Source organism: Actinomadura syzygii (assembly GCF_008085905.1).
GTDB lineage: Bacteria > Actinomycetota > Actinomycetes > Streptosporangiales > Streptosporangiaceae > Spirillospora > Spirillospora syzygii.
Map to the genome: position 1 here is coordinate 1 of NZ_VSFF01000003.1, position 112275 is coordinate 112275.

The 112275-nt window shown below is 72.8% G+C and carries 108 protein-coding genes and 2 pseudogenes (1 of these 110 only partly in view); 57 read left to right on the forward strand and 53 right to left on the reverse strand.

The window, feature by feature from the left end:
- Positions 1-218, forward strand: a pseudogene (locus tag FXF65_RS07080) (hypothetical protein); the annotation flags it as partial.
- A 206-nt stretch (positions 219-424) separates the two neighbouring features.
- Here FXF65_RS07080 and FXF65_RS07085 read toward each other — a convergent pair.
- Both FXF65_RS07085 and FXF65_RS07090 read right to left on the reverse strand, forming a co-directional pair.
- Entirely contained in the window at positions 425-1912 is a 1488-nt protein-coding gene (locus FXF65_RS07085) for a bifunctional aminoglycoside phosphotransferase/ATP-binding protein (protein ID WP_246198397.1), read from the reverse strand.
- Between the two features lie 5 nt (positions 1913-1917).
- A complete protein-coding gene (locus FXF65_RS07090) occupies positions 1918-2595 on the reverse strand; it encodes a CBS domain-containing protein (protein WP_148348928.1) in 678 nt (225 codons plus the stop codon).
- A gap of 283 nt (positions 2596-2878) precedes the next feature.
- Between FXF65_RS07090 and FXF65_RS46180 the strand changes: the two are divergent.
- Positions 2879-3115, forward strand: a pseudogene (locus FXF65_RS46180) (universal stress protein); the annotation flags it as partial.
- A gap of 276 nt (positions 3116-3391) precedes the next feature.
- Here FXF65_RS46180 and FXF65_RS07100 read toward each other — a convergent pair.
- From FXF65_RS07100 to FXF65_RS07115, 4 genes are all read right to left on the reverse strand, one after another.
- Positions 3392-4600 (reverse strand): arginine deiminase, encoded by a 1209-nt coding sequence (locus FXF65_RS07100; RefSeq protein WP_148348930.1) that lies wholly within the window; start codon positions 4598-4600, stop codon positions 3392-3394.
- Between the two features lie 12 nt (positions 4601-4612).
- Positions 4613-5989: an amino acid permease gene (locus FXF65_RS07105; RefSeq protein ID WP_148348931.1), complete on the reverse strand. Its 1377-nt coding sequence runs from the start codon at positions 5987-5989 to the stop codon at positions 4613-4615.
- Between the two features lie 151 nt (positions 5990-6140).
- Complete coding sequence (locus tag FXF65_RS07110; RefSeq protein WP_148348932.1) at positions 6141-6401, reverse strand: universal stress protein; 261 nt, start codon at positions 6399-6401, stop codon at positions 6141-6143.
- A gap of 24 nt (positions 6402-6425) precedes the next feature.
- Positions 6426-6641: a hypothetical protein gene (locus FXF65_RS07115; RefSeq protein ID WP_148348933.1), complete on the reverse strand. Its 216-nt coding sequence runs from the start codon at positions 6639-6641 to the stop codon at positions 6426-6428.
- A 367-nt stretch (positions 6642-7008) separates the two neighbouring features.
- Between FXF65_RS07115 and FXF65_RS07120 the strand changes: the two genes are divergently transcribed.
- From FXF65_RS07120 to FXF65_RS07130, 3 genes are all read left to right on the forward strand, one after another.
- Entirely contained in the window at positions 7009-9696 is a 2688-nt protein-coding gene (locus tag FXF65_RS07120; RefSeq protein WP_148348934.1) for a cation-translocating P-type ATPase, read from the forward strand.
- A 234-nt stretch (positions 9697-9930) separates the two neighbouring features.
- Positions 9931-12336 (forward strand): nitric-oxide reductase large subunit, encoded by a 2406-nt coding sequence (locus FXF65_RS07125; protein ID WP_148348935.1) that lies wholly within the window; start codon positions 9931-9933, stop codon positions 12334-12336.
- Positions 12337-12392: 56 nt separating this feature from the next.
- Positions 12393-12755 (forward strand): hypothetical protein, encoded by a 363-nt coding sequence (locus FXF65_RS07130; protein ID WP_148348936.1) that lies wholly within the window; start codon positions 12393-12395, stop codon positions 12753-12755.
- A 130-nt stretch (positions 12756-12885) separates the two neighbouring features.
- Here FXF65_RS07130 and FXF65_RS07135 read toward each other — a convergent pair whose 3' ends face one another.
- The 5 genes from FXF65_RS07135 to FXF65_RS07155 all read right to left on the reverse strand — a co-directional run bounded on the left by FXF65_RS07135 (position 12886) and on the right by FXF65_RS07155 (position 16737).
- Entirely contained in the window at positions 12886-13563 is a 678-nt protein-coding gene (locus FXF65_RS07135) for an FAD/NAD(P)-binding oxidoreductase (RefSeq protein ID WP_148348937.1), read from the reverse strand.
- Positions 13564-13753: 190 nt separating this feature from the next.
- Complete coding sequence (locus FXF65_RS07140) at positions 13754-14095, reverse strand: STAS domain-containing protein (RefSeq protein WP_148348938.1); 342 nt, start codon at positions 14093-14095, stop codon at positions 13754-13756.
- Between the two features lie 100 nt (positions 14096-14195).
- Positions 14196-14957 (reverse strand): FAD:protein FMN transferase, encoded by a 762-nt coding sequence (locus FXF65_RS07145; RefSeq protein ID WP_222868422.1) that lies wholly within the window; start codon positions 14955-14957, stop codon positions 14196-14198.
- A complete protein-coding gene (locus FXF65_RS07150; protein ID WP_148348939.1) occupies positions 14950-15369 on the reverse strand; it encodes an FMN-binding protein in 420 nt (139 codons plus the stop codon). The genes FXF65_RS07145 and FXF65_RS07150 overlap by 8 nt, the downstream gene beginning before the upstream one ends.
- Before the next feature lie 12 nt (positions 15370-15381).
- On the reverse strand, positions 15382-16737 hold the full coding sequence (locus FXF65_RS07155; RefSeq protein ID WP_148348940.1) for a ferredoxin reductase family protein: 1356 nt from the start codon (positions 16735-16737) through the stop codon (positions 15382-15384).
- Between the two features lie 114 nt (positions 16738-16851).
- On the opposite strand from FXF65_RS07155, the gene FXF65_RS07160 reads away from it, so the two are divergent.
- From FXF65_RS07160 to FXF65_RS07170, 3 genes are all read left to right on the forward strand, one after another.
- Complete coding sequence (locus tag FXF65_RS07160) at positions 16852-17595, forward strand: response regulator transcription factor (RefSeq protein ID WP_148348941.1); 744 nt, start codon at positions 16852-16854, stop codon at positions 17593-17595.
- Positions 17592-19055, forward strand: coding sequence for a sensor histidine kinase (locus FXF65_RS45795; protein WP_148348942.1), 1464 nt, complete (start codon positions 17592-17594; stop codon positions 19053-19055). Before FXF65_RS07160 ends, FXF65_RS45795 begins: the two co-directional genes overlap by 4 nt.
- Before the next feature lie 329 nt (positions 19056-19384).
- Complete coding sequence (locus tag FXF65_RS07170; protein WP_148348943.1) at positions 19385-19603, forward strand: hypothetical protein; 219 nt, start codon at positions 19385-19387, stop codon at positions 19601-19603.
- On the opposite strand, the gene FXF65_RS07175 is transcribed toward FXF65_RS07170, so the two are convergent.
- Positions 19555-21156: a polysaccharide deacetylase family protein gene (locus tag FXF65_RS07175; protein WP_148348944.1), complete on the reverse strand. Its 1602-nt coding sequence runs from the start codon at positions 21154-21156 to the stop codon at positions 19555-19557. The two genes, FXF65_RS07170 and FXF65_RS07175, sit on opposite strands and share 49 nt — an antisense overlap.
- Positions 21157-21273: 117 nt before the next feature.
- Complete coding sequence (locus FXF65_RS07180; protein WP_148348945.1) at positions 21274-23589, reverse strand: heavy metal translocating P-type ATPase; 2316 nt, start codon at positions 23587-23589, stop codon at positions 21274-21276.
- 252 nt (positions 23590-23841) lie between these two features.
- On the opposite strand from FXF65_RS07180, the gene FXF65_RS07185 reads away from it, so the two are divergent.
- A complete protein-coding gene (locus tag FXF65_RS07185) occupies positions 23842-24690 on the forward strand; it encodes a universal stress protein (protein WP_246198398.1) in 849 nt (282 codons plus the stop codon).
- A 169-nt stretch (positions 24691-24859) separates the two neighbouring features.
- Here FXF65_RS07185 and FXF65_RS07190 read toward each other — a convergent pair whose 3' ends face one another.
- From FXF65_RS07190 to FXF65_RS07220, 7 genes are all read right to left on the reverse strand, one after another.
- Entirely contained in the window at positions 24860-26008 is a 1149-nt protein-coding gene (locus tag FXF65_RS07190) for a 4Fe-4S dicluster domain-containing protein (RefSeq protein WP_148348947.1), read from the reverse strand.
- Positions 26005-26466 carry a hydrogenase maturation protease gene (locus tag FXF65_RS07195; protein WP_222868423.1) on the reverse strand — a complete coding sequence of 154 codons (462 nt, stop codon included), beginning with the start codon at positions 26464-26466 and terminating at the stop codon, positions 26005-26007. The genes FXF65_RS07190 and FXF65_RS07195 overlap by 4 nt, the downstream gene beginning before the upstream one ends.
- Positions 26463-27758 (reverse strand): Ni/Fe hydrogenase subunit alpha, encoded by a 1296-nt coding sequence (locus FXF65_RS07200; RefSeq protein ID WP_148348948.1) that lies wholly within the window; start codon positions 27756-27758, stop codon positions 26463-26465. The genes FXF65_RS07195 and FXF65_RS07200 overlap by 4 nt, the downstream gene beginning before the upstream one ends.
- Positions 27742-28578, reverse strand: a complete 837-nt coding sequence (locus tag FXF65_RS07205) for an NADH-quinone oxidoreductase subunit B family protein (RefSeq protein WP_148348949.1) — start codon at positions 28576-28578, stop codon at positions 27742-27744. Before FXF65_RS07205 ends, FXF65_RS07200 begins: the two co-directional genes overlap by 17 nt.
- Positions 28579-28580: 2 nt before the next feature.
- On the reverse strand, positions 28581-29426 hold the full coding sequence (locus tag FXF65_RS07210; protein WP_246198399.1) for an FAD/NAD(P)-binding protein: 846 nt from the start codon (positions 29424-29426) through the stop codon (positions 28581-28583).
- On the reverse strand, positions 29423-29905 hold the full coding sequence (locus tag FXF65_RS07215) for a Crp/Fnr family transcriptional regulator (RefSeq protein ID WP_222868424.1): 483 nt from the start codon (positions 29903-29905) through the stop codon (positions 29423-29425). The genes FXF65_RS07210 and FXF65_RS07215 overlap by 4 nt, the downstream gene beginning before the upstream one ends.
- A gap of 354 nt (positions 29906-30259) precedes the next feature.
- Positions 30260-30859, reverse strand: a complete 600-nt coding sequence (locus tag FXF65_RS07220; protein ID WP_148348950.1) for an Rv1733c family protein — start codon at positions 30857-30859, stop codon at positions 30260-30262.
- 419 nt (positions 30860-31278) lie between these two features.
- On the opposite strand from FXF65_RS07220, the gene hypF reads away from it, so the two are divergent.
- The 5 genes from hypF to pflA all read left to right on the forward strand — a co-directional run bounded on the left by hypF (position 31279) and on the right by pflA (position 37882).
- Entirely contained in the window at positions 31279-33609 is a 2331-nt protein-coding gene (gene hypF / locus FXF65_RS07225; protein WP_148348951.1) for a carbamoyltransferase HypF, read from the forward strand.
- Between the two features lie 5 nt (positions 33610-33614).
- On the forward strand, positions 33615-33884 hold the full coding sequence (locus FXF65_RS07230) for a HypC/HybG/HupF family hydrogenase formation chaperone (RefSeq protein WP_148348952.1): 270 nt from the start codon (positions 33615-33617) through the stop codon (positions 33882-33884).
- Positions 33881-34966 (forward strand): hydrogenase formation protein HypD, encoded by a 1086-nt coding sequence (hypD, locus tag FXF65_RS07235; RefSeq protein WP_148348953.1) that lies wholly within the window; start codon positions 33881-33883, stop codon positions 34964-34966. Before FXF65_RS07230 ends, hypD begins: the two co-directional genes overlap by 4 nt.
- Positions 34966-36012, forward strand: a complete 1047-nt coding sequence (gene hypE / locus FXF65_RS07240; RefSeq protein ID WP_246198400.1) for a hydrogenase expression/formation protein HypE — start codon at positions 34966-34968, stop codon at positions 36010-36012. The genes hypD and hypE overlap by 1 nt, the downstream gene beginning before the upstream one ends.
- A 223-nt stretch (positions 36013-36235) precedes the next feature.
- The gene (gene pflA / locus FXF65_RS46095) at positions 36236-37882 is read left to right on the forward strand and encodes a pyruvate formate-lyase-activating protein (protein ID WP_187412159.1); all 1647 of its coding nucleotides are present in this window, start codon (positions 36236-36238) and stop codon (positions 37880-37882) included.
- A gap of 323 nt (positions 37883-38205) precedes the next feature.
- Here pflA and FXF65_RS07250 read toward each other — a convergent pair whose 3' ends face one another.
- Both FXF65_RS07250 and FXF65_RS07255 read right to left on the reverse strand, forming a co-directional pair.
- The gene (locus tag FXF65_RS07250; RefSeq protein ID WP_425458742.1) at positions 38206-39447 is read right to left on the reverse strand and encodes an IS256 family transposase; all 1242 of its coding nucleotides are present in this window, start codon (positions 39445-39447) and stop codon (positions 38206-38208) included.
- Between the two features lie 126 nt (positions 39448-39573).
- A complete protein-coding gene (locus tag FXF65_RS07255) occupies positions 39574-40167 on the reverse strand; it encodes a hypothetical protein (protein WP_148348955.1) in 594 nt (197 codons plus the stop codon).
- A gap of 346 nt (positions 40168-40513) precedes the next feature.
- On the opposite strand from FXF65_RS07255, the gene FXF65_RS07260 reads away from it, so the two are divergent.
- Positions 40514-43324, forward strand: a complete 2811-nt coding sequence (locus FXF65_RS07260; RefSeq protein ID WP_148348956.1) for an AfsR/SARP family transcriptional regulator — start codon at positions 40514-40516, stop codon at positions 43322-43324.
- Between the two features lie 103 nt (positions 43325-43427).
- On the opposite strand, the gene FXF65_RS07265 is transcribed toward FXF65_RS07260, so the two are convergent.
- Entirely contained in the window at positions 43428-44024 is a 597-nt protein-coding gene (locus FXF65_RS07265) for a hypothetical protein (RefSeq protein ID WP_148348957.1), read from the reverse strand.
- A 134-nt stretch (positions 44025-44158) separates the two neighbouring features.
- On the opposite strand from FXF65_RS07265, the gene lexA reads away from it, so the two are divergent.
- The gene (gene lexA / locus FXF65_RS07270; RefSeq protein WP_148348958.1) at positions 44159-44821 is read left to right on the forward strand and encodes a transcriptional repressor LexA; all 663 of its coding nucleotides are present in this window, start codon (positions 44159-44161) and stop codon (positions 44819-44821) included.
- Between the two features lie 247 nt (positions 44822-45068).
- On the opposite strand, the gene FXF65_RS07275 is transcribed toward lexA, so the two are convergent.
- The 8 genes from FXF65_RS07275 to sfnG form a co-directional block, all read right to left on the reverse strand.
- Complete coding sequence (locus tag FXF65_RS07275; protein WP_148348959.1) at positions 45069-46286, reverse strand: cytochrome P450; 1218 nt, start codon at positions 46284-46286, stop codon at positions 45069-45071.
- Positions 46287-46582: 296 nt separating this feature from the next.
- Positions 46583-47470, reverse strand: a complete 888-nt coding sequence (locus tag FXF65_RS07280) for an LLM class flavin-dependent oxidoreductase (RefSeq protein ID WP_187412161.1) — start codon at positions 47468-47470, stop codon at positions 46583-46585.
- Between the two features lie 55 nt (positions 47471-47525).
- Positions 47526-48869 carry an FAD-binding oxidoreductase gene (locus FXF65_RS07285; protein ID WP_148348961.1) on the reverse strand — a complete coding sequence of 448 codons (1344 nt, stop codon included), beginning with the start codon at positions 48867-48869 and terminating at the stop codon, positions 47526-47528.
- Between the two features lie 96 nt (positions 48870-48965).
- Complete coding sequence (locus tag FXF65_RS07290) at positions 48966-50123, reverse strand: LLM class flavin-dependent oxidoreductase (RefSeq protein ID WP_148348962.1); 1158 nt, start codon at positions 50121-50123, stop codon at positions 48966-48968.
- Between the two features lie 23 nt (positions 50124-50146).
- Positions 50147-51340, reverse strand: a complete 1194-nt coding sequence (locus FXF65_RS07295) for an SfnB family sulfur acquisition oxidoreductase (protein ID WP_148348963.1) — start codon at positions 51338-51340, stop codon at positions 50147-50149.
- A gap of 125 nt (positions 51341-51465) precedes the next feature.
- Positions 51466-51972 (reverse strand): flavin reductase family protein, encoded by a 507-nt coding sequence (locus FXF65_RS07300; RefSeq protein ID WP_148348964.1) that lies wholly within the window; start codon positions 51970-51972, stop codon positions 51466-51468.
- Positions 51973-52073: 101 nt separating this feature from the next.
- The gene (locus FXF65_RS07305; RefSeq protein WP_148348965.1) at positions 52074-53315 is read right to left on the reverse strand and encodes an acyl-CoA dehydrogenase family protein; all 1242 of its coding nucleotides are present in this window, start codon (positions 53313-53315) and stop codon (positions 52074-52076) included.
- 177 nt (positions 53316-53492) lie between these two features.
- Positions 53493-54635 carry a dimethylsulfone monooxygenase SfnG gene (sfnG, locus tag FXF65_RS07315; RefSeq protein ID WP_148348967.1) on the reverse strand — a complete coding sequence of 381 codons (1143 nt, stop codon included), beginning with the start codon at positions 54633-54635 and terminating at the stop codon, positions 53493-53495.
- Between the two features lie 94 nt (positions 54636-54729).
- On the opposite strand from sfnG, the gene FXF65_RS07320 reads away from it, so the two are divergent.
- Together FXF65_RS07320 and FXF65_RS07325 are read left to right on the forward strand one after the other, a co-directional pair.
- On the forward strand, positions 54730-55644 hold the full coding sequence (locus FXF65_RS07320) for a LysR family transcriptional regulator (protein ID WP_148348968.1): 915 nt from the start codon (positions 54730-54732) through the stop codon (positions 55642-55644).
- 25 nt (positions 55645-55669) lie between these two features.
- Positions 55670-56173 (forward strand): GNAT family N-acetyltransferase, encoded by a 504-nt coding sequence (locus tag FXF65_RS07325; protein WP_187412162.1) that lies wholly within the window; start codon positions 55670-55672, stop codon positions 56171-56173.
- Positions 56174-56228: 55 nt separating this feature from the next.
- On the opposite strand, the gene FXF65_RS07330 is transcribed toward FXF65_RS07325, so the two are convergent.
- Positions 56229-57752 carry a beta-N-acetylhexosaminidase gene (locus FXF65_RS07330; protein WP_148348970.1) on the reverse strand — a complete coding sequence of 508 codons (1524 nt, stop codon included), beginning with the start codon at positions 57750-57752 and terminating at the stop codon, positions 56229-56231.
- Between the two features lie 106 nt (positions 57753-57858).
- Here FXF65_RS07330 and FXF65_RS07335 point away from each other — a divergent pair, with 106 nt between their 5' ends.
- Complete coding sequence (locus FXF65_RS07335) at positions 57859-59019, forward strand: MFS transporter (protein WP_222868426.1); 1161 nt, start codon at positions 57859-57861, stop codon at positions 59017-59019.
- Here the strand turns inward: FXF65_RS07335 and FXF65_RS07340 are convergent.
- Positions 58992-61478, reverse strand: a complete 2487-nt coding sequence (locus FXF65_RS07340) for a tetratricopeptide repeat protein (RefSeq protein ID WP_148348971.1) — start codon at positions 61476-61478, stop codon at positions 58992-58994. The genes FXF65_RS07335 and FXF65_RS07340 overlap by 28 nt on opposite strands.
- Before the next feature lie 182 nt (positions 61479-61660).
- On the opposite strand from FXF65_RS07340, the gene FXF65_RS07345 reads away from it, so the two are divergent.
- The 6 genes from FXF65_RS07345 to FXF65_RS07370 all read left to right on the forward strand — a co-directional run bounded on the left by FXF65_RS07345 (position 61661) and on the right by FXF65_RS07370 (position 66583).
- Entirely contained in the window at positions 61661-62116 is a 456-nt protein-coding gene (locus FXF65_RS07345; protein ID WP_148349440.1) for a carboxymuconolactone decarboxylase family protein, read from the forward strand.
- A gap of 8 nt (positions 62117-62124) precedes the next feature.
- Positions 62125-62556: an iron chaperone gene (locus FXF65_RS07350; protein WP_148348972.1), complete on the forward strand. Its 432-nt coding sequence runs from the start codon at positions 62125-62127 to the stop codon at positions 62554-62556.
- 131 nt (positions 62557-62687) lie between these two features.
- Positions 62688-63068, forward strand: coding sequence for a Pepco domain-containing protein (locus FXF65_RS07355; protein WP_148348973.1), 381 nt, complete (start codon positions 62688-62690; stop codon positions 63066-63068).
- Positions 63065-65410: an Hsp70 family protein gene (locus FXF65_RS07360; RefSeq protein WP_148348974.1), complete on the forward strand. Its 2346-nt coding sequence runs from the start codon at positions 63065-63067 to the stop codon at positions 65408-65410. The genes FXF65_RS07355 and FXF65_RS07360 overlap by 4 nt, the downstream gene beginning before the upstream one ends.
- A 58-nt stretch (positions 65411-65468) precedes the next feature.
- Entirely contained in the window at positions 65469-66155 is a 687-nt protein-coding gene (locus FXF65_RS07365) for a TetR family transcriptional regulator (protein ID WP_148348975.1), read from the forward strand.
- A gap of 38 nt (positions 66156-66193) precedes the next feature.
- Positions 66194-66583: a phosphomannose isomerase type II C-terminal cupin domain gene (locus FXF65_RS07370; RefSeq protein WP_246198402.1), complete on the forward strand. Its 390-nt coding sequence runs from the start codon at positions 66194-66196 to the stop codon at positions 66581-66583.
- A gap of 112 nt (positions 66584-66695) precedes the next feature.
- On the opposite strand, the gene FXF65_RS07375 is transcribed toward FXF65_RS07370, so the two are convergent.
- Positions 66696-69491 (reverse strand): family 20 glycosylhydrolase, encoded by a 2796-nt coding sequence (locus FXF65_RS07375; protein WP_148348976.1) that lies wholly within the window; start codon positions 69489-69491, stop codon positions 66696-66698.
- Between the two features lie 177 nt (positions 69492-69668).
- Positions 69669-70265, reverse strand: coding sequence for a VOC family protein (locus FXF65_RS07380; RefSeq protein WP_246198403.1), 597 nt, complete (start codon positions 70263-70265; stop codon positions 69669-69671).
- 157 nt (positions 70266-70422) lie between these two features.
- Between FXF65_RS07380 and FXF65_RS07385 the strand changes: the two genes are divergently transcribed.
- The 3 genes from FXF65_RS07385 (at position 70423) to FXF65_RS07390 (ending at position 74019) form a co-directional block, all read left to right on the forward strand.
- Positions 70423-72630: an anthranilate synthase component I gene (locus FXF65_RS07385; RefSeq protein ID WP_148348978.1), complete on the forward strand. Its 2208-nt coding sequence runs from the start codon at positions 70423-70425 to the stop codon at positions 72628-72630.
- Positions 72631-72860: 230 nt separating this feature from the next.
- Positions 72861-73007 (forward strand): GPGG-motif small membrane protein, encoded by a 147-nt coding sequence (locus FXF65_RS43575; RefSeq protein ID WP_169809212.1) that lies wholly within the window; start codon positions 72861-72863, stop codon positions 73005-73007.
- Between the two features lie 64 nt (positions 73008-73071).
- Positions 73072-74019, forward strand: coding sequence for an SDR family oxidoreductase (locus FXF65_RS07390; protein ID WP_148348979.1), 948 nt, complete (start codon positions 73072-73074; stop codon positions 74017-74019).
- 74 nt (positions 74020-74093) lie between these two features.
- Here the strand turns inward: FXF65_RS07390 and FXF65_RS07395 are convergent, their stop codons facing one another.
- Positions 74094-75077 (reverse strand): helix-turn-helix transcriptional regulator, encoded by a 984-nt coding sequence (locus FXF65_RS07395; RefSeq protein WP_148348980.1) that lies wholly within the window; start codon positions 75075-75077, stop codon positions 74094-74096.
- Between the two features lie 109 nt (positions 75078-75186).
- On the opposite strand from FXF65_RS07395, the gene add reads away from it, so the two are divergent.
- On the forward strand, positions 75187-76212 hold the full coding sequence (gene add / locus FXF65_RS07400; RefSeq protein WP_246198405.1) for an adenosine deaminase: 1026 nt from the start codon (positions 75187-75189) through the stop codon (positions 76210-76212).
- Positions 76213-76221: 9 nt separating this feature from the next.
- On the opposite strand, the gene FXF65_RS07405 is transcribed toward add, so the two are convergent.
- From FXF65_RS07405 to FXF65_RS07415, 3 genes are all read right to left on the reverse strand, one after another.
- A complete protein-coding gene (locus tag FXF65_RS07405; RefSeq protein WP_148348981.1) occupies positions 76222-77463 on the reverse strand; it encodes a DUF1266 domain-containing protein in 1242 nt (413 codons plus the stop codon).
- A gap of 53 nt (positions 77464-77516) precedes the next feature.
- The gene (locus FXF65_RS07410) at positions 77517-78143 is read right to left on the reverse strand and encodes a GAP family protein (protein WP_148348982.1); all 627 of its coding nucleotides are present in this window, start codon (positions 78141-78143) and stop codon (positions 77517-77519) included.
- An 87-nt stretch (positions 78144-78230) separates the two neighbouring features.
- A complete protein-coding gene (locus tag FXF65_RS07415) occupies positions 78231-78602 on the reverse strand; it encodes a molybdopterin dinucleotide binding domain-containing protein (RefSeq protein ID WP_148348983.1) in 372 nt (123 codons plus the stop codon).
- A gap of 172 nt (positions 78603-78774) precedes the next feature.
- On the opposite strand from FXF65_RS07415, the gene FXF65_RS07420 reads away from it, so the two are divergent.
- From FXF65_RS07420 to FXF65_RS07455, 8 genes are all read left to right on the forward strand, one after another.
- A complete protein-coding gene (locus FXF65_RS07420; protein WP_246198406.1) occupies positions 78775-79410 on the forward strand; it encodes an HAD family hydrolase in 636 nt (211 codons plus the stop codon).
- A 62-nt stretch (positions 79411-79472) separates the two neighbouring features.
- Positions 79473-80666: a helix-turn-helix domain-containing protein gene (locus FXF65_RS07425; RefSeq protein WP_246198407.1), complete on the forward strand. Its 1194-nt coding sequence runs from the start codon at positions 79473-79475 to the stop codon at positions 80664-80666.
- A gap of 178 nt (positions 80667-80844) precedes the next feature.
- Entirely contained in the window at positions 80845-81306 is a 462-nt protein-coding gene (locus FXF65_RS07430) for a hypothetical protein (RefSeq protein WP_148348986.1), read from the forward strand.
- Positions 81303-81602 carry a hypothetical protein gene (locus FXF65_RS07435; RefSeq protein WP_148348987.1) on the forward strand — a complete coding sequence of 100 codons (300 nt, stop codon included), beginning with the start codon at positions 81303-81305 and terminating at the stop codon, positions 81600-81602. The genes FXF65_RS07430 and FXF65_RS07435 overlap by 4 nt, the downstream gene beginning before the upstream one ends.
- 97 nt (positions 81603-81699) lie before the next feature.
- A complete protein-coding gene (locus FXF65_RS07440) occupies positions 81700-82026 on the forward strand; it encodes a hypothetical protein (RefSeq protein ID WP_148348988.1) in 327 nt (108 codons plus the stop codon).
- Between the two features lie 54 nt (positions 82027-82080).
- The gene (locus FXF65_RS07445; RefSeq protein ID WP_148348989.1) at positions 82081-82500 is read left to right on the forward strand and encodes a hypothetical protein; all 420 of its coding nucleotides are present in this window, start codon (positions 82081-82083) and stop codon (positions 82498-82500) included.
- 70 nt (positions 82501-82570) lie between these two features.
- Positions 82571-83341 carry a class I SAM-dependent methyltransferase gene (locus FXF65_RS07450; RefSeq protein WP_148348990.1) on the forward strand — a complete coding sequence of 257 codons (771 nt, stop codon included), beginning with the start codon at positions 82571-82573 and terminating at the stop codon, positions 83339-83341.
- Between the two features lie 47 nt (positions 83342-83388).
- Entirely contained in the window at positions 83389-83685 is a 297-nt protein-coding gene (locus FXF65_RS07455; protein ID WP_148348991.1) for a DivIVA domain-containing protein, read from the forward strand.
- Between the two features lie 231 nt (positions 83686-83916).
- On the opposite strand, the gene FXF65_RS07460 is transcribed toward FXF65_RS07455, so the two are convergent.
- The gene (locus FXF65_RS07460; RefSeq protein WP_148348992.1) at positions 83917-84279 is read right to left on the reverse strand and encodes a hypothetical protein; all 363 of its coding nucleotides are present in this window, start codon (positions 84277-84279) and stop codon (positions 83917-83919) included.
- A gap of 160 nt (positions 84280-84439) precedes the next feature.
- Here FXF65_RS07460 and FXF65_RS45800 point away from each other — a divergent pair, with 160 nt between their 5' ends.
- Positions 84440-84565, forward strand: a complete 126-nt coding sequence (locus tag FXF65_RS45800; protein WP_281288885.1) for a hypothetical protein — start codon at positions 84440-84442, stop codon at positions 84563-84565.
- A 190-nt stretch (positions 84566-84755) separates the two neighbouring features.
- Here the strand turns inward: FXF65_RS45800 and FXF65_RS07465 are convergent, their stop codons facing one another.
- The 3 genes from FXF65_RS07465 to FXF65_RS07475 form a co-directional block, all read right to left on the reverse strand.
- On the reverse strand, positions 84756-85013 hold the full coding sequence (locus FXF65_RS07465) for a hypothetical protein (protein WP_148348993.1): 258 nt from the start codon (positions 85011-85013) through the stop codon (positions 84756-84758).
- Between the two features lie 92 nt (positions 85014-85105).
- Complete coding sequence (locus tag FXF65_RS07470; protein ID WP_187412164.1) at positions 85106-85318, reverse strand: peptidoglycan-binding domain-containing protein; 213 nt, start codon at positions 85316-85318, stop codon at positions 85106-85108.
- An 84-nt stretch (positions 85319-85402) separates the two neighbouring features.
- Positions 85403-85609 carry a hypothetical protein gene (locus FXF65_RS07475; RefSeq protein ID WP_246198408.1) on the reverse strand — a complete coding sequence of 69 codons (207 nt, stop codon included), beginning with the start codon at positions 85607-85609 and terminating at the stop codon, positions 85403-85405.
- A 132-nt stretch (positions 85610-85741) separates the two neighbouring features.
- Here FXF65_RS07475 and FXF65_RS07480 point away from each other — a divergent pair, with 132 nt between their 5' ends.
- Positions 85742-86386 carry a tyrosine-type recombinase/integrase gene (locus FXF65_RS07480; RefSeq protein ID WP_187412201.1) on the forward strand — a complete coding sequence of 215 codons (645 nt, stop codon included), beginning with the start codon at positions 85742-85744 and terminating at the stop codon, positions 86384-86386.
- On the opposite strand, the gene FXF65_RS07485 is transcribed toward FXF65_RS07480, so the two are convergent.
- A complete protein-coding gene (locus tag FXF65_RS07485) occupies positions 86349-88409 on the reverse strand; it encodes a molybdopterin-containing oxidoreductase family protein (RefSeq protein ID WP_148348996.1) in 2061 nt (686 codons plus the stop codon). The genes FXF65_RS07480 and FXF65_RS07485 overlap by 38 nt on opposite strands.
- 148 nt (positions 88410-88557) lie before the next feature.
- Between FXF65_RS07485 and thyX the strand changes: the two genes are divergently transcribed.
- Positions 88558-89355: an FAD-dependent thymidylate synthase gene (gene thyX, locus FXF65_RS07490; RefSeq protein ID WP_148348997.1), complete on the forward strand. Its 798-nt coding sequence runs from the start codon at positions 88558-88560 to the stop codon at positions 89353-89355.
- A gap of 46 nt (positions 89356-89401) precedes the next feature.
- On the opposite strand, the gene FXF65_RS07495 is transcribed toward thyX, so the two are convergent.
- Positions 89402-89620, reverse strand: a complete 219-nt coding sequence (locus tag FXF65_RS07495) for a VOC family protein (protein ID WP_148348998.1) — start codon at positions 89618-89620, stop codon at positions 89402-89404.
- Between the two features lie 124 nt (positions 89621-89744).
- Here FXF65_RS07495 and FXF65_RS07500 point away from each other — a divergent pair, with 124 nt between their 5' ends.
- A complete protein-coding gene (locus FXF65_RS07500) occupies positions 89745-90545 on the forward strand; it encodes an MmyB family transcriptional regulator (protein ID WP_148348999.1) in 801 nt (266 codons plus the stop codon).
- Here FXF65_RS07500 and FXF65_RS07505 read toward each other — a convergent pair.
- Positions 90460-91695, reverse strand: a complete 1236-nt coding sequence (locus FXF65_RS07505) for a globin domain-containing protein (RefSeq protein WP_148349000.1) — start codon at positions 91693-91695, stop codon at positions 90460-90462. The two genes, FXF65_RS07500 and FXF65_RS07505, sit on opposite strands and share 86 nt — an antisense overlap.
- A 436-nt stretch (positions 91696-92131) precedes the next feature.
- Here FXF65_RS07505 and FXF65_RS07510 point away from each other — a divergent pair, with 436 nt between their 5' ends.
- From FXF65_RS07510 to FXF65_RS07520, 3 genes are all read left to right on the forward strand, one after another.
- Positions 92132-92884: a gamma-glutamyl-gamma-aminobutyrate hydrolase family protein gene (locus FXF65_RS07510; protein ID WP_148349001.1), complete on the forward strand. Its 753-nt coding sequence runs from the start codon at positions 92132-92134 to the stop codon at positions 92882-92884.
- Between the two features lie 77 nt (positions 92885-92961).
- Positions 92962-93954, forward strand: a complete 993-nt coding sequence (locus tag FXF65_RS07515) for an alpha/beta hydrolase (protein ID WP_148349002.1) — start codon at positions 92962-92964, stop codon at positions 93952-93954.
- The gene (locus tag FXF65_RS07520) at positions 93935-94732 is read left to right on the forward strand and encodes an enoyl-CoA hydratase/isomerase family protein (protein WP_148349003.1); all 798 of its coding nucleotides are present in this window, start codon (positions 93935-93937) and stop codon (positions 94730-94732) included. The genes FXF65_RS07515 and FXF65_RS07520 overlap by 20 nt, the downstream gene beginning before the upstream one ends.
- 30 nt (positions 94733-94762) lie before the next feature.
- On the opposite strand, the gene FXF65_RS07525 is transcribed toward FXF65_RS07520, so the two are convergent.
- From FXF65_RS07525 to FXF65_RS07535, 3 genes are all read right to left on the reverse strand, one after another.
- Complete coding sequence (locus FXF65_RS07525; protein WP_148349004.1) at positions 94763-95944, reverse strand: acyl-CoA dehydrogenase family protein; 1182 nt, start codon at positions 95942-95944, stop codon at positions 94763-94765.
- Between the two features lie 82 nt (positions 95945-96026).
- Positions 96027-96602, reverse strand: a complete 576-nt coding sequence (locus FXF65_RS07530; RefSeq protein WP_148349005.1) for a TetR/AcrR family transcriptional regulator — start codon at positions 96600-96602, stop codon at positions 96027-96029.
- A 97-nt stretch (positions 96603-96699) separates the two neighbouring features.
- Positions 96700-97515, reverse strand: coding sequence for an SDR family NAD(P)-dependent oxidoreductase (locus FXF65_RS07535; protein WP_148349006.1), 816 nt, complete (start codon positions 97513-97515; stop codon positions 96700-96702).
- Between the two features lie 172 nt (positions 97516-97687).
- Here FXF65_RS07535 and FXF65_RS07540 point away from each other — a divergent pair, with 172 nt between their 5' ends.
- Positions 97688-99775 carry a HelD family protein gene (locus tag FXF65_RS07540; protein WP_148349007.1) on the forward strand — a complete coding sequence of 696 codons (2088 nt, stop codon included), beginning with the start codon at positions 97688-97690 and terminating at the stop codon, positions 99773-99775.
- A gap of 3 nt (positions 99776-99778) precedes the next feature.
- Here FXF65_RS07540 and FXF65_RS07545 read toward each other — a convergent pair whose 3' ends face one another.
- Positions 99779-100342, reverse strand: a complete 564-nt coding sequence (locus FXF65_RS07545; RefSeq protein ID WP_148349008.1) for a TetR/AcrR family transcriptional regulator — start codon at positions 100340-100342, stop codon at positions 99779-99781.
- 82 nt (positions 100343-100424) lie between these two features.
- Between FXF65_RS07545 and FXF65_RS07550 the strand changes: the two genes are divergently transcribed.
- From FXF65_RS07550 to FXF65_RS07565, 4 genes are all read left to right on the forward strand, one after another.
- Complete coding sequence (locus FXF65_RS07550) at positions 100425-100823, forward strand: nuclear transport factor 2 family protein (protein ID WP_148349009.1); 399 nt, start codon at positions 100425-100427, stop codon at positions 100821-100823.
- Positions 100820-101305 carry a nuclear transport factor 2 family protein gene (locus FXF65_RS07555; RefSeq protein ID WP_148349010.1) on the forward strand — a complete coding sequence of 162 codons (486 nt, stop codon included), beginning with the start codon at positions 100820-100822 and terminating at the stop codon, positions 101303-101305. The genes FXF65_RS07550 and FXF65_RS07555 overlap by 4 nt, the downstream gene beginning before the upstream one ends.
- 100 nt (positions 101306-101405) lie before the next feature.
- A complete protein-coding gene (locus tag FXF65_RS07560) occupies positions 101406-102599 on the forward strand; it encodes an acyl-CoA dehydrogenase family protein (RefSeq protein WP_148349011.1) in 1194 nt (397 codons plus the stop codon).
- Positions 102596-103705, forward strand: coding sequence for an acyl-CoA dehydrogenase family protein (locus FXF65_RS07565; protein WP_148349012.1), 1110 nt, complete (start codon positions 102596-102598; stop codon positions 103703-103705). Before FXF65_RS07560 ends, FXF65_RS07565 begins: the two co-directional genes overlap by 4 nt.
- A gap of 41 nt (positions 103706-103746) precedes the next feature.
- Here the strand turns inward: FXF65_RS07565 and FXF65_RS07570 are convergent, their stop codons facing one another.
- Genes FXF65_RS07570 through FXF65_RS07580 form a run of 3 tightly spaced genes read right to left on the reverse strand, consistent with a single transcriptional unit; the run spans position 103747 to position 105850 of the window.
- Entirely contained in the window at positions 103747-104598 is an 852-nt protein-coding gene (locus FXF65_RS07570; RefSeq protein WP_148349013.1) for a 1-aminocyclopropane-1-carboxylate deaminase/D-cysteine desulfhydrase, read from the reverse strand.
- Positions 104595-105239 carry an adenylate kinase family protein gene (locus FXF65_RS07575; RefSeq protein ID WP_148349014.1) on the reverse strand — a complete coding sequence of 215 codons (645 nt, stop codon included), beginning with the start codon at positions 105237-105239 and terminating at the stop codon, positions 104595-104597. The genes FXF65_RS07570 and FXF65_RS07575 overlap by 4 nt, the downstream gene beginning before the upstream one ends.
- Before the next feature lie 56 nt (positions 105240-105295).
- Complete coding sequence (locus FXF65_RS07580; protein ID WP_187412165.1) at positions 105296-105850, reverse strand: universal stress protein; 555 nt, start codon at positions 105848-105850, stop codon at positions 105296-105298.
- Between the two features lie 199 nt (positions 105851-106049).
- Between FXF65_RS07580 and FXF65_RS07585 the strand changes: the two genes are divergently transcribed.
- From FXF65_RS07585 to FXF65_RS07615, 8 genes are all read left to right on the forward strand, one after another.
- On the forward strand, positions 106050-106583 hold the full coding sequence (locus FXF65_RS07585) for an XdhC family protein (RefSeq protein WP_148349016.1): 534 nt from the start codon (positions 106050-106052) through the stop codon (positions 106581-106583).
- A 168-nt stretch (positions 106584-106751) separates the two neighbouring features.
- Positions 106752-107729 carry a sigma-70 family RNA polymerase sigma factor gene (locus FXF65_RS07590; RefSeq protein WP_148349017.1) on the forward strand — a complete coding sequence of 326 codons (978 nt, stop codon included), beginning with the start codon at positions 106752-106754 and terminating at the stop codon, positions 107727-107729.
- A gap of 109 nt (positions 107730-107838) precedes the next feature.
- Entirely contained in the window at positions 107839-108600 is a 762-nt protein-coding gene (pcaH, locus tag FXF65_RS07595) for a protocatechuate 3,4-dioxygenase subunit beta (RefSeq protein ID WP_281288887.1), read from the forward strand.
- Positions 108597-109148, forward strand: a complete 552-nt coding sequence (pcaG, locus tag FXF65_RS07600; protein ID WP_148349019.1) for a protocatechuate 3,4-dioxygenase subunit alpha — start codon at positions 108597-108599, stop codon at positions 109146-109148. Before pcaH ends, pcaG begins: the two co-directional genes overlap by 4 nt.
- Entirely contained in the window at positions 109138-110328 is a 1191-nt protein-coding gene (gene pcaB, locus FXF65_RS07605) for a 3-carboxy-cis,cis-muconate cycloisomerase (RefSeq protein WP_148349020.1), read from the forward strand. Before pcaG ends, pcaB begins: the two co-directional genes overlap by 11 nt.
- Positions 110325-111095 (forward strand): 3-oxoadipate enol-lactonase, encoded by a 771-nt coding sequence (gene pcaD, locus FXF65_RS46100; protein WP_342787287.1) that lies wholly within the window; start codon positions 110325-110327, stop codon positions 111093-111095. The genes pcaB and pcaD overlap by 4 nt, the downstream gene beginning before the upstream one ends.
- Positions 111092-111517, forward strand: coding sequence for a 4-carboxymuconolactone decarboxylase (gene pcaC, locus FXF65_RS46105; RefSeq protein WP_222868428.1), 426 nt, complete (start codon positions 111092-111094; stop codon positions 111515-111517). The genes pcaD and pcaC overlap by 4 nt, the downstream gene beginning before the upstream one ends.
- 23 nt (positions 111518-111540) lie before the next feature.
- Positions 111541-112275, forward strand: the 5' portion of a protein-coding gene (locus FXF65_RS07615; RefSeq protein WP_246198409.1) for an IclR family transcriptional regulator. It continues 105 nt past the right edge of the window; 735 of the gene's 840 nt are visible here — the first part of the coding sequence; its start codon is at positions 111541-111543; its stop codon lies off the right edge, out of view.

The window sequence follows — 112275 nt, forward strand, 5'->3', positions numbered from 1 at the left end:
GCATCGGGATGCGGATCGCCGCCGTGGCGGGCGCCGCGCTGCTGGTCATGATGTGGTCGGCCGTCCTGCCCCCGGCCAACAACCTGTTCATGGACGACCACCTGATCTACGCGCTGCTGATCGTCGGACTGGCGCTGGTCGGCGCGGGCGAGACCCTGGGCCTCGGACGCTGGTGGGGCGACACCCGCCTCGTCCAACGCCTCCCGATCCTGAAGTAACACCTCGAATGCCGAAAGGGCGCCCACTTACGTGGACGCCCTTTCGCCGTGCCCATGAGTCATGGGCGATGATCAGGCGCTGGGGCCAGTCAATAGCGCCACCCATCTAGGTCAGTGATCGAACGCCTAACGCCACTTGCTTGCTAAGCAAGTGGCGCCAAACGACGTTCGACGTCCGCTCAGTTTGGGGGTTGCCAGCTGTTCGGTTAGTCGGGGGAGAGGGTGGGGCGGCGGGGCCAGAGGTGCTCGGCGCCGTGGGGGCGGATGGCGGTGAGGGCTTGTGTGATGGCGTCGGTCAGTGCTCCGGCGGTGTCGATCGTGGTGGCTTCGGGCCAGGGGGCGGCGTGGGTGCGCATGGCGGTGGCGATGGCGGCGTCGGCGTCCGAGGCGTTCCCCCTACGGTTGCGGACGCGTTCCAGGGTGAGCGTCTCCGGAGCTTGGCAGCGCAGGGATGACAGGGCCGCGTGTTCGCGTTGGGCTGTTGCGGCGAGGAGGTCGCGGTGTTCCTTGGAGGTCCAGGAGGCGTCCAGGATGACCGTCTCGCCTCGGCGGAGCAGTTTCGTGGCGCGGGCGGCGAGCTCGTTGTAGGTGCGGCGGTCCCAGTCCGGGGTGTAGATGCCGGTGCCGTAGGGCGCGGCCGCGGGATCGAGGGGTGCGAGTCCGGCGAGTTCCTTGCGGGTCCGGTCGCTGCTGAGCAGTGAGCAGCCGAGCCGGTCGGCCAGGGCGTCGGCCAGGGTGCTCTTGCCGGTGCCGGGGAGGCCGCCCACCAAGATCAGGCCGACCCGGCCGGCGCGCAGGTGGCGGAGTGCGATGGCGGCGTAGGCGCGTGCCTCGGCGGCGGCGTCGGGGTCGCCCTGGGCAGTGCGCAGGCAGGCGACCTTGGCGCGGACGAACGCCCGGTAGGCGGTGTAGTGGTGGCGCAGCGACGGGGGTGCGGGGTCGGCGGCGAACTCGGCGTACCAGGTGATGAAGCGTTCGGCGAGTTCGGGTGCGTCGAGGTGTTCGAGGTCCATGGCCAGGAAGCAGGCGTCGTCGAGTCCGTCCAGGCTGCGCAGTTGGTCGTCGAATTCCAGGCAGTCGAGGATGCGGGGGCCGTCGTGGAGGCAGAAGATGTCGCCTGCCAGGAGGTCGCCGTGTCCGTCGACGACGCGGCCGTCGGCGATGCGCGCGTCGAAGAGGGGCTCGCGCCGGGCGAGGAACTCGGTGGCGAGTTCCTCGATCTCGGTGGCCGTCTCGGTGGCGATGACATCGCCGTGGAAGGGGCGTACTTGGTCGAAGCTGTCGTTCCAGCGGGCCCGTAGGGCGTCGCGGGTGCCCTGGGTGGAGATCGCGGGGCTGTGGGGTGCGCGGGCGTGCCAGGAGGCGATCGCGCGGGCGGTGTCGCGGAGCGCGTCGGCGACCGGCGCGCCGGTCCGCACGAGGGTGGCCAGGCGGCGGTCGGCGGGCATCCGCCGCATCACGACCAGATGGTCGCAGACCCGCCCGTCGGGGCCGTGCACGTCGGCGACGCCGAGGTAGACGTCGGGGGCGAATCGCCGGTTCAGCTCGACCTCCCGGTGGCAGGCCCGTTCGCGCAGCGGGCGGGTGCTGAAGTCCAGGAAGCCCAGGTTCACCGGCTTCTTGAGTTTGTAGGCGCGGTCGCCGACGAAGACGACGACGCCGATGTGGGTCTCGGTGACGGCAGCACTGTCCACCGACTTCACGCCCTCGGGTAGGAGGTGGGACGGGTGTCGTCGTGGTCGTAGGCGAGGTCGTGGACGACGTCGACGACGCCCTCGGTGGCGGCGGTCATGCGCACGATGATCGCGACGAGGCTCTTCTGCTCGACGCGCCCGATGATGTGGACGACGCCTTCCTGGACGCGGACGTTCACCTCTGCCGGGTCCTGCCAGAGCCGGTGGATCAGGACGTCGCGGACGACCTCGTCGCGGATCTCGGCGTCGGGGCGGTGGAACACCCGCAGCAGGTCGCGGCGGGCCACGATGCCGGCCAGCCGCCCGTCATCGTCGACGACCGGCAGGGCCTTGAAACCGTGGGCGTTCAGCAGCCGGGCGGCTTCGGCGATCGTGGTGTGCGGTGCGACGGTCACGACCGGGGCGCTCATCAGCCCGCGGGCATCGACGGCGCTCGCCTTGGCGTCGGTCCGGGCGTGCCGTCGTGGCCGGTGTGGTCGGGGTCCGGTCTCGCCTTTGCGCTCCTGCTTGTGGAGCAGGTCGGCCTCGGTGACCATGCCGGTGAGGCGATCGTCGTCGTCCACGACGGGGACCGCGCTGATCCGGTGCTCGGTCATCGCGTCGGCGATCTCGGCGAACGGGGCGTCCCCCGTCACCGTCACGACGCCCCTGGTCATGACGTCTGCGACGGTCAGGCGTTTCATGGCTCTCTCCTCCCAGATGCGCGGCGAATCACGAGGTCTGGCGGGACGCGCCTGTCCGCCGGGGTGTCCTCGCACCACCGGAAAGGCGTGGCCGCGGAGGTGGCCCCTCCTACCTCCACCGTCGCGCTTGGGCGGGTCGGCGGGTCAGTGCCGAGCGTCCCGTGCGCCCGGGACCTTCGGCCCCGTCACATGGCGGTACTGGCCGAATGGTCCGACCCGATGACGTCCCTCCCCTCCTACCCGAGACCTTCGGCTCTTACCTGCGGAAACGAGGCGATCGAGATTGAAGGCGGGTGAGGATCGGCGGGCGCGAACGCGGCGCTGGCGTTCGGGTCAAGGAGGCTATCCCCACGTCCAAGTCACGACGTCGCTGGTGCTGAAGTCGCCGCGCGAGGCGCTGTTCGAGGCCGCGGAGGACGCCACCCTCGCGGTGGTGGGCGCCCGGGACACCGGCGTCGTCGAGAGGCTGACCCTCGGCGCCACCAGCGATGCCCTGCTCAAGCACGCCCCCTGCACGGTCGCCGTCGTCCCGCAGCGGTTCGGGCCCCCGCTTGGCCGCGGGCTGCTGGAAACTTGGACGGAGGACGAGTCAGATGAGCATCGTGGCGGCAACGACCTCAAGCGGGAACCGTTCCTGAAGGACATGAGGACCCCAGATCTGACCAGGCTGGCGACGGCGGCCCGGTTCACCGGCGTCCCCGCGGGTCGGGGTCTCTTTGCGGAGCGCACGCCGGCTGAGCGCTTCTGGCTGCTCCACGAGGGATGGACGCGGCTTTGGCCAGGCGGATCAGGTCTTTCAGGGGGTCACCTCGTCGCGTTGGAGGGGGCAGCTCATGCAGCGGGGGCCGCCGCGGCCGCGGCCGAGTTCGCCGCCGGGGATGGTGATGACCTCGATGTCGTGGTGGCGGAGCATGGTGTTGGTGGTGACGTTGCGTTCGTAGGCGAGGACGACGCCGGGTTCGACGGCAAGGACGTTGTTGCCGTCGTCCCATTGCTCGCGTTCGGCGGCGCGGACGTCCTGCTCGGCGGTGAGGAGGTGGATGCGGGGTAGGCCCAGCGCGCGGGCGATCGCGGGGAACAGCGCCTCGTTCTCGTGCACGCAGACTTCCTCGCCTCTTCCACGGGTGAGGGTGTAGGAGCGCAATGGCGGCAGGCCGGGGTAGATGGTGAAGGTGTCGCGGTCGACCATGGTCAGGACGGTGTCCAGGTGCATGAAGGCGCGCCGGCGCGGCAGTTGGACGGCGATGACGCGCTGCACCGTCCCGGTGGTGAACAGGCGCCGGGCGAGCAGTTCGATGGCCTGCGGGGTGGTGCGTTCGCTCATCCCGATCAGGACCAGCCCGTCCTCAAGGACATGGATATCGCCGCCTTCGATGGTGGGCAGGGCGAAGTCGGCGCCCGCGTACCAGACGGGGATGTCGCCGTCGCTGAACATGGGGTGGTGGCGGTAGATGGCGTCGAGATGGACTGTCTCGCGGCGGCGGGCCGGTTTCGCCATCGGGTGGAGGGTGACGCCGCGTCCGATCCAGGCGGAGGGGTCGCGGGTGAACAGGTGGTTGGGCAGCGGCGGCAGGACGAAGTCGCCGTCTTCCAGGGAGGACAGCAGCAGGCTGTGCACGGCCAGGCCGAGTTCGGCCTTGGTGATCCCGCCGATCAGGTGGCGGGTCATGGACTCGGGGTCCATGTCGTCCAGCGCGGCCCGGACCGGCGTGGCCAGAGTCGGGCCGAGAGCTGCCTCCGACGTGGTGGTGTCAAGGATCTGGGTGCGGGCCTGGTCGCTTTTGAGGGTCTCGGCAAGCAGGTCGGAAAGGTAGTGCACCTGGACGCCGCGTTCGCGGAGGGCGTCGGCGAACACGTCGTGTTCCTGGCGGGCGCGTTTGGCCCACAGGACCTCGTCGAAGAGCAGGTCGTCCTTGTTGTCGGGGGTGAGACGGAGCAGTTCCAGGCCGGGACGGTGCAGCAGAACCTGCCGCAGCCGTCCGACCTCGGAGGAGACGGTGAACACGGAACGTTCCTTTCAGGCGGCTTGCGCGGGCGGTTCGGACTCGTCGACCTGCGCGGCCTCCACCGCTTGGGCGTGGTCGTGCTGGTCGCGGTACTTCAGCCAGGCGTAGACCGGCATTCCGGCGAAGATCAGCAGGGTGCCCTTGAACACGACCTCCTGGCCCGCGCCGCCGATCGCCCACACCGAGTACCCGAAGGCCAGCAGCGCGACGACGGCCGAGCGGGTCAGGCGACCGCGAGAGAAGGAGGGGCGGTCGGTGGCCAGCAGCACCAGCTCGGCGGCGGCCGCGTAGGCGTACGGGATGACGGTGGTGAGGGTGGCCAGCAGGATGATGAAGGTGAACTGGTCGACCAGGCTGGCGTTGTAGTTCAGCAGCATCAGCCCCGACACCAGGACGCTCGACACCACCAGCCCGACGATCGGGGCGCCGCCGCGTCCGGTGCGGGCGAAGGTGCGGGGGAACAGGCCGTCGCGGGCGGCGGCGAACGGGATCTGGCCCTGGAGGAGGATCCACCCGTTCAGTGCCCCGAACGCGCTGAACGCCGCCCCGGCCGCGACCAGGTCGGCGGCCCAGCCGCCGAACGCGGCGTCGGCGGCGTCGGCGAACGGCGCGGTCGAGGTCGCCAGCGCCGCAGCCGGGACCAGGCCCAGCACCGCCACGGTCCCGAGGATGTAGATCAGCGCGGTGACGGCCGTCCCGGCGACGGTGGCGCGCGGAACGGTCTTCTCCGGGTCCTTGACGTCCTCGGCCGGGACGGTCGCCGACTCCAGCCCGATGAACGCCCACAACGTCAACGCCGCCGCGCCCGTCACCGCGCCGAACGCGCTGTCCCCGCTGGCGTTGAACTCGCCGAAGTTCGCGGACTTGATGAAGAACAGCCCGCCGACCGCGATCAGCAGCAGCGGCACCAGCTTGATGACCGTCGTGACCACCTGCACCACGCCGCCCTGGCGGACCCCGTAGGCGTTGACCGCGGTCGCCGCCCACACCGCCGCCAACCCGACCCCGGCGGCCAGCACCTTGTTCTCGGCCAGCGCGTCCCAGAAATGCGCCGTGTACCCGACGAACGCGACCGCGATGGCGGCGTTCCCGGCCCACACCGCGATCCAGTAACCCCACGCCGTCTGGAATCCGACGAAATCACCGAATGCCCTGCGCGCGTACGCGTACGGGCCGCCGGTCCGCGGATAGGCCCGCGACAACCGCGCGAAGACCAGCGCCAGCAGGATCGCCCCAGCCGCGGTGAAACCCCACGCCACCAGGCTGATCGGCCCGTACTCGGCCAGCGAGGCGGGCAGCAGGAACACACCCGACCCGATCATGTTGCCCACCACCAGGGCCGTGGCCATCCACAGCCCCAGCTTCCGGCGGGCCGGTCGCACGCTCATGGCGGGTCTCCTTCTCGTCGCGCTCTTCGTCAAGCCGCGGCGGCGCCGCATGTATCAGCTGATCACCGCGTCCTTGGGGCGGGCGCCGGGCGTCCGTCCCCGGGACGGCGGACCAAGGTCCCGCCTCTCGCGGCCGTCCGGTCCGGGCCGATCATTCGTAGGGGCGGACGACGGCCGCGGCGAACGCGTGGTCGAGCGCCGGTGCCGGGTCTTCGACCAGGTCCAGCCCGACCACGACCTCGTCGGTCGTGGGGTCGTCACGGTCGGGCCGGTCGCGGACCACGATGATGGGGCCGGGGTAGTGGCCGGCCAGGCGCAGGCTCGTGGAGCCGAGCAGCAGTCCGGTGAACCCGCCCCGGCCGCGATGCCCGACGACGACTCCGGCCAGGATCGTCGTTCGTTGCGTGGACATGTCCCTCTTCTGAGGTCAGTGAGGTCAGTGGGGTGTCAGCGGCGGCAGCAGGAGCACCTCGTGCGCGCGCCGCGCCGCCGGGGCCGCCTCGCCGTCGTCGGGGGAGTCCAAAGGGGTGCCCTCCACGGCGGCGGCGAGCAGGCGGGCCGCTTCGGTCAGCGCGGCGACCTGCCGCTCCAGCACCGCCACACGGTGTTCGAGGACCAGGATCGGGGACTCAAGGATGATCTGCCTCGCCATCGCGACGCTCCTTCGCGTCGGCGCGCCGCCCGTTGCGGACGCTCTGCCGATCCCAGCGTCCGCCGCGCGTCCGCCCGTCCGTAGGGACCTTCGTCCCGGCGCGGACGGCGTCCGTCCCTCATCCGAGCCGTCGGCGTTCGCCCCTCCAGTACGTGGTTCCCGGCGCGGGGACGAAGGTCCCGGCGGACGGTGACTTTGAGGTGCTGGTCTGCGCGGATCTCCAGACCGACTGTGAAGGGTAGGAAGCGGGCGGTCTGAGTCGCGTGGCGGCTTGAGCGCGCGGTGGAACGCCGACGCTCGCGTCCGCTTCACGCGCCGTCGCGCACGTGATCCCTACCTGCGCCGCCTCCACTGATGGGAGACCTCCGTGCGAAACCACCGTCCAGGCACCGGGCACTCCGCCGGCCCCGGGACCGACACGGCCACGACGACCACCGATCCGCGCGAGCCCCTGCCCCTGCTCCGCAAGGAGCTGCACACGGGCGACCGGGGACTGTCGGGACGCGAGGCCGCCCGGCGGCTGGCCGTGTACGGGCCGAACCAGGTCCGGCGGCGTGAGAAGCGGTCTCTGGCGCGTCTGCTGTCGGCTCAGCTCCTGCATCCCCTGGCGCTGCTGCTGTGGGGCGCGGGTGCGCTGGCGTTCGTGGCCGGGATGCCGGTGCTGGGTTGGGCGATCCTGGCCGTGATCGTGATCAACGCCGTGTTCGCGCTGCTGCAGGAGCATCAGGCCGAGCGCGCGGTCGAGGCGCTGGCCGCGTACTTACCCGAGCGGGCCGACGTCGTCCGGGACGGACGACGGCAGGCGGTGGAGGCGGCCGAACTCGTGCCGGGCGACCTTCTCGTCCTGGAGGAGGGGGACAAGATCCCCGCCGACGCCCGGTTGACCGAGGGCGCGCTGGAGATCGACCTGTCGATGCTGACCGGCGAGTCCGCGCCGGTGGAACGGGTGGCGGCCCCGTCGGAGCAGGGTGTCGCCCTGGTGCATGAGCCGAACCTCGTCTTCTCCGGGACGACCTGCACAGGGGGAGAGGCGCAGGCGATCGTGTTCGCGACCGGCGGGCACACCGAACTCGGCCGCATCGCCGCGCTCAGCCAGCGCGCCCCGCGCCGGGACAGCCCGCTGGAGACGCAGGTCAAGAAGGTCGCCTGGCTGATCGCGGCGGTGGCGGTCGGGATGGGCGCGGTGTTCCTGCTGATCGGCGCGCTGGTCGGCCTCCCGCTGACGGACGCTCTGATGTTCGCGATCGGGCTGCTGGTCGCCAACGTCCCCGAGGGGCTGCTGCCGACCATCACGTTGGCGCTGGCGGTCGGCGTCCGGGTCCTGGCGAAGCAGGGCGCGGTGGTCAAGCGGCTCAGCGCGGTCGAGACGCTCGGCTCCACCAATGTCGTCTGCACCGACAAGACCGGCACGCTCACCCAGAACCGGATGCGGCTCCAGGCGCACTGGACCCCGCGAACCGGCATCGCCTCCGGCACGCCGCCCGCCGAACTGGCGCGCGCGATGAGCGAGTGCACCACGACCTCCTACGACGAAAGCGGCGAGCTGCGGGGCGATCCGACGGAGATCGCACTGGTCGAGGGAAGCGGACCGGATCTGCCCGCGCGCGTCGCGGCCCGGGACGGCCGCCGCCGCGCGCTGTTCCGGTTCGACGCGCGGCTGCGGCTGATGTCCACCGTCGCCGAGCACGACGGACGTCTCGTCGTCTACGTCAAAGGCGCGCCCGAGGCCGTCCTCGCCCGCACGTCCGGCGTTGACCGCGACGCGGTCATGGCCGTGGTCGGCGACCTTGCCCATCGCGGGCTGCGCGTCCTCGCGGTCGCCGTGCGGGACCTGCCGCCCGGCGCCGACGCGCCTGCCCGCCGGGAGGACGCCGAGACCGGGCTCCGCTTGCTCGGGCTCGCCGGGCTGTACGACCCGCCACGCCCGGAGGTCGCCGAGGCCGTGCGCCGCTGCCACGACGCGGGGCTGCGCGTCCACATCGTCACCGGCGACAACGGCGCCACCGCGGCCGCCGTCGCGGCGGAGGTCGGCATCGGCGTCCCACGGCTGCACGTGGTCGCCGAGTCCGAACGGATTCACGACCACGAACTGGACGAGCTGGTCACCGGCGACGCCGAGATCGTGTTCGCCCGGTCCTCCCCGGAGACCAAGCTCAAGGTGGCCGACGCGCTGCGCGCGCACGGCCAGATCGTGGCGATGACCGGGGACGGCGCCAACGACGCGCCCGCCCTGCACCAGGCCCATATCGGCGTCGCGATGGGACGCTCGGGCACCGACGTGGCCCGCGAGGCGTCCACGATGGTGCTCACCGACGACAACTTCGCCACCATCGTCACCGCGATCGAGTCCGGCCGCAGGGTCTACGACAACGTCCGCAAGTTCATCCTGTACATCTTCGCGCACGCCGTTCCCGAGATCGTCCCGTTCCTGGTCTTCGCGCTCAGCGGCGGCCTGGTGCCGCTGCCGCTGACCGTCCTGCAGATCCTCGCGATCGACCTCGGCACCGAGACCCTTCCGGCACTGGCACTCGGCCGTGAACCCGCCGAGCCCGGCATCATGGGCCGGCCGCCGCGCCCGTCGTCCCAGGGGGTCATCTCCCGCGACATGCTGGTCCGCGCATGGGGCTATCTCGGCCTGATCTCCGCCGCCCTGGTCATGTCGGTGTTCTTCTACGTCCTGTGGCGCGCCGGATGGCATCCCGGCGACCCCACCGGCGACGGCGACGCCTTGCACCACGCCTATCTGACCGCCACCACCGCCACGTTCGCCGGGCTGGTCACCTGCCAGATCGGCACCGCCATGGCCGCCCGCACCGACCACGCGTCCCTGCGCCAAGTGGGGCTGACCACCAACCCGCTCCTGCTGGCCGGTATCGCATTCGAACTGCTCTTCGCCGCCGCCCTCATCTACCTGCCGCCCCTGCAACACCTGTTCGGCACCGCCGCTCTGCCCTGGGACGTCCTGGCGATCATCGCCGCGTTCCCGGTCATCGTCTGGGGCGCAGACGAACTCCGCCGCCGTCACCGCCGCCGCGCGCACCTGAACAAGCAATGAGATGTCTCTCTTCGGGGGAGTGGGCGGCGATGATTGTGGCCGCTCCGATGATGGGTCGCCTACGGCTTTGACTTGGACGGCCGTGCCATTTACACCCCTCACGGGGCGTTGCATCCATTATGCGACGTCTCGGCCCGCACGGGTCTTGTGGCCCCTCAGAAAGGGACGAAGGTCCTTGTTTTGCGTGGGCGGGCGAATCCACGCTGGACGGGTCCGGCTCCAATAGGAGGTTTCATGGATTCGTCCGCGGTGACGACCCCCCGACGTCGCGACCGGCTCATCGGCCGCGGCTGGATCCAAGCGGCCGCCCTCGTCATCCTGTTCGGTTTCTTCGTCCTGGTCCTGATGGGATACCAGACCTACCAGTCCGGCCCGCCGATCCCCGAACGCACGGTCACCCCTTCCGGGCAGACCGTCTACACGCGCGCGGACGTCAAGGCCGGTCAAGGTGTTTTTCTTAAGAACGGGCTGATGGAGTACGGCTCCATCTTCGGCCACGGCGCCTATCTGGGCCCGGACTTCACCGCCGACTACCTCCACCGGTCCGCCGAATTAGTCAACAAGACCTACGGCGGCACCGGATCCGGTTCTGCAGCGCAGCGCACCATCGACGACTACCGCGTCAACAAGTACGACGCCAGGACCCGCACCCTCACCATCTCGGACGCCCAGGCCGAGGCCTTCACCACCATGACGGCGTACTACGCCCGCTTCTTCGCCAGCCCACAGGGCAAGACCGGCCTGCGGCCCAAGGCCATCACCGATCCGACGCAGATCAGGCAGCTCACCGGCTATTTCGCCTGGAGCGCCTGGGCGGCGGCGGCGCAGCGGCCCGGCGAGAAGTACAGCTACACCAACAACTGGCCGTCCGAGCCGCTGGTCGGCAACAAGCCCACCGCCGACACCGTCCTGTGGAGCGCCGTCAGCCTGATCGCGCTGCTCGGCGGTACCGGCGCGCTGTTCGCCGCCTTCGGCAGGTGGAACTGGCTGGGCTGGCACGGACGCGATCGGCAGGAGCTGAGGTTCCGGGAACCGGGATCGGTGGGCCTGACCCCCAGCCAGCGGACGACGGCCTGGTTCTTCTTCGCCGTGGTGGGCCTGTTCCTGCTGCAGACGATCGTCGGGGCCGCGAGCCAGCACTACAGAGCCGACCTGGGGAGTTTCTTCGGCATCCCGCTGGACCGGTGGCTGCCCTACAACCTGGTGCGCACCTGGCACGTCCAACTCGCGCTGTTCTGGGTGGCCACCAGCTTCCTGGCGGCCGGCATCTTCCTGGTCCCGATGATCACTCGCAGGCGCGACCCGAAATGGCAGGCCGGACTCGCCTACGCGTTGCTGGGCGCCCTGGTCGTCGTGGTTGTCGGCTCGATGCTCGGAGAACTCGCCGGCATGCGCGGCGCATTCGGGGAGCTGTGGAGCTGGCTGGGCATGCAGGGTTTCGAATACCTCGACCTCGGCAGGCTGTGGCAGATCCTGCTCACCATCGGAATGGCGTTCTGGGTCGTGCTGCTGTGGCGTGGCCTGCGCCACAAGCTGGCCACCGAAAGCCGCGCCAACCTTCCCTGGCTGTTCTTCTTCGCGGCGCTGGCGCTGCCCGTCGTCTACGCGACCGGGCTGCTGGCCAGGCACGATTCTTCGTTCACCGTCACGGACTTCTGGCGTTTCATGGTCGTGCATCTCTGGGTCGAGGATTTCCTGGAGCTGTTCACCACGGTGATGGTCGCCTACATTTTCGTGCTGCTGGGAGTGGTGCGGGAGCACATCGCCCTGCGGGTGGTCTTCCTGGACATCGTGCTCTACAGCGCGGGCGGCGTCATCGGGACCGCGCATCACTGGTACTTCAACGGCGAACCCGCCTCCGTGCTGGCCCTGGGCGCGTTCTTCTCCGCCTTCGAGGTCATCCCGCTGACCTTCCTGACCATCGAGGCGTGGACGTTCATCCGCCTCGGCGCCCGGCAGGAGTCCAAGAGCGCCGCCGCCTTCCCCCACCGGTGGGCGGTGATGTTCCTCGTCGCGGTCGGTTTCTGGAACTTCCTGGGCGCCGGAGTCTTCGGCTTCTTGATCAACCTGCCCGTCGTGTCGTACTTCGAGATGGGCACGTCGCTGACCGCCAACCACGGCCACGCGGCCATGATGGGCGTCTACGGCATGCTGGCCGTCGGATTCGCGATGTTCGCGCTCCGCTACCTCGTGCCCGCGCGGCGCTGGTCCGACAGGGCCGCCGCGGTCAGCTTCTGGTCGCTGAACGCCGGGCTGGCCTGGATGGTCTTCGTCACCTTGCTGCCACTCGGCCTTCTGCAGCTGTACCGCTCGGCGGACGTCGGCTACTTCGACGCCCGCAGCCTCTCCTTCGTGAGCGACTCGACCAACACCGTGTTCGAGTGGCTCCGGCTCCCCGGTGACGTGGTGTTCATCGTCGGCGGGATCGGACCGCTGCTGTGGCTGGCCTGGCTGGGCGTTCGGCACCGCGGGCGCCATGCGGCGCCACTCGGCGCCGGGCCCCCGGCGTCCGCTGAAACCCCCGCACCGGCCGGGGCCGTCGAGCACGGATCCACAGGGGCCGCCGCGCCCGTAGAACAGGAGCTGGTGTTGTTCACCGAGGTCGTCCCGCCTGCCGAGGGTGTCCGTCCAGCTGACTGAGCCACGGTGCGTCAATGAGAACGGGCGCCTGAGAACACGGGAGGGGATGAACGATCATGCGGTTCGAGGCCGTGTTCGTCGCGGGCTATGCCCTGCTCCTGGTCGGAGTGGCCGCCGGGCTTCACCGGCTGGGCGGGCAGGACACCTCCCCCTGGCGCAGCAGGATGCTCGCCGGCCACCGTCGTCGGACAGCCGATCCTCCACCGGACACCGGCTCGGCGGACTGGCCCCACTCGGAGGCCGGCCGCCTCCACACCGGCATCGCCTTGGTCACGGCGGTGGCCGCGGCGACCCTGTCCGCCGCCGAGATGGTGCGCCACCACCGCCCCGTCGAAATCGCGGTACTCGGCGCAATCGCATTGACGGCGATCGCGGCGACGGTGCGCTTGTGGGCTGTGTTCGCGGGATCTCGCCCCTGAAAGTGGGCCCCCGCCACCAGGCCGCGAGGAAGAAACCGGCGTGGCGGCCTCGGCGTCCCCAGGAAGGGGCATGTTCTCCGGCCTCAGCAGCCTGTCGAGTCTTCGCCGCTGTTCGGGGGGATGTTTCCGGTCATCGTCCGGGTTGTCGACGGGCTCCGCCGCCGGGCGGCTGCGTGGGCGGGTTTCCGTTGCCCTCCGTAAGGTGCGGGAGTACGGAGCTCATGAGGCCGTCCAGCCAGGCGAGGGCGGCCGCGCAGGCCGTGCGCGTGCCCGCGACACCGGAGTGCTCGTCGAGCGGCGGGAGCAGCTCGCGCACCTCCTCGGCCAGCGGCGGGGACACCGAGCGGAGCACCTCGTCCCGCAGCACGTTGAACATCTCGGCCGCCCGGTGCGCGCCCGCGTCGTCGGCGGCTTCGGCGTGCAACTGCTCGTTCACGGCGGCGAGCAGCCGCCAGGTGCGCAGCAGCCGGATCGGCGCGGTGACCTCGCAGCCGTTGCGGGCCTCGCGGCCGCCGCCGATCGGGATCGTCCTGCGCGGGAACTCCGAGGCGGGGCGGTCGGGCGGCTCGTGCCGGGTGTTCATGTCGCCTCCTCGCATTCGCGACTCGTGGGGCTGGCGGTTCAGGGCAGGCGGACGCGGCCGTTGCGGGCCTTCCAACGGCACCCAGATCAGCGAGGGATTGAACAGGAACGGGTCTGACGCCGACACCACGGTGACGTCGACGTCGCCGTCCAGGGCGTGCTCGACGCTGCTCGCCGCGGTCAGCCCGCCGAAGTTCCCACCGAGGACCAGGACCTTCTTCCGCATCGCGCTCACCTTCTCCCGCAGGGCCCGCACTTCCAGACTTGCGGAGCGCGGTCGGCCCGGGTACGCGCGAAGGTCCCTTCCGGCAAGGACGTTCGGTCCCTCAGACGGAGGGACGGCCACGCCGCGCCCCGACGCGTGCGACGGCCACGCGGGCGGTTCGGGAGCGGGGACACCTCGCGTAGCGGACCTCTCAAGGGGCCGACCGCGCGAAGGTGCGGTCGAGGCCGGTGATCCGCAGGAGCTTGGCCAGCTGCGGACGGACGCCGGTCAGTGTGATCCTGCCGCCGCGGCGGCGGGCGGCCCGGTCCGCCTCGACGAACGCCGCCAGGCCGCGGGCGTCGCAGAACGTCAGGAAGGAGACGTCGACGACGACGTCCGGGCCCCGCTCGTCGATCAAGCCGGCCAGTTCCCTGCCGAAGGCGGCGGCGGACGCGATGTCGAGCTCTCCAGAGGCGATCAGGCGCGGTGGACCACCGTTGTTCTTGACCAGGGTGGCGAACTGCTCGGACTGGCGCTGCCGAATGGCGCCCATGACGGTTCCTCCCCGAGGGCCTTCACGTATCTCAAAGGCTCTCTTATCGCCCGGAGCACCGACAGGGACGTTGGTCCCAACTAATCCCGCCAAAGTCCGTTCAGGACGCGGCGAGGAGGCCGTCGAAGCCGGGGGTGCACCAGGTGGACCGGTCGGCGGCCACGGCGAGCGCTTCGATCCGAGGGTGCGCTTCCGCCCATGTTCGTGCGGCCTCGCCCATGGCGAACGCGGCGGTGGCGAGCGCGTCGACCTCGGTGAGGTGGCGTCCGGTGAGGGTGATGGACGCCATGGCGGTGCTCGGGCGTCCCGTGCGCGGGTCCACGATGTGGGCGCCGCGCTCGGCGGTGCCCGAGGTGGCGATGGCGAGGTCGCGTCCCGAGACGACGGCGATGAGCCGCGACCGGTCGTGCGGGTCGGCCAGTCCGATCCGCCATGGCTCGCCGGGGGCGGCCTCCCCGCGCAGTTGGAGGTCGCCCCCGCCGTTCACATAGTGGTCGCGCGCACCCGCCCGGTGCAGGATGTCGGACGCCCGCTCGATCGCCCACCCCTTCACCAGCCCGCTCGGATCCAGGCGGCCGCCCGGTTCGGCGGTGAACGCGCCGCCGGTGGCGTGCCCGATCTCCGCGCAGAGCCGCAGGACCTCGGCGACCTCGGGATCGCACGCGTCGACGTCCGCGCGGCCCTCGGCCAGCCGCGTGATCTGGCTGTCGGGACGGTACGGCGAGAACACCCGGTCGACGTGGTGCAGCCAGGCGACGGCCTGGGCGAGCGCAGCGGTCACTGACGGCGTGCGGGGTGCGCGGACGACGAAGGAGAACACCGTTCCCATCGCGTGCTCGACGTGGCGGATCGGCTCAGCCATGGGCGCGGTCCAAGGCGCTCTGCAGGGACGTGATGTAGCCGTCGCTGGTGTAGGAGGCGCCGGAGACCGCGTCGATGTGCGCGTTGCCCGCCGCGAGCGCCTCGCGGGTCAGGCGCGGCAGCGACATGGCGGCGATCTCCCGGTCCCGGCCGCTCTCCGACGGGGACTTCAGGACCCGGACGGCCGTCAGGCGGCCGCCCGCCATCGTGATCTCGACCTGGACGGGGCCGTACTTCGTCTCGACGCTGTCTCCCCGGTAGGCGCCGTCCGCGGGACCGGCGGCGCTGGTCGTCGGGCCGCCTTCGGGGGCGGGCGGCGGCGTCGCGAGGACCGCCGCGCGGTGCGGCTTGGCCGCCAGGAGCAGGGTGACGCCCGCCAGGGTGGCGCCCGTCGTGATCAGCATTCGGCGCATGGGCACCGCCTCTCAGAGCTCGAACGATTCGGTGCGGACGTGGCGGCGCCGGACGCCCGCCTGCCGCAGGGCGCGCAGCGCCGCCGCCGTCATGCCGGGCGGCCCGCACAGGTAGACGTCCCGGTGCCGCAGGTCGGGGACGACCGCGCGCAGCGCCCGGCCGGTCAGCGGCAGGGAGTACCCGGACGGCTCGTCCACGTAGTAGAGGGCGCGGGCGCCGCGGACGCGGGCGATGGCGTCCAGTTCGTCGCGCAGCGCCAGGTCTTCCGGGCGGCGAGCGAGGTAGACGAGGGTCACGTCGCCGGGCAGGGTCTCGAACAGTGTCCGCAGCGGGGTGATGCCGACGCCTCCGGCGATCAGCAGGGCCCGGTCGTGGTGCGGCCGTGCCCCGGTGAACCCGCCGTAGGGCCCCTCCGCCCACACCCGGGTCCCGGGACGCAGCCGGGCCAGGGCCGCGCTGTGGCCCCCGGCGGCCTTCACGGTGATCCGGAGCCGGTGCCCGCGGGGCGGTTCGGACAGCGAGTAGGGGTTGGCCGTCCACCACAGGCCGGGCGCGAGGAACCGCCAGCGGAAGAACTGCCCGGGCTCGGCGGTGAGCCCGGCCAGGCCCCGCCCGGCCATGTAGACCGAGACGACGCCGGGCGCGACGGGCTCGACGGCCGTCACCCGCAGGTCGTGCCGGAGGCCGCGCACGACCGGTGTCACGAACCGGAACCACACCAGGACGACGGCGACGCCGATGTACAGGGCGTACCAGGCCGCCCTCGCCCAGGCGTCCCCGGCGAACTGGGCGCCGTTGGCGAGCTGGTGCGAGAACGCCAGGAAGATCGCCAGATAGGTCGCGAAATGCAGGTAGTGCCATGTCTCGTAGCGGAGCCGCCGCCGCGCCGCCCGGGCCGAGGTGATCCCGACGCCGAGCAGCAGGACGAACCCGAGCGTGCCCTTGAGCATCTCCGGATAGTCGAGGACGACGGTCGTGGTCTCGCTGACGACGTTCGTCCGGGCGGTCACGGCGTAGCCCCAGATGATCAGCAGGACGTGCGCCGCGGCGAGGCCCAGGGTGTACCGCCCGCCCGCCGCGTGCCAGCGGGCCAGCCGGTCGGTGCCGACGCCCCGCTCCAGCGCGGGGATCCGCGCCATCAGCGCCAGCAGGACGGCGCACCCGTAGCCCGCGAGCAGCCCGGTGACGCGGCCGGCCTCGGTCAGCCAGCCGTCCAGGCCCGCGATCGGGCCGGTGCTGCGCCACCACAGCGCGAGCACCAGGGCCGCGCCGATGTAGATCAGTACCTGCGGCCACCCGGACGGCACGCGCGCCGACCGCCGTGCGGGCGGAGCGGGCCGCATGACGTCGTACCTGGTAGTGGTCATGGCGGCCACCCTGCCAACGCGATTTCTGCGTTTCCTCTGACATCATGGAGAACGGGCGCCCTCAGAGCCTTCTCAGAGGAAACACACAGGTGAGAGAGGGATGCTGGCGGCACCATGACCAATCCTGATTCCGAGGAGGCCACCGGCCTCCGGAGGGCCGACGGCACGCCTGTGCGGGTGCTCGTCGTGGACGACGAGCCCGACTTGGCGGAGGTGCTGTCCCGCGCGCTGGCGCTGGAGGGCTGGACGGTCCGCACCGCCGCGGACGGCGCCGAGGCGCTCGCCGTCGCGGCCGACTTCCGCCCGGACGCCGTCGTCTTGGACGTGATGCTCCCCGACATCGACGGCTTGGGCGTTCTGCATCGTCTGCGGGCGGGCGCGCCGGACGTGTGCGTCCTGTTCCTCACCGCCCGTGACGCGGTCGAGGACCGTGTCGCCGGGCTGACGGCGGGCGGGGACGACTACGTCACCAAGCCGTTCAGTCTGGAGGAGGTGCTGGCCAGGCTGCGGGGGCTGCTGCGCCGCGCGGGCATGACCCGCCGGGCCGACGCCGCGCGCCTCATCACGGTCGGCGCGCTCTCCATGGACGAGGACGCGCGGGAGGTGACCCGCGACGGGCAGCTCGTTGATCTGACTCCGACCGAGTTCGAGTTGCTGCGGTTCCTGATGCGCAACCCGCGGCGCGTGCTGAGCAAGGCGCAGATTCTGGATCGGGTCTGGAACTACGACTTCGGCGGCCAGGCCCACGTGGTGGAGCTGTACATCAGCTACCTGCGCAAGAAGATCGACGCGGGCCGCCCACCCATGATCCACACCGTCCGTGGTGTCGGGTACGTCCTGAAGGCGGAGACTCGGTGAAGGGTCCGCGGTCGCTGTGGGCGCGGCTCACCGCCGGGCTCGTCCTGCTGCTGGCGTTGAGCTGCCTCGCGGTCGGGATCGCGACGACGACGGCGCTGGGCCGGTTCCTGGTCGGACGGCTGGACGACCAGCTCACCGCGTCCGGTGGCCGGTTCCCGGCGAGCCTGGAGCACGAACGGCGCAAGGACAACGACAACGGTCCCGACACCCGCGGGCAGGCGTCGGGGACGTTCGGCGCGCGGCTGTTCGGGCGGACGGTGACGGCGGCGGCGGTGATCCGGGGCGACTCCGACCGGGTGGTACCCCTCACGGTCGCAGACCGCCGTGCCCTGGCCGATTTGCCCGCCGACGGCCGGGGACGATCTATTTCCCTGTCCGCCTTGGACGACTACCGGGTGGTGGCGGTGCCGGGCGATGACGGCGACGTGCTGGTCACGGGCCTGCCGTTGCGGCCCGCCGAGGACACGCTGCACCGCGTTGTGCTGGTCGAGGTCGTGGTGTTCGCGGCCGTGCTGGTGGCTGCGGGGGTCGCCGCGGCGGTGATGGTCAGGTTGACGTTGCGCCCGCTGCGGCGGGTCGCGGCGACCGCGTCCCGGATCACCGAGCGCCCGCTGGCCAGCGGGCAGGTGGCGATGCCCGAACGGGTCCCCGACACCGACCCGCGCACCGAGGTCGGACGGGTCGGCGCCGCCCTGAACCGGATGCTCGGCCACGTGGAGAACGCCCTGGCCCGGCGGCAGGCCAGCGAGGAACGGCTGCGCCGCTTCGCCGCCGACGCCAGCCACGAACTGCGCACACCGGTCGCCGCGATCCGCGGCCACGCCGAACTGGCCCTGCGCACCGCCGAACCCGTCCCACCCGACGTGACGCGGGCGCTCGGGCGCATCGAGGCCGAATCGGTCCGGATGGCCGAACTCGTCGACGACCTGATGCTCCTCGCCCGCCTCGACGCCGGCCGCCCCCTGGACACCCGCCCGGTCGACCTGACCCGGATCGTCCTGGACGCCACCGCCGACGCCACCGCCGACGCCCGCGCCGCCGGTCCCGAACACCGCTGGGAACTGGTCCTGCCCGAACAACCGGTCATCGTCACCGGCGACGCCCGCAGCCTCCACCAAGTGGTCGCCAACCTGCTCGCCAACGCCCGCGCCCACACACCCCCCGGAACCCACGTCACCGCCAGACTCACCCTCACCAGGAACAACGTCGTCCTCGACGTCGAAGACGACGGCCCAGGCGTCCCCGAAGAACTACGCGACGAGGTCTTCCACCGCTTCGTCCGCGCCGACCAAGGCCGCTCACGCACATCAGGCAGCACCGGCCTCGGCCTCGCCATCGTCCAAGCAGTCGCCACCGCCCACAACGGCCACGCCGAACTCGCCGACGCGGAACACACGGTCTTCCGCGTCGTCCTTCCGCGAGCACACGCCGGAGCAGGTGCCGAACGGCCGGATCCGTAAGGACCATTGGCCGCGGCCACGCGGTGATCTCGTGCGTAGCGTCGAGAGCGAGGACGCGGGAGGCGCGATGGGCAGGGTGGCGATACGGACCGAGGGCCTGACGAAGCGATACGGGTCCGTCCTGGCGGTGAACTCGCTCGCTCTCGAGGTCGGCCGGGGGAGATCTTCGGCTTTCTAGGCCCGAACGGCGCGCGGCCCGCGCCGAGGAGGCCGCCGGACGCCTCGACCACGTCCTCACCCGGCCTGTCACGCGCCGCCGCTGGCTCGCTGGACATGTCCTACTGACCCTGGCGTCCGCGCTGCTGCTCGCGTCGGCCGCCGCGGTCGCGATGTGGGCCGGCGCCGCCGCCACGAACGCCGGCGTCGACCTCGCCGACACGCTCACGGCCACCCTCGCCCCGCTCCCGGTCGCCGCCCTGGCCACGGGTCTCGCGGTGCTGCTGTTCGGCGCGCGGCCACGGCTGACCGTGCCCGGTTCGGCGTCGGCGGCGGTCGCCGCCTACCTGATCGAGACGATCGGGCCCGCGTCGAGGGTGGTGAAGGAGTAGCCGGCGTCGCGCAGGCCCTTGATGATCGAGGGGAGGGCGTCGGCGTCCAGGGTGGTGCGGTCGTCGGGGTTGGCGCCGACGTGCATGAGGACGATCATGCCGGGGCGGGCGGCGGCGAGCACGCGGGCGGTGACCTTGGCCGCGGTCTGGCCGCCGGAGGTGCCCTGCCAGCCGAGGGAGTCGACCGTCCAGCCGACCGGGACGTAACCCAGGCCGTTCAGCAGGGTCACGTCGGAGGCGGTGTAGGCGCCGTAGGGGAAGCGGAACAGCGCGCGCGGCTCGGCGCCGCCCGTGTTGAAGATCGCGGTGCGCGCGGCGGTGACCTGGGTCCGGGCGGCCGCGTCGGTGATCTTGGTGAAGTCGGGGTGGGTGTCGCTGTGGTTGCCGATCCGGAAGCCCGACCCGGCCAGCAGGTCGGTGTAGGCGGGGAACCCGCGGGTGAAGTCGCCGACTAGGAAGAAGGTGGCGGGCACATTCTCCCGCTGGAGGGCGGCGCGTATCGAGGCGACGCCGGAGGCGTCCCAGGCGGCGTCGAAGGTCAGCGCGGCGACCTTGGCGGTGGTGGGGATCCGCGTGACGTTCTTGCCGCGCAGCGCGGACGGCACCCCGGGCGGCGGGCCGGGCGCCCAGGCGAGCTGGTCGGTCGTCCAGGTGGTGCCCGTGATGGCGCGGGTCCAGAACGCGCCGTCGCGGCCGCGTCCGATGGAGACGGCCTTGCCCCCGGCGAAGGACGCGCCGGGCCCGTCGACGTACAGGCCGCCCATGATCTGCCAGTCGCCCCAGGCGCCGCTGAACGCGCGGACGCGCAGCCGGTGGGTGTCGGCGTTGCGGACGAACACCCAGGTGCGGCCGGTGGCGGGGTCGGCGGCGATGCCCGGGACGCTGTAGGTGCTCTCGCCCAGGGACGTCCAGTCCGACCACGTGGAGCCGGTCCGGGTGCGGGTCCAGACGGCGTGGTCGCGGCCCGTGACCACGACGCGGACGGCGCCGGTCCCGGTGAGGGCCGCGGCGGGTGCGGTGTCGGCGGTCATCTCCAGGTCGGTCCAGCCGCTCCAACCCGATCCGGGGGTGTAGGTCTTGGCCTTGAGCCGGTCGGCGGCGTCGCGGACGAACACCTCGACGCGTCCGTCGGGGTGTCCGACGGCGGCGGGCGCGGCGCTGACGACAAGGTCGTCGACCTTGGTCCAGGGCTGCCAGGCGCCGTTGAGGCGGATCCGTTCCCACAGGCGTCCGTCCGTGCCGCGGCCGTAGACGTGCGGGTTCCCGGCGGCGAACGTGACGGCGGGGCCGCCGACGAGGTGACCGCCCAGGTCGAGGGGCGCCGACCAGGCGCCGTCGGCGAACCGGCGGTACAGCACGTTGGTGGTCGAGGCCCGGTAGGCCACGTCGTAGCCGTTGCCGTTGGGCCATCCGGCCACGCCGGGCGTGTAGGTGGGGACGTCCGCGGCCGCCGCGCGGGTCACGGAAACGGGGAGGCGTGCCGCCGGGGCGGGCGTTGTCACCATGATCGCAGGGAGGAGCACCGCCGCTGAGAGCACTGTGATGCGTCGCATCGTCGTTCACCGTCCTTGGTGGGGGTTTCAGCGTCTGCCGCCAGCGTCGGCCGGGGCAGCGGACGAAGGTCCTGCGCCGTGCGCCGAAGGGCTCGATCTCCCCGCGTGGCCGGACGGTCAGCGCGCGGCGGGGTCGTGGACGTCGGCGAGGACGAAGTAGCTCTCCTCTTCCTGAGCGAAGTGCAGGCGGAGGACGGCATGCAGCTCCTGGACGGTCCGGCGCAGGTCGTCCGCGGTCTCCGGGGACGCGGGGTCCGCTTCCTGTTCGGTGAGGAGCGCGCCGACGCGCCGTGTCAGCTCGGCGATCTCGGTGTGCCCGCGGCTCATCGGGCCGGTAGGGTCGACGCCGCCCAGGGCCCGCGCGACCGCGGGGTAGAGCAGCCGTTCGTCGGTGCGTTCATGAGCGGTCAGGTCGGCCAGGAAGTCCGTGAGAGAGTCGGCCGCCGCGTCGCGTTCCCGGCCGGGGGAGCCGGTGACCGCGCCCGCCAGGGCGGGCAGCCGCTCGATCCGCGGCCACAGCGCCCGGTGCTCCTGGTCCAGCCGCCGGACCAGCTCGGCCTCGTCGCCGCGGAGGCGCGGCGTCCGGTCGCGTCCGGGGCCGAGCACGCGCAGCGCGGACAGGATCGCGGCGACGTCGATGCCCTCCTGGAGCAGCGCGCCCACGGCGGGGGCCAGCAGCCCGAACGCCGCCGCGACCATCGCGGCCACGGACAGGCCCATGCCCGCGAGGACGCTCTGCCGGGCGACCGACCGGGTGCGCCGGGCGATCGCCAGGGTCTCGGCCAGCCGCTCCAGCCGGTCCACGGTGATCACCACGTCGGCCGCCTCCGACGAGGCGGTCGCGCCGCGGGCGCCGAGCGCGACGCCGACCCCGGCCGCCGCGAGCGCGGGTGCGTCGTTGACGCCGTCGCCGACCATCACGGTCGCCGCCCGGGCGCTCTCCGCGCGGGCGATCTCGACCTTGCCGGCGGGCGTCAGGCCGGGATGGACGGCGTCCGCGCCGACCAGCTCGGCGATCGGTCCGGCGACCTCCGCGCGGTCGCCGGTCAGCATGACGGTCCGGACGATGCCCGCACGGTGGAGCAGCCGGAACGTCCGGGGGGCGTCCGGGCGGACGCGGTCGCGGAGCAGGAGCACGGCCGCGACCCGCCCGTCCACGCCGACGAACACGGTGATCTCGCCGCGCGCCGCGGCCCGGCGCCGGACCCGGTCCAGCCAGGCGGTGTCGGCGTGCCCGGCCCAGCTCGCCTTGCCGACGCCGACCCGGTGGCCGTTCACGGTGCCGCGCACGCCCTGGCCGGGGATCTCGGTGACGTCGGACGGCTCGGTGAGCCGCAGCTCGCGCTCGGCGGCGCCGCGCACGATGGCCGAGGCCAGCACGTGCGGGGACACCTGGTCCAGCGAGGCCGCGAGTGTCAGCGGGTCGCCCGGCGGCGCGGGCTCGGCGGGGACGACCGCGGCGAGCGCGGGACGTCCGGTGGTGACGGTGCCGGTCTTGTCGAACAGCAGCACCCGGGCTCCGGCGAGCCGCTCCAGCGCGCCGCCGCCCTTCACCACGACACCGCGCCGCGCGCAGCGCGACAGGCCGGAGACGAACGCGATCGGCGCCGCGATGATCAGCGGGCACGGGGTGGCGACGACGAGCACCGCGACCGCCCGCACCGGGTCCCCGGCCGCGAGCCACGCCGCTCCGGCCAGCAGCAGCGTGAGCGGCAGGAAGAACGCCGAGTACCGGTCGGCCAGCCGCACGAACGGCGAGTTCTCGGCGGCGGCCTCCTCCGCCAGCCGGACTATCCCCGCATAGGTGCTGGACCGGGCGTCGTTGGTCGCGCGCAGTCCGAACGGCCCGCCGGAGTTGACCGTCCCGGCCCGGACCGGCTCCCCGGCGGGGCGCTCCACCGGCAGGGGCTCCCCGGTCAGCGTGGACTCGTCCAGGACGGCGGACCCGTGCTCGACCTGCCCGTCCACCGGCACGGTCTCACCGGAGCGGACCAGCAGCCGGTCGCCCGGCCGCACCTCGGCGACGTCGACGGTGTCCAGGCCGTCCGCGGTCCGGCGGTGCGCGACCCGGGGCGCGAGCGACAGCAGCGCGCCGAGGTCGCGGCGGGCGCGGCGTCCCGCCCGTTCCTCCAGCAGCCGGCCGCCGGTGAGCATCACGGCGATCACGGCGCCCGCGAACGCCTCGCCGACCGCGAGCGTCCCGGCCAGCGCGAGCATCGCGATCACGTCGCTGCCGAACCTGCGGTGCCGCAGGCCGTCCACGACCCACCACGCCGACGGGCCGAGGGCGAGCACCGTCACCAGCAGCCAGACGGCGTCGCCGATGTCCGGGCCCACCGTCCAGCGGGCGACCGCGCCCGCCGCGAGACCCGCGGCGGTCACCGCGAACAGCATGTCGTGGCCGTGCCGGATGAGCGCGTTCCGGGTGTTCATCTCCACCTCGCCGGTTCCGGATTCCCCTTCCACCCTTCCCCCTCCCGACCTGGTCACCCAGGGGCGGAAGGGCAGCGGAGGACTGCCGATCGGCTCGTTGGACGCAGGGGCGAAAGGGCCCTTCGGAGATGACTTTCGTCCCTTGGCCCGTGCCGGCGTGCGATGGAGCGTGGAGGCCGGTGGCCGTGCGCGTCGACGTGGCTTGGAGCGTCCGGCCCTACCGGGACGAAGCCAGCAACGGAGGAGGACATGATGTCTGAGCCGATCGTCGTCGGCATCGACGGTTCCGACGAGGCGGACCGTGCCCTGCGATGGGCCGCCGCGGAAGCCGTACTGCGGGAACGTCCGCTCCACCTCGTCCACGCCGTGGAGAGCTGGCCCTACAAGGCGCCGGTGTTCGTGCCACCCGAGACGCCCGAGTACCTGGCCGGCGCCGGGCGCCGGGCCCTGACCGCCGCCAAGGAGCGCGTCCTGGAGCGGTGGCCGGGGCTGGCGACGACGGCCGAGCTGGTCGTCGAGGAGGCGCCGCGGGTCCTGCGGGACCAGTCGGAGAAGGCGTTCGAGGTGGTGGTGGGCAGCCGTGGCCGCGGCGGGTTCGCCGGCCTCCTCCTCGGGTCGGTGAGCATGCGCGTGGCGGGGCACTCGGCCGCCCCGGTCGTGATCGTGCGCGGCGACGCCGCCGACCGCGGCGAGGTCGTCGTCGGCATCGACCTGGCCCGCGAGGCCCACACGGTCCTCGACTACGCCTTCGACGCCGCGGCCGTCCGCGGCGCCCGGCTCCGGGTCGTCCATGCCTGGCAGAGCTTCGGCGCGCTCGTGGAGGCGGGGCTGGTCATCGACGCCGATCAGATCGAGTTGGACCTGCGGAACCAGGTCATCGCCGCGTACGGGCCCCTGCGGGCCAAGTACCCCCGGGTCGACGTCCTGGACGAGATCGTCCTGGAACACCCGGTGACGGCGCTGTCCAACGCCTCGCGCAACGCCCGTCTGGTGGTGGTCGGCGCCCGCGACCGCCGCTGGAACGCCCCTCGGCTCGGGTCGATCAGCCACGGCGTCGTCCACAACGGCCAGTGCCCGGTCGCCGTCGTCCCCCTCCACTGAACCCGGTGACGAGCGCGTGCGCGATCCCGTCCGCGGCCAGCGAGGCGAGGAACACCGCGGCGTCTGTTCCATGATGCACTTCGCTGCCACCTTCGTCCTTGCGCGGCGATCCGGTGCGCGGGCGGGGCCGAAGCGCCCTTGGCGGCGGGACGCTCGGCCCGCCTCCGGCTCAGCCGGTGCTCTGGTCGGCGGCTTCGGCGGCTTCGGCGGCTTCGGCGGCTTCGTCGCGGAGCGCGGCGACCTCGACGGTGAGGTCGATGCCGACGGGGCACCACACGATGCACCGGCCGCAGCCCACGCAACCGGAAGAGCCGAACTGGTCGTGCCAGGTGCCGAGCTTGTGGGTGAGCCACTGCCGGTAGCGGCTCTTGGCGGACGCCCGGACGTCACCGCCGTGCAGGTGGGAGAAGTCGGGGTCGAAGCAGGAGTCCCAGAGCTGCCACCGCTCGGCGTGGTCGCCGCTCAGGTCGGTGGTGTCGGTGACCCGCGTGCAGAAGCAGGTCGGGCACACCATGGTGCAGTTGCCGCAGCTCAGGCAGCGTTCGGCGACGTCGTCCCAGCGGGCGGCGTCCAGGCTGTCGGCCATCAGGTCGCGCAGGCTCAGGGCGGGCATCTCGCGGCCCATCCGATCGGCCGCGGCCGTCACCTCGGCGCGGGCCCGCTCCACGTCGCCGGGGTCGGCGGTCGCCGCGCCGATGTCGTCCAAGACGAGGGCGCCCGCGTCGGTGCCCACGTCAACGACGTATCGCGGGCCGTCTTCACCGGTCAGCTCGGTCAGCGCGAGGTCGTAACCGGGGCCTGCCTGCGGGCCGGTGCCCATGGACGCGCAGAAGCAGGTCTCGCCGGGCTCGGTGCAGTTGACGGCGATGATGAACGCGCCGTCGCGGCGGGCGGCGTAGGACGGGTCGGTGTGGCGGCCGCCGGTCAGGACGCGGTCCTGGATGGCGATGGCGCGCAGGTCGCACGGCCGGACGCCGAGCAGCGCCAGCCGTCCGGGCGCGGGCGGCTGGTCCTTGACCTCGAAGCCGTCCTCGGTCCGGGTCGCCTCCCAGAGCTTGACCCTCGACCGGTGCAGGAAGGGCTTCCAGGACTGCGGCCCGGCCGCGTGGGCGAAGGCCGCGCCGTCGTCCCTGCGGCGCAGCCGGTAGCCGCCCGGGCTGAGCCTGACGCCCCATCCGTACGGCAGCCGGTCGATCGAGTCCAGTTCGGCGAGGACGATCGCTTCGTCGCGGACGGTCGGCCCGATGACGGTGTATCCGGCGCGGCGGAGCGCGTCGTAGAGAGGACCGAGGCCGGTCAGTTCCAATGTGGCGTTCATGACGGATGGCTTTCCTTCATGGCGGACGGGAGCGAGGCGGCGATCCGGTCGGCGACGGTGATGACGGCGGCGGCGACCCGCGGTGTCAGTCCGCGGCCGAGGCCGAAGTCGTGCCCCTCGATCGCGAGGACGCGCAGCCGGACGGGCATCTGCCCGACGGCGAGCCCGAGCGCGACGGCGTCGCCGAGCCCGAGGGAGTGGCCGGTGACGGGACGCCGGGCGAGCGCCGCGGTCTCGGCGCCGAGGTCGTGGATCCGTCCGGGGACGGGCGGCTCGGCGCGGACCGCGTCCACGACGATCGCCAGGTCCGCCCCGGCCCACAGCGTGATGAGCCGGGCGGGCTCGCCGTCGGTCACCGCGAGCGTCGCGGCCACCCGGCCGCGCAGGGCCTCGACCACCGCGGGGCCCGCGCCGTCGTCGCGGCGGAAGTCGTTGCCGACGCCGATGACGATGGTCACGACCGGTCCACGGTGAGATCGAGGAAGTGGGTGGAGCAGGAGATGCACGGGTCGTAGTTGCGGATCGCCTGCTCGCACTGGTGGGTCAGGGCGTGGTCGTCCAGGTGCAGGCGGGTCGTGACGAACCGGCGCATGTCGTCCTCGATGGCGGCCTGGTTCTGCGACGTCGGCGGGACGATCCGCGCGGCCCGGATGAGCCCGTCCGGGCCGATGTCGTAGCGGTGGTAGAGGGTGCCGCGCGGCGCCTCGGTGACGCCGTGGCCGGTGCCCTTCCGCGGCGGCACGGGCACGGACGGGCGGGGCGGCGGCTCGTAGCCGTCGATGATCCGCAGGGCCTCGTCCACCGCGTAGACGATCTCGACGGCGCGGACCAGGACGCTCCGGAACGGGTTGCGGCACTCGGCGCCGAGCCCGGCCCGGTCGGCGGCCTCCAGCGCCAGCGGCGACAGCCGGTCCCGGTTGAGGGCGTACCGGGCCAGCGGACCGGTGAGGTACATGCCGCCGTCGGAGAAGCGGGCGTGCAGGGCGGTCGAGTGCGGGATCTGCTCCTCGACGATCTGCTCCTCGAATTCGGCGGCGGTGAAGACGCGCCCGGCGGTGCTGCGGAGCGTCCCTCCCTCCAGCGGATACCGGTCGGCCGTCAGCGCGAGGTACTCGTGGTCGTGGGTGAAGTCGGGGAACTCGAACGCGGCGGCCCATTCCACGGTGGCGAGCGCGTCGTCGAGGGCCCGCCGTAGCGTTTCGGCGAGCGGGCCGAGTTCGGCGCGCTCGGGCGTCCGGTAGAAGCCGCCGACCCGGACGTTCACCGGATGGATCGCCCGGCCGCCGAGGACCTCCAGCAGCGTGTTCCCCGCCTTCTTCAGGCGCAGGCCGCGTTCGACGATGTCGCGGTGGTCGCGGGCGAGCTCGACCGCGCCGGCGTAGCCGAGGAAGTCGGGCGCGTGCAGCAGGTAGACGTGCAGGGCGTGGCTCTCGATCCACTCGCCGCAGTACAGCAGGCGGCGCAGGTCGCGCAGGACGCCGTCCACGGTCACGCCGCACGCCGCCTCGACGGCCTGGCAGGCGCTCATCTGGTAGGCGACCGGGCAGATCCCGCAGATCCTGGCCGTGATGTCGGGCGGCTCGGTGTGGGCGCGGCCGCGCAGGAACGCCTCGAAGAACCGCGGCGGCTCGTAGATGTCCAGCCGCACCTCCTCGACGTCCTGGTCGCGCACCCGGACGTACATCGCGCCCTCGCCCTCGACCCGCGCGAGCGCCCCGACCTTCAGCGTCCGGTCATTGCGATGCGTCATCGTCGGCCTCCCGATCGTCGGCCTCCCGATCGTCGGCCTCCCGCCCGGACGGCGCCTCGCGGAACGCGGTGACGTTGAAGGTGGACAGCACCCGGTGCGTCTCGTCCTCGGTCATGTCCAGCCACGGCAGCAGCGCGCGGGTGTTGGGCCTGGTCCCGCCCCAGGCGGGGGAGGGGCCGAAGCAGCCGTAGCAGCCCCGCCCGTACGCCGGGCAGATCGCGCCGCAGCCCGCGTGGGTGATGGGCCCCAGGCAAGGAGTGCCGTGGGCGACCATCACGCAGAGGTTCCCGCGGCTCTTGCATTCGAAGCACACGCTGTGGCGCGGGACGTCGGGGTTGCGTCCGGTGAGGTGGGCCGTCAGCACCTCCAGGAGCTGGCGGCGGTCGATCGGGCAGCCGTGCAGCTCGAAGTCCACCGGCACGTGCGCGGCGACGGGCGTCGAGTCGGCGAGGGTGGCGATGTACTCGGGACGCGCGTAGACCACGGACGCGAACTCCCGCACGTCGCCGAAGTTCCGCAGCGCCTGGACGCCCCCGGCGGTCGCGCACGCCCCGATCGTGATCAGCTTCCGGGACACCGCCCGCACGTGCCGGATCCGGTCGAGGTCGGCGGGCGTCGTGATCGACCCCTCGACGAGGGAGACGTCGTACGGGCCCTCCCCGGCGGCGCTGGACGCCTCCAGGAAGTGCGCGATCTCGATCCGCCCGGTGAGGGCGAGCAGCTCGTCCTCGCAGTCCAGGAGGGTGAGCTGGCAGCCGTCGCAGGAGGCGAACTTCCACACGGCGAGCGTCGGTCGTCGTCCCCTCGCTACAGGTCCCATCGCTACAGCTCCCTGACGGTCATGAGCGGGACGGCCCGCTCGTACGGCACGACTGGCCCGTCCCGGCAGATCAGCAGCGGTCCGAGCTGGCAGTGCCCGCACCAGCCGAGCCCGCAGCGCATGTTGCGCTCCAGCGACAGCCGCACGTCGGCGGCGGGCGTCCCCAACCCGATGAACGCCTCCGCGGTGACGCGCATCATGACCTCCGGGCCGCAGACGAACGCGACCGCGCGGGCCGGATCGACGTCCGCGGCGCCCGCCAGCGACGTGATCAGCCCGACGTGGCCCGTCCAGCCCGGGGCCGGGCGGTCCGCCGTGACCTCGACCTGCGCGCCGCGTGCCCGCCACTCGTCGAGCTCGCCGGTGAACAGCAGGTCGTCAGGGGTGCGGACGCCGATCAGGACCGCGATCCGGCCGAAGGCGTCCCGGTCGGCCAGCGCCCGCAGCACCACCGGCCGCAGCGGCGCGAGCCCGATCCCGCCCGCCGCGATCACGAGGTCGCGTCCGCGTGCCGAGTCCAGCTCCCAGCCGGTGCCGAACGGCCCGCGCAACCCGAGGACCTGGCCCGGCCGCGTCCCGCACACGGCCCTGGTCACGGCCCCCACGGCTCGGACGGTCTGCTCAAGCACCGGCCCCGTCCGGCTCACGGAGATCGGCACCTCACCGACGCCGAACGCGTACATCATGGTGAACTGGCCGGGAGCGGGCTCCGGGATGGCAGCCGCGACGGGCTCCAGGGTCAGCGTCACCGTGTCGGCCGTCTCCGCGCGGCTCCGCGTCACCCGGTACGGGACGGGCGCCATCGGTGAGCCCTGCGGCGTCACCTGCCGTGCCATCTGCGAGGTCATCGCACGTCCTCGGGATGCGCGTACAGGTCCAGCATCCGGACCCGGGTGGCTTCGAGGCGGTCCAGCATCACCGCCGCGAACCGCAGCGTCAGGTCGTGGCCGAGCCGAGGGTCGGCGGCGCACAACTCCCGCACACCCGGCCCGTCGAATTGGACGGCCTTCACCGGTTCCAAGGCGACGGCGCCGAACCTCCAACGATGTGGGGAGAACAGCCATGACCAGCCCAGCACCGCCGAGGCGGGCAGGGTCTCCACCACCACGGCGCCCCGGCCGGGCACTTGGAGGTCGAGCGCGACCCTGCCGGAGCGGAGCAGCCAGAACCGCTGGGCGGATCCGCCTTCGTCGAAGAAGCGGTGCCCGGCCGGAACGTCCACGTCCTCGGCGGTCGTGGCCAGTGCGGCGAGGCTCGCATCGGGCATGCCGACGAAGAATCGCGCCTCCGCCAGAGCGTCGGCCGTGACGCCGCTCGTATGCTCCACCGGACCCGACCTCCTCTCGAAACGACTTCTGAACCGTCACCGACCAGAACGACGCGGCCCGTCCTCTCCGGGCACCTGGCACTTCCCACGGCGGCCGCGCCGACGAACAACATCATGAGAACCCGGAACGCCAAGATCACCAAGGGACCAAAGTCCCTTCTAACCGCATCCGACCGCTCCATGCCACGCCGCCCCCGGCGGCCGGGCCGCGCTCGCCCGCTGCGGTGCCGACGTTGTATCGGCTGGTCAGCGACGGTTGCGTCAAGGAGGGCGCCCCGCCGCAGCTCCGACGCCGATCAGGACCACGCCGCCGAACACCAGCGGGCTGGGCAGTCCCGACTTGGCCGAGGGTTCTCAGGCCGGGCGGTGACGGCGCTGGTCGAAACGGTGCCAGGCCCGGTCCCAGGCGCGGTAGCGCCGGCGGTCCAGGCGGTGGCGCAACAGCAGGTAGAGGCCGAGCGACGACAATCCCGCCGCCACAGCGGTCGCCGCCGCGGTCACCACCACTTCGACGACCGTGCGCGCATGCGTCCGCGGCGGCGAGTCGCTCACCCTGTGCCGCGGCCCTGCCCAAACCTTGGGATGATCACCGAACTCGACGCCGCGCCAGGTGACGTAGCGCCCGGATCGGAGCGTTCCGTCCTGGTCGATCCAGACCACGGTGACCTCACGCCCGCTCTGCAGCCGTCTGACCTTCACCACCGTGGCGTCCACGCGGTGCCGCGCGGTGGCCTCATATCGCTCCGCACGTCCCCCCGCATCCCGGGCATGTTGGACGGCCTGGACGCAGAGGACCGGAGTGATCGCCAAGAAGACCACGAGGAGGAACAGGCCGGAAAGCCACTGGACCCGATCCACGGGACGGCGCAGGTCATTGTCGTCGAACCCGCAGCGACGGCGCCAGCGATCGACCCTTGACCACGATTTAGGCGATTTCATGGCTGCGTCCTCCAACCTTTCCAATGTGAACGGCCCGCCGTAAATGGGTGGCCGTCACGGTCGACGCGCGTTGAGGCCCTCTTATGACATCCGGGGCAATCGGAAAGCGGTAATCGCCAACGTCTCGCGGCGGTGACGGCCGCCACAACGGACCGATGTCCTCGCCGGAAGCGTCCGAAAGTCCCGAATGACGCCGCCCACGGAACAGAGGGACGAACGTCCTTCGCCCCGGCGCCTACACCGCTCTCGTGCGTCCCCGACTGCTGCCGGAAAGCCCTGATACTCGAAATCCATGGTGAGACGTCCGGAAAGACGGCGGAGCTTGCCATCCGCCGACGCGCGGCCCGGCGCGGCCTCGCGCTCGGGACCTTCGTCCCCGACTTCGAGGCCGGGCGGCCCTGACCGGGCCGCGGGACGCGGAGGAGACTCGCCGCATGACCGGTACGCGGACACGCGAGGACGGCGGGACGGCCGAGGCGCGGCGGTTAGAGGTTCGCGGGACCGTGCAGGGAGTGGGGTTCCGGCCGTTCGTGTACAGGCTGGCCCTGGCATGCGGGGTCCGCGGCGACGTGCGCAACAGCGGCGGCGTGGTGCTGATCACGGCCGTGGGGGAGGCGCCGGTGCTGGACGACTTCGCGGCCCGTCTCGTCACCGAGGCGCCGGGAGCCGCGTCGGTGACCGGGGTGACGGCGACGACGCTGACCGGCGCGGTGGCACCGACGGGATTCGCGGTGCTCGGCAGCGCCGCGGACGGGTCGGCCACCCGGGACGTGCCGTCCGACCTGGCCACCTGCGAGGACTGTCTGCGGGAGCTGTTCGATCCGGGAGACCGGAGGTACCGGTATCCGTTCGTGAACTGCACCGCGTGCGGCCCGCGCGCCACGATCATCGCGGCGCTGCCCTACGACCGGGCCCGCACGACGATGGCCGCCTTCACGATGTGCCCGGCGTGCGAGGCCGAGTACCGCGACCCAGCAGACCGTCGCTTCCACGCCGAGCCCATCGCGTGCCCGGCGTGCGGGCCCCGGCTCGGCTGGCATCCCGGCGGGCGGCGAGAAGAGGCGGCCCTGAGCGCCGCCGCGGCGGTGATCCGCGGCGGCGGGGTGGTGGCGGTCAAGGGCATCGGCGGCTATCAGATGGTGTGCGACGCGACCGACGCGGAAGCGGTCGGCAGGCTTCGCGCCGCCAAGGGCAGGGAGGCCAAACCGCTGGCCGTGATGGTCCCGGATCTGGCGGCGGCGCGCGCGCTCGCCGACCTGACCGCCGCCGACGTCGGCGCGCTGACCTCGTCCGCCCGTCCCATCGTGCTGGCGCCGCGCGCGAGCGGATCGCTTGCCGCGCAGGTGTGCGACGGCCTGCCGGACGTGGGCGTGTTCCTGCCCTACAGCCCACTGCACCACCTGCTGCTGCGCGATGTCGCCGGGCCCCTGGTCGTGACCAGTGGAAACCACGCGGGCGGACCGATGGTGATCGAAGACGACGCGGCTCACCACCGACTGGGCCCGGTCGTCGATGGTGTCCTCTCCCACGACCGGCCGATCCTGGCCCGCTACGACGACTCCGTCGTCCGGGTGGTGGCCGGGCGGCCGTCCACCGTGCGCCGGGCCCGCGGTCTCACTCCGGCTCCGCTGCCGCTTCCGGTCGCCGCCGACGAGCCGGTCCTGGCGCTGGGAGCCCAGCTCAAGCACACGTTCACCGTCGCCAACGGCCGGCGGGCGATCGTCGGCCCGCACACGGGCGACCTGGAGGACGCGGAGACCTACGCCGCGTTCGAACATGCGCTGGAGCGCTGCCTGCGCGTCGAGGACGTCGAACCGGCGTACGTGGCGCACGACCTGCACCCGGAGTACCTGTCCAGCAAGCACGCGGCGCGATGGCCCGCGCGCCGCCGGATCCCGGTCCAGCACCACCACGCCCATGTCGCCGCCACCGCGGCAGAACACGGCGTGACCGGCCCCTTTCTCGGCGTCGCCTACGACGGGCTCGGGCTGGGCGACGACGGCACCTTCTGGGGCGGGGAGATCCTGCTCGCCACCTACACGGGATATCGAAGGCTCGGACGCTTCTCCCGCGCGCCGCTGTGCGGCGGCGCCGCGGCCGTGCGGCGGCCGGCCCGGATGGCGCTCGGCTACCTGTTCGGCGCCGAACCCCTGGACCACGCCGGTCCGGTCGCCGGCCCGGCAGCGGACCTGGTGGCGCGGCTGCCCGAACGGGAGGTCGCCGTCGTCCGCCGCATGATCGATCGGGGTGTGAACTCGCCCCCGGCGTCCAGCGCGGGACGGCTCTTCGACGCCTTGGCCGCGCTCCTCGGGATCTGCGACGACAACCGTTACGAGGGTGAGGCCGCGATGCGGCTCGAGGCGGCCGCCGCCGGACAGGACGCCGCGGATCCGCTCGACTGGAGGCTGGTCCGGCACGGCGGGCTGTGGGTGTACGACGGCGCGGTGACGCTGCGCGACGCGCTCGCGGCCCGCGCGGACGGCGAGCCGCCCGGGCGGATCGCCGCCGCCTTCCACCGGACTCTCGCCGCCGTCACCGCCGAGCTGTGCGGCCGCGCCGCCGACGACGCCGGCGTCGGCACCGTCTGCCTGTCGGGAGGCGTGTTCCAGAACCGCACGCTCGCCGCTGCCGTCGTCGGCGCGCTGGCCGGGGCGGGGTTCGAGGTCTTCATCGGCGAACGGGTCCCGGTGAACGACGGGGGTGTCAGCTACGGGCAGGCGGCGGTCGCGGCGGCGCGGCTGGCGGGCGCCCCGGAGAGGAGATGAACGGCATGTGCCTGGGCATTCCCGGACGGATCGTCGAGGCCGACGACTCCTACCCGCGCATGGGCGTGGTCGACTTCGACGGCGTCCGCCGGGAGGTCTGCCTCGCCTACACCCCGGAGGCGGACGTCGGGGACTTCGTCATCGTCCATGTCGGCTTCGCGATCAGCACGGTGGACGAGGAGGAGGCCGCCCGCACCCTGGCGGTGCTCAACGCCATCCCCGACGCGCTGAACGCCGAACTGGCCGGCGGCGACCCGTCCGGGAGGGCCGGATGAGATATCTCGACGAGTACCGGGATCCGGTGCTGGCCCGGCGGCTGCTCGCCGACGTCCACGCCACCGCCACCCGGCCCTGGACGATCATGGAGGTGTGCGGCGGGCAGACGCACACCATCGTCCGGCAGGGCATCGACGAGCTGCTGCCCGCCGACGTGCGCATGATCCACGGCCCCGGCTGCCCGGTCTGCGTCACCCCGCTGGAGACCCTGGACCGCGCGCTGGCCATCGCCGCCCGCCCCGAGGTGGTCTTCACCAGCTTCGGCGACATGCTCCGCGTCCCGGGCACCCGCGGCGACCTGCTCGGACTGCGGGCCAGGGGAGCGGACGTGCGCGTCGTCTACTCCCCGCTCGACGCCGTCGGCCTGGCGGCCGCCAACCCCGACCGGCAGGTGGTGTTCTTCGCGGTCGGGTTCGAGACCACCGCCCCGGCCAACGCGATGGCCGTCCTGCGCGCCCGCGACCTGGGCCTGGACAACTTCTCCATGCTCGTCAGCCATGTGCTGGTGCCGCCCGCGATCACCGCCGTCCTCGACGCGCCCGACAACCAGGTGCGGGCGTTCCTGGCCGCGGGCCACGTCTGCGCGGTGATGGGCTGGACCGAGTACGAACCGATCGCCGCCCGCTACCAGGTGCCCGTCGTGGTCACCGGGTTCGAGCCCCTCGACCTGCTCGAAGGGATCCTGATGGCCGTCCGGCAACTGGAGGACGGCCGCCACGAGGTCGAGAACCAGTACGCCCGCGCGGTGCGCCGCTCCGGCAACACCGCCGCCCAGGACGCGGTGCGCCGCGCGTTCCGCGTGACCACCCGGACATGGCGCGGCATCGGCCCCATCACGGCCAGCGGCCTGGCGCTCGCCCCCGAGCTCGCGGACTTCGACGCCGAACGCCGCTTCGCCGTCGACGGGCTCGACTCCGCCGAGAACGCCGACTGCATCGCCGGAGCGATCCTGCGGGGGACCAGCCTGCCCACCGACTGCGCCGCGTACGGCACGCGGTGCACGCCGCGCCACCCGCTGGGCGCGCCGATGGTGTCCAGCGAGGGCACCTGCGCCGCCTTCCACAACGCCGGGAGAACATGATGACCGATCCGACCGCCCTGAGCTGTCCCGCACCGGCGGCCGAGACCGAACGGGTCCTGCTCGGCCACGGCTCCGGCGGACGTCTGATGGCCGAGCTGCTGCACGACGTGATCGCGGCCGAGCTGGGCGCGGACCGCGTCACCGAGGACGCCGCGGTCGTCGACACCGGCACCGCCGAGGTGGTGACCAGCACCGACTCGTTCGTCGTCACGCCCCGGTTCTTCCCCGGCGGCGACATCGGCTCCCTGGCCGTGCACGGCACCGTCAACGACCTCGCCATGCGCGGCGCCCGGCCGGTCGCACTCACCCTCGCCTACATCATCGAGGAGGGTCTGCCGCTGGACGAGCTGCGCGCGGTCACCGCGTCGGCGGCGCGCGCGGCGGGCCTGGTCGGCGTCCCGATCGTCACAGGGGACACCAAGGTGGTCCCGCGCGGCGCCGCGGACGGCCTGTACGTCACCACCGCCGGGATCGGCGTCCGTCGGCTGGGCGCGGCGCCCTCGGCGGCCCGGGGCCGTCCCGGCGACATCGTCCTGCTGTCGGGACCGATCGCGCTTCACGGCACCGCGATCCTCAGCGCCCGGGAGAGCCTCGGCTTCGAGGCCGAGATCGCCTCCGACAGCAGGCCGCTGCACGCGCTGGTGACCGCCATGCTCGACGCGGGCGGACCGGACGTGCACACCCTGCGCGACCCCACCCGGGGCGGTCTCGCCAGCGCCCTCAACGAACTGGCCGAGACCTCGTCGGTCGGCGTCGACATCGCCGAGGACGCCGTCCCCGTACCGCGGCCCGCGGCCGCCGCCTGTGAGCTGCTCGGACTGGACCCGCTGCACGTCGCCAACGAGGGCTGCCTGGTCGCCTTCGTCGCACCGGCCGCGGCCGACGCCGTCCTGCGCGCGATGCGCGCCCGCCCCGAAGGCACCGAGGCCCGCGCGATCGGCACGCTCACCGACGAGCACCCCGGCCGCGTCCACATGCGCACGCTGCTCGGCGGCGTCCGCGTCGTCGACATGCTCGTAGGCGAGCAGCTCCCGCGCATCTGCTGACACGCCGGACGAACCGGCTACGACCGGATCAGCCGCCCGTCACAGGGGACGTTGGTCAACGGATCCGGGACCTCCGCCCCCATGTGGTCTAGACCTCTCCCGCCGATAGTGGAAGTGATCAGACCATGGGAGGCGGGAATGACCGCGATCGAGGTCGACGAGGTCCGGAGCGATTTGTCCGCGTGGCGCGGCTTCAACGGTGGGGCGTGGCGGGAGCGCGTCGATGTGCGCGACTTCGTGCAGGCGAACTACACGCCGTACGAGGGCGGCGATCAACGGGGGCCGGGACGAGATCAGCGGCGAGCAGGTCGCCCCGGCCCTCCCACCGGTGGACGGCGACGTCCTCGACTACGACCAGGTGCGGTCCGCCTATGACCGGATGCTGGACTGGCTGGCCGCCACCTACGTCGACGCGCTCAACGTCATCCACTACATGCACGACAAGTACGCCTACGAGCGCATCGAGATGGCCCTTCACGACCACCCGGTCGTACGCACGCTGGCCTGCGGCGTCGCCGGGCTGTCCGTGGCGGCAGACAGCCTGTCGGCGATCAAGTACGCCAAGGTCCGCGTGATCCGCGACGCGACCGGGCTCGCGACCGACTACGCGATCGAAGGCGAGTTCCCCGCCTACGGCAACAACGACGACCGCGCCGACCGCATCGCCGTGGACCTGGTCACCGCGTTCATGGCCAAGGTGCGTGAGCGTCCGGCGTACCGGGACGCCGAGCACACGCTGTCGGTGCTCACCATCACCTCCAACGTGGTGTACGGCAAGCACACCGGCAACACCCCGGACGGCCGCCGGACCGGCGAGCCGTTCGCGCCCGGCGCCAACCCGATGAACGGCCGGGACCGGCACGGCATGGTGGCCGCCGCGCTGTCGGCGGCGAAGATCCCCTACGACCAGTCCCGGGACGGCATCTCCCTCACCGAGACCATCACCCCGGCCGGCCTCGGCCGCGCCTCCGAGGAGCGGATCGGCAACCTCGCCGGGATCCTCGACGGATACGTGGACGCGGGCGGCTACCACATGAACGTCAACGTCCTCGACCGCGCCACCCTGCTGGACGCGATGGCGCACCCGGAGCGCTACCCGCAGACAACGCAGACCACCGACCGTCCAAATGGGACGTCCACCGCACTCACCGGCGCCGTCCACTCCTGGGACATCTCCACCGGGGTGGACGGCCCCGGAACCCGGTTCGTCGTCTTCACCGGCGGCTGCCCGCTGCGCTGCCTGTACTGCCAGAACCCCGAGACCTGGCGAATGCGCGACAGCCGCCGGATCACCGTGGACGAGTTGATGACCGAGATCGGCAAGTACCGCCGCTTCATCGAGGTCGCGGGCGGAGGAGTCACGATCAGCGGCGGCGAGCCGCTGCTCCAGCCCGCCTTCACCGGCGAACTGCTGCGCCGCTGCCGCAAACTCGGCCTGCACACCGCGCTCGACACATCCGGGAACCTCGGCGACCGCGCGAGCGACGCCCTGCTCGCCGACACGGGCCTCGTCCTCCTCGACATCAAGGCGTGGAACCCCCGGACCTACCGGGCCCTGACCGGCGGCGCGGTCGACCCGACGCTGCGGTTCGCGCGACGCCTCGCCGCCCTGGACCGTCCCACCTGGGTCCGGTACGTCCTCGTTCCCGGCCGCAACGACGGCGACGACGAAGTCGACGCCGTCGCGTCCTTCGTCGCCACCCTGCCCAACGTCGAACACGTCGACGTGCTGCCCTTCCACCGCCTCGGCGTCCCCAAGTACCAACGCCTCGGCATCCCCTTCCCGCCCGCCGACACTCCACCGCCCACCGCGCAACTCCTCGAACACGTCCACGCCCGCTTCCGCGCCCACGGCATCGAAAGCCGGTGATGGTCTCGCCGTTCAGACGGCGGGGTCGGCGCTGCCGCGTTCGAGTTCCGCTGCGACCGTCACGGCCCAGGACTCGATCTCCGGCCAGTCCCGACAGACGCCGTAGCACAGAGAAGGTGTGCGCCCGCTCCCTGAGAGGGTGTCCGCGATTGGCCTGCCAATGACACGCCGCCTTCCCTCCGCTTCGCCATCACGGGGGTCTCGGACCCCGCGTCTGACAACCCGGCACCACCAAAGCCGGGGTACAGCAATTCCGTGCTGCCGGAGCAGGCTCTGCGGGTGGGAGTGTCAACTTTTCGGTGTAACTGGGGTTGTTGTCTGGTTCAGATGCGTCCGGCGGACAGGCGTCCGTCGAAGTGGATGTCGAAGGCGTTGAGGGCGGCTTTCCAGCGGACGACCCACTTGGCGTGTCCGCGGCCGGTGGGGTCCAGGCTCATCAATGCCATGTAGAGGCATTTGAGGGCGGCCTGTTCGGTCGGGAAGTGGCCGCGGGCGTTCACGGCCCGGCGGAGCCGGGCGTTGATCGACTCGATGGCGTTGGTGGTGCAGATGACCTTGCGGATCTCAATGTCGAAGGCCAGGAACGGGACGAACTCGGCCCAGGCGTCGGTCCACAGCCGGATGATCGCGGGGTACTTGTGTTCCCAGGTGCCGGAGAACTCGGCGAACCGGTCCAGCGCGGCGGCCTCGGTCGGGGCGGTGTAAACGGGCTTGAGGCCCTTGGCCATCTGGGCCCAGTCGGTGCGGGAGGCGTAGCGGAAGGACGCCCGGATCAGATGCACGATGCAGGTCTGTACCACGGTGGCCGGCCAGACCGCGTTGACCGCGTCGGGCAGGCCCTTGAGCCCGTCGCAGACCAGCATCAGCACATCGGCCACGCCCCGGTTCTTGATCTCGGTCAGGATCCGCATCCAGTACTTGGCGCCCTCGCCGTCGCCGTGCTCGCCCGCCCACAGGCCCAAGATGTCGCGCTCGCCGTTCACCGTCACACCCAGGGCCAGGTAGATGGGCCGGTTGGCGACCTGCCCATCGCGGATCTTCACCCGGATCGCGTCGATGAACACCACCGGGTAGACCGGGTCCAGCGGGCGGGACTGCCAGTCGGCCATGCCCTCCAGTACCCGGTCGGTGATCGCCGAAATGGTGTCCTTGGACACCGAGGCGCCATAGACCTCGGCCAGATGCGCGCTGATCTCACCGGTGGTCAGGCCCTTGGCCGACAGCGACAGCACGATCCCGTCCATCCCGTTCAGCCGCCGCTGGCGCTTGCGGACGATCTGCGGCTCGAACGAGGCGTCCCGGTCCCGCGGCACCTCGATCTGCACCGGACCGGCCTCGGTGAGCACCGTCTTGGACCGCTTGCCGTTGCGCGAGTTGCCCGAGTTCATACCGGCCCGATCGTGTCGGCCATAGCCCAGGTGGGCGTCCATCTCGCCCTCCAGCGACGACTCCAGCACGATCTTGGTCAGTTGCTGCAGCAGCCCGCCCTCGCCATCGACCGCCAGCCCATCGGCCCGGGCCTGCGCCACCAGCTCGGCCAACTGCGAGGCCACCGCCGGCGACAACACCGGCCCCTGCCCAGCCGCCGAGACAGCCGAGGCGTTGCTCTTCTTCGTCACAGGTGCCACTTCCATGATCAGGAGTTACACCGTTGTTCTTACACTCCCCTGCGGGTCCATTGTCTGGACGGCTCAGGTGAGTTCTTTGTACAGGAGCTGGGTCAATCCGTTGGGATCGGTGATGATCTGGCTTTTGGTCACTGTTCCTTCGTCCCATGCCTGCATGGCTTCCAGGCGGATGGTGGTGGGCCTGTCGATGTCGATGAAGGCGCGGCCGCTGGCGGTGGTGCCGTAATCGCGATTGGCGGCGGGCGGGTGGTTGGCGCTGGTGGTGACCAGGAGATTGCTTTCCTTGACCGGGACGCCGGCGGTGAGGTTGAACACCCGGGAGATGATCCAGGCGTGAGTGGACCGGTTCAGCGCGGTGACGAACTGGCCGCGGACCTGTTGTGTCACCTCGTACGTCCCTCGTTTTTTCAAGGTGATGGTGGTGTGGGTGATGGGAGTCCATCGGCGGGTGGCGGTCGTCAGCGCGGTCGTGTGACCGATCGCTCTGCCGTGGTCTGGCGCGGTGGCGGTCTTTTCGGCTGGGGCCTGCTTGCTGTCGGTGGCGGGTCCGATCAGGGAGGCCAGCGGCGCGGTGATGACGGGCATGAGGGCCAGCCCGAACAGGAGAGCCACCGTTTCCAGTCTTTCCATGCGAGAAGCTTGGCGGGCGCCGTCCATGTCCCGTCCATGCCCGGTCCATAGCAGTTGGAGGCGGGACGGCTAATGGCTCGGTGCGGCATCGGCGAAGATGCGCCGAAAGGCGGACGAAATTGCGCAACGAGATGAGATTCCAAAAGAAGGATATTTGCCTCCACGTGCCCGTGTGCAAGCCGACGAGGCCGCGGTCTTCGCTCGCATGAGTTCGCTGGGTCACGGAGAGTCGTGAGGCAGGTCAGATCCTTGCCGTGCAGGTGAAGAATGCATTCAGTCGCCTGCCGCGAAACACGCAGTATTGTGTTCGAGGTCAGTGTCCAGTTGGGCGGCGACCGACCTTGCCTGCCAAGATGCCGAGAGTTGATGTCGTATGGCTGGAGAATTCAAGATCTTGGGCCCGCTGGAGGTATGGACGAGTGGCGAGCCGCTGCGCCTGAGCGGTGCCGGGCAGCGGAAGGTGCTGGCCGCGTTATTGCTGTCAGCAGGTCATGTGGTGCCGCTGAGCCATTTGGTGGATGCGGTCTGGCCGCAGGAGCCGCCTCCCACCGCGGAGAAACGCGTCCGCAATCTGGTGTCCGAGCTGCGGAGGCTTCTCGCCGACGGAGGACTGGCGGGGCCGGTGGCGGCGGGCGCCGGGTACCGGCTGGACGTCGGAGAGGGCGAGCTCGACGCCGCCGTGTTCGACGGCCGGGTGAGGCGGGCCCGCCGGCATGCCGACGACGGGCGACCGGCGGAGGCGGTCGCCGAGTTCCGCGCGGCCCTGAACCTGTGGCGGGGGCCGGTGCTCGCGGGGCTGGAATGCCCGGCGCTCCAGCCGCGGGTGACCAGTTGGGAGGAGCGGCGGACGGCGACGCTGGAGGAGGACATCGAGCTGGAACTGGACCTCGGACGGCACCACAGCGTGATCAGCGAGCTGAGCGAGCAGGTGGCCGCGCACCCGCTCCGGGAACGGCTGGCCGGACAGCTGATGCTGGCGTTGCACCGAGCCGGTCGGCGGCCAGAAGCGCTGCGGGTCTTCCACGACACACGCGAGACGCTGGCCGAGGAACTGGGCCTGGACCCCGGCGACCAGTTACAGCGGCTGCACCAGCAGATCCTTTCCGACGACCCCGGCCTCGCGGCGTCGCCACCGGATCGGCGCAGGCGCGTCCAGCAGCTGCCCCGCGACCTCGCCGACTTCACCGGCCGCGCCACCGAACTGAACCGGCTCATCTCCGCCCTGCCGACGGAGGGGGAGCCGACCACCGCGGTGGTGATCAACTCCATCGACGGGATGGCGGGGATCGGCAAGACCGCCCTCGCGGTGCACGCCGCACACCGGCTGGCCGACCGCTACCCCGACGCGCAACTGTTCGTCGACCTCCACGCGCACACCGCCGGAGACGAGCCCGGCGCCACGGCCGCCGCCTTGGAGACGCTCCTGCGCGCGGTGGGCGTGCCGGGGGAGCGGATCCCCGACGAGCTGCATCAGCGGGCCGGGCTGTGGCGGGACGAACTGGCCGGCCTCAAGGCCCTGATCGTCCTCGACAACGCCACCAGCGCCGAACAGGTGAGGCCGCTGCTGCCCGGCGACCCCGGGAGCCTGGTGCTGATCACCAGCCGCCGCCGGCTCACCGATCTGGAGGCCGCCCGCACGCTGTCCCTGGAGGTGTTGCCGCCCGCCGACGCGGCCGCGCTGTTCACCCGGATCGCCGACGACGCGCGTGCCGTCACTGAACCGCAGGCCCTGGACGAGGTGGTGAGGCTCTGCGGCCTGCTGCCGCTCGCGGTCCGGATCGCCGCCGCCCGGCTGCGCACCCGCCCCACCTGGACCCTCGCCCACCTGGCCGAACGCCTGGGCGACCAGCAGCGGCGGCTGGGCGAGCTGGCCACCGGCGACCGCAGCGTCGCCGCCGCGTTCGCCCTCTCCTACCGGCAGCTCACACCCGTCCAGCAGCGGCTGTTCCGGCTGCTGAGCCTGCACTCGGGTCCCGATTTCGACGCTCACACCGCCGCCAGGGTCGCCGACGTCCCGCTCCAGGAGGCCGACCGGCTCCTGGAGGACCTGCTGGACGTGCATCTGCTGCAGCAACGCACCGCCGGCCGGTACCGCTTCCATGACCTGCTGCACACCTACGCCGCCCACCTCGCCCTCGAAGAGGACGCCGAGGCCGACCGTCGCGCCGTCCTGGGCCGCCTCCTCGACCACTATCTCGCGTCCGCCCGGAACCTCTACCGGCTGCTCCGCAACGGCTGCAAGCTCCCCGACGCGATGGCGGCCACCCACTCGGCAGGGGTCGCGTTCGCCGACCTGGCCGAGGGACAGACCTGGATGCTGAACGAGCTCGACGGCGTCCTCGGAGCCGTCCGCGGTGCGGCCGCGGACCCCGGCGCGCCGATCGCCGTCGCCGCGGACCTGCTGCTCGCCCTCGATCCCCTGGGCGACGTCGCGTTCCTGTGGCCGCGGCTCAACGGTCCGGCCGCCGAGATCGCCGACGCCGCGCAGGCGCGCGGTGAGTTCCCCGCCGAGGCCCGGGCCCGTTACATGCTCGGCGGCGGGCTCTGGCAGGTCGACAGGCTGGACGGCGGCGAAGCGCAGATCCGCCGCGGCATCCGGGCCGCCCACGACGGCGGGGACGAGGCGATCCTGGACCGGCTGCTCAACGTGTCCGCCCTGCTCGCCTTCCACCGGCACGACCACGAGGAGGCGCTCGTGATCTTCCAGGAGAGCCTGGCGATCAGCCGCCGCTCCGGCGACTGGTGGTCGCAGTTGGAGGTGCTGAACAACATCGCCGCTCTCCACATCATCGGGCTCCGGCGTCCCCTGGAGGCGCTGCCGTGGCTGGAGCGCGGGCTGGCGCTGGCGGACAGGGTCGGGGGACGGCCTCTCGCCTGGCAGTACCTGATGATCAACCGCGGCCGGGCGAAGCGGGCGCTCGGCCGTCCGGACGAGGCCGTCGAGGACTTCCGCGCCGCGCTCACCGCCAGCCGCGCGCTCGCCTCCCCTTTCCAGGAGGCGATGGCCCTGCAGGAATTGATGGTGACGTCGCGTGGGCTCGGCCGCCCGGAGGAGGCCCTCGAACACGCCGAGGCGAGCCTGGCCATCTGGCGGCAGCTCGGCCAGGAGGCCAGGCAGGCCGCGGTCAGGGCGGAGAAGGAGACGATCCACGCCGAGCTGGACGGATCGCGTCCATTGGCTTGAGCCGCTCCAGTGCCGAACAATGGCCGGGCCATCGGCTGGGATCGCGGACGCTGTGCCGCGATCCCAGCTGAACCAGGCGCGAGAGGCGCGGAAGGCCGCCGAGTCAGGCTCCGACGGTGTTCAGCGACATGTCCACGAAAATGGACTGGCCTTGGGACGAGGTGCCGCAGATCCAGATGGAGCCGGGCAGGTTCGCGTCGCCCGCAGGCACCGTGACCTGGAAGCGGGCGGTGTGCTCCGAGCGGATGACGGTGGCGGAGGTGAAGAAGCTCGTGCCGCCCTGGGAAGTGATGACGTCGCCACGCCGGACCGTCCAGTCGATGGCGATCCCGTCGGGATTGTTGCGGTTGAAGGCGAAGCCGTTGGCCGCCAGGAACGAACCCGTGTCCGGGTGGACGTTCACCGGTCCGGCGCAGACGGTGGACCCACGGGTGACGGTGCCCTGAGCGCTGGCCGCGTCCGAGCCGGTGGCGGCCGAGGAGACGGTCCCGAAGGCCAGGACGGCCGCGGCCGCCGTAACGCCGGCCGAGGCGGTGGCGATGGCCGCCTTGTGCCGGGAAGCGGTCGGCCGGAGCCGAGAGACTAAGCCAGGACGCATGATCGCGTCCCCCCTTTCATGATGGAAACGGATGGGTTCGGAGGAACCGCATCCCTTCACCACCTCCACGGAACCCGAGCGGCCCGGGTTCGCCGCGCCCATTGTCCGGACGCGGCCACCCTCCGAATCGACGGTTCGCAGTAGGACCAGACGATTCCCTGGGCCGATCAAGCTCCCAACCCGATATCACCCTCGGCGTCACGCCGCCGCGTCCGCCGGGGCCTACACTTTTGCAGGTGAACAGCGACGAATCTCTTGACGGGTTCGGGGGGTTGGACACCTCGGTTCTGCCACCGCGCCAGCAGCGGATTTTGGCCGCGATCGCCGATTGGGTGGCGCGGTACGGATACCCGCCGAGCACGCGGCAGATCGGCGACACCGTCGGCCTGCGGTCCCCGTCGTCGGTGTCACGGCACCTGAAGAGCCTGGAGGACCAGGGGTTTCTTCGCCGCGGCGCTTCGATGGCCCGGCCGATCGACGTGCGGATGTTCCTCCAGCGGCACTCCGGGGCCTCGCCGGCCGATGATTCGGTGACCGTGCCCATCGCCGGCGACATCGCCGCGGGGGTACCCATCTCGGCCGAAGAACACGTCGAGGACGTGCTGTCGCTGCCCCGCGAGCTGACCGGGCGCGGCGAGGTGTTCGCCCTTCGCGTCCGCGGCGACTCCATGATCGAGGCCGCGATCTGCGACGGCGACCTCGTCGTGGTCCGCCACCAGCCCGAGGCGCATTCAGGCCAGATCGTCGCCGCGATGATCGACGGCGAGGCCACCGTCAAGGTGCTGCGCCGCCGCAACGGCCACGTCCATCTCGAACCCCGCAACCCCGCCTACGACGTCATCGACGGCGACCGCGCCGTCATCCTCGGCATCGTCGTCGCCGTCCTCCGCAGCGTCTGAACCCGCGATGTGAATCGCCCCCGCTGTCAAGAGTCCGGCTCGGCAGGTGGGGCACGGGCTCTCGCCGGTCACGAGGCAGCGCTGTCAGATGCGAGTCAACCTCCGCGCTGTACCAGTGTTCGCCGATCCACGCTAAGCCGTCCGCCATCGTGCCGCCCCGTCTCTCGGTCGTTGCGCGCACGGTACCGAGCCTTGGGGACGATTCCGGGCCGCCGGGCGATGGATGGGCGGATTCGGCTGGTCTGGATTACGCAGCGACTCGGAGGAATTCGGGTGCTCTGAACTGGTTGAAGGGCTTGTAGGTGGGGGAGCGATCGTCGTCTGCCAGCCGTAGTTCGGGATAGCGGGCTGCTAGGAGTTCGAGGGCGACTTCGAGTTCGAGTCTCGCCAGTGGAGCGCCGATGCAGTTGTGGATTCCGTGACCGAAACCCAGATGCTTTTTCGCGTTCGTCCGGTCGAGGCGGAATTCGTCCGGTGCCGGGAAGTGATCGGCATCGTGGTTGGCGGAGGCATAGAATAAGAAGAGCCGATCTCCTGCGGCGAAAGTGATCCCGCCCACGGTCACCTCTCGCGTGGCGGTACGAAAGAGACCGAACACGGAAGTGTCGAACCGCAGGCCCTCGGCGACGACCTGATCGACCGCGACCTCCCCGCGTACAAGGGCGGCCCAGCGTGAAGGCTCTTCGAGAAGCGCGCCGACGATGTTGGTGATGGCGTTTCCGGTGGTCTCCCATCCGGCCGAGACGAGGCCCAGGGCCTGCATGACGACCTCGTCCGCGTTGAGGACGTCGCCGTCCGGGTCGCCGGTGATCATCAGCGAAATGAGGTCGTTCCGCGGACGGGCCCGCCGCGTCTCGACCAGCTCGCGCAGGTGGGCGACCGCCTCGGCGAAGCCCCGGCCGTGGTCGATCAGCTCCTTGTCGGTCAGCGCCGACGTTCCGGCGAACAGGACGGTCTCGTCCTCTATCCACCGCAGGAGGTCCGGGTTCTCGTCAAGAGGGAAGCCGGTCACCTGCGTGATGACCTCCAGGGGGACGACCGAAGAGAACTCAGTCACCAGGTCGAACACACCGGAAGCGGGGAGCCGGTCTACGTACTTCGCGATGATCTGCCTGATCGACGGCTCGAACCGCGCGATGGCGCCGGGCTTGAATCCGTCGTGGACGAGCCGGCGCACAGCTGTATGCCGGGGCGGATCACCGATCGTGATGACCGTATGGTCGAACAGGAAGTCCGCCGCCCACTGTGCTTCTTCCGGCAACCCGACAGGCTTGGGAAACGCATCGCTGGAGGAGAACGTCTTCCAATCGGACGCTATCCGCTTGATGTCGTCGTATCGAGTGACGCACCAAGCCTGCAGCGGCTCGGAAAAGAAGATCGGCTCCCGCTCCCGGGCCTGCTCGAAATACCCGTATGCAGACCCGACATGCGGCCCGAACGGATTAAAGGAGTTCAGGTCGAGCATGTCGTCGATGTTCTCCTTTGTCGGAGTTGCCACCGGAACGCACGCTATCACCCGATTTTGCGATCTTCACGTCCAGTCAGGCGACACTGGCCGTTAAGCAAGGGCCATCCTTTCCGGTCTGCCGAATGCCACATGAAAAGACCGTTCCGCCGATCGACGACGGGTGAACGGTGATCGTCGTGGCGCCGTACGCGCCTCGCGGAAATATGTCGCCTTGAAAATCCTCAGATCGGCCCAGCCGAGCTTGACCAGGTCGGTGAGGTCGTAACCGGCTCGGGTCCCCCGGTCGTGGGAGTTCACGGTGTCGCCGCCTTGACCGGTGTCCGGCGCGTCGGGTCGAGGGCATCGGCGAGCAGGCCGATCTGCCGGGGATCGCCCGAGCAGGGCAGCAGTACCAGGTCGTCCGCGCCCGCCACGGTCAGGCGGTCGATCTCCAGGTTTAGCCGATCGGGATCGGTCAGCAGGTCGGGCTGGATGTGCGGAAGGTAGTCGGGGCCGTAGTAGTGCGCCACGTAGGCTTCGGCGGTCTGCGCCGCGCCGGGTCCCAGGCAGAAGTAGCGCTCGACGACGATGCGCGGCCGTCCGGGTCGCGCGGCCCGGGCCCATTCCCGGTGGACGGCCTCCACGCCCTGTTCGAGGGTTCGCAGGCCGAAGGACGGGGCCACCCAGCCATCGGACAGGCGGGCGGCGCGGGCGAACCCGGCGGGCACCAGACCGGCCAGCAGCAGTCCGGGGCGGCCTTCGGGGAGGGCGGGGACCGGGCCGGAGGCTCCGCTCGTCTCGCCGCGCCACACGGCGCGCATCGCCGCGATGGCGGCCTCGAACGCGGCGCCGCGCCGGGTCGTCGCCGCACCGCTGGCGGCGTAGTCCTCGGGCCAGCCGCCCATGCCCAGGCCCACGGTCAGCCGTCCGGCGCACAGCCGCTCCAGCGAGTCGATCTGCTTGGCCAGCAGTACGGTGTTGCCCCGGTAACCGGCGTTGAGGACGGTGGTCATCAACTCGATGCGTTCGGTGCCGGCCGCCGCGGCCGCCAGCGCCACCAGCGGGTCCAGGTTGTCGTACACCAGCCTGTCGATCACCCCCAGGGAGGCGAAGCCGCGCTCCTCGCTCTCCGCGGCCCACCGCCCGATGACCGTGGCGTCCGTGCCCGGTACGGCGGCGGGCAGCCCTATTCCGACTCGCAAGACTTTCCTCCAATGACTGTGGTCGTGTGCAGGTTCGGATGCGGTGCCGTACGGGTTAGATCGGCGTCCCATTCGGGGGGATGTTGAAGTTGATGCGGAAGACATTGCCGGGGTCGTAGACGGTTTTGAGTTCGGTCAGGCGGGTGTAGTCGGCGGGGCGGTAGGCGGTGCGGACGATGGCCGGGGCGGTGTCCTCCACGCCGGCGAAGTTGATGTTGGTGCCCCCGGTGCCCCAGGGGCGCATGTCCGCCAGGAACCGGTCGCGCGACTCCCGGCTTCCGGAGGTCGGTGTCGCACCGGTGAACAGGGAGTACGTCGCGTCCCTGCCGCCTACGCAGTTGGGGATCTCGGGCGGACGGGCGTAGGCGCCGCCGAAGTGCCGCAACTCGGCGATGAACGGTGGCTGCGCGTCCGGTCCGGCGTGGGCCAGGAGGGTGTCGACCGCGTCCTTTCCCAGGTCGTGCAGGAACACGTTGCGGTCGTAGGCCACGTAGGGGGCATCGGTGGGGTCGTGATGGATGGTGCCGACCTCGGCGTAGGGCATGTCCCGCAGCGTGTCCATCAGGGCGGGGCCGATCTCCCGCAGCGGCCGCACCAGGTCCTCACCGCCTTCGGCGCCGCTGAAGGCGATCCGCACGTGGGCGACGAACCTGCCGCGCAGTGGCTCCGGCACCATGGGCAGGTCCGGGTTCTGGGCCAGCAGCACCGAGGAGGCCATGGACTCCGGCAGCGAACGGGTCCATTCGGTGTAGGCGTGCAGGACGTCGCCGGTGGCGTCCGCGGGGAAGTAGAGGCCACCGCCGTACAGCCGCGACACCGGGAACAACTCGATCTCCATGCCGACGACGACGCCGAAGTTGTCCTTGCCGCCGCGCACCGCCCAGAACAGGTCGGGGTCGCTCTCCGGGCCGACCTCGCGCAGACGGCCGTCGGCGGTGGCCACGCGCAGCCGTCGCACGTGGTCGGCGGCGAAGCCGAAGCGGCGGCCGAGCAGGCCCGCGCCGCCGCCGGTGGTGTACCCGACCGCGCCCACGTTCGGGCTGGAGCCGTTGAGCGGGGCCAGGCCGTGCGGGGCGGCGCGCTCCACGACCTGCCGCCACCGCGTCCCCGCCTCCACCCAGGCGGACCTGGTCAGCGGGTTCACCTCGACGCCGTTCATCCGCCCGGTGTTGATCAGCACGGCGCCGTCTGCCGCTACGGACGGGCTGTGGCCGGTGGCCATCACGCCGACGGCCCGGCCCTGTGCCACCGCCGTCCGCACGGCGGCGACCACGTCCTGCTCGCCGACCGCGGGGATCACGTACGCCGGACGCGACTCCACAGCGCGGTTGAGCCCCAGCCGCTCCTCGTCATATTCGCGCTCACCAGGTCGAAAGATCTGGATTGGGGATACGTTCATGCAGGTCAACGTATCCACGCGCTGAACGGGCGGTCTTGTAGAAAACGGACTCCACGCGCCCGGCGAATCGGGGGCGGGGACGGCGCGGCGGCTTCGTCAGGAAGCGGCGAAGGGAACGGCCGCCGGGGCGGTGGCGGACGGGTCTCCGGCGGGGTGCGTCCAGAGTCCCCGGTCGCGCAGGATCGGCAGGACGCCCTCGCCGAACCAGTACGCCTCCTCCAGGTGCGGGTAGCCGGAGAGGACGAACTCGTCCAGGCCGAGCGCGGCGTATTCGGCGATGCGGTCGGCGACCTCCTCGTGGCTGCCGACCAGGGCCGTCCCCGCGCCGCCGCGGACCAGGCCCACGCCCGCCCACAGGTTCGGCGCGACCTCCAGTTCGCGCAGGCCCTTCGCGGACCCGCCGTGCAGTTCGAGCATCCGGCGCTGGCCCTCCGACTCGCTGCGGCGCAGGCCCGCCTGGACCTGCTCGATCGCCTCGTCCGATATCCCGGACAGCAGCCGTCCGGCCTGCGCCCACGCCTCGCCGGCGGTGTCGCGGGTGATGACGTGCAGGCGGATGCCGTACCGGATCCGGCGTCCCCGCTCGGCGGCGAGCCCCCTGATCCAGGCGATCTTGTCGGTGACGGCGGCGGGCGGCTCGCCCCAGGTGAGGTAGACGTCGGCGTGCCGGGCCGCGACCCGCCCGGCCGCCGGGGAGGAGCCGCCGAAGTAGACCGGCGGGACGGGGTCGGGGACGCGGCCGAGCCGGGCGTCCTCGACCTGGACGTGCGCCCCGTGGAAGTCGACCCTCTCGCCCCGCCACAGTGAGCGGACGACGTGCAGGAACTCGTCCGTGCGCGTGTACCGGGCGGCCTTGTCGAGGAAGTCGCCGTAGGCGCGCTGCTCGTGCGACTCGCCGCCGGTGACCACGTTCAGCAGCAGCCGTCCGCCCGAATGCCACTGGTAGGTGGCGGCCATCTGCGCCGCCAGTGTGGGGCTGAGCAGCCCGGGACGGAACGCCACCAGGAACTTCAGCCGCTCCGACGCCTCCACCAGCGGCGCGGTGGTCAGCCACGCGTCCTCGCACCACGCCCCGGTCGGGGTCAGCGCGCCCACGAAGCCGATCTCCTCGGCCGCCCGCGCCACCTGCCCGAGATAGCCGAGGGTCGCCGGGCGGTCTCCCCTCGCGACGCCGGACTGCGGGCCGTGCGCCCCACCGGCGATGTAGCGGCTGTCGCCATAGGTGGGCAGGAACCAGTGGAAGGTCAAGGTCACGGGGATCTCCCTCGTCGTGATTCTCAGATGACGCCGTGGCGCGGCGGGGGCGTGCCGTTGAGGACGTGCCGGCCGATGTGCTGGACCTTCCAGCGGACGGGGTCGTGCAGGGTGTGCGTGCGGGCGTTGCGCCAGTGCCGGTGGAGGTTGAGCTCGTCCAGGGCGGAGCGGGTCCCGGACACCTCGAACAGCGCGTTGGTCAGCTCGACCGCGGCACGGTCCGCGTACGTCTTGGCGGCGGCGACCGCGATGGAGGCCCGCGCCGCGTTCGCGTCGGTGAGGTCGCGCCTGGCGTGCTCGACCGCGCGTCCGGCCTCGGCGAGCAGGGCGCGGGCGGCGCGCTCGGTGATGGCCAGTTCGCCGAACCGCTGGACGAGCAGCGGGTCGCCGCCGGGTGTGTCGGCGCCGCTCTCGAACCAGGGACGGCTCGTCGTGTTGACGAACTCCACCGCCTCGCGCAGCGCGCCCGAGGCGATGCCCACGTCGATCGCCGCGTGCAGCAGCTGCGCCGTGGACCCGTGCACCTGCGGGCCGGTGAAGGTCAGGTGGTGCGGTACCACATGGTCGGCCGGGACGCGCACATCCCGGAGGTGGACGGTGCCGCTGGCGGTGGTGCGCTGGCCCATGCCGTTCCAGTCGTCCACCACCTCCAGGCCGTCGGCGGTGCGGTGGACGTAGGCCACGTGCAGGCGGTCCTCGCCGTCCACCTCAAGTTGGGCCAGGACGGGAACCCAATGCGCGAACAGTGCCCCGGTGCTGTAGTACTTGGTGCCGGTCAGCACGAATCCGCCCGACTCGTCCGGGACGAGCCGGGTCGCATACTCCTGGACGTGCCTGGTTCCCCGCTCGGACTGCGCGTTGCCGAACCGCTTGCCCGCCAGCGCCTCGCCGAAGAAGAACTTCTGCTGTTCGGGCGTCCCCTGCTGGGCCAGGACGCGCAGGTACACGACATGGCTCTGCGGGATCTGCGCGATGTTGGGATCGCCCGCGGCCAACGTCCGGAACACCTCGGCCAGCGTGTCGGCCCGCACGTCCGCCCCGCCGTACTCGTTCGGGACGGTGATCGCCAGGAGCCCGCTCGCCGACAGCCGCTCCAGTTCGGCCTCCGGGAGGATGCGGTGCGCGTCGCGCTCGGCCGCGCGCTCGGCGAACTCCGCTCCCAGTTCGGCGGCCGTCTCCAGCGCCTCCTCGTCACTGCGGATCACTGCGGCGTCCATGGTCGCCCCCTCCGGTCGGGCCGCGAGCGGCGCGTACGCCTTCGCATAACCCTAGTTAATAGGTCGATTATAGTGAGATTGGATCCATGCCGGACGTCCCGCGACGCCCCGCGTCGAGCCTCTCGTCACGGGGCGGAGGCGCGTTCCCCGATCGGGCCGCCGGCCAGGTCGCGGAACGTTCCACCGTGGTAGATCAGCGGCGGCACGCCGGCTTGGGCGTCGAGGGCGTGGACGCGGAAGACGATGATGTCGTGGTCGCCGGAGCGGAACTGCCGCTCGATGGAGCAGTCGTACCACGCGGCCGCGCCCTCGACCTGCACGCATCCGTCCGGGGTGGAACGCCAGTCGACACCGGCGAACCGGTCCGCCTCGCGGGAACCGAGCCGCCGTCCGACGTGTCCCTGGTGGGAGGCCAGCACGCTGATCCCGATCCGGGGCAGCGCGCGCAGCAGCGGCCAGGTCGTCGAGGTGTGCGCGACGCACACCGACACCAGCGGGGGATCCAGGGACACCGGGACGAACGAGCTCGCGGCGAGGCCGGCGGGGTTTCCGCCGACCAGACCCGCGACCACCGTCACCCCGGTGGGATAGGCGCCGTAGACACGGCGCAGGTCGACACCGACTGCCGTCATATCGATCACTCCTTCGACCGGAGAGGACAGGCAGGGAAGAGAAAAGGAGGGAGGAGGTCCGGCCGCCTGCCGGACGGCGGCCGGACCGGCGGGTGTGGAGGTCAGCGGTAGAGCGAGAACTCGGGCGCGCGCCGGTTCAGGGTCCAGTCGCCGACCTCGCGCGCCTTGTAGGCGACGGGGTCGTGGACGGTGTGGGTGCGGAGGTTGCGCCAGTGCCGGTCGAAGCCGTAGGCGGCGGTGGTGGCGCGGGCGCCCTGGATCTCGAACAGCCGGGAGGCCGCCGACAACGCGACCTTGGTGGATAGGTACTTCGCCTCGTAGACGGCGACGGCCGCCTCGGCGCGCTGCTCCTCGCTGAGCCCGGGGCCGGTGTCCAGGCCCGTCTGCAGGGCGTCGCCCGCGCGGTCGGCGAGCAGGGCGGCGGCGCGGAGCTCGCTGCGGATCTCCCCGACGGTCTGCAGGATGTAGGGGTCGTCGGCGGCGCTGTCCACGCCCGAGGTCTCCCACGGGGCGGAGTGCAGGCGGGTCCAGTCGAGCGCTTCGTCGAGGGCGCCCTCGGCCGTCCCGACGTAGAAGTTGACGAACGCCAGCTGCCAGTGCGGTGTGACGAGCGTCTGGTAGGGGGTGATGGTCCGCCCGGTGAGCGGGTCGGGCCCGAGGACCTCCGAGCGCTCGACGCGCGCGTTCTCGAACGCGACGCCGCCGGAGTCGGTGAGGCGCTGGCCGATGTTGTCCCAGTCGCCGAGGGCCCGGAAGCCCTCGCGCCCGGCGGGCAGGGAGACGAAGACCAGTTCTCCCCGGTAGGCGGCGGTGACGGAGAGGTAGTCGCCGAGGCTCGCGCCGGAGGCGAACGACCGGCGCCCGTTCAGCCGGAACCCGTCGCCGTCGTCGGTCAGGACGAGGTCGGAGCCGCCGCGCGGGTTCTGCACACCGCCCCAGAACAGCTTCTGCTCGGCGTTGCGGCGGGACAGCTCCGCCGCCTGCTCGGGAGTGCCGAACAGGGTCGCGACGCGGGTCTGCGCGAAGTGGTAGCCGATGAGGTGGGCGATGGAGGTGTCGCCGCGCGCGACGCGGCGGGTGATCTGGACGGTCTGCGCGTAGTTCAGGCCGTCGCCGCCGTACTCGACGGGTTCCTGCACCTGGAGCAGGTCATGGCCGCGCAGCAGTTCGACCTCCGCGCGCGGGGTCCGGTTGGCGCGGTCCCGCTCGGCGGCGGTGGCGCGCAGTTCGGCGGCGGCGGTGTCGGCGCGCCGCAGCGCGGCGGCGAACCGCTCGTCAGTGGCGGCCCGGGGCCGGTGGGTCTCGGTCTGCTGGGTCTCGCTCTGCTGGGTTTCGACGGACATGCCGATGCTCTCCTTCGGGATGGACGTGTGCCGGTGGCGGACGGGCAGGACGGCGGGCAGGACGGCGGGCAGGACGGCGGGCAGGACGGCGGGCGGGGCGACGACGCGCCCGGCTACACAGCGCGCTGCACGACCTGAGCAGGTCGATGTAGCGGCGGCGGACGAGGATCATGCGGCTCAGGAACCCGCCCGCGCCGCCGGAACGCCGGCCTTGTCGGCCTCGGCGGCCTCCAGTTCCCGGACGAGGGGCAGCACCCGCTTGCCGAAGTACTCGACCTCCTCCAGGTAGTGCAGGAAGCCGAGGAGGAACAGGTCAACGCCGAGCCGCTTGTAGGCGACGATCCGTTCGGCGATCTGCTCGGGCGTCCCGATCAGTCCGGTGCGGAAGCCGTCGTTGTACTGGACGAGGTCGGTGAACTCCGAGTCCTGCCACATGCCCCTGCCGTCGGCGGTGGACCGCCCGGCCTGCCTGACCGCGGCTCCGAAGCCGTCGACGGCCTCCCGGTCGGCCTTGGCGACGATCTCGCGCAGCACCTCGCGGGCCTCGGCCTCGGAGTCGCGGGCGATCAGGAAGGCGTTCAGGCCGAACCGGACGCTCCGGCCGTGCAGGGCGGCCTCGCCGCGGACGTCGCGGATCTGCTCGGTGACGCCGTCGAAGTCGTTGCCGTTGCTGAAGTACCAGTCGGACACGCGACCGGCCATCCGGCGGGCGGCGGTGGAGTTGCCGCCCTGGAAGATCTCCGGGTGCGGGCGGCCGGGCGCGGCGAGCGGCTTGGGCCGCAGGTCGAAGTCGTGCAGGCGGTAGAAGTCGCCGTTGAACTCCGCGTTCTCGGAGGTCCAGATCTCGCGCAGCACCCGGATGAACTCCTCGCTGCGCCGGTACCGCTCGTCGTGCTCCAGCCACGGCTCGCCGAGTTTGGTGAACTCGTCCTTGAACCAGCCGCTGACGACGTTGACGGCGGCGCGTCCGCCCGACAGTTGGTCCGCGGTGGCGATGAACTTGGCCAGGACGCCGGGATGCCACAGCCCGGGATGGATCGCGGCGATCACCTTCAGCCGCCGCGTGGCGAGCAGCAGGGCCAGGCTGAACCCCGTGGACTCGTGCTGGTAGGCGGCGCCGTAGGAGGCGATGTAGCGGACCTGGCTGAGCGCGTAGTCGAATCCGTTGTCCTCGGCGCGGACGGCCAGCTCGCGGTTGTAGTCGTAACCCCAGTCGGTGCGCTGTTCGATCTTGCTCACCACCAGGCCGCCGCTGACGTTGGGCACCCAGTAGGCGAACCTCACCGCCTCCGGAGTATTCTCGATATTTCCTACAGGCATGGTTAAGATTGTGAGCGTCGGTCCGCCCCAGGTCAATGTGGTGTTCCTGACGGGGTGATAGGCCGAACCTTGCAGCCGCGCCGAAGGGGGAGCCATGCGGATCGAACAGCTGGAGTGCGTCGCGGCCGTGACCCGCCTGGGTTCGATGCGCCGCGCCAGCGAGGCGCTGCACATGTCGCAGCCCGCGCTCAGCCAGACCATCGGCAACCTGGAGCGCGAGCTCGGCGTCACGCTCCTCGAACGGCACCGCTCGGGCGCCCGGCTCAGCTCCGGCGGGCGCGAGCTGCTGCCCGGGATCATCGAGGTCCTGGACGCGGTGCACCGGCTGCGCGCGGCGGCCGACGACAGGCACCGGGTCCGGCGGAGCATCCGCATCGGCACCGTGCACGCCGCCACCGTCCCGCTCGTGCTGCCCGTGATCAGCGGCTTCCGCGCGGCGCGTCCCGAGACGCAGGTCGAGCTGATCACCGCCCGGCAGGCCGACATCCAGGAGGCGCTGCGCGGGGGCGGGCTCGACCTCGGCCTGATCAACGTCATCGACGGCGACGACCCGCCGCCGGACCTCGCGACGGTCGAACTGCTGCGCGGCCGCGCCGCGGTCTGCTGCCGCACCGACAGCCCGCTCGCCCGGCTGCGCGAGGTCCCGCTGGCCCGGATCCTCGCCGAGCCGTTCGTCGCGATGCGCGCGGGCTATCTCATGCACCGCTACGTGCATCGCCTCCTGGACGGACGCGAACCGGCCATCGCCTACTCCGTGGACGGCGCCGAGATGGGCAAGGTGATGGTCGCCCAGGGCCTGGGCGTCACACTGCTGCCCGAATACAGCATCTCCGGAGACCCCCTCGAACGGAGCGGCGTGATCACCCACCGCCCGCTGGCCGCCGAGGGCCCGGACGTCCTTCTCGTCGCCCAGCATTCCCGCACCCGCCAGCCGCCCGCCCAGGTCGGCCGCCTCCTCCGCCTGCTCAAAGCCCAGGCCGCACGCCTCCCGCACGACACCGAGAACTGATGGACGCCATATCGATAATGGCGTTGTGAGTGGATATGCGATTCGGCCCGCGCGGCCGGGAGACGGCGACGGGGTGGCCAAGGCGTGGCTGGACTTCGCGGAGTACTACCGGGAGATCGCGCCGGAGGCGTTTCAGGCGCCGCGTGCCGACGGGCTCGCGGAATGGCTGGAGGGCAGGCTGCTGAGCGAACAGGCGGACGTGTTCGGACGCGTGTGCGACGACGGGGGAGAGGCGGTCGGGTTCGTCCGGGCCTCGTTCCTGCCGCCGCACGAGGACGCCGAACGGCAGGTGACGCGAGAGGTCGCGCTGCCCCGGATCTACGTCAACGCCCTCGCGGTGCGGCGCGACCACTGGCGCGGCGGCGCGGGCACGGCGCTGATGAGGTCGGCGGAGGCGTGGGGGCGCGAACGCGGAGCACGGCTGATCAGCCTCGACACCTTCGCGGCGAGTCCCGTGTCCGTTCCGTTCTATGAGAAGCGGATGGGCTACGAGAGGCACGCCATCGTCTTCAGCGGCTCGCTCGACTGAGCCCCACTCAGGCTGAGCCCTTTTCAGGCTGAGCCCTTTTCAGGCTGAGCCCTTTTCAGGCGGTGTGCCAAGGGCGGCGCGGCTTGTCGTGCATCCGGCCGGGGACGCCGGGCCGCCGCTGCCAGGGGCGCGGCCCGGACGGCGGACGGTAGCCGATCCCGAGCGCGTCCAGGCGGGCGTAGTGCGCGCGGTCCATGCGGCGCTCGAAGCCCGCGACGTCGCGTTCGCCGGGGGCGGGCAGCGCCGACCAGGCGACCTCCGCGAACGCGGCGAGGCGGGGGAACACCTGGTAGTCGACGCGGGCCCGGTTCTCGGTCACCTCGGACCACAGGTTCGCCTGCGCGCCGATGACCCGGGCCGCGTGCGGCGTCCCGGCGAGGCTCGGCGGGACGGGCTCGAACCGGTAGACGTCCTGGAGCGTGTGCACCCAGCCGAACGGGACGGGCTCGTCCGGTCCCGAGTCCTGGACGTGGTCGAGGTAGACCTCCTGCTGCGGGCACATCACCACGTCGTGCCCGGCCTTCGCCGCGGCGACGCCGCCCCGGTACCAGCGCCAGCACATGACGGCCGCGCCGTCCGCGAGGCCGCCCTCCAGGATCTCGTCCCAGCCGATGAGGCGGCGGCCCCGCTCGGCGAGCCACCGGTCGAAGTGGCGGATCATCCAGGACTGCATGCCGTCCTCGCCCGCGACGCCCAGCTCGCGGATGCGGGCCTGCGCGGTGGGCGACCGGCGCCACTGGTCCTTGACGCACTCGTCGCCGCCGATATGGACGAAGCGGCTGGGAAAGACGTCCAAGACCTCTTCCAGGACGTCCTCGAAGAACGACACCACGGCGGCCGTCGGGGCGAGGACGTTCGGGTTGATGCCCCAGTCGGTCTTCACCTCCAGCGCGCCGGTGTCGATCACGTCGGCGTTCCCCAGCCACGGGTAGGCCGCGATGGCGGCCTGCGTGTGGCCGGGCAGGTCGATCTCGGGGACGACGGTGACGTGCCGCTCAGCCGCGTACGCGACGATCTCGCGCAGGTCGTCGCGCGTGTAGAAGCCGCCGTGCGGGCGCTCGTCCCACATCGGCGGGTCGCCCCAGCCCATCCGGGTGCGGCGCCGCCACGCGCCCACTTCGGTCAGCCGGGGATACCGCTCGATCTCGACCCGCCAGCCCTGGTCGTCGGTGAGATGCAGATGCAGGACGTTGAGCTTGTGGACGGCCAGCAGCTCGATGTACCGGAGGACGTCGTCCTTGGGCAGGAAGTGCCGGGCGACGTCGAGCATGAGGCCGCGCCAGGCGAAGCGCGGAGCGTCCTCGACCGTCAGGTACGGGACGGCGACCGGCTCCCGCTCGATGGGGGCGCGGCGGAAGGCGTCCAGGCCGCGAAGTTGCCGGAGGGTCTGGCGTCCCCAGAACACGCCCGCGTCGTCCCCGCCGGTGATCTCGGCGCCCTCGGGCGACACGGTCAGCCGGTACGCCTCGGCGGCCAGGGACGGATCGAGCGACGTCCGCACGCGCCCGGTGAACGGCCCTGACGTCGCGCCCCATTCGACCTTCCCCGGAAGGGGAATGAGGTCCACCGTGGTCGCCATTCGCCCGCCTCCGGACTCGGCCGTTCAGGTAAGGGACCCGACGACGATACCTTGGGCCCGTCGCGACACCCGCGGAGGTGCTGATCGTGATCCTGGAGCCGGGCTGATGCCGCCGGAGGCCCCGCCCGCCAGGCGGATGTGGCCGCTGTACGCGGCCGGATTCACCACCGCCTTCGGCGCGCACGGCATCGCCGCCAACCTCGGCGGCTTCTCCGGCGACGCCGTCACCTCGCTGCTGGTCCTCGGCGGGCTGCTCGCCCTGTACGACGGCGCCGAGGTCCTGCTCAAGCCCGTCTTCGGGACGCTCGCCGACCGGATCGGGGCCCGTCCCGTCCTGGTCGGCGGGCTGGTCGCGTTCGCGGCCGCGTCCGCGGTCTACGTCGTCGCCGACAGGCCCGGCTGGCTCTGGGCGGCGAGGCTCGGTCAAGGGGCGGCGGCGTCGGCGTTCTCGCCGTCCGCGTCCGCGCTGGTCGCCCGCCTCAACCCGGCCGCGAAGCACGGCCGCGCCTTCGGCGGCTACGGCTTCTACAAGTCGATCGGCTACACCCTCGGCCCGCTCCTCGGCGGCGTCCTCGTCTGGGCCGGGGGACTGCGGCTGCTGTTCGCCGTGCTGGCGGTGCTCGGCGCGGCGGTCGCCGGGTGGGCCGCGCTCGCCGTGCCCGCCGTCCCGCCGCTGCCGAAGGCCCGGCAGACCGTCCTCGACCTCGCCCGCCGCCTGGCCGATCCCGCGTTCCTCGCGCCGACCGCCGCGCTCGCCGCCGCGACCGCCGCGCTGTCGGCGGGCGTCGGCTTCCTGCCCGTGTCCGGACGCGCCGCCGGGCTCGGCACGATCGTCACGGGCGCCGCCGTGTCCGTGCTCGCCCTCTGCGCCGCGCTCGTCCAGCCGCGCGCCGGCCGCGCCCTCGACGACGGACGCCTCACCGCCCGCTCCGGCGTCACCGCCGGGCTTCTGGTCACCGCCGCCGGGCTGGGCTGCGCCGCGCTGCCCGGCCTCGCGGGCGTGCTCGCCGCCGCCGCGCTGATCGGCGCCGGGACCGGGCTGATCACCCCGCTCGGCTTCGCCGCCCTCGCCGCCGCCACCCCGCGCGAGCGGCTCGGCCAGACGATGGGCGCCGCCGAGCTCGGACGCGAACTGGGCGACGCGGGCGGGCCGCTGCTGGTCGCCGCCGTCGCCGCGTCCGCCGGGCTCTCCTGGGGGTTCGCGGCGCTCGCCGTCGTCCTGGCCGGGTTCGTCCTCGCTTATCGCCGCGCCGCCGCGCCGTCGTAGGCGTCGAGGAGGGCCCGCGCCGCCGCGCGGTGCTCGGCCGCGGCGGACGGGTCGGCCTCGTCGAGGACGGCCGCGATCCCCTCGTGCGCCAGCGCCTCGGCGTGCCGGTTCCCGAGCCTCGGGGCCAGCTCCAGCGCCTCCCGGTGCAGCCGCAGCGCCTCGCCGGGCAGGCCCGCGAGGCGGCAGGTCTCCGCGTAGCCGTCCAGGAAGCGGATCTTCCAGTGCTCCTCGAACAGCTCGTCCAGCAGGGCGAACGCCTCGCGGTGCGCGGCGAGCGCGGCGTCGAACCGGCCCATCCGGCGCAGCGCGACGCCCAGGCAGTTGAGGCACCACGCCTCGTTGTGCCGGTGGCCGTCCTCGCGGGCCAGCTCCAGGGCCTCCCGCAGGTGCGCGACGGCCCGGTCGGGCTCCCGGTCGGCGACGGCCATGCCGAGCGTGATGCGGGCGGTCAGCGTGGGCGGCCACGCGGGGTCGGCGTGCGGGACGTCCAGCACCGCGCGGGCCAGCCGCGCCGCCTCCTCGCAGCGGCCGAGCTGGAGCATCGCCCAGCCCTCGTCCGCGGTCGCGTGCGCCGCGCCCGTGGGGCAGCCCGCCTCCGCGTACAGCTCGCCCGCCCGCCGGAACAGGCCGAGCGGCTCCTCGACGCGGCCCTCGTCCCAGCGCAGGTGGCCGCGCCGCAGGGTCAGGTCGGCCGCCGTCCTCGCGTCCCCGGACGCGGCGACGAGCGGGGCCGCCGCCTCGTACGCGGCGTCCGCCTCCGCCATCCGCCCCGCGTTGTACCGGGCGAAGCCGAGGTCGCTGTGCGCCTCGGCCAGCCGCAGCGGGTCGCCGAGCCGCCGCGCGGCGTCCAGCGACCGCTCGAACAGGGCGTTCAGGTGCGTTGTCCCGCACCGCCGGGCGAAGAACGCCCGCATGAAGCGCGGCAGCTCGGACACGTGGTCGTCGGCCCCGACCGCGGCCGCCGCCTCGAAGACGGCCATCAGGTTGGTGTACTCGGTGCCGAACCAGAGGAGCGCCGCGTGCTTGCCCGCGAACTCCGGCACCTCGGCCGTGGGCTCGCCCGCGGACACGTCCCGGTTCGGCGGCTGGTACGACATCGCCGCGTCGGCGGCGGCCGCCGCGCGCACGTAGTAGCCGAGGACGCGGCCGAGCGCCGCGTCCCGCTCGGCCTCCGGGTCCTGCTCGGCGGCGGCGCTCCGGGCGTGCCGCCGCACCAGGTCGTGCAGGCGGTAGCGGCCCGCCGCGGGCTGCTGGACGAGGTGCGCGTCGAGCAGGTCCTCCAGGGTCGCGCGGGCGGTGCGGAGCGGGACGTCGGCCAGCGCCGCCGCCACGTACTCGTCGAACGTCGAACCGGGCAGCAGGCCCAGCAGCCGGAAGAACCGGCGGCCCGCCCGGTCGAGCTGCCGGACCGACATCGCGAACGCCGTGTCGAACTCGTCGGCGCCCTCCGCCATCCGCTCGACGAGGATGCCGACCGTCCAGCCGGGGCGGTGCCGCAGCCGGGCGGCGGCCAGCCGCAGCGCGAGCGGCAGGTGGCCGCACAGCCGCAGCACCTCGGCGGCGGACTCCGGTTCGCGCGCCAGCCGCCCCGACCCGCCGGGGTCGCCGCTGGCGCGGGCGAGCAGCTCGGCGCTCTCGGCCGGGGACAGGACGTCCAGCGAGACCGGGGGCGCCTCGTCCAGGTCGAGCAGCCGGTTGCGGCTGGTGATCAGCGCGACGGACGGCCCCGCGCCGGGCAGCAGCGGGCGGACCTGGTCGGCGTCGACGGCGTTGTCGAGGACGACCACGGCCCGCCGGTGCGCGAGCTCCGACCGCCAGCACGCGGCCAGCGGCTCGACGCCGCCCTCCTGCGGGATCCGCTCGGACGGGACGTCCAGCGCCGCGAGCAGCGTCCGCAGCGCCGGGTCGGCGCCGAGCGGCTCCCGGCCGTCGGTGAACCCGTGCAGGTCGACGTAGAGCTGCGCGTCGGGATAGGCGGCGGTGAGCCGGTGCGCGGCGTGCACCGCGAGGCACGTCTTGCCGACGCCCGCCATGCCGTCGACGGCGACGACGCCGCCCGCGTCCACCGCCGCGAGCACGGCGGCGAGCTCGGCCGCGCGCCCGGTGAAGTCGGGCACGTCGCGCGGCAGGTCGTTGCGGGGCGGGCGCGGCGCCCCGGCGGGCGGCGCCGGCGGCTGGACGTGGCGGCTGCTCTTCGGCGGCGCGGGCAGCGTGCTCGACGCCCGCTCCCACAGCGGGCGCAGCGGCCGGGGATCGCGCCTGACCAGGCGGCAGAGCGCGAGCACGGCCGACCACGGCGGGACCGTCCGCCCGCTCAGGTAGCGGGACAGCGACGACGAGCTGAGCTCCGTGTCGCGGGCGAGCGCCCGCACGCCGCGTCCGGACAGCTCCTGGAGCAGGCGCAGCCGTTCGGCCAGCTCGTCGCCGGGGTCCGCCTGTCTCGTCCCGTGCTGTGCCACCACCGTGTCCCCGCCCCCTTCTGTCCCACCGCGAACGAAACTTAGTGGGACGAATCCACGCAGGTCAAAGCCGTGTCGGCTGTCCCACGGTGTCCCGCCGTCCTCGCCGCGCCGGGCCCGCCCGGCTGTTATTGAGTCACGCCCCGCAGGGAGGGGCGGTGACCGGGAAAAAGGAGAAGGACATGCAGGCTCGGATGCAGAACCCCGCGATGGTCCTGTCGGACGCGATGCAGCCCATCCAGCAGGTGTTCAAGGCCGCGCACGGCGGCGGCGTGGACGCGCAGACCCTGGAGCTGGTGCACCTGCGGGTCAGCCAGATCAACGGGTGCAGCGCGTGCGTCGACGCGGGCGCGAAGACGTCCCGGAAGGCGGGCGTGAGCGACGACCGGCTCGCCGCCGTCGCCGCGTGGCGGGAGGCCCCGTACTTCACCGACGAGGAGCGGGCGGCGCTCGCGCTGGCCGAGGCAGCGACGCGGCTGGCCGACCGTCCGGACGCGGTGAGCGACGAGGTCTGGGACGCCGCCGCGACCCACTACGACGAGAGGCAGCTCGCCGCGATCGTCCTGATGATCGGAGTGACGAACATGTTCAACAGGCTCAACGCGACCACCCGGCAGATCGCCGGGGCGTGGGGGTGACCGGCGCCATGACCTATGACGGATTCACGGCCGACGAGCGCGCCGCGATGAAGGAGCACGCCGGTGAGCTGAAGAAGACCGCGCGGCGCGCTCCGGGAAAGGCCAGGGCGGACGGCGAGCAGGACGTCCGCGCGAAGATCGCCGAGATGGAGGAGGCGGACCGCGTCCTCGCCGAGCGGGTGCACGAGATCGTCCGGGCGGCCGCGCCGCACCTCGTCCCGAAGCTCTGGTACGGGATGCCCGCCTACGCCAAGGACGGCAAGGTGCTCTGCTTCTTCCAGAGCGCGCAGAAGTTCAAGGCGCGGTACGCGACGCTCGGCTTCAACGACGCGGCGAGCCTGGACGACGGCGCCATGTGGCCGACCGCCTTCGCCCTGACGAAGCTGACCGCCGACACCGAGGCGAGGATCACCGCCCTGGTCAAGCAGGCGGCGAGCTGACCGTCCTGCGGCGAGGAGTGGCCCGGGGACCGATCCCCGGGCCACTCGCCGTCTCCGCCCGGCCGCACCGCGTGGCCGCTAGCGGGCGCGGCCCCGTAATCGAATGCCCGCCGCCGGTGCCGAGTGTGACAATGCGGACGACGGCCGAGCGGCGCGGAGAGGCGGCGGTAGTGGCGGACGAGAAGACCGTGGAGCAGGCGGGGCCGATTCCCGTGGTGGTCGCGGGAGCGGAGCCGGTGGACGGCGAGAAGGGCCTGTTCTCGGCGGCGCGGGAGGCGGCGACCCGGGTGACCGACGTCGACCCGGCGCGGCTCGCGGCGAACCTGGCGGCGTTCTGCGCGTCCGTCCAGGCGGCGATCGACCAGGTGCCCGAGCGGTCCGGGCCGTTCCGGCTGGAGAGCTTCGAGGCCGTCGCGGAGATCACCGCGGGCGGGCAGTTCCGGCTGGTCGGCGCACTGCAGGGCCAGGTCAAGGGAGGCGTCAAGCTGGTCTTCGCGCGCCCGCCCGCGTGAACGGCGCGATCGTCGTCGGCTGCGCCGGGTACGAGGACCCGGACCTCGCGCCGCTGCGCTACGCGCACCGCGACGCCCGGCGGCTCGCCGACGCGCTCGTCGCGTCCTGCGACGTCACCCCCGACACGCTGGTGGCCCTCCACGACGACGCGCCCGACCCGCGCCGCAGGCCGACCAGGACGAACGTGCTCCGCGCCCTCACCGACCGGAGCTGGCTCGACCGCGTCGACGGCGTCCTGTTCTTCTTCTTCAGCGGCCACGGGTTCCAGACGGCGGACGGCGCGCAGTACCTCCTCCCGATCGACTGCCTGCGCGGCGCGCTCGCCGACACCTCGCTCCGCTTCGACACGGTGGTGCGGCACCTGGGCGGCGCGCGGGCCGACCACTCCGTCCTGCTGCTGGACGCGTGCCGCAACGTCGTCGAGGGCGGTAAGGCCGCCCCGGACGCGCCGCCCCGGCTGGACGTCGCCGCGCTGTGCCCGCCGGGCATGGTGACCTTCTGCTCGTGCCGTCCCGGCCAGGTGTCCTACGAGGCCGAGACGCTCCAGGGCGGGGTGTTCACCGAGGCGCTCTGCGAGGCGCTCGGCGACCGCGGACGCTGCCGGACGATCTACGAGCTGGACGGCTACGTCACCGCCCGCGTGCCGGAGATCGCGCGGGCCGCGGGGAGGCCCGTCCAGCAGCCCTTCAGCAGGGTGGAGCCGCTGGACGTCCAGCGCCTCGAGATCGTGTCGGCGCGGCGGTCGAACGAGTGGCGGGCCGCGACGCCGATCGGCGCGGAGCAGCGGTCCGGCCGGGCGCCGCGGGTCGCGGCGGACCCGCCGCGCGACCCGCTCGTCGCCGTCGACTTCGGCACCAGCTACTCGGCCGTGTCCTGGTCGGACGGCGAGACCGTCATGCTGCCGGGGACGGACGGCCGGACCCTCGTCCCCTCGGTCGTGCACTTCCTGCCGGGCCTGGACTACCTCGTCGGCTCCGCCGCCGTGGAGGCCGACCAGTACCGTCCCGAGGGGACCGTCAAGGAGGCCAAGCGGCTGCTCGGCACCGACCGCTCCTTCGCCGTGGACGGCCGGAGCATCGCCCCGGAGCTCGCCGCGAGCCTCGTCATCCGCTCGCTGCGGCGCAACGCCGAGGAGGCGCTCGGGACGCCGGTGCGCCGCTGCGTGGCGTCCTGTCCGGCCAACTTCGGGATCGTGCGGCGGAACGCGCTGGCCCGCGCGTTCGAGCTGGCGGGCTTCGACGTCGCGCGGCTCGTCGCCGAGCCCAACGTCGCCGTGATGAGCCTCCCCCGGCTCCGCCCGGACTGGCACGGCACGTGCGCGGTCGTCGACCTCGGCGGCGGAACCTTCGACGTCGCGTTCATCGACTACGACGGGAACGACGAGTTCGGCGAGCTGGTGTCGTGCGTCGTGCTGTCGTCCGCGGGCAGCGACAAGGTCGGCGGCCTCGACTTCGACCGGGCCGTCGTCCGGTACGCGCTGGAGTGGCTGCGGGACCACTGGGGCCCGAACATCCCGCGCGACCCCCATCTCGGCTGGCAGCTGCGCCGGGAGGCGCAGCGGGCGAAGCGAACGCTCGGCGCGCGGGAGGAGGCGTCCCTGCTCCTCCAGGACGTCGAGGTGGGCAACCGCGGCCTCCACGACATCAGCATCCCCCTGGACCGGGACGTCTTCCGGCGGCTGACCGCGCCGCTCAACGAGGAGATCCGGTCCGTGCTGGAGCAGGCGAAGCACGCCTGGCGGGCCAGCTTCCTGCACGACGGGGACTCGCCTCCGCTCGTGCTGCTCGCGGGGCAGGGGACGAAGATCTTCACCGTCCGGGAGCAGCTCGCCGCGGCCGACCTCGGCGGGGAGGTGGTCGACCACTTCCAGGAGACCGCCGTTGTGCAGGGCCTCGGCCGCCAGGCGGGCGTCCTCACCGGCACCGTGAAGAACACGCTGCTGCTCGACCTGACGCGGCGCGGGATCGGCGTCCGCTGCACGGACCGCCGGAGCAGGCCGCCGCGGGTGGCGGGCGACCCCTCGGCCGACCGCGAGATCATGCCGGTCGTGGAGCCGTTCACCACGATCCCGACGAAGCGCTCGGAGCGGTTCCGGCTCGCGCCGGGCGGCGCGTCCCCGATCTCGCTGCAGGTCGTCGAGTACCTCGGGGAGGACGTCGAGCTCATCGGCACGGTCCCGGTCGAGGCGGGCCCCGACGGGCGGACCGTCGAGATCACCGTGGACATCGACGCCAACACGACGATAGCCGTGTCCGTGCCCGGCCTCGACGGCCGCGAGAGCCACCGCCAGTTGAACAACTTCTTCCTGCGCCGCCGTGCGGGCTCCGCACCGGGGGCCTGACCGGCGGCACGGCGCGGGGGTGTTGTCACCGGGTAACACCGCCGATACCTTGCTGTCCATGACGAGTGCGGCGGGGGCCCGGACCGGGCCGGGGGCCAGACGCGACCCCGGCCGCCGGCGCGCCCTGCTGGAGGCCGCCGACCGGGTGATCCAGCGGGAGGGCCCGGAGGCGTCCATGGCCGCGATCGCCGCCGAGGCGGGGATCAGCAAGCCGATCCTCTACCGCCACTTCGGCGACAAGAGCGGCCTGTACCAGGCGCTGGCCGAGCGCCACACGCGCAAGCTGGTCGAGGGGATCCGGGAGGAGTTCTCGCGGGGCGACCCGTTCCGGGAGCGCGTCCGCTCCACCATCGACACCTATCTGGCGACGATCTCCAGGAACCACAACCTCTACCGTTTCCTGATGCACCGGGCGAGCGCCGAGGACACGGCCACGCACAGCGCGATGAGCACGATGATCCGCGACGTCGGCCGGGAGCTGGCCGAGGTGATGATCGCCGAGGGCGAGCCGGCGGACCGGACCCGCGCCTACGTGTGGGGCCACGCGATCATCGGCATGGTGCAGACCGCGGGCGACTGGTGGCTCGACCACGCGGAGGTCCCCCGGGGCGCCGTCGTGGACGGGCTCGTCGACCTCGTCCTCGGCGGGCTCCCGGCCGCCGCGTCCGCAGCGCCCGCGTCCGCGTCCGCCGCGCCCGGGGCCGACCGGCCGCACGCCGGAACGCGGTCTCCCGACGAACCGTGATCGCGCCATAATTCGCAGGACGACCCGACCAACCCGAGGTGACCGTGCAGACCGACGAGCGCGTGCAGAGCGATGTGCGTCCCGAGCCCGCCGTGGAGACCGAGCGGCGGCCCTGGGGGAGCTTCGAGCGCTTCACGCTGAACGAGGCGTCCACCGTGAAGATCATCCACATGGCGCCGGGGCAGCGGCTCAGCCTGCAGCGGCACCGCGACCGCGACGAGCTGTGGGTGGCGCTCGACCCCGGCGCGGTGTTCGAGGTGGCCGGGCGGCGCATCCTGCCGGAGGTGGGGGAGCGGGTCCTGATCCGGGCGGGCGACACGCACCGGCTCGGTTCGACCGGCCCCGCGGTCCGCGTCATGGAGATCGCGTTCGGCCGCTTCGACGAGGACGACATCGAACGCCTGGAAGACGAGTACGGCCGCGCCTGACCCCCCGGCGCCCGAACACCGGGGCCTCGACGCCAGGGCCTGACCCGCGCCCGGACGCACGGGCCGGGAGGGCCCGGCCGCCCGGAAGGGACGGGCGGCCGGGCCGCGGCGGCTACTGGAGGAGAGTCCAGTAGCCGGCGTCCTGGCCGGGCACCTTGCCGGTGCCGGCCCGGGCCGCCCGGAACAGCTCGCCCTGGTAGCGGACGAGCGCGCCGGGCTGGTAGGACGTCGCGCTCTGCCAGGGGGGGAGGCCGACCTGGGAGACGCGGCTGGTGCGCCCGTCCGCGGCGCGGGTGCGGGTCAGCGCGTACGCGCCGACCTTGACCGGGCCGGTGTAGGGCAGCCACTTCGCGCCGTCCGTCGAGTACTCGAGGGCGAGGCCGGGGTCACGGACGTTCGCCGACAGCGTCCCGCCGTCGATCTTCGCCCCGGGCGGCGGGATGCGGTAGTTCACGCCGGTGCCGGACAGGCCGACCGGCCGGTAGAAGGACAGCAGCGGGAACGTCTTCTGGCCGAGCGTGTTGTTGAAGACCTTCCACGCGGCGTCCATCTTGTCCGGCGCGGGCGTTTCGCGGTTCCAGGCGCGCTCGGCGGCGCCGAGGAGCTTCGGGAACGCCTGGTACTCGCGGATCCCGGGGGCCTTGCCGTTCTCCGCCCAAAGCTGCGCCTCCAGGCCGAGGATGTTCTTCTTGCCCTCGGGGGTGAGCTTCGTCCAGGACGGGTTCGGCGTGATCGGGTTGCCCCAGCGGTCCTCGGTCGCGTTCGCGTAGACGTTGTACGGCTGGTAGGTGAACGTGCTCTTCTCGTCGACGTAGGCGGCCCAGTAGTAGCCGGGCTCGTCCGGGTCCTTGTTGTAGGCGAGGTCCATGTAGAGGTTCGTCGCGTGGGCGAGGATCACCGGGGTGCCCTCGTTGGCGAACCGGTACGCCCAGTCCTCGCGTCCCCAGCCCCAGACGTTCTGCCAGGGCAGCGGAGCGAAGCCCTTGAGCCGGTACTTGGTGGTCGGGTTGGTGATGTCCTCCCACCCGGCCGTGCTGGCGGCGACGCCGTGCGCGATCTCGTTGTACCGCGTGAAGAAGAGCTCCTTGAGCTCCTCACCGGACTTGCCCGCCGTCTCGGGGTTGGCCTTGCACGCGGGAGACCCGGACCACCAGTTCTCCTGCGGGCCCGGAGGCTCGTCGCCGCCGAGGTTCAGCCGGTTCAGCGGGACGCCCGCCTGCTTGTACATCTTGCCCACCTCGGAGACGACCCGGGACAGGAAGTTGTACGTGCTGTCCAGGCAGGGGTTCGCGAGGTTGTCGTTGTAGTACTGGACGCTGACGTGCTTGCTCGTGTCCGCCGGGTCGAGCAGCCGGTAGGTCGAGTCCTGCGTCCGCTGGTACCGGCGCTCCATCGACTGGACGGCCGCCCGCGCGTGCGCGGGGAAGTTCAGCTCGGGGACGACGTCGATGTGCCGCTCGGCGGCGTACCGCAGGATCTCCTCGAAGTCCTTGACGGTGTAGTAGCCGCTGCCCTTGCCGACGAAGTTGAGCGTGTCCTGCTCGAAGCCCTGGTAGGCGGGGGCGCGTCCGAGGTTGGCCTCGGTCTCGTTCTTCGCCTTGCCGGAGACGCCGTCGCCGCCGCCGAGGTCGTTGACCGACCCCATGCCCTGGTGCAGCGAGCCGGTCTCCTTGAGGTCGAACCCGCGTTGCGACCCGAAGTCAGTCAGCTCGGGCAGGCCGGGGATCTGCAGCCGCCAGCCCTCGTCGTTGGTCAGCCCGAGGTGCAGCTTGTTGAGCTTGGTGAAGCTCATCAGGTCGAGGAACTTGAGGATGGTCTGCTTGGTCTCGAAGTGCCGTCCGGTGTCGATCTGCAGGCCGCGGTAGCCGAACAGCGGGGCGTCGGCGATCTCGGCGAGCGGCACGTCGACGGTGGCCTTGCGGTGCCTGCCCGCGGCCGCCTTGTAGCCGGCGGCGGGGATGAGCTGCCGCAGCGTCTGGACGCCGTACAGCACGCCGGCCTTGTCGGTTCCGACGATCTGGACGCCGTCCTTCGTGGTGGAGAGCGTGTAGCCCTCGGCGTCGGGCTTGCCGTCGTGGTCGACGTCCAGCTTCGGGTCGACGGCGAGGGTGATCGGGGCGCCCTTGTCGCTCGCGACGTCGGTGAGCGCGGAGCGCAGGTAGCCCGCCTCGCCGTCCAGCGAGTCGGGGGCGGTGACGGGGGAGCGCCCGCCGATCGCGACGGCGCCGCCGGACGCGCGGGCCGACAGCGGCTGCGGGACGATGCTCTGCCGCAGCGTGAGGTCGAGTTTGGGGGAGGTGTTCGCGGCGTACCGGGTGCCCGCCGTCTCGACGGGGCGCTTGTCGCCGGACCAGGCGGTCGTCTGCTTGGGGTCGGCGGGGTCGAGGAGCGTCTTGGCCGGGACCCAGGACGGCTTCCCGTCGCCGTAGGCGATCGTCCATCCGGCGGGGGCGTCGGACTTGTGGATCGCCCACACCTCGAACGTGATGGCGATGTCGCGGTGCTGGCCGGGACCGATGGGCTTGAACCCGGCGGCCGGTTTGAGGGTGTAGAAGTCGCCGCTCTGCGCGGCGTCCGCCCGGGCCACGGACAGGCCCTGGTCGGCGAGCTGCTTGCGGGCCGTGTCGCCCGCCGTGCCCCCGAGCACCGCGCCCGGCTGCCGGACGGCGTTGAAGTACATCGCCCATCCGGCCGCGTCGAGGGCGCAGCGCTTGTCGTTGTTGTCGATGGTCAGCCGCGCGAGGTGGTACTGCGCGTCGGCGACGGTGTGGTCGACCGGTTGGTAGGTGACCCTGAGATCGCGTGCGTCGGGATTGCAGGCCGCCGACGCCGGACCGGGCTGGACGGCCACCGCGAGGGCGGCCGTGAGCGCGGCGGCCGCGAGCGCGGCCGTGTGTCTTCTCGGCATAAATAGGAAAGTAACCTAATAGTTTTGCTTGATCACGGCCCCTGATCCGGCCATTCGCGTAGCCGCAGGCAGCGCCGTCCGGCCGTGTCCGGTCAGCCGGGAGATCTTGACGGGACCCGCCGTGTGCGGAGCCCGGCGCGCCGCGTCACAGGGGGTCAGCGTCACGGGGGAGCGGCGTCACGGGGGGTCGGCGTCGCTCGCGGCGGCCGCGGCGGCCCGGACCGTCCGGTCGGCGGCGGTCCTCGGCTCGTGCCGCACGTCGGACGGCGAGTCCAGCTCGCGCGTCCAGGCGGCGAACTCGACCAGGACGCCGTCCGGGTCCTTGAAGTAGATCGAGCGGACGAACACGCCGTCGTGGTTCTCGGGGGCGACGCCGAACTCGCTGTCGTCGTGGTTGAGGATCACGCCGACGTCCACGCCCTTGGCGACGAGCCGGTCGCGGTACTCCTCGATCCGCTCCGGCGGGACGTCGAAGGCGACGTGGTTCATCGACCCGACGGCCGACAGCAGCTCGCCCCGGTCCGGCAGGTCCTTCGGGGCGGACACGCCGGGGACGCCCTCGGGCGCGTCCGGGAACCAGAAGAACGCGAGCGCGTCGCCGCCGCCGCAGTCGAAGAAGAAGTGCTGCCCCCAGCCCATCGGCAGCTCGATGGTCTTGATCAGCGGCATGCCGAGCACGCCCCGGTAGAAGTCGACCGTCCGCTGCATGTCGGCGCACACGAGCGCGAGGTGGTTGACTCCGCGCAGCTCGAACTCGGTGTTCTTCCTGGTCACGGAGCTGCTCTCCCTCTTGTAAGTGAATACTTGCGGCGCTGCCATGGTAGCCTTCGGCGCATGAGAACCCCAGCCTCCCAACGGTGGTGGCGCCGCTAGGCGGCGCCGGTTCTCACGCGATCATCAGGCGACCGCCCTCACCGGCGGTCGTCTTCCTATGTTCCCGCCTGGTGGGGGCCCGACACGAGGGGCCACCGCGGTGGAGACCGTCTCACAGCAGCCGCAGACCAGGCAGTTCGCCACGGCCGGGGGCGTACGGGTGACCCGTACCGCAACGCCGGTCGACTCCGAGCGAAAGTCGGACGTCCTCAACGCGCTCGTCGCCGCCGTGGCGGAGCGGCGCGGCGGGGTGCTCAGCTCGGGCATGGAGTACCCGGGCCGCTACAGCCGCTGGCACATGGCCTACGTCGACCCGTGCCTGGAGTTCGTCGCGCGGGACCGGGCCGTCGCCGTGCGCGCGCTCAACGAGCGGGGGCGGATCGTCCTGCCCGCGGTCGCCGGGGTGCTGCGCGGGGTCGGCGCCGTCCGCGCGGACGAGGCCGACCTGTTCGAGGTGTTCGTCCCGCCGGGGGAGGGCCTCTTCACCGAGGAGGAGCGCAGCCGCCAGCCGACCGTCTTCACCGCGCTGCGCGCCGTGGTCGGCCTGTTCGCCTGCGACGACCCGCACCTCGGGCTGTACGGGGCGTTCGGGTACGACCTGTCGCTCCAGTTCGAGCCGCTGCGGACGCGCCTGGAGCGCCCCGCCGACCAGCGCGACCTCGTCCTGCACCTGGCGGACGAGATGGTCGTCGTCGACCGCAAGCGCGAGACGTCGCACCGCATCTCCTACGACTTCACGGTCGGCGGGGAGAGCACGGCGGGGCTGTCGCGCCGCACCGAGCCGACGCCCGTCGCCGAGACGGCGGAGCTCCCGGCGCAGCCCGTCCCCGGCGTGTACGCGCAGATGGTGCGGGACGCCAAGGAGAAGTTCATCAGGGGCGACCTGTTCGAGGTGACGCCCGGGCACGCCATGTACGGGCGGTGCGACTCGCCCGCCGCGTTCTTCGAGCGGCTGCGCGAGACGAACCCCGCCCCGTACGAGTTCATGTTCAACCTGGGCGACGGCGAGTACCTGGTCGGGGCGTCGCCGGAGATGTTCGTCCGGGTCACCGGGGACCGGATCGAGACGTGCCCCATCGCCGGGACGATCAAGCGCGGCGAGGACGCGCTGGAGGACGCCGAGCAGATCCGCGCGATCCTGTCGTCCGCCAAGGACGAGTCCGAGCTGACGATGTGCACCGACGTCGACCGCAACGACAAGTCGCGGATCTGCGTGCCGGGCAGCGTCCGCGTCCTCGGACGGCGGCAGATCGAGATCTACTCCCGGCTGATCCACACCGTCGACCACATCGAGGGGCGGCTGCGTCCCGGGTTCGACGCGCTGGACGCGTTCCTCACGCACATGTGGGCCGTGACCGTCACCGGCGCGCCGAAGGCGTGGGCGATGCAGTTCATCGAGGACCACGAGGAGTCGCCCCGCCGCTGGTACGGCGGCGCGGTCGGGTTCGTCGGCTTCGACGGGTCGATGAACACCGGGCTGACGCTGCGGACCGCGCAGATCCGCGACGGGGTCGCGACCGTCCGGGCCGGGGCGACGCTGCTCTACGACTCCGACCCCGACGAGGAGGAGCGCGAGACGCACCTCAAGGCCAGCGCGCTGCTCGGCGCGCTCGCCGAGTCGCAGCACGCGGACGGCGGCGCCGCCGCGGACGCCGCCGGGACGCGCGAGGGACAGCGTGCCGGAGACGGCATGAAGGTGCTGCTGGTCGACCACGAGGACTCGTTCGTCAACACCCTCGCCGACTACTTCCGCCAGCAGGGCGCCGACGTGGTCACCCTCCGGCACGGGTTCCCGCCGGAGGTGCTGGACGAGCACGCGCCCGACCTGGTCGTGCTCTCGCCGGGTCCGGGACGTCCCGTCGACTTCGGCACCCGCGCGCTGCTGGACGCGCTGGACGCCCGTCCCGCCGCCGTGTTCGGCGTCTGCCTCGGCCTCCAGGCGATGGTCGAGCACGCGGGCGGCGAGCTGGCGCTGCTGCCCGAGCCGTCGCACGGCAAGCCGGGCCGGGTGAAGGTGAACGGCGGGGCGCTGTTCGAGGGCCTGCCGGACGAGTTCACCGCCGCCCGCTACCACTCCCTGCACGCCACCCCGGACCGGGTCGCCGGGTACCAGGTGACGGCCCTGACCGGCGACGTCGTGATGGCGATCGAGGACCCGGAGCGGCGGCGCTGGGCGGTGCAGTTCCATCCGGAGTCGATCCTCACCGCGGCGGGCGGGGCGGGGCACCGGATCGTGGCCAACGTCCTCAGGTTGAGTCGGTCCTAGTCCCCGAGCATGAGGTCGGGGCGGCCGAAATGGTCCTATGGGTCCTTTCGTGACCCACCCCTGGAAGAAAGACTGTGAGCGGCCACCACGTCGCCCGTCCGCGACGTCGGTGATCGCCGTTATCCCGGCGGAGAGGGGAGTCCCTCCCCTCTCCGCACATAACGGCTATTTCGGTCATCCGAAACACGGGATCAGTTTTCGGGACGAGCCCCTCGGGGATCCCGCACGCCATGATGACAATCCTCTGGCTCATCGCAGTGATCATGGTGATCGCCGGTATCTATGTGATCCTGGCCCGCCGGGAGCTGATCTTCGGCATCATCCTCATCGTCGTCGGGCTGCTCGTCGGCCCGGGCGGAGTGAGCATCTTCACCTGACCCGGCCCTTCCGGGGACGGAACGCTGACGCGGGCTGTCAGGTTTCGCTGCCAGCATCGTCCCCATGAGCAGTGCCGACACAGCTGACAACGACAACGAGAACACGCTGACGGGGAAGATCGCGCTGGTCGCGGGCGGGACGCGCGGCGCGGGCCGCGGCATCGCCGTGGAGCTCGGCGCCGCGGGCGCGACCGTGTACGTGACCGGGCGGTCCACCCGTGCGGGCCGGTCCGAGATGGGCCGGCCCGAGACCATCGAGGAGACCGCCGAGCTGGTGACGGCGGCGGGCGGCGAGGGCATCGCCGTCCAGGTCGACCACCTCGACCCGGCGCAGGTCTCCGCCCTCGTCGCCCGTATCGACGACGAGCGCGGACGCCTGGACATCCTGGTCAACGACGTGTGGGGCTCCGACCGCTACTTCGAGTTCGGCAAGCGGCTGTGGGAGCAGTCGCTCGACGACGGGCTGCGGATGCTGCGGCTCGGCATCGAGACCCACGCCATCACGAGCCACCGCGCGCTGCCGCTGCTGATCCGAGAGCCCGGCGGGCTCGTCGTCGAGATGACCGACGGGACCGCCGAGTACAACGCGGCCTACCGCAAGGACGTCGGGTACTTCTACGACCTCGTCAAGAGCGCCGTGATCCGGATGGCGCTCGCCCAGTCCGAGGAGATCGGGCCGCTCGGCGCGACGGCCGTCGCGCTCACGCCCGGCTGGCTGCGCTCGGAGGCGATGCTCGACAACTTCGGCGTCACGGAGGAGAACTGGCGGGACGCGACGAAGACCGTCCCGCACTTCGCGATCTCCGAGTCGCCCGCGTTCGTCGGGCGCGCCGTCGCCGCCCTCGCCGCCGACCCGGACCGGGCCCGCTGGAACGGGGCGTCCCTGTCCAGCGGCGGGCTTGCCAAGGAGTACGGGTTCACCGACGCCGATGGCAGCCGTCCGGACGCCTGGCGCTACATCGTGGAGGTCGAGGCGGCGGGACGTCCCGCCGACACCACCGGCTACCGATGACGCCCGCCCGCCACTGACGCCCGACGAGGAGGCGAACGGTCATGCCCGTGGCCGAGCGCACCAAGGCCGCCGGTTCAACTCGGCGCGTAGAGCTTCGCGAGGCGGGCGGCGCGGTCGGCCATCGCCGTCCGCAGCTCCGGCGGCGCGAGCACCTCGGCCTCGGCGCCGAGCCGCATCAGCTCGGACGCGGCGACCACCGCCGACTCGACGGGCAGCGTGGTCACCACCCAGCCGTCCGCGTCGGGGTCGCCCGCGTCCGCCGCCGCCCGCTCGGCCGCGTACGGCTCGACCGCGTACCGCAGGAGCCGCATCCCGGCCGGTGACAGCCTGATCGTGATCTCCTCGCGGAGCATCGAGCGCAGGAACGCGTCCGCCCGCTCCCGCCAGTGCGCGGCGAGGTCGAAGCCGTCGTCCCGGTCGAAGCGCTCGCCGGACGGCAGGACGCCCGTCACCCGGTCGACCCGGTAGGTGCGGTGCGTGCCTCCGTCCGCGCCGCCAACCCGCGCGACGAGGTACCACGTCCCGTTCTTCAGGACGAGCCCGTACGGTTCGGCCGTCCGGGCGACCTCGCCGTCGCGGCGGCGGTAGCGCAGCTCGACGGTCTCGTCCGCCCAGACGGCGCGGGCGAGGTCGCGCAGCAGCGGCGGCGGGCCCGACTCGCCGAACCAGCCGGGCGCGTCCAGGTGGAACCGCTGCCCGGCCCGCGCGGGCGCGTCGCGGAGCGAGGCGGGCAGCGCCGCGAGGACCTTCAGCTCGGCGGCGGCCACGGCGTCGCCGCGGCCCATGTCGCCGGCCGGGCCCGGCAGCCCGGACAGGAACAGCGCCTCCGCCTCCTCGCGGGTGAGGCCGGTGAGCCGCGTCCGGTAGCCGCCGACCAGCCGGTACCCGCCGCGCCTGCCCTGCTCGGCGTAGACCGGGACGCCCGCCGCCGACAGCGCCTCCATGTCGCGGTAGACGGTGCGCTCGGACACCTCCAGCTCCCGCGCCAGCTCGGCCGCCGTCATCGCCTCCCGCGACTGCAGGAGCAACACCATCGAGATCAACCTGGCCGCCCGCACCGGCCCTGTCTACCAGCACCGGAGGACACCGGCGAGTTCCTGACAATTCTGTGGCAGGTTCGCCGTATTCGCCTGTCGCGCAGAGCGTTCCGGCTGTTAGCTTCGCGGCGTGCTGACCGAGATCACGTCCATCGAGGCGTTCATCCAGGCCCTGCCGAAGGTCGAGCTCCACGTGCACCTGGTGGGCTCCGCGTCCGTGCCGACCGTGCTCGAACTCGCCCGCCGCCACCCGGACGGGCCCGTCCCCGTGAACGAGCGCGAGCTGCGCGCCTTCTACGAGTTCCGCGACTTCCCGCACTTCGCGGAGGTGTACGAGGCGGTGTCGAGCCTCGTCCGCACCCCGGAGGACGTCGCGACGCTCGTCACCGGCGTCGCCCGCGACCTCGCCGCGCAGAACGTCCCGTACTTCGAGCTGACCGTCACCCCCTACACGCACCAGCGGGCCAGGATGCCGATGCCCGCGATCACCGAGGCGCTCGACCTCGCCGCCCGGGACGCCCGCGACCGGCTGGGCGTCCGCGTCGCCTACATCTTCGACATCCCCGGCGAGTTCGGCGCGGAGGGCGCCCGCGGCACCCTCGACCAGGCGCTGCGCCACCCGCCCGCGGCGCTCGTCGGGTTCGGGCTCGCCGGGATCGAGCAGTGCCGCCCGCCGCACCGGGACGCCTTCCGGGACGCGTTCGCCGCCGCCCGCGCCGCGGGCCTGCGCAGCCTCCCGCACGCGGGCGAGATGTCCGGCCCGGAGACGATCTGGGAGGTGATCGAGGGGCTGCACGCGGAGCGCGTCGGCCACGGCATCAGCTGCCTGGACGACCCCCGCCTCGTCGCGCACCTGCGGGAGACGCGGCTGCCCTTGGAGGTGTGCCCGACGTCCAACGTGTGCACCGGGCAGGTCGCGGAACTCGCCGTCCACCCGCTGCCCCGAATGCTGGACGAGGGCCTCTTCGTGACTCTGAACAGCGACGACCCGCCGATGTTCGACACGACCCTCAGCGGCGAGTACCTGGCCGCCGCCGAGGTCTTCGGCCTGGACCGCGCCGCTCTCGCCGCCCTTGCCCGCAACGCGGCCGTGGCCTCGTCCATGGACGAGGACGCACGGCGCGCCGTCATCGCCGACATCGACGCGCTCATCTGAACCGGGAGGTCAGCCCCAGGCCATCCGGCGCCAGGGGCTCTCCGGATCTTCGGCGAGGACGCGGTGCCCCGCGAGCGACCGGTCGTACCACTCGCCGAACGCGCCCTCGTCGAACCGGAGCATCCGGCCGAGGACGTACCCGGCGGAGAACGACCCCCACGACGTGTAGACCTGGTGGGCGCGCTGCCCGGCGGTGAGGACGCATTTCTCGGCCTCGTCCGCGTCGCAGTACCCGGCGTTCAGGCCCCAGCGGGCCATGTTCACGCCGCGTCCGAGATCGTAGCCGTAGACGCTCTCGACCCGGCCTTCCGGCGGGAGCAGGCCGTCCGCGCGGAACCGCGCCTCGTACCGCAGGACCAGCTCGGACAGGTCAACCACTTCGCGGACGGTCTTCTCCGAGATGTCGCGTTCCCCGCACCACTCGACGATCGCGGCATGCCACGCCCGCCGGTCGGTGCCACGCCCGCGTCGGTCGAGCACCATCTGGATCGCGGGGTCGCTGTTGTTCGCGTCGAGCAGCGCGTCCATCTGCTCGCGCCAGCTCTGGTGGTCGGTGACTCCCCAGTCGCGCTCCAGCAGGACGCGGTCATCGCCCGACGACTCGTCGTCCTTCAGCGTGTTCCAGGCGACGCCGTTGCCGACGGCGAGGTGCGCGCCGACGGCGAGGGCGGCGGCGAGCCGTCCCCACGCCGCGCTGTCCGGATCGGTGACGAGGATGTCGTAGTCGCGGTCGGGACGGCGCTCGGCGTCGGCGAGCAGCTTCGCGACCTGGCGGCTCCCGTCCCCGCCGGGCGGCATCTGGGCGAGCAGCTCGCGCAGCGGCCGGAGCGCGGCGCGCGGCCCGGCGTCCTTGACGATGAGCCGCGCCGCGTGGACCCCGGCCGCGTCGGCGCGCTTCGCGTCGTGCAGCGACCAGAACCCGCTCATCGCCGCCCACGCGCGGCGCGCCGCCTCGCCGGTGCGACCGGCGGCGGCGAGGACGTGTGAGGCCTGCGCGTCCAGCCCGGCCCTGACCCCGGCCGGCATGGACGCGGCCGCCCGGTCCAGCGAGTCGAGCAGGCGGTGCGCCTCGCCCGTCCGCCCGGCGGCGGCGAGCGCGCGGGCGCACCGGGCCCGCGCCGCCACGGCCGACGTCCGGTCCCCGTGTGCCTCCATCGCCTCGGCCGCCTCGGCGAACGCGGCCGCCGCCTCGCCGGGGCGCCCCTGCCGCTCGAACTTCCTGGCCCGGTCGAGTATGGGCTGATACGTCATGGTCCCCTCCGCGGGCACCACCGTATCGGCTCCCGCCCCCGCGACGATCTCCGTCACACGATGAGCAGGATGAAGATCGCGCAGCAGGCGATGTTGATCAGCCAGCTGTGGGTGTCCATCCACTCCCGCACCGCGGGCATGGCGCGCGCCGCCCGCCGGTGGAACAGCAGGAGCGCGAGCAGCGGCAGTGCCGCGATCAGGACGGTGGCGCCGATGAACACCGCCGCCGAGCCGACGCCCGCGTGGTGCTGCTCGAGGTTGGCCCCGACGGTCAGCATCACCATGATGTCCGACGGCATCAGCAGGATCACCAGCAGCCCGGTCTTGAGCGCCCTGGCGGGACCGGCGGTCATCAGCGTCTCGAGCCACTTGGGCGGCTTCGCCGTCGCCCGCTTCCGGTAGTTCCGCACCATCGCGGCCACCAGCAGGGCGATCAGCACGAACTGGATGATCTTCCCGACGGACGAGTCGTCGGAGGCGTCGCCCAGCGAGACGCCGTGACCCACCAGCGCGAAGATCCCGCGCGTGATCGCGACTCCGGCGGTCACCGCGACGAGCACGCCGGCCAGGAACGCCAGCGAGACCCGCACCGCCCCGGGCACCGTCACCAGGATGATCGCGGCCATGATCTGGGGCCCCGCCATCATCGTGATGGCGAGGGGGAGGATCTGAAGGCTCATGTTCCCTCCGCGGGACGACGGCGGGGAACTACCCGCGCAACCGTCCGCGAAGAGGAGTGATCGGCAAGCGTTGGCCGGCGCTCACCGTTATTTGACCGTCTCCTGGCGGTCCGGGATCGCGGTGATCTCGACGCGGGTGTCGTGGAAGACCGGGCCGCCGCCGAGGTCGGTGGCGCGCTCGGCGACGACCGCGTTGGCGTTCGCGCCGCCCGCGAGCTTGGCCCAGTGCCCCTTGGTCGTCGCTGCAACCCCGGGCCTGACCTCGTCAGATACCGTCAGTGTCGCGTCGAAGGAACCCCGGTCGTTGCCGACCCGGACCGGCTGCCCGTCGCTGAGCCCGCGCGCCCGCGCGTCGTCGGTGTGCATCCGGACGGTGAGGGCGCCCGCCCTCCGCCGCAGCTCCGGGTTGTTGGCGAACTGGGTGTTCTGTACGGCATCCTGCTGCGACCAGCGGCGCAATGGCGAATCGCGGCTCTGACCTAGCGGAACACTTCCCCAGAGTTCCCGAAGAGGTCACCCCTCTTCCCGGCGTCAGGTGCACTCGATGTGCACTGCCGGGAAGACTTCGGGAACTCTGGGGGACTGGCCCAATGCACGTCCTCACAGCCGGCTTGGTTCGTACCCTGGGGCAGTGATCTCTGTGGTTTTCGACGTCGGTGAAACCCTTGTGGACGACACCCGGGAGTGGCGGGCATGGGCTGAGTGGCTAGGGGTTCCGCCGCACACGATGTCGGCTCTCGTCGGCGCCGTGACGGCCCAGGGTCGTGACAACGCAGACGCGCTGCGCCTCATCCAGCCGGGCTTCGACCTCCCCGCCGAACGCAAGGCCCGTATCGCCGCTGGATGCGGTGAGCAGATCACGGAGGCTGATCTGTACGGGGACGTCCGCCCTGCTCTGTCCGATCTTCGCTCCCTGGGCCTGTGGGTTGGCATCGCGGGAAACCAGACCTCGCGTGCAGGTGACTGCCTGCGCTCACTCGATCTGCCTGCTGATGCGATCGCGACCTCGCAGGAGTGGGGAGTGGCCAAGCCGGATCCGGCCTTCTTTGCTCGGGTAGCGGAGTGGGCGCCCGGCAGCCGGGGCGAGATCGTCTACGTTGGCGATCACCCGGCCAACGACGTCGGGCCGGCCAGGGCCGCGGGCTTGCGGACAGCGCTCGTGCGCCGGGGACCATGGGGATATCTGTGGGCCGCCGACCCGGACGGCGGCGGGGCCGCGGACTGGGTCGTCGACAGCTTGGCCGACCTTCCCGGCTTGCTCCGCTGAGGTCTGGCGCTCGACGGCGGCGGGCTGTGTACCTTTGCTCACTGGGACCGACCACGGAGCGTGTGGTGACCAGGGACAGGCGGATCGGCCATCGCATCGCCGCCAAGCGAGTGGCGCGGCGCCTCACTCAGCGGCAACTGGCCGGGAACGCGCATATCTCACTCAGCGCGTTACGCAAGGTCGAGCAGGGCAGCCGTCCTGTCACCGACCGAGTTCTGGAGTCGATCGCCGATGCGCTCGGTGTCGAGCCGGAGGCCCTCACCGACCGCCGGGTTCAGACCGACAGCCGGGTGCACGCCGTAATCCCCGACATCCGCGTCGCCATCGACGCCTACGACGTTCCTGATGACGGTCCCGTGCGCCCCCTGGCACGGCTGCGCGAGCTGACCGAGAATGCGACGAAGCGCCGCCTGACCTCGCAGTACACGCGCCTCGCCGAAGAACTCCCCCCGTTGCTCGGCGAGTTATCGCGTGCCGTGCTCGAAGAAGGAACCGAGCAGCGCTCTGCGGCGGGCCTGCTCGCCGTCGCCTACCGATCCGCCGACGCCGTCGCCTACAAGTACGGCTACTACGACCTGTCCGCCCGCCTGATCGAATTGATGCGCCGATCTGCACAAGCCGCGGAAGATCCGACCCTGATCGCCACCGCCGCCTACGTCCGGACCGAGGTGTTCTTCGCGGGAAGCCGCAATCTCGCCCCTGGGCTGAGGGCTCTGGAGAACGCGCTGGACGAGATGCCCGATCCAACCTCACCCGAGCTGCGGGCCGCAGCAGGCGCCCTGCACATGCGCGCCGCCGTCGTGGCCGCCAGACTGACCGAGGACTTCGCGTCCGTCAGCGATCACCTCCAGGCGGCCCGGCGTCTTGCTCGGGAGACCCCGGAGGGGATCTACAACGGGACCGCCTTCGGTCCAGCCTCCCTGCATGTGCACGAGGTCTCGGTCGCCGTTGAACTCGGGGACGCGGCGCGTGCCGTCGAGCTCGCGTCAGGAGGCGAGGGCGCCCACGGGAACGCGCGCCTGGACAGCCTCCCAGCCGAACGCCGCTCGCACTACTTCATCGACCTGGCACGCGCCCAACTGTGGCTGGGCCTGCGTGACGAGGTGTTCGGGTCGCTCCAGATGGCCCGGCAGATCGCTCCCCAGCATGTGCGCGAGCATCCATTCGTCCACGATGCCCTCGTCACCCTGCTTCGTCTCCACGTGTCCCCTCCGTACGCCCTTGTGGCATTCGCGGAGTGGGCACGGGCCATTTAGCCAGCTCAGAGCCGGTGACACCAGGTGTGTCACTTCCCAGCCTTGTCGGCCATCAGCATCGGTGCGTGGACGTAGGCCGCCGAACGGCAGCCCGTCCGCCTGGCCATAAAGACGGCCCCGGCTGGCGCGCGAACGCCAGGTGTTCCGGGGCCTGACCGGAAACGAGGTCCGGCTGACGATGACGATATCCGAGAAGTTGACCCGGCTCCGCGAGGAGAACCCGGGCTGGCAGATCGAGTACGACCAAACCCGGCCCGTCCCGTGGCTGGCCATCCGCGAGCCGTCGCAGAAGTGGACCGGCGGGCACTCGGTCGCCGAGGCCAAGCTCCCCGGACTACTCGGACGGCTCATGGCCCAGGCCGTCGACCTGTCGGCGCTCGTGCCCACCAAGGACGCGCTCCCGCACGCCGAGCGCATGCAGCACCTGACCAACCTGCGCCGGTGGTTCCCCGAGTGGGCGTTCGAGCTGCGCGAGACCCAGCCGGTCTGGCACGCCCAGCGCAACTACGCCGACTACGTCGACCGGCCCGCCGCGGTCGGCGAGATGTACGGCAACGACCCGAACGAGTTGGCGCTGCTGCTCTTACGGCTCCCGAAGTTCGAGGTCGGGGTCGGGGAGGACCAGGAGGACGAGCGGTGATCGGCCCGCGCTACGCGGGTGAGGCCGAGCGCGCGATCGCCGGGTTCGATGTGTACGAGCTGCCCGACGGGTCGTGGCGCGCCGTGTCCAAGCGGGACGACCGGCGGGTGGTCGAGCACGAGCAGTGGGGCGAGCTGGCCTGGGCGTGCGTCTCGTCCCGGATCGCGGAGGACCTGCGTGTCGCGGGCGAGGAACTCGCCGCGCGGATGGCCGAGCCCGGCCGCGCCTGGCGCAACGACCCCGGCGAGAAGGCCGACGCCCCACCGCACGACACCGCGCGGGAACCGCGCCGCTGAGCCAGGGCGGCGCTGTCGGCCGACAACGCCCCCTGTCCCGGCCGCGCCGCCCTTCCAATCCAGCACATCCAGAGATCGAACGAGACGAGGAAGACCGATGCAGCTCTACGGGCAGGTGGATTCGCTCTATGACGCCGTTCGGGCCCGCGCGCCGGAGGTACAGGCGGCCTGTGTTAACCCCGGCCACCTCTCGACGGCGAAGGGCGAGGGCGGGACGGACAGCGCCGAGCCGACGCGGTACCTGCGCGTCAGCTACGGGTCGAGCGGCCCCCGCCGCATCGTCTGGGACGCCAACCTCGAAACCTACCGGTGGGACAGCGGCCCGGACATCGGCGCCCAGCTCGGCAGCGACCCCGGCGAGGCCGCCGCCCGCATCGCCCGGACGCTCGGCGCGCCGCTCGACCCCGCCCCGGCCGCCGAGTGAGCCGTCGACACCCGCCGGCAGACGCGCCCCTCCACCGACCAGAAAGGCGATTCCGTGGGCTGCTGCAACAACACCCCGCCCTATGACGAGCAGTTCTGCGGCTGCCCCGCAGGCTGCGACTGCAAATGCGCCACCGTGTGCTGCTGCGACGGCGAACACCTCGCCCGGCTCGCCGCCGCCGGAGGCATGACCCAGATATTCGGCCCCGCCGAGAAGCTCGACGCGGCCGTCCGCCGCATCGCCCCGCAGGTCTCGGTCTCCGCCGTCCGCGACGAGGACTCCGGCCTGACCCGCGTGCACATCACCTACCGCAACCGGGGACCCCTGGTCCTCGGCTGGGACGGCCAGACCTACCGCCGCTGGACGCCCGACGACGGCTACGGCGCGATCCTCCCGCCCGACCCCGAGGACGCCGCCCGCCGCGCCGCCGAGATGCTCGGCGCCCGCATCCCGACGGCCACCCTGCGGCCTTAGAGTTCCGCGGCCCGGGTCAACTGGCGCGCACCCGGGCCGCGGCCCCCACCCTCGCGCGCTGGAGGAGTCCATGAACGAGACCGCATGCATGCCGACCGGCCCGCGACCGCACGGCGCGACCCCCGACGACGGGTATGGCGCGCTGCTGCGCGACGCGCACGCCGCCGGTCCCCGGCGCGGCACCCACCTGCAGATCATCGAACGCGACGACGGCTTCGTCAGCATCGAAGACGCCTACCGGTACTTCACCCGGCCGGACGAGTGGCTGCCCGTGGAGCGGCAGGCCGTCGCGCTCGCGACCGGCCGCGTCCTGGACATCGGCTGCGCGGCGGGCCGCCACATGCTCGCCCTGACCGGCGACCACGAGACTGTCGGGCTCGACCCCTCACCCGGCGCGGTCGCGGTCGCCCGCGAGCAAGGCTTGGACGTGCGCATCGGCACCGTGACCGAGCCCGGCGACGTCGGCACTTTCGACACGTTGCTCATGCTCGGCGGCAACCTCGGCTTACTGGGCAGCCGCGAGCACGCGCCCGACGTCCTGGACAGCCTGACCCGGCTGGCCCGGCCGGACGCGCGGCTGCTGGCGATCGGGCACGACCCGCACACCGCCGCCCCCGAGCACCGCGCCTACCATCAGCGCAACCGGGAGTGCGGCCGGATGCCCGGACAGGTCCGGATGCGAGTCCGCTACAAGACCTGGACGTCGGAGTGGTTCGACCGGCTGCTGCTCAGCCCCGACGAGCTGCGCCACCTGCTCACCGGTTCCGCGTGGACTCTGCAGACGGCCACCCGTTCGCCCGGCACCGGCTTCTACCTGGCCGAGCTGACGTGCAACCCGTGACGTCGAACCCACCCCGTCCGCAGGGCTCGGGTGCTAGGACAGGTGGCATGACCCACGACGCAGACGTCCTCGCGAGGTTGGACGCCCTGGCCGACAAGGTGACCACGATCGCCGAAACGCTCGGCGCGACGGGCGAACCGGCCAAGGCCCGCCACGCGGCCGTGCCCGGCGTGGACCGGCTCACCGCCGCCGACGTCATGAAGGCGGGCTTCGCCACCACCCGGCTCGCGACCGGGTACAGCCTGGAACAGGTCGACGCCTTCCTCGACCGCGTCGCCGAGGAGATCACCATGCTGACCTTCGAGCGGGACGAGGCCCGCCGGGAACGCGACGCCCTCCGGTAGACCCGCATCGCAGAAGCCTCCGCCCATCTGCGACGAACCGGGCGGGGGCCGCAGGAGGCACGCAGGCGCAGTCAACTCCCGAGGATCAACCTCGGCATCCCAACCGTTGGTTGAAACGTCCCGTCCTCCCCGCCGGAGCGGGGAGGACGGGACGCGGGTCACGGCTGCGGGCTCCTGACGCCGTGGCACGTCTCCTCGCGCTACGGCCGGGGGCCAGTGTCAGAATGAGGGTCAGCCCAGAGCCTGGAAGCAGCGGAAGGCGCCATACCCAGTGCTGCCTGGCCTGATCACGGTGGGTGGATAGGAGGTGCAGTTCTGGTCGGAGTAGGCCCGGAGGACCTTGTCGGTCCCGTTATGGATCTGATCCGCCACACGGACGCTGCCGCCAGCGTCGGCGGTTTTGTACCGGACATAGCCTTGCGGGTTGACGACCTGGCCTTTCTCGAACTGGACCAAGTTCGGATTACGGGTGGGGAAGTAGTAAGTGACAGTGCCGGTTGCGGCGTGCGCGGCGGCTGGTGCGACCAGCGGCAGGGTCGCGGTGACCGCGAGCGCGGCCAGGGTGGCGCTGGCACGTCGGGTGATGGCTGACATAAGAACTCCTAGCAAGGCTCGAAGGCGAAGAACACCACCCAACGTTAACTATGTGTAGTTATTCGAACGCAATGCGTGAATAGTCTTGGTTTCTTTGCCGCGCAGTGCCTACGCCAAGGGACCGCCATCGGGCTTCCAACCGCTAGTCGATCTTGACTTGGTGCAGATAAGCGCTCGGAAGTACAAGGTTCTCGTGGACTGCTGCGCGAGCGTGCCCGCCCTGGAGGCCGTGCTCGCAGGGGGCGGCCTCACGACGGCGGACCTGGTCGAGGTGCTGCGGACATGACGAAACGGCCCGCCGCCCTCCAGAGGAGGGACGGTGGGCCGTCTCTTGGTGGTGCCCCTTGGCCGAAGCCGCGCCGGTGGCGCACTCGATCGGGGCTGATCGAAGCCTTGGTCGCAGGCCCGAGGCTACGGCACTCGGGGGTCCGGGGTCCCGGCGCCGGACCTGATCCGCGACCAGGTGTAGGACGGGCTCACGCGGCGATCTTGTCGTAGGCCGCGGGCGTCCGCCGCAGGCCCAGCGCGACGTGGAACCGGCCGACGCCCGGCCAGCGCCGCTCGACGGCCAGGGCGAGCGCGTAGTAGCCGGCGACGGCGGCGGCGGCGAGCTTGAGCTTCGTGCTGGTGTCGGTGTCCAGGATGACGCCGTAGTGCAGGGCGAGCCAGGCTGGGGCGTTGCCGATGCCGACCGGCACCCATGTGCGGATCAGCGAGACCATGAAGTCGTTCATGGCGTTCTCCTAATCTGCTCCCAGTTGCTCCCACTCTGGGAGCTGGAGCGGCGTTGCCGCTGGTAGCGGCGATGGATCCGTTGTGGATCAGGTCAGATGGCGTGCTGCGGCGCGCCGCCGTGCGCGATGAACAGGGCGCGGGCGGAGTGGTGGCCGTATTCGCCGTCCGCGGCGAGCTTGTTGCCGTTCTCGTCGCGGTGGCCCTTTTGGAAGGCGAGGACGCCCTTCTTGGTGTCCCGGCCGAACGCGCCGGCGACGTCCAGTTCGTAGCCGAGCCCGACGAGCGCGTCCTGCAGCCACTTCACTCGGGGCCCGGTGGAGCCTTTCAGCAGGGTCGGCGTGGCCCACGGCACTCACACCCGGCGGTGCGCGACGGTGGAGTGGACGGCCTAGAACGTGGGCTTCGGCGGCGAGGGAGCGGCGTAGGCGGGCCGTCCGTACCCGGCGATCACGCCGGCGTCGCGGACGCGCCGGCGGACGGCGTCCGAGGTGTTCGCCTCGATCGTCTGCAGCCGCCCACCGCCGAGCACGACCTCGACCACGCCGACGTGGTCGATCGCGGAGATGCGGTCGGTCGCGCCCCAGTCGAAGAACACGATGTTGCCCGCGTGCGCAACTCGCCGAACAGCGCGACGCGCTGCCCGGCCGCTACAAGGCGATGGTGGATGCCGGGGGCGGCCTCGGCCTCCGGCAGGGCGAGATCTTCGGCCTGTCCCGGCGGATGTGGAGTGGCTGAGACCAAGCCGAAGGTGGACGTCCGCCGTCAGGTCAAGGTCATGAAGAACGCGGGCGGTAAGTGGGTCCTGGTGCTCGCGCTGCCCAAATACGACAAGACCCGCAGGGTGCGGCTGTCGGAGTCGGTGAAGGAGGCGCTGGCCGAGCACATGCGGCGCTACCCACCGGTAACGGTCACGCTGCCATGGGGGAACCCGGAGGGTGATCCGGTCACGATCGAGCTGATCTTCACCAGCGGGCCAATCGAACGCGATGATGGCAAGAAGGTGCGGCCGCCCAAACCGGGTGCGCTGCACCGCTCATGGTTCGCGCGCTGCATCTGGAAGCCAGCAGCGATCAAAGCGGGCATCGTCGATCCCGCGAAGGAGCGCGAGCCGGACGCCCCGCCGCGGGACTACAACGGGATGCATGCGCTCCGGCACTGGTTCGCCTCGGTGCTGCTCGCGGGCGGCGAGGGCATTCCGGCGGTCAGCGAGTGGATGGGGCACTCCAGCGCGAGCATCACCCTCGACCGGTACGGGCATCTGCTGCCCGACAACGAGGACCGGATGACCGACCTCATCGACGCGGCCCTGGATGTGGATCATGAACAGGGTGCACTCAATGTGCATTCCCAAGATCATCAGGGATTGCGGTGATCTCGACGCGGGTGTCGTGGAAGACCGGGCCGCCGCCGAGGTCGGTGGCGCGCTCGGCGACGACCGCGTTGGCGTTCGCGCCGCCCGCGAGCTTGGCCCAGTGCCCCTTGGTCGTCGCTGCAACCCCGGGCCTGACCTCGTCAGATACCGTCAGTGTCGCGTCGAAGGAACCCCGGTCGTTGCCGACCCGGACCGGCTGCCCGTCGCTGAGCCCGCGCGCCCGCGCGTCGTCGGTGTGCATCCGGACGGTGAGGGCGCCCGCCCTCCGCCGCAGCTCCGGGTTGTTGGCGAACTGGGTGTTCAGGAACTCGTGCGGGGCCGCCGAGATCAGCGCGAGGGGGTAGCGGGCGGCGCGCTCCTCGTCCGCGACCTCGGCCGGTGGGACGTACCCGGCGAGCCCCTCAGCGTCGGAGCGGAACTCGAACCGTCCCGACGGGGTCGGGAAGCCCTCCGCGAACGGCAGGAACGGGTCCGGGACGGACATCCGCGCGAACCCCTCCTTGCGCAGCCGGTCGAGCGTGATCCCCGCCATCCACGGATGGCCGGACGCGAGCAGCCGCTCGGCCAGGCTCTCGTCGGAGTCGTAGAGGCTCGGCTCGTCCAGGCCCATCCGCCGCGCCAGCCGCCGGAACGTCTCCGTCGCGGGCAGGCACTCGCCGGGCGGCGCCACGGCGGGCTCGTTCCAGGTCAGGTAGAGGTGCCCGTAACCCTCGTGCAGGTCGGCGTGCTCGTGCTGCGCCGTCGACGGCAGGACGATGTCGGCGTAGTCGACGGTGTCGGTCGGGAACAGGTCCATGACGACGGTGAACAGGTCGTCCCTGGCCAGCCCGCGCCGCACCTTGTTCTGGTGCGGGGTGCTCGCCGCCGGGTTCGCCGCCATGACGAACAGCGCCTTGACCGGCGGGTCCTGGACGTCGAGCAGCCCCTCGCCGAGGCGGCTCATCGACAGCGTCCGGACGGGCCCGGGGCGCAGGTCGTCCCGCCATAGGGCCGCCTTGTTCAACTTCACGTGCCCGGACGTCGAGAACGCGACCCCGCCGCCGAGCCGGGCCCAGTCGCCCGTCACGGCCGGGATGGCGGAGATCACGCGCAGCGCGGAACCGCCGCCCGCGTGCCGCTGGAGGCCCTGCGTCGCCCTGATCGCGGTCGGCCGGGTCCGGGCGACGCGCTCGCCGAGCGCGACGATCCGCTCGGCCGGGACGCCGGTGATCCGCGCGGCCCGCTCCGGCGGGAACTCCGCGATCCGCTCCCGGAACTCGGCCCAGCCGAGCGTGCGCCGTTCGAGGTACTCCTGGTCGTGCGCGCCGAGGCCCACGATGACGTGCAGCAGGCCGAGGGCGAGCGCGGCGTCCGTGCCGGGCAGCGGGGCGAGGTGCTCGTCGGCCTGCGCCGCCGTCCGCGTCCGGACCGGGTCGATCGCGACCAGCCGCGCCCCGTTCCGCCGCGCCTGCTGGACGAACTTCCACACGTGGTGCCCGCTGGTCAGCGGGTTCGTCCCCCACAGCAGGACGAGCCCCGCGTGGGCGATGTCCTCCGGGTCCATGCCGCCGGGGGAGCCGACCGAGGCGGTCAGCCCGGCGTTGCCCGCGGCCGAGCAGATGTCGGCGTCGTGCGCGGACGCGCCGAGGACGTTGAAGAAGCGCCGCCCCGTGTACCCCTCGAGACCTTGCAGGTAGCCGAGCGTGCCGGTGCCCCAGTACGGCCAGACCGCCTCGCCGCCGTGCTCGCGGACGACGCCGTCCAGCCGGTCAGCGATCTCGCCGAGGGCCTCGTCCCAGGTGATCCGCTCGAACCGCCCCTCGCCCTTGCGGCCGACGCGGCGCAGCGGGTGCAGGATCCGGTCGGGCTGCCGAGAGCGCTCCAGCCACCGGTTGACCTTCGCGCAGAGCGCGCCGCGCGTGTACGGGTGATCGGGGTTGCCGCGCAGGGAGACCGCCTCGCCGTCCCTTACGGTCACCACCCACGAACACCCGTCGGGGCAGTCCAGCGGGCACGCGCCCAGCACTTTCAGCTCTGACGGCATCGGACCTCCCCGTCGACGCGAACGCCCCCAGTCTGGCATGTGCGTCATCTCGGACGCTCATTACCTCCGGCCGCCGGGCCAGGTCGCGGCCGTCCCCGCCGTGGTGGTTTGCTAGGGGCGACGGAACCGACCCGTAGGGGGAACGAGAGTGAAGAGCGTCGAACCCGAGGTGTTCCTCGTCGCGCGGCCCGAACTGGACTACGACGAGGTCGCCCGGTACCTGCGGGACGTGGGCGGCGAGAGCTGGCTGGAGCGGCTCGACCGGGGCGACCTCGACGACGAGCTGAACGACCCGCAGAACCTCGCCGAGTTCGCCGGACGGCTCTGCTACCGCTCCTGGGAGCCCGGCCTCAACCCGAACGTGAAGAAGGTCCGCACGAACTCGGGGGAGTACCTGGAGAACATCCTGCGCAGCCTGCACGGGTCGGTGCTTGAGCACGTCAGCTTCAGCTTCGTCCTGCACAACGTGAGCCGCGTCCTGACGCACGAGCTGGTGCGGCACCGTCCGGGAGTGGCGATCTCGCAGGAGTCGCTGCGGTTCGTCCGGCTGCAGGACATCCCCTTCTGGTTCCCCGAGTGGGCCCGCGAGGACCCCGAGCTGATGAAGCGCGCCACGGCGCTGCTGGAGCAGATGGAGGAGTTCCAGGGCTGGATGGCCGGGCACTTCCGGCTGGACGACGAGGGCGTCCCGTTCAAGGAGAAGAAGCACAAGACGTCCTTCATGCGGCGGTTCGCCCCCGAGGGCCTCGGCACCGGCCTGGTCTGGACGGCGAACGTCCGCACGCTGCGCCACACGCTGGAGAACCGCACCGCGCCGGGCGCCGAGGAGGAGATCCGCCTGCTGTTCGGCAAGATCGGCGACCTGATGCGCAAGGAGGCCCCGGACCTCTTCGGCGACTACGTCGTTGAGGACGGCACCTGGGTCCCCCAGTGGCGCAAGGTCTGACCGGGTCGGCGGCGGAAAAATCTACAAGGTAAAGGCACCGGGCGGTTCAGACGTCAGTCGGCGGCGAATCCGCCCTCGGGACGGATGATCTCCAGGTTGGTGCCGTCCGGATCGTTGAAGTAGGCGACCTGGGTGCCGAGCGCCGCCTCCGGGTGACCTCGTCCGCGACGACGGGCTCCCGGCCGGTCAGGGCCTTGTAGAACGCGATCGACACGTCGAGGTCGGAGACCGAGATCCCGACGTGGGCGGCGCGGCCGAGGTTCATCGGCGTGCTGGAAGCGAGTACGCACCCCGCCCGAGCGGGACGAGCACGGCGACATGAGGCGCGCCGCGTCCATTACCTGGGGCGTAATCGCACGCGTGATCGGTCGGCGGGTAGCGTCGGGGCCGTGACGACGGCGTTGAGCGACGTGAGACCGGTGGGGGAGCGGCTGCGCGCCTGGCGGCAGCGGCGCAGGCTCAGCCAGTTGGAGCTGGCCTCGGAGGCGGACGTGTCCACCCGCCACCTGAGCTTCGTGGAGACGGGGCGCTCCACGCCGAGCAGGGAGATGGTGCTGCGGCTGGCCGAGCACCTGGACGTCCCGCTGCGCGACCGGAACCTGCTGCTGGTGTCGGCCGGGTACGCGCCGGTGTTCGAGGAGACGCCGATCGAGGAGCCGCGGATGGACTCCGTCCGGGCGGCGCTCAAGCAGGTGCTGGACGGGCACGAGCCCTACCCGGCCGTCGTCGTGGACCGGTTCTGGAACCTGGTCGACGCCAACGGCGCGGCCGCGTTCTTCATGGAGGGCGCCGCCCCCGAGCTGCTGGAGCCGCCGCTGAACGTGCTGCGGCTCAGCATGCACCCGGACGGCCTGGCGAGGAAGATCCTCAACCTGGCGGAGTGGCGCGCCCACATGATCGACCGGGTGCGGCGGCACGTGGCGCTGACCGCCGACGCGTCGCTCGCCCAGCTCTACCGGGAGCTGCGGAGCTACCCCGGGGACGTGGGGGAGGCGATCGCGCCGCCGCCGGGCCACGAGGTGTTCGTCCCGCTGCGGATGCGGCTGGACGGCCGCGAGCTGTCGTTCTTCACCACGATCGCGACGTTCGGCACGCCGGTCGACATCACGCTCGCGGAGCTGGCGATCGAGTCGTTCTATCCGGCGGACGCGGCGACCGGCGAATACCTGCGGAAGCGGGCGGGCTGGTGACGTCCGGCTCCGCCTCGGCGGAGAGCAGGTCGTGGTGGACGCGGGCGAGGGACATCCCCTGCCGCTGCAGGGCGGTGACCGTCCGCCGGACGAACGGGACGGGCCCCGCGACGTAGGCGTCGTGGTCGCGCCAGCCGGGGACGCCGTCCAGGAAGGCGGGCAGGACGTCGGGGACGCGCCCGCGCGGCGCGCCGTCCGGCACGTCCTCCTCGGGCGAGCGCGACAGGACGGGGACGACCCGCAGCCCGGGGCACGCGGCCTCAAGCCCGCGCAGTTCGGCCATGTCGTAGAGGCCGCGTGCGGTGCGGGCGGCGACGAGCAGGCGGACGTCGTGGTCCCGTCCGCAGACGGCGGCCTGCTCGGCGAGCGCCCTCATCGGGGCGAGCCCGGTGCCGCCGCCGATCAGCAGGAGGCCGCGCGGGGAGCCGGGGTCGAGCGTCATCGTCCCCTCGGCCGGGCCGAGCAGCACGGTGTCGCCCGGCGCGGTGCCGCGGACGAGCGCGCCGCTCACCCACCCGCCGGAGCGGGCGCGGACGTGCAGCCGCAGCGTCCCGTCGACGCGCGGCGCGTTGGCGACGGAGTACGGCCGCCAGACCCGCGGCCAGCGCGCGGTCTGCACGGTGACGTGCTGCCCGGCGCGGAACGGCAGCGGCCGCTCGGGCCGCAGCGTGAGGACGGCGAGGTCGTGGTCGCGGCGGTCGTGCGCGGCGACCTCGGCGACCCACCAGGGCGGGGCGGTCTCGGCGTCCTGCGCCGCGGCGTCGATCATGATCGCCGCGGCCTCGCGGTAGGCGGCGGTCCAGGCGTGCTCGGCGGCGCGGGTCCACACGTCGGCGGCGTAGGCGCGCAGGGTGGCGAGCAGCGCGGCCTCGACGGCGGCGTAGTGCTCGCGCCGGACGCCGTACTTGCGGTGCCCGCGGCCGAGCCCGCGCAGGTGCCGGGCGAGCTCCTCGGGGTTGTCCTGGCTCCAGACGATCCGGGTGATCGCGTGGAAGAACCGGTCGTGCTGGGCGCCCATCGCGGGCGGGAACAGCGCCCGCAGCCGCGGCTCGGCGGCGAACAGGCGGCCGTAGAAATAGCTCGTCGAGCCCGCCGGATCCGCTTCCAGGCGGGTGAGGCATTCTTTGAGTATTCCGGGTTCCGGTGCCATTCTGGGAGCTCGCCCCCTGGGGTCTCGCTGGCCGGATCCCGGGCTCGCGCGCTGGTCGCGCCCCAATCCCCACCCGGGTTCGTGAGATTCTCGCACGCGGATCCGTGCCTGCCCAGCGCAGCTGCCCGCGACGCCGGCGAATGGATTCCGAGCGTAATCGGTTACCAATTGCCGGTGACTGACGGTAAAGCGAAAAGGAAAACCATACTGATCAGTATTTGCGTATCGTCCCCGCTGTGATCGAAAACCCGCGCCGCGCCGGGAGAAGAATGCACTCCGCGGTGGAAGATTCAAGAATTTCTGCGAAGATCCGTCCCGTACGGCAAGCTGACCGGAGCAGCCCCGGGGGCGGGCGGCCGCGAGGGGACGGGTGGCGCACGATGCCGCCCGGTCGACGGCCGTCCTGGGGCCGGTGTCGACCAGAGGGGGAACACGCATGTCAGAGGCCATCCGCGGGGCGCCGGCCCCGTCCGCCGGGGGAGCGGCCGCGCCGCCGCTCATCGGCGTCACCACTTACCTGGAGCCGGCCCGCTGGGGGGTGTGGGTGCGGGAGGCGGCGCTGCTGCCCGCGCCGTACGTCCGGGCGGTGGAGCGGGCGGGCGGCGTCCCGGTGCTGCTGCCCCCGGCCGCGAGCCTGCGCGGGCTGGACGCCCTGGTCGCGCGGCTCGACGGGGTGATCCTCGCGGGCGGCGGGGACGTCGCGCCGGACCTGTACGGGGCCGACCGGCACTTCGAGACGGGGCCGCCGCAGCCGCAGCGCGACCGGTACGAACTGGCCCTCGCCCGCGCGGTCGTCGCGACCGACCTGCCGTTCCTGGCGATCTGCCGGGGCATGCAGGTGCTCAACGTGGCGCGCGGCGGGACGCTCATCCAGCACCTGCCCGAGGCGGTGGGCCACGCCGGCCACGCCCCCGAGATCGGGATGGTCGGCTCGCACCCCGTGCGGATCAGCCCCACGAGCCTGGTGGGCAAGGTCCTCGGCGACGCCGCCGACGTCCCCACCTACCACCACCAGGCGGTGGGGCGGCTCGGCAAGGGTCTGTCCGCCGTCGCGTGGGCGGACGACCAGGTCGTCGAGGCCGTCGAGCTGCAGGGGCACCGGTTCGGGCTGGCCGTCCAGTGGCATCCGGAGGAGGGGGGCGACGGGCGCCTGTTCGAGGCCCTGGTCGCGGAGGCCGCGGGCCGCTGAGCGGGTTGATCCGCTGCTCGCGGGGGAAACGGAGCGCGTAGGTCCGTGAATCCCGACACCCGCCCGGAGCACGCCGCATGCCGTTGGATCCCCAGACCGTGCGTTTCCTGGACGTCCTCGCCGCGTGGACGGGAGCGTCCCCGGACGGAGGCGGGGCTCCGGGGCCCGCCCCGGAGCCCACGGTCGAGGAGATGCGGGCGGTGGTCGGCGCGGCGCGCCCGGCCGTCCGGCGGGAGCTGCCGCTGGTCCGCGACGCGGCGGTGCGCGGTCCCGGCGGGCCGGTGCCGGTGCGGCTGTACCGTCCCGCGCCGCCCGGCCGGGGGCCGCTGCCGCTGATCGTCTACCTGCACGGCGGCGGCTGGGTCCTCGGCGGTCTCGACAGCGTGGACCCCGTCTGCCGCGAGCTGGCGGCGGGCGCCGGCTGCGCCGTCCTGAGCGCCGGGTACCGGCTCGCGCCCGAGCACCCGTTCCCCGCCGCCGTGGACGACGCGTGGGCCGTCGTCGCGTCCGCCGCCCGCGAGCCGGGGCGCTGGAACGCGCTGCCCGGCGCGATCGCCGTGGCGGGCGACAGCGCGGGCGGCAACCTCGCCGCGGCCGTCGCGCTGCTGGCCCGCGACCGGGGCCTGCCGCTCGCCCACCAGCTGCTCGTCTACCCGGTGACCGACACCGCGATGGACACGCCGAGCTGGCGCGAGTACGGCACCGGCTACGGCTTGGACGCCCGGACGCTCGCCCGGTTCATGGGCCTCTACCGCGCGGGCGCCGACCGGTCCGACCCGCGGCTCGCCCCGCTGCGCGCCCGCGACCTCGCCGGGACGGCGCCCGCCACCGTCATCACCGCGGAGTGCGACATCCTGCGCGACGAGGGCGAGGCGTACGCGCGCCGCCTCGCCGCCGCCGGGGTGCCGGTGGAGCTGCGCCGCTACGACGGCGTGGTGCACGCGTTCTTCCTGCTCCCGGAGTTCTTCGACGCGGGTGCGCGGGCGATGGCGTTCGCTGTGCGACGATTGCGCGCGGCGTTCGGCGCGCGGACGCGGGAGGGAGCCGGGCATGGTCGGCGGGCGGTATGACGCCTACGAGCGACTGAAGATCGACTGGGCGGGCGAGGGCGTGCTGCGCGTCGTGCTCAGCACGCCGGGCAGGCTCAACGCGGTCGACCGGACCGGGCACCGGGAGCTCGGCGAGATCTGGCGGGACGCCGACGCCGACGACGCCGTGCGCGCCGTCCTCGTCCGTGGCGAGGGGACGGCGTTCTCCGCGGGCGGCGACCTCGCCATGATCGAGGAGATGATGGACGACCACGCGGCCCGCCGCGCCATCATGCGCGAGGCCCGCGACATCGTGATGAACGTGCTGAACTGCTCCAAGCCCGTGGTCAGCGCGATCCAGGGCCCGGCGGTCGGGGCCGGGCTCGCGGTGGCGCTGCTCGCCGACATCTCCGTCGCGGGACGCTCCGCGAAGATCATCGACGGGCACACCCGGCTCGGCGTGGCGGCGGGCGACCACGCGGCGATCGTCTGGCCGCTGCTGTGCGGGCTGGCCAAGGCGAAGTACTACCTGCTGCTCAACGACGTCCTGACGGGGGAGGAGGCCGAGCGGATCGGCCTCGTCTCGCTCTGCGTGGACGACGACGACGTCCACGACCGAGCCCTGGAGGTCGCCGCGCGGCTCGCCGCCGGACCGGCCGAGGCGCTGTCGCTGACCAAGCACGCCCTGAACAACTGGCTGCGCCTCGCCGGGCCGACGTTCGACGCGTCCCTGGCGATGGAGTTCTTCGGGTTCACCGGCCCGGACGTGCGTGAGGGCGTCGCGGCCGTCCGGGCGAAGCGCCGTCCCGACTTCGGCTGACCGCCCGGCGCGAACCCCTGGCGCGGGTGCCTAGTACGACCTGGGCAGGCCCAGCTCGTGCTGCGCGATGTGGGCCAGCACCAGCTCCTCCGCGACCGGGATGTTCTTGGCGATGCGCGCGTCGCGGAACAGGCGGGCGACCGGGTACTCCAGCGAGTACGCCATGCCGCCGTGCGCCTGGAACGCCCGGTCGGCCGCCTGCCAGGCCGCGTCCGCGGCGGTGAGCTTGGCGATGTTGGCCTCCGTCCCGCAGGGGCGGCCGCGGTCCCACAGCCAGGCGGCCTTGTAGGTCATCAGCCGCGCCAGCTCCAGTTGCGCCTTGATCCGCGCGAGCGGGAACGCGACGGCCTGGTGCGCGCCGATCGGCGTGCCGAACGGGGCCCGCTGCGCGGCGTACTCGCAGGCGATCCGCAGCGTCAGCCCGCCGGACCCGACGCCGCCCGCCGCCGCGAGGACGCGCTCGGGGTTGAGGATGTCCCACAGCACGGCGAACCCCTGGTCGACCTCCCCGATGACGCGGTCGGCGGGCACGCGCACGCCGTCCAGGAAGACCATGCTGGACGCGACCGTGTTCGTCCCGAGCTTCGGGATCGGCTGATAGGTGAGCGTGCCGTCGGCGAGGGCCCGCTTGACGTCCACGAGGAGGACGGTGAACCCGGACGTGCGCGGCCTGGCCTCGGCGGCGGGCACGGTCCGGGCGACGAGGACGAGGTGGTCGGCCCGCTCGACCCCGGAGATCCAGATCTTCTGCCCGCTGACCAGGAACGAGTCGCCGTCCCGCCGGGCGAGCGTGGAGATGTTGATCGCGTTGCTGCCCGCGTCCGGCTCGGTGATGGCGAAGCACGTCTCGACCTCCCCGGCGGCGATCTTCGGGAGGAGTTCGCGCTTCTGCTCGTCCGTCCCGTGGCGGGCGATGGTCAGGCCGCCGAACGCGGGCGTGAGCAGGTACATGAACGACGCGGCGCCGCCCGCGCCGCCCTCGGCGAGGGCCTCCAGCGCGACCGCCAGCTCAAGCAGGCCCTGCCCGCCGCCGCCGTACTCCTCGGGGATCGCGAGGCTGTGCCAGCCGCCGTCGACCAGCTCCCGCCAGACCTCCTCCGGCCAGCGCTCGTCGGCGTCGCAGCGTCCCCAGTAGTCCTGGTCGTACTCGCGGGCGATCGCCAGCACGCCCTCGCGGACGGCCGGCGCGCCCTCGGGCAGGTCGAAGTCCACCGCGCCTCCCTCCACCTCGGTGAGGCGCCCACCGTAGCCCACGCGGTAAGTGGGCACTGACGCAGGGGAGGGGTGGCGGTGCTCAGCCGGGCTCGGCGACGCCGAGGTGGCGGGTGACCATGCGCGCGATGAAGTGCGCGAGCTGCTCCGGCGGTCCGGACGGCAGCATGAGGTGGCTCGCGGTCAGCCGCACCGCCGCGTCCGCGATCTCGGTGAGGGCGGCGCGGTCCAGCTCCGGCCACTGGCGCAGGCCGTGCTCGGTGATCCGCTCGCTCGCGGTGAACAGCACCGGCTCGGCCTGCGTGGTGAGCAGGGGGAGCAGCTCGTCGCCGCCCGCGCCGGTCAGCACGACCTTCTTGAGCTGGTCGTCGGCCGAGGTCTCCAGCGTGAACAGGACGGCGGCGACCACGGCGGAGTAGAGGTCCTCGTGCTCGGACAGCACCGCGTCGATGCCGTCGAGGTACCGCTCGTTGTCGCGGATCACCACGGCCTGCGCGAGGCCCCACTTGTCGCCGAACTCGTTGTAGACGGTCTGGCGGCTCACCCCGGCGGCGGCCGCGACGTCCCGCATCCGGACGGCCCGGTACCCGCGCTCGACGAGGAGCGCGGCGGCGGCGTCCAGCAGCGACTCGCGCACGGGACGCCCGGCGGTGGCCATGAGTCGTCGTTCCTCCGGGGGTGGCGGACGGTGAGGTGTGGGTCATTATCCCCCGTGAACCGTCCCCGATCACGCCCCGGCGGGAGGCGGCGGCCGGTCAGGACTCCAGCCGGTCGCGCGTCCACTCCTTGACCCCGGCGACGAACGCGTCCACGTCGGCGGCCTTCCCGGACGCCATCTCCGCGAACCAGTCCGGCACGTACCGCTCGAACCCGCCGCTCGCGACCAGTTCGAGGACGGCGTCCGCGACCTCGCGCGGCGGCAGCGCGTCCGACAGGTCGCTCAGCGGCTCCTCGTTGCCGGGCAGCGTGAACAGCTCCGTCCCGGCGATCAGCGCGGGCTGGACGACGTGGGCCCGCACGCCCGTCCCGTCCAGGTCGACGGCCATGCTCTCCCAGAACGCGGTGAGCGCCGCCTTGGACGCGCCGTACGCCGCCTCGTGCGGCGGGCCGAGCCGCGCCGCGACCGACCCGATCGCCACCAGGTGCCCGCGCCCGCGCGCGATCATGCCGGGCAGCAGCGCCTGCGTGAGCCGCACCGGGGACAGGTAGTTGAGCCGCACGACCTCCTCGGCCTCGCCGGGGGACATGTCCTGGACGCGCCGCCGCTTCGGCATGCCCGCGTTGTTGACCAGCACGTCCACGCCGCCGAGCTCGCGTTCGACGGCGGCGGCGAGGTCGTCGATCCCGTCGAGGTCGGCGAGGTCGGCCGTCCACATCGCCGACCCGGGCGCGTGGGCGCGGCACCGGGCGAGGACGTCCGCCAGCCGGTCCTTGCGCCGCGCCACGAGGCCGACCCGCGCCCCGGCCTCCGCCAGCGCCTGCGCGACGACCGCGCCGATGCCGGACGACGCTCCGGTGACCAGCGCGGTCCGTCCGCCGAGCGGCCTCCGCTCCGCTTCGTCCTGCGTCATTTCTCCGCTCCGCTCCGGGACACCATGCCGCCAACGTCACACACCCGGCCCGGCCCGGCAAGGCGCACCGCCGCTCTCCGCCCGGACGAGAGCGGCGACCGGCGTGGCGCGGCACGGGTAAGCTCGTGGGTTCGCCCTCAAACCGCCCTCTCGCCGCCGGAGGTCTGTCCGCATGCCCCCAGAACCGCCCGAGGAGTCCGCTTCCGCCGACCTTGCCGACCCTTCCGACCTGCGCGACCTCCCCGAGAGCGACGTGCTCGCGGCCGAGCGCGCCCACCTCGCCGAGTCCCGTGCCGCGCTGCGCCGGATGCGCGAGCACGCCGGCTCGCTGACGGCCGACGTCGCGGCCGACTGGGTGTCCAAGCAGTTCCTCGAGTCGCTGCTCGACCAGCGCGTCGCCGCGCTCGCCGACCACCCGGACACCCCGCTGTTCTTCGGCCGCATGGACCGCGACGCCGTCGCCCCGGTAGACCTCGACTCCGACCTTCCGGCGGTCATGTACGTCGGGCGGCGGCACGTCCACGACGGCGACGAGGGCCGCCCGCTCGTGCTGGACTGGCGCGCCCCCGTGTCCCGCGCGTTCTACCAGGCCGGGCCCGCCGAGCCGATGGGCTGGCGGCTGCGCCGCCGGTTCGGCTTCCGGGCGGGGGAGCTGACCGCGTTCGAGGACGAGCCCCTCGGCGGCGGCGCCGAGATCGGGCCGTCCCGCATCCTGACCGAGGAGATCGAGCGCCCCCGCACCGGGCCGATGCGCGACATCGTCGCGACCATCCAGCCGGAGCAGGACGTGATCGTCCGCGCCGACCTGCCGCGGACCGTGTGCGTGCAGGGCGCGCCGGGCACCGGCAAGACGGCCGTCGGCCTGCACCGCGCCGCCTACCTGCTGTTCACCCACCGCGAGCGGCTGTCGCGGTCGGGCGTCCTCATCGTCGGGCCGAACCGGGCGTTCCTCGCCTACATCTCGGCGGTGCTGCCCGCGCTCGGCGAGGTCCGCGTCGAGCAGGCCACGGTGGACGACCTGCTCGGCGCGCCCGCGGCGGAGGAACCGGCGGAGGTCGGGACGCTCAAGGGCGAGGCGCGGATGGCGGACGTCCTGCGCAGGGCGCTGTGGCTGCACGTCCGCAAGCCCGCCGACGGCCTCGTCGTCACCCGCGGCATCGCCCGCTACCGGCTCGCCGACCACGAGGTCCGCGAGACCGCCGCCGCGCTGCGCGGCACGACCCGCTACGGCGCCGGGCGCGCCGCGTTCGCCCAGCGGCTCGCCCACCAGATCCTCGTCCGGATGGAGAAGCGCGGGGAGGCGCCGGACGACCGCGTCCAGGACCAGGTCGCGCGCGGCCGCGAGGTGCGGCGGATCGTCGACGAGGTGTGGCCGAAGCTGACCGCCGAACAGGTGCTGCACCGGCTGCTGTCCGACGCCGACCTGCTGCGCAGGGCCGCGAAGGGCGTGCTGGACGACGGCGAGCAGGCCGCCCTGCTGTGGGCCAGGCCCGCCCGCTCCCACCGCTCGGCCAAGTGGACCGCCGCCGACCGCGCCCTGCTGGACGAGCTGAACGACCTCATCGAGCGCACCTCCTCCCTCGGCCACCTGGTCGTGGACGAGGCGCAGGACCTGTCCGCCATGCAGCTTCGGGCGCTCGGCCGCCGCTGCGGGACGGGCTCGGCGACCGTCCTCGGCGACATCGCGCAGGGCACCACGCCCTGGTCGGCCGCGTCCTGGACGGACGTCCTCGGCCACCTCGGGCAGGAGGGCGAGGTCACCGAGCTGACGCTCGGGTTCCGCGTGCCCGGCACCGTGCTCGACTTCGCGGCCCGCCTGCTCCCGCACGTCGCGCCGGGCCTGGAGCGGCCCCGGTCGCTGCGTCCGGGGACGGGCGCGCTGGACGTGCGGCGCGTCCCCGACCTCGCGTCCGCCGTCGTGGACGCCGCGCGGGAGGAGCTCGGCCACCTCGGCTCGGTGGGCCTGATCGTCCCGGACGCCGCCGCCGGGGCGCACGCGGCGACGCTGGCGGCGGCCGGGCTGGAACACGCGGTCCTCGGCCCCGGCTCGGACGGCTCAGGCGGTGCCGCGCGGCTGCTCGTCGTCCCGGCGTCGCTCGCCAAGGGCTTGGAGTACGACCACGTGATCGTCGCCGAGCCCGCCGCGATCGCCGCCGCCGAGGCGCGCGGCCTGGCCCGGCTGTACGTCGTGCTGACCCGCGCGGTCACGTCGCTGACCGTCCTGCACCACGACGACCTGCCGGTGGAGCTGGCGGCCTGAGCGTCAGCGCGGGCGCAGCCCGTCGAAGGCGATCCTGAGGACGTCGGACCCGACGCCGGCGTGGCCGGCCGCGTAGGACATCCCGGCGAGCAGTGCCATCACCTCGCCCGCCCCCACGTCGGACCGGACGGCCCCGGCCCGCTGCGCCCGGACGAGGAGCGCGCCGATCGCGTCCTTCAGGCCGGGCCCGGCGCGGCCGGTGACCCCGCGCGCGTCCACGCCCGCCTCCGCCAGGGCCTCCGTCACCGCCTGCTTGGCCGCCGCCTGCGCCACCACCCGGGAGAAGAACCCGAAGAACGCACTGCCCGCGTCGTCGGCGGATTGCAGCTCCTCGGCCTCGCCCGCGAGCCGCTCGACCAGCGTCACGAGGACGGCCTCCAGCAGCGACTCCTTGGTGGGGAAGTGCCGGAACACCGTGCCGATCCCGACGTCCGCCCGCCGCGCGACCTCCTCGGTGGACGCCGACGTCCCGAGGTCGGCGAAGACCTCCTCGGCCGCGGCGAGGACCTTGGCGCGGTTGCGCTGCGCGTCGGCGCGCAGCGGCCGACCGGACGGGGGTGACGTCATCTCGGCCTTCCGGTTGACAAGTGGAGTGCTGGCTCCGTATTTTCCATGCGGAGCACGCACTCCGATTGTAGGGGAGAAGAGAATGTCCGAGTTCGCCACCCCCCGCGCGGTCTTCCAGCGGATCATCGACGGCGTGACCGCGCGGCGCCCCGAGGGCCTGCCCGAGCTGTACGCCGAGGACACGGTCGTCGTCCACCCGTTCGCGGAGCCGCCGTCACGGCTGGAGGGCCGCGAGGCGCTGCGCCGCCACTTCGCCCAACTGGAGACCCTGCCGATCGAGATGGAGGCGCGCAACGTCGTCGTCCACCAGACCGCCGACCCCGAGGTCATCATCGCCGAGTTCGAGTACAAGGGCCGCAACACCGACACGGGGCGTCCCTTCGTAATCCCGAACATCTTCGTCATGCGCGTGCGCGACGGACGCGTCGTGGAATCCCGCGACTACGCCCACCACCGCGCCTTCCAGGAGGCGATGGCATGACACGCGAAGAAGCGGCCGCCGGCCCCCGCGAGGTGTTCGCGCGGCTCAGCGCGGGCATCTCCGCGGGCCGCTGGGACGAGCTCGCCGCCCTGTACGCCGAGGACGCGGTCGTCGTCCAGCCGTTCGCGCTGCCGCCCGCGCCGCCGCGGGTGGACGGCCGCGCCGAACTCGACCGGCACTTCCGCGCCACCGCCCGGGGCCCGCTCGAACTGCGCGCCCGCGACGTCGTCGTGCACGAGACGGCCGACCCGGAGGTGATCGTCGTGGAGTTCGACTACGACGGCCGCGTCGCCACGACCGGGCGGACGTTCCGCGTCGCCAACATCCAGGTGCTCCGGGTGCGGGACGGGCTGATCGTCGAGACCCGCGACTACCACGACCACCCCGCCTTCGCCCGCGCTCTGGCCGACGCGGGCGCCTCGGGACGGGGTGCGGGGGAGGCGAGTACACGGGAGACGGGGGACACGGGCGGGGGCGGTTGACTCGCCGTCCCGGCGGTTCCTAGGCTGGACGGGCCATACCGACCGGTTGGTATGTTCGCGGGCGGCCCGGTCGCCGCCCGCCCGCGCGGAGGTCCGCCCTGTGAGCACAGCACCGCCCGACGCCGACGAGCTGGAGAGGCGGGCGGGCGAGTTCCTCGCCGCGCACGACCCGGCCGTCCTCGACCCCCTGGAGTTCCTGCGGGCCCGGTTCGACGCCGGGCTCGCCTGGGTCCACCACCCCGAGGGGCTCGGCGGGCTCGGCGCCCCGCGCGCCCTGCAGGCCGCCGTCGACCGTCGGTTCGCCGCGGCCGGGGCGCCGTCCAACCACCCCGAGCGCAACGGGATCGGGCTCGGGATGGCCGCGCCGACGATCCTCGCGTTCGGCACCGAGGAGCAGAAGCGCCGCTGGCTGCGCCCGCTCTGGACGGGCGAGGACATCTGGTGCCAGCTCTTCAGCGAGCCGGGCGCCGGGTCCGACCTGGCCGCGCTCGCCACCCGCGCCGTCCGCGACGGCGACTCCTGGACGGTCAACGGCCAGAAGGTCTGGACGTCCATGGCCCACGAGGCGCGCTGGGCGATCCTCGTCACCCGCACCGACCCGGACGTCCCCAAGCACCGCGGCATGACCTACTTCGTCTGCGACATGACCGCGCCGGGCGTCGAGGTCCGCCCGCTGCGGCAGCTCACCGGCGAGGCCGAGTTCAACGAGGTGTTCCTCACCGACGTCCGCATCCCCGACGCGCACCGGCTCGGCGAGGTCGGGCAGGGCTGGCAGGTGTCCACGACGACGCTGATGAACGAGCGCGTCGCGATCGGCGGCACCGCCGCGCCCCGCGAGAGCGGCATGATCGGCGTCGTCGCGGCGCTGTGGCGGGACCGTCCCGACCTGCGCACCCCCGGCCTCCACGACGCCCTGATGCGCGCCTGGGTGGAGGCCGAGGCGGCCCGCCTCACCGGGGCGCGGCTGCGCCAGCAGCTCACCGCCGGGCAGCCGGGGCCGGAGGGCTCGGGCGCCAAGCTCGCCTTCGCCAAGCTCAACCAGGAGATCTCCGGCCTGGAGCTGGAACTGCTCGGCGCGGACGGCCTCCGCTACGACGACTGGACGATGCGCCGCCCCACCGAGGTCGACTTCACCCGCCGCTCGCCCGGCTACCGCTACCTGCGCGCCAAGGGCAACTCCATCGAGGGCGGCACCTCGGAGATCCTGCGCAACATCATCGCCGAGCGCGTGCTCGGCCTGCCCGGCGAGATCCGGGTGGACAAGGACGTCCCGTGGAAGGACCTGCCCCGATGAGCGCCCCTGCGAGCGACCCCGTGACCGATCACGTGGGCGACCTGCTGTACGGCGAGGTCGAGGACGACCTGCGGGCGAGCGTCCGAGAGGTGCTCGGCGACAAGGCGCCGTGGACGTCCGTCCTCGCCGGGACTGAGCGGGACGCCCCCTACGACGCGGCGCTCTGGCACGCCGTCGCCGCGCAGCTCGGCTGCGCCGGGCTGCCCGTCCCCGAGGACCTCGGCGGCGCGGGCGCGACCTGGCGCGAGACGGCGGTGGTCATGGAGGAGCTGGGACGGTCCGCCGCGCCCGTCCCGTTCCTGACCAGCTCGGTGATCGCGACGGCGGCGCTGCTCGCCGCCGGGGAGCGCGACCTGCTCGGCCGCCTCGCCGCCGGGGACGCGGTCGCCGTCCTGGCCGTCCCGTTCAGCACCGCACCGGGCGACGAGGTGCCGGGCGTCGAGTTCGCGGACGGGACGCTCACCGGCGCGGTCGCCGCCGTCGCCGACGGCCTGGCCGCCGACGTCCTGCTCGTCCCGGCGTCCGGCGGCCTCTACGCGGTCGACGCCGCCGACGCCCACCGCACCGCCGTGACCTCGCTCGACATGACCCGGCGGCTCACCGACGTCGAGTTCGCGGGCGCGCCCGCGCGGCGCGTCGCCGACGGGCCGGACGCCGTCCGCGCGGCTCTGCTCATCGGGGCGGCGATGCTGGCGTCCGAGCAGCTCGGGCTCGCGGAGCGGTGCCTGGACGACACCGTCGCCTATGTGAAGACGCGCTACCAGTTCGGCCGTCCGGTCGGGTCCTACCAGGGGCTCAAGCACCGGCTCGCGGACCTGTGGGCGTCGATCACGCAGGCCCGCGCGGTCGCCCGGCACGCCGCGTCCTGCGTCGCGGCCGGGGACGGCGACGCGCCGGTCGCGGTCGCCGTCGCGCAGGCGCACTGCTCGGCCGTCGCGCTCAAGGCCGCCGAGGAATGCGTGCAGATGCACGGCGGCATCGGGTTCACCTGGGAGCATCCGGCCCACCTCTTCCTGAAGCGGGCGAAGGCCGACTCGATCGCGCTCGGCACCGCCGACCGGCACCGCGCCGAACTGGCCGCGCTGGTCGACCTGCCCCCGGCCTGACGGGCGCGCCGGGCGGCCCCGTGCAACGGGCCGCCCGGCGGTCAGCCTGTGATCACCGCCAGGACGCGCGCGCCCTCCTCGAACGCGCCGCGTTCGGTGAGGGCGAGGATCCCGGCCATCATCTTCGCCGTGTAGATCCGGTCGAGGACGATCCCGTGTCGCGCGGCGAAGTCGTCGGCGAACGCGTCCAGCTCCGGGGCCGTTCTGGCGTAGCCGCCGAAGTGGAAGTCGTGCTCGACGCGCCAGGCCCCGCGCCGCCCGCCGTACGCCTCGCGCTGGAGGCGCTCCACCTCGCCGTCCATGAAACCGCCTTTCAGGACGGCGAATCCCAGCGCGCGCTGGTCCGCCGCCAGCCCGGCGGCGAGGCCCGCGAGCGTACCGCCCGTCCCGCAGGGGACGCAGACGACGCCGTGGCCGGGGACCTCCCGCCCCAGCTCCTCGCAGCCCTTGACCGCGAGCGCGTTGCTGCCGCCCTCCGGCAGCAGGTGGAAGTCTCCCCACCGCTCACGCAGCGCGGCGATCAGGGCGGGCTCGTGCTTGCGCCGGTAGGACGCGCGGTCCAGGTAGGACAGGCGCATCCCGCACCGCTCGGCGAAGGCGAGCGTGTCGTTCAGCGGCAGCCGCTCCTCGCCCCTGATCACCCCGATGGTCGCGAACCCGAAGATCCGCCCGGCCGCCGCCGTCGCGCGGACGTGGTTGGAGTAGGCGCCGCCGAAGGTCAGGACCGTCCCGGCCTCGCGGGCGGGCGCGATGTTGTGCTTCAGCTTGCGCCACTTGTTGCCGGGCAGTTCGGGGTGGAGGAGGTCGTCCCGCTTCAGGAAGAGCCGCACGCCGCGGCGTTCGGCGCGGTCGTCGGCCAGCTCCACGACCGGCGAGGACCCGGGCGGGATCACCGGGGGGCGGGCAGGCCGAGCCGGGCGCGGATGTCGCGCTGCACCTCCTCGGCGGCGGGCCGCGCGTCGACCGTGACGACGTACTCCTTGCGGCCGAACAGCTCCAGGATCGGGGCGGTCCGCTCGCGGTAGCCGCGCAGCCGCTCGGCGAGCGCCTCCTCGGTGTCGTCCTCGCGGGCGGCGAGCGCGCCGCCGCACACGTCGCAGCGCCCCTCCTCGGTCGGCCGGTCCGCGATGAGGTTGTAGTCCATCCCGCAGCGGGAGCAGAACCGGCGGGCGAGGACGCGGCGGCGGACCTCCGCGTCCGGCAGGTCCAGGTTGATCACGCCGTCGATGTCGTAGCTCTCCAGGAAGAACTCCGTCTGCCTGCGGCTGCGCGGGAAGCCGTCGATCACGAACCCGTAGTTCCAGTCGTGCTGGTCGAGCCGGTCGCGGACGATGCCCTCCACCAGGTCGTCGCCGACCAACTCCCCGTCCGCCATGATGCGCCGCACCTGCGCGCCGAGCTTCGTGTGGCTCTTCACGTGCCAGCGGAAGATGTCGCCGACGCCGATGTGCACGATGTCCAGGTCCCGTGCGAGCAGCGCCGACTGGGTCCCCTTGCCGCTGCCGAGCGGGCCGATGATCACGTACTTGCGCATGCGGAAAGCCTATGTGGAACGTCCCGCACCGCGGGCCCGGCCAACCGCGGGCCCGGCTACAGGGGCAGGCGCAGGCGGCGGCCGAGGCGGCGGAACCGCGACCCGGGGACGTGCTCGGGCGACTCGTCCCGCGCGGTCAGCGACTCCAGCAGCAGGTCGAACGACGGCGGGCGGACGCACACCAGCGTCGCCCTGGCCCGCCGCGCGCAGTGCAGCCGCACCGACGGGCGCAGCAGCCGCGACAGCGCGCCGCGCGTCCCGTGCCCGACGACGAGGATGTCGTCGTCGCCCGCGAGCCGCACCAGCGTCGCGCCCGGCTCGCCGACCAGCGCCAGCGCCGTCATGGCCACGCCGTCCGGCGGGCCGTCGCTGACCTCGGCGAGCAGCCGGGCGATCAGCTCCGCGCCGGAGCCGCGCAGCGCCTCGGTGATCCCGCAGCCGAGCTGCCCGGCCGCCGACACGTGCGGGGGCAGCGGCGCGGCGTGCGCGACCAGCAGCGGCAGCCGCCGCAGCCGGGCCTCGCCGATCGCCCAGGAGAGGGCGCAGCGCGCACCCGCGGAGTCGTCCACCCCCACCACGACACGGGGGCCGCCGTCCGGTCTCGCGATCACGGTCCCTCCCGAGGCCGCCGGTTGTGTGCAGTCTAGGGTGCAGTGATACCCGCTCTCAGGGAAGTGTTTCGCGTTTCGGCGATGCCGGTTTCCGTGAACTTTCCGTCCGGTTCCGTGATCGCCGCCCGGAATCGGTGTCCGGGACGGCCCGCCGCGCGGCCGCTGGACCGGCCGCGGTCCCCGGCGGCACACTTCCGGTATGGGCACACCCGGTACGGGCACGCCGCGCGCAGGCGGCGGCGCCCCGCATGAGAGCGACCCGTCCTGCGCCGTCGCGCACGGCGACGTCCCGCCGGACGCCGCCGACCGGACGCTGGTCGCGGTGTTCGCGAGCCCCGTCGCCGACCACCTGCTGCGCTACGGCGCCGACCTCGGCTACCGCACGTTCCTCGTCGACCCCGACAAGGACCGGGCCGGGGCCACGGACCTCCCGCCGCTCGACGGCGCCGCGGACGTCGTCGTCACCGACCACCACCGGCCGGAGCTCGGGCCCGTCCTGCGGGACGTGCTGACCCAGCCCGTCCGCTGGGTCGGCGTCATGGGCAACCCGCGCCACCCGGCCCCGCACATCCCGGCGCTCACCGAGCTCGGCGTCCCGGCGGCCGACATCGCCCGCGTGCACCGGCCGATCGGGCTGAACATCGGCTCGAGGACCCCGGCGGAGATCGCGATCGCGGCCCTCGCCGGGCTGATCGCCGACCGCAACGGCCGTCCCGGCGGCTTCGAGTTCTGACCCGCTCCGGCCATCTCCCGGCCGCGCCGGGCGGCGGACGATCTCCCAGGTCAGCGCGTACGATGTGGGGATTGAGCGCGTTCTGTCGGTGGGCTCCCCTACCGTCGGGACCGACGGGCCCGTCGGCGGCGCCCGTCCGAGCGACGACGCCGAACGAAGGTGACCAGCATGGCGAACAGCACCATCGAGTCAGACCGGGACTTCCAGCAGCTCGCCGATCCGTACCGGCGGGAACTGCTGGCGCACTGCTACCGGATGCTCGGCTCCATCCACGACGCCGAGGACCTCGTCCAGGAGACCTACCTGCGGGCGTGGCGCTCCTACGGCAGCTTCGAGGGGCGGTCCTCGCTGCGGACGTGGCTGTACCGCATCGCCACCAACGTGTGCCTGACCGCGATCGACCAGCGCGGCAACCGGCCGATGCCGTCCGGGCTCGGCGCGCCGAGCGACGAGCCGGAGCGCCCCGTGGTGGCCTCGCCGGAGGTGCCGTGGCTGGAGCCCGCGCCCGACACCGTCCTCGGCGCGGACGCCGCCGACCCCGCCACGATCGTCGCCGCGCGGGAGAGCACCCGCCTCGCGTTCATCGCGGCGCTCCAGCACCTGCCCGCCAAGCAGCGGGTCGTGCTCATCCTGCGGGACGTCCTGAAGTGGAAGGCCGCCGAGGTCGCGGAGCTGCTCGACACCTCCACCGCCGCGGTCAACAGCGCGCTCCAGCGGGCCCGCGCCCAGTTGGAGGAGAACGCCCCGCTGCGCGACGAGCTGGTCGAGCCGACCGACCCCGGCCAGCGCGAATTCCTCGAACGCTACGCCAAGGCGTTCGAGGACGCCGACATCGCCGGGCTCATCGAGCTGTTCAAGCAGGACGTCATCTGGGAGATGCCGCCGCACCTCGACTGGTTCGTCGGGGCGGAGAACGTCGTCCGGCTCATCGCCGTCCAGTGCGCCCCCGACCCCGGGGAGCTGCGCATGGTCCCGGCGGCGGCGAACGGGCAGCCCGCGTTCGGGCTCTACCGGCGCGGCGACGACGGCGTGCACCGCCCGTACCAGCTGCAGGTCGTCAGCCTGACCGACGGCGGCGTCTCGCACGTCTCGGCCTTCTTCGACACGACCCTGTTCCCGCTGTTCGGACTGCCCGAGCAGGTCTGACTCCAGCCCTCCCTCCCTTCCACTCAGCGGAAACCCCCGGGCTGCGGTGCCGCGCCCGGATGCGAGTGTGGAACCGGCGGCACGTTCCAGTGATGCCCGTGAGAGGGCCGTGGCCGTCCGCCGAGAGCGGGAATGGGAGGCACATGGACAAGGTCGTGGTGGAGGCGGCGGGGGGCGCCGCCCGCATCGGAGGGATGAGCGCATGACGCATCCGCCGTACCTGTACCCGCCCTACAAGAGCACCGTGCTGCGGGCGCCCGCGCAGGAGCCGGTCATGCCGAAGCTCGGGCCGGACAGCGTCGAGCTGACCGCGCCGGTGTTCGGCCACCAGGAACTCGGCCGCCGCGACCACGACCTCACCGTCCAGCACTCCGGCGAGCCGCTCGGCGAGCGGATCATCGTGACCGGTCGGCTGCTCGACTCGGCGGGCCGCCCGGTGCGCGACGCGCTGGTCGAGGTCTGGCAGGCCAACGCGGCCGGACGCTACGCCCATCTCGGCGACATCCACCCCGCGCCGCTCGACCCGAACTTCACCGGCGCCGGGCGCTGCCTCACCGACGACGACGGGCGCTACCGCTTCGTCACGATCAAGCCGGGCGCCTACCCGTGGGGCAACCACCACAACGCCTGGCGGCCCGCGCACATCCACTTCTCGGTGTTCGGCACCGCGTTCACGCAGCGGCTCGTCACCCAGATGTACTTCCCGGGCGACCCGCTGTTCGCGTTCGACCCGATCTTCCAGTCGATCCCCGAGCAGCGGGACCGCGAGAAGCTGATCTCCCGCTTCGACATGGACACGACCGTCCCGGAGTGGGCGCTCGGCTACCAGTGGGACATCGTCCTCGGCGACACCCCGGTGGAGGCCCAGTGAACGCCGCGTCTCCGCTCACCCCGTCCCAGACGGTCGGGCCGTTCTTCGGCTACGCGCTGCCCTACGACGCCGGGCCCGAGATCGTGCCGGCCTGGCGGCCGGACGCGATCCGGGTGCGCGGCCGCGTCCTCGACGGCGCGGGCGAGCCCGTCCCCGACGCGCTGGTCGAGATCTGGCAGCCCGACGAGACCGGCGAGGTGCACCGGCGGCCGGGCGGCCTCGTCCGGGACGGGAACGACTTCGCGGGCTTCGGACGCTGCGGCACCGACCCGGACGGCGGCTACTGGTTCAGCACCGTGAAGCCGGGCGCGACCGGCGACGCCGCGCCCTACATCGCCGTCCTCGTCTTCGCCAGGGGCCTGCTGAAGCCGGTGTTCACCCGGCTGTACTTCCCCGAGGACGACGCCGCGCACGCGGGCGACCCGCTGCTCGGCGTCGTCCCCGCGGAGCGCCGCGCGACCCTGGTCGCCGAGCGCGAGGGGGAGCGGAGGTACCGTTTCGACATCCACCTGCAAGGGGAGCGGGAGACGGTCTTCCTTGGCTTCTGACGACGACGCCGGCCGCACGGCCGCGCCGGACGCGGGGCTGCTGTCGCCGGTCCGCGCCGGGACCGCGGCCGAGGCCGCGACGAGCGACCACGCCTACCTGGCCGCGATGCTGGACGCCGAGGCGGCCCTCGCCCGCGCGCAGGCGCGGCTCGGGATCGTCCCGGCGGACGCGGCCGACGCGATCGCCGCCGCGGCCGTGCCCGAGCGGTTCGACCTCGTGGACCTCGCGCGCCGGGCGCGCGGATCGGGCAACCCGGTCGTCCCGCTGGTCGCCGACCTGCGGGCCCTCGCCGGACCGGCGGGCGAGCACGTCCACCGGGGCGCCACCAGCCAGGACATCGTCGACACCGGCGCGATGCTCGTCGCGTTCCGGACGCGGCGCGTCGTCGTCGCCGAGCTCGACCGGGCGCTGGAGGCGCTCGCCGGGCTCGCCGCGCGGTACCGCGACACGCCGATGCCCGCCCGCACCCTCGGCCGCCAGGCGATGCCGACGACGTTCGGCGCGAAGGCCGCGAACTGGCTGCTCGGCTGCCTGGAGGCGCGCGGACGGCTCACCGCCGTGATCCTGCCGGTCCAGCTCGGCGGCCCCGCCGGGACGCTCGACGCCTACGGCGGGCAGGCGTTCGACCTGGTCGCGGCGTACGCGGAGGAGACGGGGCTGGCGCGCCCCGTCCTGCCCTGGCACACCCGCCGGACCCCGGTCGCCGAGCTGGCCGGGGCGCTCGCGCTGACCGCCGGGGCGCTCGGCAAGATCGGCACCGACGTGTGGCTGCTGGCGCAGAGCGAGGTCGCCGAGGTCGCGGAGGCGGCCGGGCCGGGCCGCGGCGGCTCGTCGTCGATGCCGCACAAGCGCAACCCGGCGCTGTCCGCGCTGGTCCGCTCGGCGGCGCTGCAGGTCCCGGCGCAGGCGCAGGTGGTGTACGCGGCGCTGGCCGCGCCGCACGAGCGCCCGGCGGGGGAGTGGCACGCCGAGTGGCAGCCGCTGCGCGAGTGCCTGCGGCTCACCGGCGGCGCGGCCGAGACGGCCGCCGGGCTCGTGTCCGGCCTGGAGGTGTCCACCGAGCTGATGCGCGTCGACCTCGACGACCTGCTGGACGCGCTCGGCGGCGACCCCGGGCCCGGTGCCGCGGGCGCGCTCGTCGACCGGGCCCTCGACGCCTACCGGAGGAGCCGCGCGTGATCGCGCCGCACGCCCGCGCGGACGGCCCGGACGACGCGCCCGCCGTCGTCCTCGGACCGTCCCTCGGCACGTCCATGGACCTGTGGCTCCCGCAGCTCCCCACGCTCACGGCCGGGTGGCGCGTCCTGCGCTACGACCTGCCCGGGCACGGCGGCTCGCCGCCCCCGGACGGCCCGTTCACCGTCGCCGACCTCGCCGACGCCGTCGCCCGCCTCATGGACGAGCACGGCGTCGACCGCGCCGCCTACGCGGGCGTGTCGCTCGGCGGGGCGGTCGGCGTGGAGCTCGCGCTCCGCGCCCCGGACCGGGTCGCGAGCCTCGTCCTGTGCTGCACCTCGCCGCGGTTCGGCGAGCCGGGCCCGTGGCGGGAGCGGGCCGCGCTCGTCCGCCGGGACGGCACCGAGGCCCTCGCGGAGACGGCCCCGGGCCGCTGGTTCACGCCGGGCTTCACCGGCGCGGACCCGTACGTCGCGATGCTCCGCGCCGCCGACCGCGAAGGCTACGCGGCCTGCTGCGAGGCCCTCGCCCGGTTCGACGCGACCGACCGGCTCGGCGGGATCACCGCCCCGACGCTGGTGATCGCCGGGGCGGACGACATCCCGACCCCGCCGCGCGGCCACGCCGACCGGCTGGTCGCGGGCATCCCGGACGCCCGGCTCACCGTCCTCGACGGCGCCGCCCACCTCGCCAACGCCGAGCGGCCGGACCAGGTCACCGGCGCGATCGCCGCGCACCTCGACCGCACGTGGAAGGGAACCGGACGATGAGCGAGCGCCTCACCGACGCCGAGCGCCTCACCGACGCCGAGCGCCTCACCGAGGGCGAGCGGCACGCCCGGGGCATGGCGACGCGCCGCGCGGTGCTCGGCGACGCCCACGTCGACCGCGCCGAGGCCCGCAAGGACGCCTTCACCGAAGACTTCCAGGACCTCATCACCCGGTACGCGTGGGGCGAGATCTGGAGCCGCCCCGGCCTCGACCGCAGGACCCGGAGCTGCATCACCCTCACCGCCATGGTCGCGGGCGGCCACCTGGAGGAGCTGGCGATGCACGTCCGGGCCGCGCTCCGCAACGGCCTCACCCCGGACGAGGTCAAAGAGGTGCTGCTCCAGTCGGCGATCTATTGTGGAGTGCCCGCCGCGAACTCGGCGTTCGCCGTCGCCCAGCGGGTACTCGCAGAGCAGGAGTGAACACAGCCCAAGCGGAGGGCCACGTGGCAGGGGACGGCGCGGATCCGGGCGACACCGGCGGGGCGGCGGGTCGCGCGCGGCCGGTCGGCGTGGCGGGCAAGGTGATGGCCATCCTGAACGCGTTCGCGCAGGGCGGCGTCCGGCTGAACCTCAGCGAGATCTGCCGCCGCGCCGGGCTGCCGCTCGCCACCGGCCACCGGCTCGTCGGAGAGCTGGTCGGGGGCGGGTTCCTGGAGCGCGTCCCGGACGGCACCTACCGCATCGGCACCCGGCTGTGGCGGATCGGCAGCCAGGCCCCGGCCGTCACGGGCCTGCGCGAGCTGGCCCTCCCGCACATGGAGGACCTGTACGAGGCGACGCACGACAACGTGCAGCTCGGCGTCCTGCGCGACGGCCGCGTCCTGATCGTGGAGCGGCTGCGCGGCACCCGCTCGGTGCCGGTCCTGACGCAGGTCGGCGCGACGCTGCCGCTGCACGCCACCGGCGTCGGCAAGGTGCTGCTCGCCCACGCGCCGCCGGACGTCCGCGAGCGGGTGCTGCGCGGCGGGCTGCCCCGGCACTCGGCCCGCACCACCACCGACCCGGACGAGCTGCGCCGCGCCCTCGACCGGGTCCGCCGCGCCGGGTACGCGCTGACCCGCGACGAGATGACGCTCGGCGCGTCGTCCGTCGGCGCCCCGGTCCGGGACGGATCGGGCGAGGTCGTCGCCGCGCTGTCGCTCGTGTCGAGCACGCGGGGCGCGGACCTGCGGCGGCTG

Bases quoted from the DNA above. Each gene is read 5' to 3' on its own strand.
- FXF65_RS07350 (WP_148348972.1), top strand. From the start codon at position 62,125: ATGACCTATGACGGATTCACGGCCGACGAGCGCGCCGCGATGAAGGAG.
- FXF65_RS07555 (WP_148349010.1), top strand. From the start codon at position 100,820: ATGACACGCGAAGAAGCGGCCGCCGGCCCCCGCGAGGTGTTCGCGCGG.
- FXF65_RS07365 (WP_148348975.1), top strand. From the start codon at position 65,469: ATGACGAGTGCGGCGGGGGCCCGGACCGGGCCGGGGGCCAGACGCGAC.
- FXF65_RS07175 (WP_148348944.1), bottom strand. From the start codon at position 21,156: ATGCGACGCATCACAGTGCTCTCAGCGGCGGTGCTCCTCCCTGCGATC.
- FXF65_RS07170 (WP_148348943.1), top strand. From the start codon at position 19,385: ATGTGGGCCGGCGCCGCCGCCACGAACGCCGGCGTCGACCTCGCCGAC.
- FXF65_RS07590 (WP_148349017.1), top strand. From the start codon at position 106,752: ATGGCGAACAGCACCATCGAGTCAGACCGGGACTTCCAGCAGCTCGCC.
- FXF65_RS07375 (WP_148348976.1), bottom strand. From the start codon at position 69,491: ATGCCGAGAAGACACACGGCCGCGCTCGCGGCCGCCGCGCTCACGGCC.
- FXF65_RS07485 (WP_148348996.1), bottom strand. From the start codon at position 88,409: ATGCCGTCAGAGCTGAAAGTGCTGGGCGCGTGCCCGCTGGACTGCCCC.
- FXF65_RS07385 (WP_148348978.1), top strand. From the start codon at position 70,423: ATGTTCCCGCCTGGTGGGGGCCCGACACGAGGGGCCACCGCGGTGGAG.
- FXF65_RS07275 (WP_148348959.1), bottom strand. From the start codon at position 46,286: ATGCTCGACCTGAACTCCTTTAATCCGTTCGGGCCGCATGTCGGGTCT.
- FXF65_RS07150 (WP_148348939.1), bottom strand. From the start codon at position 15,369: ATGCGCCGAATGCTGATCACGACGGGCGCCACCCTGGCGGGCGTCACC.
- FXF65_RS07345 (WP_148349440.1), top strand. From the start codon at position 61,661: ATGCAGGCTCGGATGCAGAACCCCGCGATGGTCCTGTCGGACGCGATG.
- FXF65_RS07115 (WP_148348933.1), bottom strand. From the start codon at position 6,641: ATGGCGAGGCAGATCATCCTTGAGTCCCCGATCCTGGTCCTCGAACAC.
- FXF65_RS07455 (WP_148348991.1), top strand. From the start codon at position 83,389: ATGACCCACGACGCAGACGTCCTCGCGAGGTTGGACGCCCTGGCCGAC.
- FXF65_RS07125 (WP_148348935.1), top strand. From the start codon at position 9,931: ATGGATTCGTCCGCGGTGACGACCCCCCGACGTCGCGACCGGCTCATC.
- pcaC (WP_222868428.1), top strand. From the start codon at position 111,092: ATGAGCGAGCGCCTCACCGACGCCGAGCGCCTCACCGACGCCGAGCGC.
- FXF65_RS07510 (WP_148349001.1), top strand. From the start codon at position 92,132: ATGTCAGAGGCCATCCGCGGGGCGCCGGCCCCGTCCGCCGGGGGAGCG.
- pflA (WP_187412159.1), top strand. From the start codon at position 36,236: ATGTGCGCGACTTCGTGCAGGCGAACTACACGCCGTACGAGGGCGGCG.
- FXF65_RS07155 (WP_148348940.1), bottom strand. From the start codon at position 16,737: ATGACCACTACCAGGTACGACGTCATGCGGCCCGCTCCGCCCGCACGG.
- FXF65_RS07405 (WP_148348981.1), bottom strand. From the start codon at position 77,463: ATGACGTATCAGCCCATACTCGACCGGGCCAGGAAGTTCGAGCGGCAG.
- FXF65_RS07185 (WP_246198398.1), top strand. From the start codon at position 23,842: ATGTCTGAGCCGATCGTCGTCGGCATCGACGGTTCCGACGAGGCGGAC.
- FXF65_RS07260 (WP_148348956.1), top strand. From the start codon at position 40,514: ATGGCTGGAGAATTCAAGATCTTGGGCCCGCTGGAGGTATGGACGAGT.
- FXF65_RS07355 (WP_148348973.1), top strand. From the start codon at position 62,688: ATGCGGACGACGGCCGAGCGGCGCGGAGAGGCGGCGGTAGTGGCGGAC.
- FXF65_RS07465 (WP_148348993.1), bottom strand. From the start codon at position 85,013: ATGAACGACTTCATGGTCTCGCTGATCCGCACATGGGTGCCGGTCGGC.
- FXF65_RS07090 (WP_148348928.1), bottom strand. From the start codon at position 2,595: ATGAAACGCCTGACCGTCGCAGACGTCATGACCAGGGGCGTCGTGACG.
- hypF (WP_148348951.1), top strand. From the start codon at position 31,279: ATGACCGGTACGCGGACACGCGAGGACGGCGGGACGGCCGAGGCGCGG.
- FXF65_RS07520 (WP_148349003.1), top strand. From the start codon at position 93,935: ATGGTCGGCGGGCGGTATGACGCCTACGAGCGACTGAAGATCGACTGG.
- FXF65_RS07210 (WP_246198399.1), bottom strand. From the start codon at position 29,426: ATGACCTCGCAGATGGCACGGCAGGTGACGCCGCAGGGCTCACCGATG.
- FXF65_RS07300 (WP_148348964.1), bottom strand. From the start codon at position 51,972: ATGACGGCAGTCGGTGTCGACCTGCGCCGTGTCTACGGCGCCTATCCC.
- FXF65_RS43575 (WP_169809212.1), top strand. From the start codon at position 72,861: ATGATGACAATCCTCTGGCTCATCGCAGTGATCATGGTGATCGCCGGT.
- FXF65_RS07160 (WP_148348941.1), top strand. From the start codon at position 16,852: ATGACCAATCCTGATTCCGAGGAGGCCACCGGCCTCCGGAGGGCCGAC.
- FXF65_RS07515 (WP_148349002.1), top strand. From the start codon at position 92,962: ATGCCGTTGGATCCCCAGACCGTGCGTTTCCTGGACGTCCTCGCCGCG.
- FXF65_RS07135 (WP_148348937.1), bottom strand. From the start codon at position 13,563: ATGCGGAAGAAGGTCCTGGTCCTCGGTGGGAACTTCGGCGGGCTGACC.
- hypE (WP_246198400.1), top strand. From the start codon at position 34,966: ATGACCGATCCGACCGCCCTGAGCTGTCCCGCACCGGCGGCCGAGACC.
- FXF65_RS07140 (WP_148348938.1), bottom strand. From the start codon at position 14,095: ATGGGCGCCATTCGGCAGCGCCAGTCCGAGCAGTTCGCCACCCTGGTC.
- FXF65_RS07230 (WP_148348952.1), top strand. From the start codon at position 33,615: ATGTGCCTGGGCATTCCCGGACGGATCGTCGAGGCCGACGACTCCTAC.
- FXF65_RS07440 (WP_148348988.1), top strand. From the start codon at position 81,700: ATGCAGCTCTACGGGCAGGTGGATTCGCTCTATGACGCCGTTCGGGCC.
- FXF65_RS07540 (WP_148349007.1), top strand. From the start codon at position 97,688: ATGCCCCCAGAACCGCCCGAGGAGTCCGCTTCCGCCGACCTTGCCGAC.
- FXF65_RS07390 (WP_148348979.1), top strand. From the start codon at position 73,072: ATGAGCAGTGCCGACACAGCTGACAACGACAACGAGAACACGCTGACG.
- FXF65_RS07180 (WP_148348945.1), bottom strand. From the start codon at position 23,589: ATGAACACCCGGAACGCGCTCATCCGGCACGGCCACGACATGCTGTTC.
- FXF65_RS07575 (WP_148349014.1), bottom strand. From the start codon at position 105,239: ATGCGCAAGTACGTGATCATCGGCCCGCTCGGCAGCGGCAAGGGGACC.
- FXF65_RS07320 (WP_148348968.1), top strand. From the start codon at position 54,730: ATGCGGATCGAACAGCTGGAGTGCGTCGCGGCCGTGACCCGCCTGGGT.
- FXF65_RS07305 (WP_148348965.1), bottom strand. From the start codon at position 53,315: ATGTCCGTCGAAACCCAGCAGAGCGAGACCCAGCAGACCGAGACCCAC.
- FXF65_RS07495 (WP_148348998.1), bottom strand. From the start codon at position 89,620: ATGAACCTCGGCCGCGCCGCCCACGTCGGGATCTCGGTCTCCGACCTC.
- FXF65_RS07295 (WP_148348963.1), bottom strand. From the start codon at position 51,340: ATGGACGCCGCAGTGATCCGCAGTGACGAGGAGGCGCTGGAGACGGCC.
- FXF65_RS07450 (WP_148348990.1), top strand. From the start codon at position 82,571: ATGAACGAGACCGCATGCATGCCGACCGGCCCGCGACCGCACGGCGCG.
- FXF65_RS07105 (WP_148348931.1), bottom strand. From the start codon at position 5,989: ATGAGCGTGCGACCGGCCCGCCGGAAGCTGGGGCTGTGGATGGCCACG.
- FXF65_RS07330 (WP_148348970.1), bottom strand. From the start codon at position 57,752: ATGGCGACCACGGTGGACCTCATTCCCCTTCCGGGGAAGGTCGAATGG.
- FXF65_RS07505 (WP_148349000.1), bottom strand. From the start codon at position 91,695: ATGGCACCGGAACCCGGAATACTCAAAGAATGCCTCACCCGCCTGGAA.
- FXF65_RS07205 (WP_148348949.1), bottom strand. From the start codon at position 28,578: ATGGGACCTGTAGCGAGGGGACGACGACCGACGCTCGCCGTGTGGAAG.
- FXF65_RS07130 (WP_148348936.1), top strand. From the start codon at position 12,393: ATGCGGTTCGAGGCCGTGTTCGTCGCGGGCTATGCCCTGCTCCTGGTC.
- FXF65_RS07585 (WP_148349016.1), top strand. From the start codon at position 106,050: ATGGGCACACCCGGTACGGGCACGCCGCGCGCAGGCGGCGGCGCCCCG.
- FXF65_RS07530 (WP_148349005.1), bottom strand. From the start codon at position 96,602: ATGGCCACCGCCGGGCGTCCCGTGCGCGAGTCGCTGCTGGACGCCGCC.
- FXF65_RS07110 (WP_148348932.1), bottom strand. From the start codon at position 6,401: ATGTCCACGCAACGAACGACGATCCTGGCCGGAGTCGTCGTCGGGCAT.
- FXF65_RS07335 (WP_222868426.1), top strand. From the start codon at position 57,859: ATGCCGCCGGAGGCCCCGCCCGCCAGGCGGATGTGGCCGCTGTACGCG.
- FXF65_RS07565 (WP_148349012.1), top strand. From the start codon at position 102,596: ATGAGCGCCCCTGCGAGCGACCCCGTGACCGATCACGTGGGCGACCTG.
- FXF65_RS07535 (WP_148349006.1), bottom strand. From the start codon at position 97,515: ATGACGCAGGACGAAGCGGAGCGGAGGCCGCTCGGCGGACGGACCGCG.
- sfnG (WP_148348967.1), bottom strand. From the start codon at position 54,635: ATGCCTGTAGGAAATATCGAGAATACTCCGGAGGCGGTGAGGTTCGCC.
- FXF65_RS07460 (WP_148348992.1), bottom strand. From the start codon at position 84,279: ATGTCAGCCATCACCCGACGTGCCAGCGCCACCCTGGCCGCGCTCGCG.
- FXF65_RS07410 (WP_148348982.1), bottom strand. From the start codon at position 78,143: ATGAGCCTTCAGATCCTCCCCCTCGCCATCACGATGATGGCGGGGCCC.
- FXF65_RS07190 (WP_148348947.1), bottom strand. From the start codon at position 26,008: ATGAACGCCACATTGGAACTGACCGGCCTCGGTCCTCTCTACGACGCG.
- FXF65_RS07545 (WP_148349008.1), bottom strand. From the start codon at position 100,342: ATGACGTCACCCCCGTCCGGTCGGCCGCTGCGCGCCGACGCGCAGCGC.
- FXF65_RS07255 (WP_148348955.1), bottom strand. From the start codon at position 40,167: ATGGACGGCGCCCGCCAAGCTTCTCGCATGGAAAGACTGGAAACGGTG.
- FXF65_RS07550 (WP_148349009.1), top strand. From the start codon at position 100,425: ATGTCCGAGTTCGCCACCCCCCGCGCGGTCTTCCAGCGGATCATCGAC.
- FXF65_RS07145 (WP_222868422.1), bottom strand. From the start codon at position 14,957: ATGGCTGAGCCGATCCGCCACGTCGAGCACGCGATGGGAACGGTGTTC.
- hypD (WP_148348953.1), top strand. From the start codon at position 33,881: ATGAGATATCTCGACGAGTACCGGGATCCGGTGCTGGCCCGGCGGCTG.
- FXF65_RS07265 (WP_148348957.1), bottom strand. From the start codon at position 44,024: ATGGGCGCGGCGAACCCGGGCCGCTCGGGTTCCGTGGAGGTGGTGAAG.
- FXF65_RS07285 (WP_148348961.1), bottom strand. From the start codon at position 48,869: ATGAACGTATCCCCAATCCAGATCTTTCGACCTGGTGAGCGCGAATAT.
- FXF65_RS07200 (WP_148348948.1), bottom strand. From the start codon at position 27,758: ATGACGCATCGCAATGACCGGACGCTGAAGGTCGGGGCGCTCGCGCGG.
- FXF65_RS07430 (WP_148348986.1), top strand. From the start codon at position 80,845: ATGACGATATCCGAGAAGTTGACCCGGCTCCGCGAGGAGAACCCGGGC.